The 115,343-nt window shown below is 58.7% G+C and carries 80 protein-coding genes and 1 tRNA gene (1 of these 81 running past the window's edge); 50 read left to right on the forward strand and 31 right to left on the reverse strand.

The window, feature by feature from the left end; genetic code table 11:
* Positions 1-336 carry the 5' portion of a prolyl oligopeptidase family serine peptidase gene (locus tag SH410x_RS24045; RefSeq protein WP_473671475.1) on the reverse strand. The gene continues 1,893 nt to the left of window position 1, outside the view, so the window shows 336 of its 2,229 coding nt (coding positions 1-336); its start codon is at positions 334-336; its stop codon lies off the left edge, out of view.
* Positions 337-602: 266 nt separating this feature from the next.
* Between SH410x_RS24045 and SH410x_RS24050 the strand changes: the two genes are divergently transcribed.
* The 3 genes from SH410x_RS24050 to SH410x_RS24060 all read left to right on the forward strand — a co-directional run bounded on the left by SH410x_RS24050 (position 603) and on the right by SH410x_RS24060 (position 3,143).
* Positions 603-1,121 carry a DUF4430 domain-containing protein gene (locus SH410x_RS24050; RefSeq protein ID WP_473671476.1) on the forward strand — a complete coding sequence of 173 codons (519 nt, stop codon included), beginning with the start codon at positions 603-605 and terminating at the stop codon, positions 1,119-1,121.
* 70 nt (positions 1,122-1,191) lie between these two features.
* Positions 1,192-2,385: a hypothetical protein gene (locus tag SH410x_RS24055; protein ID WP_473671478.1), complete on the forward strand. Its 1,194-nt coding sequence runs from the start codon at positions 1,192-1,194 to the stop codon at positions 2,383-2,385.
* Positions 2,382-3,143 (forward strand): class I SAM-dependent methyltransferase, encoded by a 762-nt coding sequence (locus SH410x_RS24060; protein ID WP_473671480.1) that lies wholly within the window; start codon positions 2,382-2,384, stop codon positions 3,141-3,143. The genes SH410x_RS24055 and SH410x_RS24060 overlap by 4 nt, the downstream gene beginning before the upstream one ends.
* Here the strand turns inward: SH410x_RS24060 and SH410x_RS24065 are convergent.
* A complete protein-coding gene (locus SH410x_RS24065; protein WP_473671482.1) occupies positions 3,101-4,963 on the reverse strand; it encodes a tetratricopeptide repeat protein in 1,863 nt (620 codons plus the stop codon). The genes SH410x_RS24060 and SH410x_RS24065 overlap by 43 nt on opposite strands.
* 264 nt (positions 4,964-5,227) lie before the next feature.
* Between SH410x_RS24065 and SH410x_RS24070 the strand changes: the two genes are divergently transcribed.
* Both SH410x_RS24070 and SH410x_RS24075 read left to right on the forward strand, forming a co-directional pair.
* Positions 5,228-6,211, forward strand: coding sequence for a 2-hydroxyacid dehydrogenase (locus SH410x_RS24070; protein ID WP_473671483.1), 984 nt, complete (start codon positions 5,228-5,230; stop codon positions 6,209-6,211).
* Positions 6,204-7,790 carry a YihY/virulence factor BrkB family protein gene (locus tag SH410x_RS24075; RefSeq protein WP_473671485.1) on the forward strand — a complete coding sequence of 529 codons (1,587 nt, stop codon included), beginning with the start codon at positions 6,204-6,206 and terminating at the stop codon, positions 7,788-7,790. The genes SH410x_RS24070 and SH410x_RS24075 overlap by 8 nt, the downstream gene beginning before the upstream one ends.
* 149 nt (positions 7,791-7,939) lie before the next feature.
* Here SH410x_RS24075 and SH410x_RS24080 read toward each other — a convergent pair whose 3' ends face one another.
* Positions 7,940-8,812, reverse strand: a complete 873-nt coding sequence (locus tag SH410x_RS24080) for a hypothetical protein (RefSeq protein ID WP_473671487.1) — start codon at positions 8,810-8,812, stop codon at positions 7,940-7,942.
* 279 nt (positions 8,813-9,091) lie between these two features.
* Here SH410x_RS24080 and aroF point away from each other — a divergent pair, with 279 nt between their 5' ends.
* The 6 genes from aroF (at position 9,092) to SH410x_RS24110 (ending at position 13,838) form a co-directional block, all read left to right on the forward strand.
* On the forward strand, positions 9,092-10,183 hold the full coding sequence (aroF, locus tag SH410x_RS24085) for a 3-deoxy-7-phosphoheptulonate synthase (RefSeq protein ID WP_473671489.1): 1,092 nt from the start codon (positions 9,092-9,094) through the stop codon (positions 10,181-10,183).
* Complete coding sequence (tpiA, locus tag SH410x_RS24090; protein ID WP_473671490.1) at positions 10,180-10,932, forward strand: triose-phosphate isomerase; 753 nt, start codon at positions 10,180-10,182, stop codon at positions 10,930-10,932. The genes aroF and tpiA overlap by 4 nt, the downstream gene beginning before the upstream one ends.
* 249 nt (positions 10,933-11,181) lie before the next feature.
* Positions 11,182-11,799, forward strand: a complete 618-nt coding sequence (gene secG, locus SH410x_RS24095; protein ID WP_473671492.1) for a preprotein translocase subunit SecG — start codon at positions 11,182-11,184, stop codon at positions 11,797-11,799.
* Positions 11,800-11,953: 154 nt separating this feature from the next.
* On the forward strand, positions 11,954-12,919 hold the full coding sequence (locus tag SH410x_RS24100) for a YicC/YloC family endoribonuclease (protein WP_473671494.1): 966 nt from the start codon (positions 11,954-11,956) through the stop codon (positions 12,917-12,919).
* Between the two features lie 50 nt (positions 12,920-12,969).
* Complete coding sequence (gene gmk / locus SH410x_RS24105) at positions 12,970-13,581, forward strand: guanylate kinase (protein WP_473677388.1); 612 nt, start codon at positions 12,970-12,972, stop codon at positions 13,579-13,581.
* Complete coding sequence (locus SH410x_RS24110) at positions 13,566-13,838, forward strand: DNA-directed RNA polymerase subunit omega (RefSeq protein WP_473671496.1); 273 nt, start codon at positions 13,566-13,568, stop codon at positions 13,836-13,838. The genes gmk and SH410x_RS24110 overlap by 16 nt, the downstream gene beginning before the upstream one ends.
* 394 nt (positions 13,839-14,232) lie before the next feature.
* On the opposite strand, the gene SH410x_RS24115 is transcribed toward SH410x_RS24110, so the two are convergent.
* Positions 14,233-15,057 carry an inositol monophosphatase family protein gene (locus SH410x_RS24115; protein WP_473671498.1) on the reverse strand — a complete coding sequence of 275 codons (825 nt, stop codon included), beginning with the start codon at positions 15,055-15,057 and terminating at the stop codon, positions 14,233-14,235.
* A 242-nt stretch (positions 15,058-15,299) separates the two neighbouring features.
* Between SH410x_RS24115 and SH410x_RS24120 the strand changes: the two genes are divergently transcribed.
* On the forward strand, positions 15,300-15,815 hold the full coding sequence (locus SH410x_RS24120; protein WP_473671500.1) for a DinB family protein: 516 nt from the start codon (positions 15,300-15,302) through the stop codon (positions 15,813-15,815).
* Between the two features lie 38 nt (positions 15,816-15,853).
* Here the strand turns inward: SH410x_RS24120 and SH410x_RS24125 are convergent, their stop codons facing one another.
* A complete protein-coding gene (locus SH410x_RS24125; RefSeq protein WP_473671502.1) occupies positions 15,854-16,657 on the reverse strand; it encodes an exodeoxyribonuclease III in 804 nt (267 codons plus the stop codon).
* A 51-nt stretch (positions 16,658-16,708) separates the two neighbouring features.
* A complete protein-coding gene (locus SH410x_RS24130; RefSeq protein ID WP_473671504.1) occupies positions 16,709-17,806 on the reverse strand; it encodes a hypothetical protein in 1,098 nt (365 codons plus the stop codon).
* 272 nt (positions 17,807-18,078) lie between these two features.
* Between SH410x_RS24130 and trpB the strand changes: the two genes are divergently transcribed.
* The 4 genes from trpB (at position 18,079) to coaD (ending at position 22,156) form a co-directional block, all read left to right on the forward strand.
* Entirely contained in the window at positions 18,079-19,305 is a 1,227-nt protein-coding gene (trpB, locus tag SH410x_RS24135) for a tryptophan synthase subunit beta (protein ID WP_473671506.1), read from the forward strand.
* Positions 19,306-19,307: 2 nt separating this feature from the next.
* Positions 19,308-20,399 (forward strand): class I SAM-dependent methyltransferase, encoded by a 1,092-nt coding sequence (locus tag SH410x_RS24140; protein ID WP_473671508.1) that lies wholly within the window; start codon positions 19,308-19,310, stop codon positions 20,397-20,399.
* 68 nt (positions 20,400-20,467) lie between these two features.
* Positions 20,468-21,589, forward strand: a complete 1,122-nt coding sequence (locus SH410x_RS24145) for an aminotransferase class V-fold PLP-dependent enzyme (protein ID WP_473677389.1) — start codon at positions 20,468-20,470, stop codon at positions 21,587-21,589.
* Between the two features lie 81 nt (positions 21,590-21,670).
* Positions 21,671-22,156, forward strand: a complete 486-nt coding sequence (gene coaD, locus SH410x_RS24150; RefSeq protein ID WP_473677390.1) for a pantetheine-phosphate adenylyltransferase — start codon at positions 21,671-21,673, stop codon at positions 22,154-22,156.
* A 387-nt stretch (positions 22,157-22,543) separates the two neighbouring features.
* On the opposite strand, the gene SH410x_RS24155 is transcribed toward coaD, so the two are convergent.
* The 5 genes from SH410x_RS24155 to SH410x_RS24175 all read right to left on the reverse strand — a co-directional run bounded on the left by SH410x_RS24155 (position 22,544) and on the right by SH410x_RS24175 (position 33,436).
* The gene (locus SH410x_RS24155; protein ID WP_473671510.1) at positions 22,544-24,160 is read right to left on the reverse strand and encodes a transposase; all 1,617 of its coding nucleotides are present in this window, start codon (positions 24,158-24,160) and stop codon (positions 22,544-22,546) included.
* Positions 24,161-25,224: 1,064 nt separating this feature from the next.
* On the reverse strand, positions 25,225-28,185 hold the full coding sequence (locus tag SH410x_RS24160) for a VWA domain-containing protein (protein ID WP_473671511.1): 2,961 nt from the start codon (positions 28,183-28,185) through the stop codon (positions 25,225-25,227).
* Positions 28,186-28,197: 12 nt separating this feature from the next.
* The gene (locus SH410x_RS24165) at positions 28,198-28,728 is read right to left on the reverse strand and encodes a rhodanese-like domain-containing protein (protein WP_473671513.1); all 531 of its coding nucleotides are present in this window, start codon (positions 28,726-28,728) and stop codon (positions 28,198-28,200) included.
* Between the two features lie 245 nt (positions 28,729-28,973).
* Positions 28,974-29,468, reverse strand: a complete 495-nt coding sequence (locus tag SH410x_RS24170) for a hypothetical protein (RefSeq protein WP_473671515.1) — start codon at positions 29,466-29,468, stop codon at positions 28,974-28,976.
* Positions 29,465-33,436 (reverse strand): S1 RNA-binding domain-containing protein, encoded by a 3,972-nt coding sequence (locus SH410x_RS24175; protein WP_473671517.1) that lies wholly within the window; start codon positions 33,434-33,436, stop codon positions 29,465-29,467. The genes SH410x_RS24170 and SH410x_RS24175 overlap by 4 nt, the downstream gene beginning before the upstream one ends.
* Before the next feature lie 552 nt (positions 33,437-33,988).
* Between SH410x_RS24175 and rpmE the strand changes: the two genes are divergently transcribed.
* From rpmE to prmC, 3 genes are read left to right on the forward strand one after another with little or no spacing between them, the layout of a single operon-like run.
* Positions 33,989-34,237, forward strand: a complete 249-nt coding sequence (gene rpmE, locus SH410x_RS24180) for a 50S ribosomal protein L31 (protein ID WP_473671519.1) — start codon at positions 33,989-33,991, stop codon at positions 34,235-34,237.
* Positions 34,234-35,316: a peptide chain release factor 1 gene (prfA, locus tag SH410x_RS24185; protein WP_473671520.1), complete on the forward strand. Its 1,083-nt coding sequence runs from the start codon at positions 34,234-34,236 to the stop codon at positions 35,314-35,316. The genes rpmE and prfA overlap by 4 nt, the downstream gene beginning before the upstream one ends.
* Before the next feature lie 55 nt (positions 35,317-35,371).
* Positions 35,372-36,295, forward strand: coding sequence for a peptide chain release factor N(5)-glutamine methyltransferase (gene prmC, locus SH410x_RS24190; protein ID WP_473671521.1), 924 nt, complete (start codon positions 35,372-35,374; stop codon positions 36,293-36,295).
* A gap of 20 nt (positions 36,296-36,315) precedes the next feature.
* Here the strand turns inward: prmC and SH410x_RS24195 are convergent, their stop codons facing one another.
* Together SH410x_RS24195 and SH410x_RS24200 are read right to left on the reverse strand one after the other, a co-directional pair.
* Positions 36,316-37,716, reverse strand: a complete 1,401-nt coding sequence (locus SH410x_RS24195) for an outer membrane protein assembly factor BamB family protein (protein WP_473671523.1) — start codon at positions 37,714-37,716, stop codon at positions 36,316-36,318.
* Between the two features lie 83 nt (positions 37,717-37,799).
* Positions 37,800-39,668, reverse strand: a complete 1,869-nt coding sequence (locus SH410x_RS24200; protein ID WP_473671525.1) for a TolC family protein — start codon at positions 39,666-39,668, stop codon at positions 37,800-37,802.
* Between the two features lie 271 nt (positions 39,669-39,939).
* Between SH410x_RS24200 and SH410x_RS24205 the strand changes: the two genes are divergently transcribed.
* Both SH410x_RS24205 and SH410x_RS24210 read left to right on the forward strand, forming a co-directional pair.
* The gene (locus SH410x_RS24205) at positions 39,940-41,271 is read left to right on the forward strand and encodes an efflux RND transporter periplasmic adaptor subunit (RefSeq protein ID WP_473671527.1); all 1,332 of its coding nucleotides are present in this window, start codon (positions 39,940-39,942) and stop codon (positions 41,269-41,271) included.
* A gap of 107 nt (positions 41,272-41,378) precedes the next feature.
* Entirely contained in the window at positions 41,379-44,522 is a 3,144-nt protein-coding gene (locus SH410x_RS24210) for an efflux RND transporter permease subunit (protein ID WP_473671529.1), read from the forward strand.
* 867 nt (positions 44,523-45,389) lie between these two features.
* Here the strand turns inward: SH410x_RS24210 and SH410x_RS24215 are convergent.
* Positions 45,390-46,340 carry a PEP-CTERM sorting domain-containing protein gene (locus SH410x_RS24215; protein ID WP_473671530.1) on the reverse strand — a complete coding sequence of 317 codons (951 nt, stop codon included), beginning with the start codon at positions 46,338-46,340 and terminating at the stop codon, positions 45,390-45,392.
* A gap of 503 nt (positions 46,341-46,843) precedes the next feature.
* Here SH410x_RS24215 and SH410x_RS24220 point away from each other — a divergent pair.
* The 6 genes from SH410x_RS24220 to SH410x_RS24245 all read left to right on the forward strand — a co-directional run bounded on the left by SH410x_RS24220 (position 46,844) and on the right by SH410x_RS24245 (position 55,647).
* A complete protein-coding gene (locus SH410x_RS24220) occupies positions 46,844-47,689 on the forward strand; it encodes a serine/threonine-protein kinase (protein WP_473671532.1) in 846 nt (281 codons plus the stop codon).
* Positions 47,690-47,750: 61 nt separating this feature from the next.
* Complete coding sequence (locus tag SH410x_RS24225; RefSeq protein ID WP_473671534.1) at positions 47,751-48,599, forward strand: PP2C family protein-serine/threonine phosphatase; 849 nt, start codon at positions 47,751-47,753, stop codon at positions 48,597-48,599.
* A gap of 430 nt (positions 48,600-49,029) precedes the next feature.
* Complete coding sequence (locus tag SH410x_RS24230) at positions 49,030-50,250, forward strand: DUF1559 family PulG-like putative transporter (protein ID WP_473671536.1); 1,221 nt, start codon at positions 49,030-49,032, stop codon at positions 50,248-50,250.
* Between the two features lie 101 nt (positions 50,251-50,351).
* Entirely contained in the window at positions 50,352-50,525 is a 174-nt protein-coding gene (locus SH410x_RS24235; protein WP_473671538.1) for a hypothetical protein, read from the forward strand.
* 162 nt (positions 50,526-50,687) lie between these two features.
* Positions 50,688-52,592, forward strand: coding sequence for a cytochrome c3 family protein (locus tag SH410x_RS24240; RefSeq protein ID WP_473671540.1), 1,905 nt, complete (start codon positions 50,688-50,690; stop codon positions 52,590-52,592).
* Positions 52,593-52,596: 4 nt separating this feature from the next.
* Positions 52,597-55,647: a CRTAC1 family protein gene (locus SH410x_RS24245; protein ID WP_473671542.1), complete on the forward strand. Its 3,051-nt coding sequence runs from the start codon at positions 52,597-52,599 to the stop codon at positions 55,645-55,647.
* Positions 55,648-55,788: 141 nt separating this feature from the next.
* Here the strand turns inward: SH410x_RS24245 and SH410x_RS24250 are convergent, their stop codons facing one another.
* Positions 55,789-56,637, reverse strand: a complete 849-nt coding sequence (locus SH410x_RS24250) for a hypothetical protein (RefSeq protein WP_473671544.1) — start codon at positions 56,635-56,637, stop codon at positions 55,789-55,791.
* A 191-nt stretch (positions 56,638-56,828) separates the two neighbouring features.
* Here SH410x_RS24250 and SH410x_RS24255 point away from each other — a divergent pair, with 191 nt between their 5' ends.
* Entirely contained in the window at positions 56,829-58,298 is a 1,470-nt protein-coding gene (locus SH410x_RS24255) for a sulfatase (RefSeq protein WP_473671546.1), read from the forward strand.
* A 21-nt stretch (positions 58,299-58,319) separates the two neighbouring features.
* Here SH410x_RS24255 and SH410x_RS24260 read toward each other — a convergent pair whose 3' ends face one another.
* Entirely contained in the window at positions 58,320-59,930 is a 1,611-nt protein-coding gene (locus SH410x_RS24260) for a hypothetical protein (RefSeq protein WP_473671548.1), read from the reverse strand.
* A 172-nt stretch (positions 59,931-60,102) separates the two neighbouring features.
* Here SH410x_RS24260 and SH410x_RS24265 point away from each other — a divergent pair, with 172 nt between their 5' ends.
* The 3 genes from SH410x_RS24265 to SH410x_RS24275 all read left to right on the forward strand — a co-directional run bounded on the left by SH410x_RS24265 (position 60,103) and on the right by SH410x_RS24275 (position 62,655).
* On the forward strand, positions 60,103-61,128 hold the full coding sequence (locus tag SH410x_RS24265; RefSeq protein ID WP_473671550.1) for a ferredoxin--NADP reductase: 1,026 nt from the start codon (positions 60,103-60,105) through the stop codon (positions 61,126-61,128).
* A gap of 27 nt (positions 61,129-61,155) precedes the next feature.
* Entirely contained in the window at positions 61,156-62,439 is a 1,284-nt protein-coding gene (locus SH410x_RS24270) for a glucose-1-phosphate adenylyltransferase (RefSeq protein WP_473671552.1), read from the forward strand.
* A 129-nt stretch (positions 62,440-62,568) separates the two neighbouring features.
* Positions 62,569-62,655: transfer RNA gene (locus SH410x_RS24275), tRNA-Ser, on the forward strand.
* 63 nt (positions 62,656-62,718) lie between these two features.
* Here the strand turns inward: SH410x_RS24275 and SH410x_RS24280 are convergent.
* The 5 genes from SH410x_RS24280 to SH410x_RS24300 form a co-directional block, all read right to left on the reverse strand.
* Positions 62,719-65,430 (reverse strand): hypothetical protein, encoded by a 2,712-nt coding sequence (locus SH410x_RS24280; protein ID WP_473671553.1) that lies wholly within the window; start codon positions 65,428-65,430, stop codon positions 62,719-62,721.
* A gap of 107 nt (positions 65,431-65,537) precedes the next feature.
* Complete coding sequence (locus SH410x_RS24285; protein WP_473671555.1) at positions 65,538-66,527, reverse strand: endonuclease/exonuclease/phosphatase family protein; 990 nt, start codon at positions 66,525-66,527, stop codon at positions 65,538-65,540.
* On the reverse strand, positions 66,524-68,209 hold the full coding sequence (locus tag SH410x_RS24290; protein WP_473671556.1) for a sugar ABC transporter ATP-binding protein: 1,686 nt from the start codon (positions 68,207-68,209) through the stop codon (positions 66,524-66,526). The genes SH410x_RS24285 and SH410x_RS24290 overlap by 4 nt, the downstream gene beginning before the upstream one ends.
* Positions 68,206-68,988, reverse strand: a complete 783-nt coding sequence (gene trpC, locus SH410x_RS24295) for an indole-3-glycerol phosphate synthase TrpC (protein ID WP_473671558.1) — start codon at positions 68,986-68,988, stop codon at positions 68,206-68,208. The genes SH410x_RS24290 and trpC overlap by 4 nt, the downstream gene beginning before the upstream one ends.
* A 593-nt stretch (positions 68,989-69,581) precedes the next feature.
* On the reverse strand, positions 69,582-70,904 hold the full coding sequence (locus SH410x_RS24300) for a hypothetical protein (RefSeq protein WP_473671560.1): 1,323 nt from the start codon (positions 70,902-70,904) through the stop codon (positions 69,582-69,584).
* A 176-nt stretch (positions 70,905-71,080) separates the two neighbouring features.
* Between SH410x_RS24300 and SH410x_RS24305 the strand changes: the two genes are divergently transcribed.
* The gene (locus SH410x_RS24305; protein ID WP_473671562.1) at positions 71,081-71,503 is read left to right on the forward strand and encodes an Rrf2 family transcriptional regulator; all 423 of its coding nucleotides are present in this window, start codon (positions 71,081-71,083) and stop codon (positions 71,501-71,503) included.
* Positions 71,504-72,115: 612 nt separating this feature from the next.
* Here SH410x_RS24305 and SH410x_RS24310 read toward each other — a convergent pair.
* The 4 genes from SH410x_RS24310 to guaA form a co-directional block, all read right to left on the reverse strand.
* The gene (locus SH410x_RS24310) at positions 72,116-76,417 is read right to left on the reverse strand and encodes a hypothetical protein (RefSeq protein WP_473671564.1); all 4,302 of its coding nucleotides are present in this window, start codon (positions 76,415-76,417) and stop codon (positions 72,116-72,118) included.
* 3 nt (positions 76,418-76,420) lie between these two features.
* Positions 76,421-76,819 (reverse strand): hypothetical protein, encoded by a 399-nt coding sequence (locus SH410x_RS24315; RefSeq protein ID WP_473671566.1) that lies wholly within the window; start codon positions 76,817-76,819, stop codon positions 76,421-76,423.
* Positions 76,820-76,953: 134 nt separating this feature from the next.
* Complete coding sequence (gene ettA / locus SH410x_RS24320; protein WP_473671568.1) at positions 76,954-78,633, reverse strand: energy-dependent translational throttle protein EttA; 1,680 nt, start codon at positions 78,631-78,633, stop codon at positions 76,954-76,956.
* A gap of 164 nt (positions 78,634-78,797) precedes the next feature.
* Positions 78,798-80,345 carry a glutamine-hydrolyzing GMP synthase gene (gene guaA / locus SH410x_RS24325; RefSeq protein WP_473671569.1) on the reverse strand — a complete coding sequence of 516 codons (1,548 nt, stop codon included), beginning with the start codon at positions 80,343-80,345 and terminating at the stop codon, positions 78,798-78,800.
* 330 nt (positions 80,346-80,675) lie between these two features.
* On the opposite strand from guaA, the gene SH410x_RS24330 reads away from it, so the two are divergent.
* The 11 genes from SH410x_RS24330 (at position 80,676) to SH410x_RS24380 (ending at position 95,124) form a co-directional block, all read left to right on the forward strand.
* Positions 80,676-82,793, forward strand: coding sequence for a c-type cytochrome domain-containing protein (locus tag SH410x_RS24330; RefSeq protein WP_473671571.1), 2,118 nt, complete (start codon positions 80,676-80,678; stop codon positions 82,791-82,793).
* A 231-nt stretch (positions 82,794-83,024) separates the two neighbouring features.
* Positions 83,025-84,998 carry a DUF1559 family PulG-like putative transporter gene (locus tag SH410x_RS24335; RefSeq protein WP_473671573.1) on the forward strand — a complete coding sequence of 658 codons (1,974 nt, stop codon included), beginning with the start codon at positions 83,025-83,027 and terminating at the stop codon, positions 84,996-84,998.
* 235 nt (positions 84,999-85,233) lie between these two features.
* The gene (locus SH410x_RS24340) at positions 85,234-86,286 is read left to right on the forward strand and encodes a hypothetical protein (RefSeq protein ID WP_473671575.1); all 1,053 of its coding nucleotides are present in this window, start codon (positions 85,234-85,236) and stop codon (positions 86,284-86,286) included.
* Between the two features lie 24 nt (positions 86,287-86,310).
* On the forward strand, positions 86,311-86,835 hold the full coding sequence (locus SH410x_RS24345) for a hypothetical protein (RefSeq protein WP_473671577.1): 525 nt from the start codon (positions 86,311-86,313) through the stop codon (positions 86,833-86,835).
* Between the two features lie 162 nt (positions 86,836-86,997).
* The gene (locus SH410x_RS24350; protein ID WP_473671579.1) at positions 86,998-87,453 is read left to right on the forward strand and encodes a hypothetical protein; all 456 of its coding nucleotides are present in this window, start codon (positions 86,998-87,000) and stop codon (positions 87,451-87,453) included.
* A 34-nt stretch (positions 87,454-87,487) separates the two neighbouring features.
* Positions 87,488-88,549, forward strand: a complete 1,062-nt coding sequence (locus SH410x_RS24355; protein WP_473671581.1) for a hypothetical protein — start codon at positions 87,488-87,490, stop codon at positions 88,547-88,549.
* Positions 88,549-88,950, forward strand: a complete 402-nt coding sequence (locus SH410x_RS24360) for a DUF6958 family protein (RefSeq protein WP_473671583.1) — start codon at positions 88,549-88,551, stop codon at positions 88,948-88,950. The genes SH410x_RS24355 and SH410x_RS24360 overlap by 1 nt, the downstream gene beginning before the upstream one ends.
* The gene (locus SH410x_RS24365; protein WP_473671585.1) at positions 88,943-90,808 is read left to right on the forward strand and encodes an ArnT family glycosyltransferase; all 1,866 of its coding nucleotides are present in this window, start codon (positions 88,943-88,945) and stop codon (positions 90,806-90,808) included. The genes SH410x_RS24360 and SH410x_RS24365 overlap by 8 nt, the downstream gene beginning before the upstream one ends.
* A 389-nt stretch (positions 90,809-91,197) precedes the next feature.
* Entirely contained in the window at positions 91,198-92,406 is a 1,209-nt protein-coding gene (galK, locus tag SH410x_RS24370) for a galactokinase (RefSeq protein ID WP_473671587.1), read from the forward strand.
* 140 nt (positions 92,407-92,546) lie between these two features.
* Entirely contained in the window at positions 92,547-93,716 is a 1,170-nt protein-coding gene (locus SH410x_RS24375) for a hypothetical protein (RefSeq protein WP_473671588.1), read from the forward strand.
* A 64-nt stretch (positions 93,717-93,780) separates the two neighbouring features.
* Positions 93,781-95,124, forward strand: a complete 1,344-nt coding sequence (locus SH410x_RS24380) for a Gfo/Idh/MocA family protein (protein WP_473671590.1) — start codon at positions 93,781-93,783, stop codon at positions 95,122-95,124.
* 238 nt (positions 95,125-95,362) lie between these two features.
* On the opposite strand, the gene SH410x_RS24385 is transcribed toward SH410x_RS24380, so the two are convergent.
* Both SH410x_RS24385 and SH410x_RS24390 read right to left on the reverse strand, forming a co-directional pair.
* A complete protein-coding gene (locus SH410x_RS24385) occupies positions 95,363-96,568 on the reverse strand; it encodes a hypothetical protein (protein WP_473671592.1) in 1,206 nt (401 codons plus the stop codon).
* Between the two features lies 1 nt (position 96,569).
* On the reverse strand, positions 96,570-96,926 hold the full coding sequence (locus tag SH410x_RS24390; protein ID WP_473669212.1) for a hypothetical protein: 357 nt from the start codon (positions 96,924-96,926) through the stop codon (positions 96,570-96,572).
* 394 nt (positions 96,927-97,320) lie between these two features.
* Between SH410x_RS24390 and SH410x_RS24395 the strand changes: the two genes are divergently transcribed.
* Complete coding sequence (locus SH410x_RS24395; RefSeq protein ID WP_473671593.1) at positions 97,321-97,908, forward strand: response regulator; 588 nt, start codon at positions 97,321-97,323, stop codon at positions 97,906-97,908.
* A complete protein-coding gene (locus SH410x_RS24400; RefSeq protein ID WP_473671595.1) occupies positions 97,908-99,173 on the forward strand; it encodes a sensor histidine kinase in 1,266 nt (421 codons plus the stop codon). Before SH410x_RS24395 ends, SH410x_RS24400 begins: the two co-directional genes overlap by 1 nt.
* Positions 99,174-99,234: 61 nt before the next feature.
* Here SH410x_RS24400 and SH410x_RS24405 read toward each other — a convergent pair whose 3' ends face one another.
* Both SH410x_RS24405 and ilvD read right to left on the reverse strand, forming a co-directional pair.
* On the reverse strand, positions 99,235-99,705 hold the full coding sequence (locus SH410x_RS24405; protein WP_473671596.1) for a GNAT family N-acetyltransferase: 471 nt from the start codon (positions 99,703-99,705) through the stop codon (positions 99,235-99,237).
* A 38-nt stretch (positions 99,706-99,743) separates the two neighbouring features.
* Positions 99,744-101,462, reverse strand: a complete 1,719-nt coding sequence (ilvD, locus tag SH410x_RS24410; RefSeq protein WP_473671598.1) for a dihydroxy-acid dehydratase — start codon at positions 101,460-101,462, stop codon at positions 99,744-99,746.
* 103 nt (positions 101,463-101,565) lie between these two features.
* Here ilvD and SH410x_RS24415 point away from each other — a divergent pair, with 103 nt between their 5' ends.
* Positions 101,566-102,537 (forward strand): 3-keto-disaccharide hydrolase, encoded by a 972-nt coding sequence (locus SH410x_RS24415; protein WP_473671600.1) that lies wholly within the window; start codon positions 101,566-101,568, stop codon positions 102,535-102,537.
* Between the two features lie 3 nt (positions 102,538-102,540).
* On the opposite strand, the gene SH410x_RS24420 is transcribed toward SH410x_RS24415, so the two are convergent.
* The gene (locus tag SH410x_RS24420) at positions 102,541-102,759 is read right to left on the reverse strand and encodes a hypothetical protein (protein WP_473671601.1); all 219 of its coding nucleotides are present in this window, start codon (positions 102,757-102,759) and stop codon (positions 102,541-102,543) included.
* Between the two features lie 412 nt (positions 102,760-103,171).
* Here SH410x_RS24420 and SH410x_RS24425 point away from each other — a divergent pair, with 412 nt between their 5' ends.
* The 4 genes from SH410x_RS24425 to SH410x_RS24440 all read left to right on the forward strand — a co-directional run bounded on the left by SH410x_RS24425 (position 103,172) and on the right by SH410x_RS24440 (position 113,216).
* Positions 103,172-104,881 carry a hypothetical protein gene (locus tag SH410x_RS24425; RefSeq protein WP_473671603.1) on the forward strand — a complete coding sequence of 570 codons (1,710 nt, stop codon included), beginning with the start codon at positions 103,172-103,174 and terminating at the stop codon, positions 104,879-104,881.
* A gap of 67 nt (positions 104,882-104,948) precedes the next feature.
* The gene (locus SH410x_RS24430; RefSeq protein WP_473677391.1) at positions 104,949-107,132 is read left to right on the forward strand and encodes a caspase family protein; all 2,184 of its coding nucleotides are present in this window, start codon (positions 104,949-104,951) and stop codon (positions 107,130-107,132) included.
* Positions 107,133-107,175: 43 nt separating this feature from the next.
* Positions 107,176-112,296, forward strand: coding sequence for a CHAT domain-containing protein (locus SH410x_RS24435; RefSeq protein ID WP_473671605.1), 5,121 nt, complete (start codon positions 107,176-107,178; stop codon positions 112,294-112,296).
* Positions 112,297-112,514: 218 nt separating this feature from the next.
* On the forward strand, positions 112,515-113,216 hold the full coding sequence (locus SH410x_RS24440) for an ABC transporter ATP-binding protein (protein WP_473671607.1): 702 nt from the start codon (positions 112,515-112,517) through the stop codon (positions 113,214-113,216).
* A gap of 238 nt (positions 113,217-113,454) precedes the next feature.
* Here SH410x_RS24440 and SH410x_RS24445 read toward each other — a convergent pair whose 3' ends face one another.
* The gene (locus SH410x_RS24445) at positions 113,455-114,654 is read right to left on the reverse strand and encodes a reverse transcriptase family protein (RefSeq protein WP_473671609.1); all 1,200 of its coding nucleotides are present in this window, start codon (positions 114,652-114,654) and stop codon (positions 113,455-113,457) included.
* Positions 114,655-115,343 lie beyond the last annotated feature (689 nt).

The following is a 115,343-nucleotide window of genomic DNA, read 5'->3' on the forward strand; positions in this document are numbered from 1 at the left end:
TTCGAGTCGATCTCGCATCGGCCCCCGCGAGGGTAGTTTGCTGAGATAGTTTTGTGTCACTTCATTCTCAGCGGCGACCCAGGCCTCGGTTTCCTCGCTCTCGACATCTTCGAGCCAGCGGTACGGATCAGCAACGGTGCGTCCGTGGTAGTCATCAACAATGTCACCGGTGGGACTGGATGGGTACGCGATCGATGGGGTGCTGGGCATGGCGGCTGTGGAGGGAGCTTGAGCAGCGGCGGAATGGGTAAGCATCGCGAGGCCGTAAATCGCCACGAGAAGGCGGGCGATCTTAGCCGTTGAAAACGCGGGTTGTGAAACGCTGGATGGTGTCATGGGTGACTCTCGATGGGTGTGTGGGCTGGGACCCGAGGGTTCGGAGCATAAACCCAAGCGTCTTCAATCGCAACGCGATGGCACAATTGTAGCCAGACGGCTCGGTCCGTCTAAGCTGATACGCGTCCAACTGCTCGCGATGGAGCAGGGCGATCGATTGACGAAGGGCATTGCGATGGGTTGTTCGCGCTGGATAATGGGTGAGACGAACACCCCAACGCGTTCGGGGCAGCCGCTTTCACTCTCTTGCACTTGGATTTGTCACTATGAACTGGCTCCGTACAAAGACCTCTCGCTCCCCTGGCGTCGCCGGGCGGGGCCTGATCATCGCGGGCTGCCTGGCCGTGCTGCTCGCCAGTGGATGCCGCGTCGAGTCGCCCCCGGAACCCACCGCGACCGAATCGACCACGCCACAGACGCCCAGCGTCGACGCGGCGGCATCGAAATTGGAAACGGTGACTCTGGAGATCTACAAACCGGAAAGCGACGGCAGTGCAACGCCGACCGAGCCCGCAGCAGCCGACTTCACGCAGTCGTTCGACGTTGAGGCAGGCACGACGCTCGAGCAAGTCATGCGGAAAATGGACCAGCCCAAGATGGTGATCACCGGCAGTGGGGTGACGGCGTTTGTCCAGAGCATTGATGGCATGGCGACCGATTCGTCACGCGGATGGACGTTCACGGTGGATGATGAGTTCGCCAACGTGGGCATCGGCTCGCTGGAATTGACTCCGCCACAAACGATCCGGTGGCGATTCACGACACTGGAGGAGGCGACGAAGTAGGCGCGCCCGAGCAATCGCGGAATCGCTAACGAACTGTCGATTCAATCGACTCAGGAACGAGCGGAACCAAGTGGCCGAACGCTCCGCGGTCGGAATGATCGAAGGCTCTGCGGTCGGATCGGCCGAAGGCTCTGCGGACGGATTGATCGACCGCGGAGCGTTCGGCCACAATTTCAGACAGTCATTTTCCGCTCGTTCCTTTGATGACGCGATGGTGAGTGGAGTGCCGTGCAGCACTTCGCTCACGAAATCGGCAGCCAGCGAACACGAGCCACGATTCTCAATCGCCATCACCAACATGAACTTGCCCAGCGATCATGAACGAATCCCGTGGTTGGCGTGGCCGAGTATGCTGTCACTCGACGCCGTGATGGTGGCGGTGGTCTGGCAACAGATGTTGATGCGTGGGTTTTGCCATCGCGGCTCGACGTGGCCGGAGGCCGGATCGCTCGGGGCCACGGTCTGGTTAATTTATGTCGCCGACCGCTTGCTCGATGCGGCACGCTTGGATGTCAACGCGGCGCATACGCTGCGGCACGGATTCTACCTTCGCCACCGCCGGATCTTCTTGGCGTTGTGGATTGCAGTGCTCGCGATCAGTGCGTTTGTCGTCGTGCACTACCTACCGCATGATCTATTGCGGGGAGGATTGCTGCTCGCAGCGGCCGTGTTGATCTATGGCGCTAGCGTGCACTTTTCCCCCATGCGTTCACCGGCGACATCAACTGCGACGCGGCACCACGGCGCCGGATGGAGCATCCCGAAGGAGATCCGCGTGGGCGCGTTGTTCGCCATCGGCGTCACGCTAAGCCCCTGGACGGAGCTGATCACCGGCGGAGGGAACGGGCCGAACATCCTCGCCCCACTCGCAGCCACCACGTGCGTGTTAGCAGTGCTGTTTGCGGGCAACTGCATTTTAGTGGCGAAGTTTGAATCGGAATTGGACAGGGCGCAATCGTTCCCCTCGATCGCGACAGGAGCCTCAAGGCTGGAGCATGGTGGCAGATTTTCATTCGTTCAGACGGCGATCGCCCTGATGATGGTGCTGCCGATGATACTGGTCGTGTTACCGATGCCCTTGCCCGTTCTATTGACGATCCTGATCAGTGCGGCAGGACTGTGCGGGGCAGCGATGTGCTCCGCCCCGTCACGCAGACGATCACTGCCATGTGACGGGCAGGCGTCGTTTGATGCTCGCGGAGCATGGGTCGATGCCGCAGTGTGGGCGCCACCGTTGGCCGTCATGCTGCTAGGCGTACTGTGAGCCCGCCCCCAACCTCGCGTTCGCAGCGTGGTTACGACCGCTTGGCAGCGGTCTACCACCCGATCGAATGGCTGGCCTATGGCGGTCGATTGCAGCGTGCCCGAACTGCGTTGATCGATGAGCTCAGACCATGGAAGCGGATGCTGATCCTCGGTGACGGCGACGGACGACTGCTCGCACGGCTAATCGCCAAGCAAATGCATCATGCCGAGCAATCCGATCACAGCGACGGCCAGCCGCCGCAACGGGCGGCCTGGTCGATCACCAGTGTGGACCAGAGCACACAGATGCTCGGGCGGCAACGCTCACGCGTCGAAGCGTACAACACCTCTGGCTGCGTCGAGTACATCCAGGCGGACGCTCGCCGCTATGAACCGGAGACGGACGCGTACGATGTGATCGTGACGCCCTTCTTCCTGGATTGCTTCAGCCCTGCGGTGCTGGACGTTTGTCTGCCCAAGTGGCTGACGGGCCTGCGTCCTGGCGGCATGCTCTATCACGTTGATTTCGTTGTCCCCCAATCGGCTTGGCAGCGATTACGGGCACGCCCATTCCTCTGGGCAATGCACGTCTTCTTTCGCTGGCAAACCGGACTTGAGAATCGACAGCTCGTCGATACCGCAGCAGCCATCGAGCGATGTGGGCTGCGTAAAGTCACTGAGCACGTCTGCGGTGGCGGAATGATTGCCACACAGATTTGGTGCGACGACTCGGATCAAGTATCGATCAAGTCTTCTGGGGCGAGAATCGGAAGCTGATTTTCTTCGGTCTCCTGTTTTTCTCGCCAAGGCTCTTGCTTCTGATACGAATCGAGTTCTTGTTGGAGTTGGTCGAGTTGCTCGTTGCCCTCCTGCGTGCCTTGCTCGACAGCTTTTTTGCTCCACTTAATTGCATTGTCGAAATCACCGGTCTCCGCATAGCCGGCCGCCAGAGTGCTGAGCACATGAGCCTCGGACTCATCCGTCAGCTTGACCGCACGCAGCCCCAGCTCCACGGCGCGTTTGCCATCGCGAACGTCGTCTTGAGGTGACGTTGCCAACACCCAAGCGAGATTATTCAGGATGCCGGACAAGATCACCTTGTTTTCCTGGTCGTCCTTCTCACCGATCTTCTGGAGCGCTTGCTCGTAGTCGGCAATGGCTTCGGCGTGCTCACCCACGGCGAGGTACGCATCGGCGCGGGACCGCAGCACGGCGAAATTCCCGGGATCTTTATCGAGGACATTGGTGAGCGTCTCGATCGCCTGGCGCGGCCGATCGTCTTGCAGGTACAGGCTCGCCAACTGAATTTGGCGGAACGTGTCGTTTGGATTTCGTTCGATCAGAACTTGCATGTCGTTGATGGCATCGGCCATGCGGCCCTCTTCGATTGCGATAAAGCAACGCACCACGATGGCTTGATCGATCTGTTCAACTTGAGGCGCGATATCGATCGCCGATTTGAGATCTTGCTTGGCCGATTTCACATCGTCACGGCCGAGTGCCAATTCGGCTCGCTGCAATAGCGCCAGCGGATCTTTGGGTTGCATGGCGAGGGCCTTGTTGAGATCGGCAAACGCTTCGTCCTGCTTGTCCAGCATGCGATACAGGATCGCGCGGAGTCGATAGAGACCTTCGCTGGGACTGGCGGCGATCGTCTTGCTCAGCAAGGCAACCGCATCGTCGGCGCGGTCCAGATCAACGAGTTGCTGGACGGTCGCCTGGGCAATCTGCTGGTTGGTGGGATCAATTTCCAGCACCCGTTGGAGATCTTCCACGGCACTGTCGACTTTGCCCGCCTGCAATTGGGCGCCGGCACGCTCTCGCAGAGCACCGGTGTTCTTGGGATCCGCTTTGATGGCCGCGTCCAGGTCAGCCATTTTGTCATCCAAATCCGTTTGCGTGACGGCTCGCAACAAATATGCCTTGCTCTGCTCGGTGGGATTGTCCTCATAGAGCTCGATCGCCGCGGTGGTCGATGCCTTGATCACGTCGGTGTCACCATCGGGGAGCAGATTGAGCTGCGCGATCAGCATATGAGCTTCCGCGAGCTCAGGGTCGTACTTGATCGCATCAGCCAGAGCTCGCGTCGCTTCGGTGCGTGCCATGAGCTGTTGCCGGCCGCGAAGTCGCACCATGGCGCCAGCGAGCCCCTGGCCGCGCTGGAGCTGGACGCTGCCGAGCATCTTGCGTGCGAACGAAGCGTTCTCCTCGCTGAGCCCTTTGGCGAGTGACGATTCGATTAACGCGGCAACCGATTCGAGGTCTCCGTTGGATTCCGCAGCGATCCGCTTCAGCACGGCTTCATCCAGATCCGCTTGGCCCGGGTCGACCTCCACGTTGACCGGTGGTGGGGCCATGGGCGGTGTTGGCGTCGGAGCCAATTCGAGCGGCAATTCTTCAGCGGGCTGCGGCGGGGTATCGTCCGCGACGGCTGGCTCAGCGGTGGCGGACTCCTGTTCCGCTTGCTGCGCTGTCGCGACGGCGACGGAACCGGGGCCAACGAGACCGCCGAGCAGGGTGAAACAAAGGAGCATCCGAAGCACGCGGGGTCGGTCGTGGAGGGTCGCGGATTCCGCTATGATTAACGTTCGATTCATCCTGCATTCTCGCATAGGGTGTCGTGGTGAATTATCTGAAAGACTTCCCAACACCACGGAGCAACATTCGGCGAGTGCCGTCGTCGCAGGCGTGATGGCTAGGTCTCATGAGCTGATCAGAAAACGAGATCTATCCGTTTTAGGGATAGGCTCAGGGTTTTCATGAATGATTATGGCGAACCCGGCAACCGCAGCGAAGGCCAATCTGGACTAAATTGGCGCTTTGTTAGTGGCAATCCTCTTCACTCTTTTACGCAGTATCCAATGTCAGACATTTCTCGGGGCAAAATTTTCGTCACCCGCGAGCTCCCCGGCACTGCGCTAGCTCGCCTGCAGCAGACGCACCAGGTCTCGGTTTGGCCGCATCCGCTACCGCCCACACGGGCCGAACTGCTCGACAATGTTGCGGGGTGCGACGGATTGCTGACGCTGCTGAGTGATCGCGTCGACGAGGCCGTGATGGAGGCCGCAGGACCGGGACTGAAGGTGATCAGTAATTACGCCGTCGGCTACAACAATATTGATCTTGCGGCAGCCAACCGGCGGGGTATCCGAGTGGGCAATACCCCCGATGTGCTTACCGATGCGACCGCCGATTTAGCGGTGACGCTCTTGCTCGCCGCAACGCGGCGTGTGAAAGAGGCATCCGATGAGGTTCGCGATGGTCAGTGGCAGACCTGGGAACCCGCCGGGCTGCTCGGGCGAGAACTGAGCGGGCAAACCCTCGGTGTGATCGGAATGGGCAGGATCGGCCACGCGTTCGCCCAGCGAATGGTCGGCGGCTGGAACATGAAACTGTTGTACACATCGCGATCGGCACGCCCTGAAGTTGACGAGAAACTAGCTGGCAGCCGTGTCGAAATCGACGAATTGCTCCGCAAGAGCGACTTCATCTCCGTCCATGTGGCACTGTGTGAGGAAACTCGCCACCTGATCGACTCGGCAGCCTTGGCGAAAATGAAACCCTCTGCCGTGCTCGTCAACACGGCTCGTGGTGAGATCATCGATCAGGACGCGTTAGTGGAGGCACTGCGTGACAACAGAATTTTTGCAGCGGGACTGGATGTGACGACGCCGGAACCGCTGCCGCCTGCGCATCCCTTGGTTACGCTTCCCAACGCCATCATCCTGCCGCATATCGGCAGTGCGACCGACACGGCTCGCAATGAGATGTCTGAAATCGCAGTCGACAACGTGCTCGCGGGCTTGAACAACCGACCGTTGCGCTGCGAGGTGTCTCTTGCCTAAATGGGTGAACTACCTCTTTGATGCCATACATCAACCGCGTGAAGAACTCTCCCGCAGGCAGCACCAACTTCGCTATAGCTGGGATGTAATCGTTTACTGTGGTCGCCAGCTCGTGCGTCATCGCGCCGAAGGGATGGCAGCGGAGCTGACCTACCGAACCATCTTTTCGCTCATCCCAGTCGTCGTGCTGGCTTTGGTCATGTTTCGCGTTGTCGGTGGTCTCGACGACGTTCAATCAACGGTTGAAAATCAGCTGTATTCCTTCTTCGGGGTCCCTGAGATTCCAACCGAGTACCTGCAGGAGCAGGTCGAAGAGGTCAAGCAGGAATCCGAACAACGCTCCAAGGATGAGATCGCCAAAGTACTGGCCGGCGATGACGTCGCCGACCCACCGGTCCCGGCCGACCCTCCGCCCCCGCTGGTAACCCGCCCGCCACTGGAGTCAGCCGCGGCCCCTGTCGAGGGCGTTGTCCCCGATTACAGTGGTCGGACTCGCGCCACCGAGAAAGTCGACGAGGCATTGGTTGATGCGGTCGCAAAGAAAGCAGGCGATGCGGCTACGGCGATGGAGGCAAGGGCGAGTATCAGGCGAACGCTACATCAAGTCACGTCGCAAATCGCAGCGCTCAACTTTGCATCCATCGGCGTCGTTGGCCTGGTGCTGTTTCTCTACGCAGCGATCGCCCTGGCCGATTCCACCGAGTATCTATTCAACATCATCTACGAGGCTCCGAGCCAGCGTCCCATTCACCTGCGACTAGCCATTCACTGGTCCATCATCACGCTGGGCAGCGGGTTGCTAGCGCTGAGCTTATACCTTTCAGGCGAATTCGTTGATTGGTTCGGAACCATGGGCGTGGGGACAAAATCAACCTGGATATTGCGCCACCTGCTATCGTTCTTGGCCGGCTGGGTGCTGTTATTCCTACTCTATTCGATGATGCCCAACACCCATGTTTCGCTGCGTGCGGCAGCCATCGGGTCCGCCGTCGGCGCCGTGCTATGGGAGTTCGCAAAATTTGGATTCCAGATCTACGTCAGCAAAGCGGTTCCGTATTCGGCGCTCTACGGATCGCTGGGGTTGATCCCGCTGTTTCTGTTTTGGATCTACGTGACATGGCTGATCGTATTGTTCGGACTGGTGCTGACCTACACCACGCAGACGATGCGCGGCCGTCGACTGCGCCGCAACTTCATCGAACCCGACGCGCTCCCCTCTGGCGACCCTGACTGGATGCTGCCGATCATGACCGAGGTCGCGATGGCGTTCACGAAAGGCGAGACGATTGGCCGGCAAGAACTCGCGGACCAGTTGGGTTTGAATAGCCGTGTCGTCCACGACCTCGAAAACCAGTTAATCAGCGGCGGGTGCCTGCGGCGTGTACCAGGAGATGACCAGGACGATCACCTCACTCTAGCGCGGCCCGCTGAAAGAATATTGATCGCGGACATCTTGCGGTTGGCTCACCAAGCACGCCCCATGAGCGCCCACCCGGCATGGAAGACACTCGTCAATCTGAAGCAGGCGGAACGCACCGCGGCAGGCGATAAAACACTCGCTGACGTCATCGATGGCTGACTGCTGAAACGGTCGCAAACATGCACGACCGCAAGACTCGTTCCCAGGCGGGAGCCCGGGAGACGAGTTCGGATGTGGCAACTGCCACTTCTACCGAGCGATCCACAAACGGATCGCCGAGCGATCACCGAGCGATCACCGAGGATCACTCAGCGTGGGTCCAAGGGAAGGGTAAAGATGCGGTGGCGGCTGACGTAGGGTTCAGGGTTGGCCGCGACGTGCTGCTGCCAAACCTCTTCCCCGTTGACGGAGAAATTGATCGGCAGATCGGAGAATCGTGCTGGCGTGATCTGCCACGACGATCTCCCCGGTTGATCCGATGGTTTGGGCTGGATCAAAACCAACAGTTCCGGGTCGGTGCCGGTCACCATTGCGAACAGGGCCGCAGTCTGTTCCTGGGCTTGGGGCGCATTGCGTTGCGGCTCCGTTTCATCTGTTGATAAAGACGAGGCGTTTGTCTGCAAGAGCGGCTGCGCCATCAGTCGCAGGGGCTGTTCAACATCGCCGTTGACGGTCCAGCCTTGGCAAGTCCGAGCGAGTGAACGCAACTGAGCCAGTTGCCGAGTGGGGCTGCTGAGGCGTGCAGCGGGGGTTTCGATCTCGACATCGAATTGATCCAAATTAGCCGTCTGCAGCGTGCCACTGACTGCGCGAAATTCGTAACGGACGCCTTCTTGGATGAGCGGATGCAATCCCATTGCAGCAACGCGTGTGTTCCCGCCCAATGGAAGGATGTACGAGAAGATCGTGCCAACAACGACGGGTTGGCCGTTGCGTTGCCAGACAAACAAATCGCCATGAGTTTCCCCCTCACGCACCGGGTTATGCCACCGCATGAGCGGTTTCTCAACCAGTTCGATCGCATCGCTGCGGTTGGTCGCCGTCAAGACAATTTCCTTGGCGGCGTCGAGATAGATCTCGCTCCAGGCATCGCGAATCAAGTCCGCCCCATCGGCGTCGGCACTCGCCACACCCGTGAACAGCCAAACAACAAAGGCCAATCGAGCGATTTGCAGCAACATGCCAAGGGCTCCGTGAAGCTTGAAATGAGATCGCATCGCGAGACACGAGACAGGATGTCTATAGTAGGCTCACTTCGATCGTCGGTCAACTAAAACATGGCCATGAGGGATGGAGGGGGTTGGCTGCCGGGCATCTCGATGGGGGTCCTCTGGAGGGCGTGGGAAACGAACACGCTGCTTTTTTCAACTCCTCTCGACGATTTCCCCCCCTGCCTGCTATGGTATTGCCTCCGATTCCCGCAGGGTTTCCTATATCTGAACAGCCTGGCAGGCTATTTCGTGATTTTAATTTTAAAAAACGGTGTCTCTGACGAGCAAATCGACCGCGTGATCGCACGAGTCGAAGGCTGGGGGCTGCAAACTCACCTCAGCCGCGGCACCTATCGCACGATCATTGGCTTGATCGGCGACGAATCCTTGGTCAGCCAGGAAACGCTGAGCTCGCTGCCCGGCGTCAGCCAAGTGATCCCGGTCCTGCCCCCCTATAAATTGGCGTCGCGAGAAGCCCATCCGGAATCGAGCGTGATCGACGTTTCGGGTGTCAAGATCGGCGGCGGCCAGCTCGGCATGATCGCCGGCCCCTGCAGCGTCGAGGATCGCGACCGGATGATGCGGATCGCCGAAAGCGTCTGCGAGGCGGGAGCCAATCTATTCCGCGGCGGAGCCTACAAACCACGCACCAGCCCCTACGCATTCCAGGGCCTGGGCGAAAAAGGGCTGGAAATACTGCGTGAAGTCGGCGATCGATTCGGCATCCCCGTAGTCACGGAAATCACCGACCCACGCAACGTCGAACTGGTTGCCCAGTACGCCGACATGCTGCAGGTGGGTGCTCGCAACATGCAGAATTTTGTGCTGTTGAGCGAAGTCGGCAAATCATCGCGACCGGTACTGCTCAAACGCGGCATGAGCGCCACGATCGCGGACCTGCTGATGAGTGCCGAGTACATTCTATCCGCCGGCAACCCCAACGTGGTCTTGTGCGAGCGAGGCATCAAGAGTTTTGACCCCTCGACACGAAATCTGTTTGATGTTGCCGCCGTGCCCGTGGTGCAAGGGTTGACGCACCTGCCCATTATCGTCGATCCTTCGCACGCCACCGGACGCCCCGATTTGATCCCGCCGTGTGCCTTGGCGGGGATCGCCGCCGGTGCGGATGGCGTTCACATCGAGGTCCATGATTGCCCGGAAGAGGCCAAAAGCGACGGGCCACAGGCTTTGCTGCCTGAACAATACAAACAGATCATGCACCCGATGCGATCGCTGGCCGAACTGCTCGGCAAGACAATCTCACCGCTCGCGGGTACCGCGAGCCAACCGAATCATTCACCCAAAACTAACCCGCAACCACCCACCGAGGCTCTCGCGTGACTCGACGTACATTGATCGCCGGAAACTGGAAAATGAACATGCGATCGGCATCTGCCCGTTCGCTCGCCAAGGGAATTGTCGACGCCGTCGGCAAGTCACCCGCGGTCGAAGTGGTCCTGTGTCCGCCTGCCGCCTATCTCGCTGCCGTCGCCGACGTGACCGCGGGCACACCCGTCGAAGTCGGTGCTCAGAATCTGTATGCAGCCGACGACGGTGCCTTCACCGGCGAACTCAACGCATCCATGCTGACCGATGTGGGCTGCCGATTTGTGATCCTCGGCCACAGCGAACGGCGACAGTTGATGGGCGAGACCGATGCCGACGTCAGCAAGAAATTGCACGCCGCCCTGGCGGGCAACTTGGTGCCGATCGTCTGTGTCGGTGAAACCCTGCAACAACGCGAGACCAACGAAACCGAAGCGGTCGTCGAATCGCAAATTCGCGGTTCGCTCGAAGGGCTCGACGAAGCCCGTGCCGCAGGCGTCGTGATCGCCTACGAACCGGTCTGGGCAATCGGGACGGGCAAAGTCGCGACGAAAGAGCAAGCCGAAGCAGTGCATGCGTTTATCCGCGACCTGCTCGGCAAAATGTTCACGCCCGATGTGGCGGCACAAATCCGAATTCAGTACGGTGGCAGCGTCAAACCCAGCAACGCCGCTGAGTTGCTCGCCCAACCCAATATCGACGGTGCCCTCGTCGGTGGTGCCAGCCTCAAAGTCGAAGACTTTGCGGGCATTATCAATTGCTAAGAAACTGCTAGCTATTCGCGTCTCGCGTTTTTAGATTCACGGCCGCTCGCGGCCTGCCAATTCAGTCGGTTACGAAAGATGAGCGTGAGCCGTTTTATCGTGAGCCCCGGTTCCCAGCATGGAAACCGGGGCTCACGATAAAACGGCTCACTTACTCAAATGGCCGTGTCGCGGCCAGCCAAAAACAATCTCCAAAATGACAGCTAGAAGCCAGCAGCTAATAGCTAGAAGCTTTTTCTAGGACCAAGCATGTTCCATTCCATCGATTTCACACAGTTTTGCCCCCTGGGCAGCTTCGTCAGCATGTTGCTGGGGATGCTCATGGCGTTCCTCTCCCTGTTTTTGATTTTGCTGATCTTGCTGCAGCGCGGCCGCGGCGGCGGACTCGCCGGCGCCCTGGGCGGAGCGGGAGGCCAGAGCGCTTTCGGTAGCAAGGCCGGTGATACGTTCACTGTCCTCACGGTTTCGCTGGCCGGTATCTGGATTCTGGTCTGCGCCTTTGCGATGTGGGAACTCGGCCCGCACATGACCTCAACGGCTTCGCTCGAGTCAGACCTGACCGCCGGACCTGGCGACGACGAAGCCGAAGACGCGTCGAGCGGCTTGGTGATCCCAACATCAGGCGATGAAGAAAACGCCGCAGACGATGCCGCACTCGTCCCTGCGGACGCCAAGGCCGAAGCACCTGCCGAAACGGAAAGCACCGTTGTGCCGACCGAAACCCCAGCACCCAGTGACACCCCGTCGCCATCAGACGCCCCTGCACCGGCCGAAACCACACCCGCCCCCGCAGAACCCGCTGACGCGGAACCAGCCCCGGCCGAGTCGCCCGAAGCCAAACCGGCCCAGGAAACACCTGCCGAATAGCAATGTTTTCGCAGCCCAAGCGAAAGCGAGAGCTTTCGCACAGCTGAAGACCCAAGCCAATGGCAGTCGATCTTGCCAACGATCCTCACCCAGCAGGATCTCAAACGAGATCGATGCCTCTCAAATCCAACTGCCCCTCTCCTCTCCCCCCTGCATGCTGAACCAACCTTACCCACATTTGCGAAGCATGACCGGGCAAGGTCGCAGTGAGGTCAACGGGGAGCCGGGAACGTTGGTCGTCGAGTTGCGATCGGTCAACCATCGCGGTCTAAAACTCGTTCTACGCACCAACGATGCCTTATCAGCCCACGAAGCTGACATCACCGCGGCTCTCCGCGGGCATATTGAGCGTGGTACCGTGACTGTCCAAGCCACGTTAAAACCGCCTGCGGGGCAAGATCTTCCGCGTATCAATCAAGCTGCGCTGCAGGCCTACGCCAGCCAGTTGGCCGCCGCGACGGAACAGCTATCCACGCCGACACAGATCGACCTGAGCGCCCTGCTGGCCTTGCCAGGGGTCCTGTCGGTCGCCAATGACGCTGAGAGCGATGACACGCAGGTCGAATCGCGTCGTCAACTCGTTGCCGATGCAGTGGCGTCGGCGGTGCAGCGATTCAATCACATGCGGCATCACGAGGCCGTCGCGATGGCCCGTGTGCTGCAAACGGATCTCGAAACCATTGCCTCCCGCGCCGCAGCGATCCAGGAACTCGCACCCACCGTCATCCAGCGATACCGCGATCGACTCACTGAAAAGATCCAGAAGGCGTTCGCCGAACAACATCTGTCTGCCGACCCCATCGATATCGTCCGCGAAGTTCAAGTTTTTGCGGATCGCAGTGACATCAGCGAAGAGCTCACCCGCTTGGCCAGCCACCTGGAGCTATTTGGCGGGGTGTTGGCGGGCACGCACGGGGCGGAGCAGGCACGCGGAGAGAAACAAACCAGCGGGACGGCCAACGAAGCGGTCGGGCGGAAGCTCGATTTCGTCATCCAAGAGATGTTCCGAGAAACCAACACCATCGGCAGCAAAGCGGGCAACGCTGAGATTGCCGAACATATTGTCGAAATCAAATGTGCGATTGAGCGGATGCGCGAACTCGTCCAGAATTTGGAGTGAACGCCACCATGACTGCACAAACCAATCCCAACGTACTGGATCACCGTCCCATGCCGCATGGAGAAACGGCTCGTCCGGGCCGGCTCGTGATTATCTCCGGCCCCAGTGGCGCTGGCAAATCGACCGTCACTAACCGGTTGCGTGAGGTCTGCACACTGCCACTGGCAACGTCAATCTCCGTGACGACACGCCGCCCCCGCGACGGCGAAGTCAACGGGAAGGACTACTTTTTTGTCAGCGAAAGCGAATTCATGCGTCGCCGCGAGGCAGGCGAATTCCTGGAGTGCAAACAGGTTTTCAGCCAAGGGCACTGGTACGGGACGCTGGCCGAGCAAGTTGCCACTGGTCTAAACGCGGGAAAGTGGGTAATTTTAGAGATCGACGTGCAGGGTGCGATGAGCGTGATGGCGGATTCCCGCTACACCCCCATCTCCATTTTCATCCACCCCGGCAGTATGAGCGAACTCGAGCGACGACTCCGTAACCGGGGTACCGAAACCGAGGACGCGATCCAGTCGCGGCTTGAAACCGCTGCTGGCGAAATGGAGTTCCGCCATGTCTACCTCCACGAAGTCATCAATGAGACCGTCGACCGCACCGTTGACGATATCTGCCACCTCTTGCAAATTCATAAGGAATCCTCGTCATGCTCGAAGAACTAAAAGAAGAAGAAATCGTCAATAAGGTGGGCGGACGCTTTAAACTCTCCACTTTGATCCAAAAGCGATTGGTCCAGCTCAACCAGGGCTCGCGAGCACTCGTCAATATCGACACCCACGATAAAATGTCGATCGTGTTGCAAGAGATTGTGCAGAACAAGATCTTCCTCAACCTCGACCGCGATATCGAGCACACCGATGACTTGGATGCGATCGTCGCCGCAGCCGAAGCTCCCGAACTGGATGCGTCGGACCTATAGTCGTATCGATGGGACTGGGCGGTGAAAAGATTGCGGCTGACGCAGTCTTGGGTCGCTCGGGTTCCGCTCGATAACCGAAACAGGCTGGCATGCCATGACGGCATGTCGATGCCATGAGCTCAGTCGCGTGAGCGGCCGGGTGGCGCGTGTTACCAAGGCCGCCGGGCATTCGGATCAACGCTGCCGGTCGAACTTCGACTCAATCAACAGCCTGATAGCCCCCCGGAGATCTGTCCGGGGCGGCAGGTGCACGAAATCCTGAAATCGCAAAGCGATGACAGACGTTGCCCGCTTCCCCCCCGCATCGTCCGGTGTGCGAGACGGTTCGGTGTGCGAGACGCATCGCGTCCCTGGAGACGAAGCGGTCACCCCAGACAATCGGCCGTGCTCGGAATCAGGAAGCCCCCTGATCGGGATGGTGTCGCGTTGTGATTTCGACCAAGGCAGGGTGCAATCGTCCGTTACTGGCCACGACACTCGTGCTGCCGACGGGCAAGTCATTGCCACGGGCGTCCGTCACCCGGCCACCCGCTTCCTGAACGAAGAGTGCCGCGGCGGCAAAATCCCAGGGCGACAGGTTGTATTCAAAGAAGCCGTCGAGCTTCCCGCAGCCGACCATGCAGAGATCGAGCGATGCGGTCCCAAACCGACGGATACCGTGAATATCGTTTGAGAAGCACTCTTCGATCGCGCCGAGCGTCGAGCGCATCATGGCACCGCGATCATAGTAAAAACCGCAACCAATCATGGCTTGGCGAAGAGAGTCGGTCCCACTGACCTGCACGCGTTGCCCACCCCGATGGGCGCCACCGCCCCGAATGACGGTAAAGAGATCATCGTGTATTGGATCATAAACGGCACCCACCATTGCCTGGCCACGCTCGTAGTAGCCGATGGAGACGGCGAAGTGCTCGATCCGGTGGGCGAAATTATTGGTGCCGTCGAGCGGATCGATGATCCACAGATGATCGGCATCGACATTGCCCCCCTGCAGCGCTTCCTCGCCGAGCATCTCGTGAGTCGGAAAGGCCTCTCGCAACAACGCGGCAATCGCCCGTTCGCTCTCGAGGTCGGCATCGCTGACGAGGTCGTAAGTTTTCCCTCCGTCGGCGGACTTGTCGCGGATTTCCACGCCTTGCTCGAAGTACCGGCGGAGGACGTCGCCGCCCTCGCGAGCGGCCGCCACAGCAATATTAAGATGATTCTGGAGTTGTGTCATGCGCGCCAGCCTAGCAGATTTCGAAGCGCTTTCCCGCCCGTGATTGATGCCACTGGAGTTTTGTGGTTCACTTAGGAACGAGCGGAAAATAAGTGGCCGAACGCTCCGCGGTCGGAATGGTCGACCGCGGAGCGTTCGACCACCATATCAGACAGCAATTTTCCGCTCGTTCACTTAAACCGCTAGGTTCATAGCAAGACCCCGGTGGGGTGACACATTAATCGAAAATTGGAAAAAGTAGTATGATTGGATCGATGATCGCGGATTCGGCTGCCATGGGCGTGGCCTATGCCGAGCGACTGCTGAAAGACATTCCGGCGTCGCAGTTTGGTCGATTTGCAGAGGTGCAGGGACAAATGATCCGTTCCAACCATCCCGCGTTCATTATCGGGCACCTCAGCCTATACCCCAGCCGCGTGGTGACGGAATTGGGCGGAGACGCGACCGCGATCGCCCCGACAAGCCAGTACGAATCGCTGTTTTCGCCTGCAGCAACCTGCCAGGACGATCCCGACGGCAGCATCTATCCGGCGATGGAAGAGCTCATCGAGAAGTTCGATACCGCCCATAAGACTGCCATCGAAACTCTGCTCGCCAGCGACGATGCGTTGTTCGCCGCGAAGAATCCGCTCGAGCGGATGCAAGCCAAATTTGCGACCATCGGGTCCATGCATGCGTTCTACTTGGGTGGCCACATGATGATGCACATGGGCCAACTCAGCGCATGGCGGCGGGCAGCGGGGATGGAAGCCGCATAGCTCGACTCGGGATGCTCGAGGCATCCCGAACGCGTTGCTCACACCAGCTTCTTTGCTGCCAGGTCGATTTGGACCGGACAGTGATCCGAGCCGAGAATCTCAGCTCGAATGCCGGCACCGGAGACACGTGGCATGAACCTTTCGCTGACCCAGAAATAGTCCAAACGCCAGCCGATGTTTCGGGCCCGCGCGTCACTGCGGTAGGTCCACCACGTGTAGTTGCCCGATGAGTCGTCAAAGTGTCGAAACGAATCGACGAACCCAGCGCCGGCCATCGCAGTCAGTCCGCTGCGTTCTTGTTCGGTGAAGCCCGCGTTCTTGCGATTGGCTTTGGGGTTGGCAAGGTCGATTTCTTGGTGAGCGCAATTCAGATCACCACAGATTAACACGGGTTTACTGCGGTCGAGTTCCTTGACATAGGCGAGGAACTCGGCGTCCCAGCGGCAGCGATAATCCAGTCGCGTCAACCCTCGCTGCGAGTTCGGCGTGTAGACGTTGACCAAGTGGAAGTCGTCCCAAGTTGCCGTGATCACACGTCCTTCCCGATCATGCTCATCCGCTCCGATACCCAGCGTATGCTTTCGCATCGGCTGCTTCGTCCACACCGACGTGCCGCTGTAGCCAGCCTTGTCAGCGGAATTCCAGACGAATTCATACCCGAGCGATTCCGCCCACTCAGTGTCAACCTGCTCCGCACGCGCCTTGGTCTCCTGCAAACAGACAATGTCGGGCTGTTCGGTTTCGAGGTAATCACGGAACCCCTTGCCCATCGCGGCGCGAATCCCATTGACATTCCATGAAACAAGACGCAGCGGGACGAGATCGGTAGCAGGAGCAGTCACAGGTTGTTTCGATGTTGTCGGTGATAAGTGACGTTCCGTGGTGATCATTTCTTACCTTCGTGCTGCAGCAAATACGTCGATCGTGCCAGAGACGAGTTGATCGCCAGGCGGCAAACTGAATCCACCGACGGGAATGCTCTGCATGTTGATGTCTTCGATCTCGTTGGGACTCTTGCCCGTTCGATCGATCGCGATGGATTGGATCCGCAGCCGATCGACGACCACTTCATATCGCACTTGCGGATCGATGGCAACACGGACTTCACGCTCGGTAGGGTTTCCCGCATCGTCCCAGGTTTGATAGCGATTGATCCGCGTTTGCCCAGCACTGCGAGGCAGCTTGACCCGCTGGCTGCCGCCGGGCGGGATTTTGTATTGCGGTTGCTTGCCGGGATGTTGGGCGTCGGTGAGCGTGACCAGCAGCGTTTCATTTTGAGTGTTGATGAATTCCATCTCGACGGGTGGCAGTTTGCCTTCATCGACCACGCGTGATTCGAGCAACGTCGATTGCGACGGGGCACTCGACAGCGGCGACCCCAGCGGCCCGGCCATCAAGGGCGGGGCTGCTACCGAAATCGAAATGCCGCTGTGGTAGTAACCGCCGAATCCGGGCCATCCCCCAAAGCCTGGGCCTCCAAAGCCTGGGCCCCCAAATCCGGGCCCACCACGCCATGGATCACGCCACGGGCCGCCGTACGGTCGACCGCCATACCAGGTCCCGCTGTAAAAACTGTATCCCGGTGCGGTGCCGAGGTTCGGCGGGCCCAGCCAGCCGGGCAGATAGGGGCCAAAGCCCGGTCCACTTCCGATCGGCCGGACCGAGACACTCGCCGGTCGGAACTGCGGGTAGATCGTATCGAGATCGGCGCGTTCGACGGGCCCGCGACCGCTGCGGGGAAACCGAATGATCCGGTTGAGAGTTTGATTGTAAAAGCCGAGGTACCGCCCATCAGGCAAGTCATACTCGCGGGCTCGTTGATAGAAAAACTGGTTCCCTGAATTCTCAATCACCAACAATCCCTTGCGACTGGCCTCGACCACCCCCGTGACAAAGCCGTACCCATCAACCATCTCGAGATCGGCCGCGGCGAGCGGAGCGCCGAACAGCACCAGCATGAGAAAGGCGGCGGCGCACCGTGTTCGAGGCATCCTACCGGCCAATGAGAAGAACACGGGCCAGCCGCCTAGGCCACGGTGAAGCTGGAGAATTCTCGATTTCTTCTGAGACATCGAAGGGCTCATTGTCAAAGCATTGATCATGGATAGGTGCTGACTTGGATTGTAGCGTTTTTTCACTGAGACCCATCTGGAAATTCTTTCGGGCGGAAATCGCCGCATCGCCGCGTCGGTCGCGTTGACCCAGTTTTCAATTACCGTGACAATCGGAGCGTTCGAATGACGATATCACCCACTGAGATTCAATGAGTACAGCTGCTTCGAAGATTGCTGCCGCGTCCGCCCAGGTCCCCGACCCGCAGGGCCGATTTGGCGATTTTGGCGGACGTTTCGTACCGGAAACCCTCACCTGCGCGCTCGATCAGCTCTCCGAGCAGTACGATCAAGCCAAACGCGACCCGGAGTTCCAACGTGAACTCAGCGGACTGCTAAAGACTTTCGTCGGTCGGCCCAGCCCGCTCTATCACGCCCGGCGGCTGTCCGAGAGCGTCGGTGGCGCCCAGATTTGGCTCAAACGCGAGGACCTCAACCACACCGGTGCTCACAAGATCAACAACACCATCGGCCAGGCGCTGCTAACCCTGCGGATGGGGAAAACTCGCGTGATTGCTGAAACGGGGGCGGGCCAGCACGGTGTCGCCACGGCCACCGCCTGTGCTCATTTCGGATTGCCATGCACCGTCTACATGGGCGCCGAAGACATCCGTCGCCAAAAGCCCAACGTGTTCAGCATGCAGTTGCTCGGCGCCAAAATCTCACCGGTCGAAAGCGGGTCGAAAACACTGCGAGACGCGGTCAATGAAGCCATGCGGGATTGGATGTCGTCGGTCGAAGACACGCACTACATTATCGGTAGCGTGATTGGACCGCATCCGTTCCCGATGATGGTCCGCGACTTTCAAGCCATCATCGGCCGAGAAACACGCGAACAGTGCCGCGACACGTTCGAACGATTGCCCGATTGCTTGGTGGCGTGCGTCGGCGGTGGGTCCAATGCGGCGGGGATGTTTTATCCCTTTGTCGAAGACGAATCGGTACGGATGGTGGGTGTCGAAGCGGGCGGACGATCCGCAGCCCCCGGCGATCATGCGTCGCCGCTGTCCTATGGCAAGCCCGGCGTCCTGCACGGCAGCTACAGCTACGTGATGCAGGACAACGACGGCCAGACCTGCGACGTGCATTCGATGAGCGCAGGGCTGGACTATCCCGGCGTGGGCCCCGAGCACAGCTACTGGAAAGATACCCTGCGGGCAGAGTATCTCGGTTGCCGCGATGACGAGGCGATGAAAGCGTTTGAGCAACTCGCCCGCAGCGAGGGCATTCTGTGTGCACTCGAATCCGCCCACGCGGTCGCCAAGGCAATGGACATCGCAGCGGAGATGTCGCCCAAGCAGCACCTCGTCGTCTGTCTGTCCGGTCGCGGCGACAAAGACGCGATGGAAATCGCCCGCCTGCGTGGGGAGGAGTGGTAGAGATGTCAAATCAAGATCGCACGCTCGACCACTATCAAGAACTGATGACGATCAATGCGACCTCGCACCTGCTGCGAACGGCGCGGGCGGTCGGTCTGTTTGATCAGCTCGCCGCTGGGCAGAAAACATTGCCGGTACTCGCCGAGAATCTGGAGATCCCCGAGGACCGATTACTCCTGCTGCTACACTCACTGATCTCGGTCGGCATCATCGAGCAGTATCAAGAAGACTACGCGCTGTCAGCGACCGCCCGGTTACTCTGCCAGTACGATACGGATCTCGGTGACGCGACGTGGGAGCAGCTTGCCGACACCCTGCGGCAGAAGCCCGTCGATGCACCGGACCACGAGGCACTGGCGGAGAAACATACCGATCGGCTGCGGGCACGTGCTGACGCGGTCGCTGCGACGCAGTGGGTACACACTCCCGCGGCAATGCAAGCGGCTGAGATCCTAGGCTTTGGGCCGGGCGAGGAAACGCCTGAAACAAACGCGAAACCAGACGCTCCCACCGAGCCCGCCGCTGCCGAAATCGCCGCTGCCGAAATCTCGCCCGACTTGACTCCGACCGAACCCATCGAACTGCTCGATCTGGGCTGCGGGTCGGCGGTCTGGAGCTGCGCGATGGCGTTTTGCGAACCCGCCATTCATGTGACCGCCATCGACAGCGAAGCGGCCCTGGTGGCGGCGCAGTCGATGGCGGACTCGATCGAATTGAATGATCGCTTTGAGGCGAAAGCCGGGGACGTGCTCGGCACACCGCTGCCTGCCGATACCTATGACATGATCCTCATCGCCCAGCGACTGCATGCGTACTCGACGACCCAGGTCAGCCAAATCCTCAAGTCCTGCCTCGCGAGCTTGAAGTCGGGCGGCCGGATCGTGGTGATCGACTTGTTTCGCGGCCCGCATCGCCCGACGCTTTCGGAATCTCTCGAAGCCCTGCGGTTGCAGGTGCAGACGGGCGAGGGAGCTGTCCCCGAACTGAAGAATGCGGAACAGAGTTTCCGCGACGCGGGATACGAAAACATCCAGTTCACCTACATCGCCGCCAGTCGGGTTGGATTGGGGATGATGATCGGGAGCAAACCGTGAGTGAATCACGGACACGGGTTCCCTGCCCAAGCCGGCTCGACGAGGTGTGGTCATGGTGGCGAGATCAGATGCCCGTGACGCGACAGTGGGCCTACTTGGATCACGCTGCCGTCGCCCCACTGAGCGCTCCTGCCGCCGATACGCTGAGGGACTATACCGACGTCGCGGCGAGCTGTGGCGATGTCAGATGGCTGGAGTGGTCCGCCCAAGTCGAGTCACTACGTGACTTGACGGCGGAGTTGATTCACTGCGAAAAAGACGAGGTCGCGTTGATTCCCAACACGACCGCGGGGATCAACTTCGTTGCCAACGGCTATCCTTGGCAGAGCGGCGACAATGTGGTTCTGCCGGAGGGAGAATTCCCCAGCAATCATTATCCGTGGCTGAACCTGGCGTCGCGCGGCGTCGAAGTCAAGATCGTTCCCCGTCGCCAGGGGCGTGTTGACGTCGATGATTTGATCGCTGCGATCGACGAGCGAACAAAACTCATTTCGGTCAGTTGGGTGGGCTACGCCAGCGGGTTCCGGATCGATCTGCCGCGACTGATCGAGCAGGCTCACCAACGGGGTGTGCTGGTATTTGTTGATGCGATCCAAGGGATGGGCATGTACCCGCTCGACCTCCGCACCTGCGACATCGATTTTCTCTCGGCCGATGGTCATAAATGGATGCTCGGCCCCGAGGGCGCCGGCGTGGCCGTGATCCGCCGCCGACACCTGCCGCTGCTGCGGTGCGAGAACGTGGGCTGGGCCAGTGTCCGCAATGCCCACCTTTTTGCTGCAGGCGATTTGGAACTGCGGGATGACGCGGCGAGATATGAAACCGGCTCGGCGAACATGCCTGGATTGATGGCGTTTGCCGCATCCCTCGAGATGTTTGTGGAGGTGGCACGCCAGCATGGTGATGGGGCAATCGGCCAGCGCGTGCTCGAACGCGCCGCGCGGCTGCGCGCTTTGATCGTTGAGCGTGGCGGCAAGCCGCTCTTTGACAACTCGCCGGCGGCGGCCCATGACAGCGGTATCGTGACCTTTGAGCTCGATAACGAATTACCCGCCGACTTTCGCTGCCGTGCGATTGAAAACGGTGTCGTGGTTAGTTGTCGCGGTGGGGGCGTGCGAGCTAGCGTTCATGTTTACAATGACGACGCTGACCTGTTCCGTTTGGCCGATTTGATTTCAAGTTCCCCTTAAAACCAGGAATGCCGTCTCTTGCCAGAATCCACCACCGCTACCACTCCCCATAGTGACGGCACACTCTCGCACCGCGTCGCGGTGTATACGGGCTCGTTCGACCCCGTCACATCCGGCCACCTGCACATCATCGAGCGCGCGTCCAAAATTTTTGAAACGCTCGTCGTCGGCATCGGCATCAACGCCGACAAACGACCGCTCTTTGACATTGGCGAGCGTGTCGAACTGGTCTCCGAGGTCACCCGTGATCTCCCCAACGTGCGTGTGGAAACGTTCGATACTCTGGCCGTTGATTTTGTCCGCTCACTCGGATCAGGGGTCATGGTCCGCGGCATCCGCCCACTGACGGACATTGCCGGCGAGTTCACCATGCTGATGGCCAACCGCCAGCTCGACCCGGCAATCGAAACCGTATTCCTGATGGCAGATGAACGGTTCGCTCACGTCAGCAGCTCGTTGCTCAAACAGATCGCGATGATCAGCGACAACGACGAACACCTGACGAAGTTTGTCCCACAGCAGGTCGTCCCGGCGATCCGCAAGCGATTACGAAGCCACGCGACATAGAGGGACGACCGTCATTTCGGCTGTGTCCCCAGAATTCGGCTGTGCCCCCAGAATGCGCTCACGAAAATGCTGAGTACCGATTCGAAAAACGACGCAACTGGGGCGTAACCGCCCGCAAGTTGTGATCGTGACGTGCCGGCTCTGCTCGAAGTCGCGTGGACGGCCGGGTGGCTCGGGTTACCCGATGCATTAGCAACGCGGGACCAATAACTGGCGTAGTGGATCTTGTTAAGACGCGCCCGACATTAGGTGGCTTTGCTGCGGGCGACTTTTTTTGGTGGTGCAAAAGTTTTTAGCTGGGGATCTCTGGAGGCCCTGGTTTGACTGTCGAGGAGTCGCAGGCTCTACATGAACCGTCGTCCTAGTCGCCTATTGCCCCTGTTTTTCCTAGTTAGTGGCCAATTGGAGCGAATTCTTTCGCTGGCGGCGCATTGCCACCGCTCGAAGCAGATTCCAACCGGCCAGCTTCAGTAGGATCGAAAGCTTCACCGCATTGTGGCCGCGAACGCGGAGCCGACCCAAGCCCATCATTCGCTTGAGGCAGCCGTTGGTCCCTTCGATACCCGACCGCCAACGGTACCTATCGCGGAACTCGTCGCTCTGCTCGTGGCGACGACGCGCGTCGGCTCGAACCGCACTGCCGGTAAATTGAATGCGGCCGGTCGGCTGCTCGGTGTCCCGATTGCGTTGAACGCGGCAGTGTGCAAGCAGCGGACAGTGCTGGCACTTCTCGGGATCCATCTGTGCGAAAGTGTAGTCGCCTTTGGCGTTGTAGTTGGTCGACTCGGGAGCGTGACCAGCCGGGCAAGACTCCAGTTCACCGGCGCAGTTGAGCTTGAATTGGTCGTAGCCGATTTCATCAGCATCGTACTTCTTCGAGCCTGGCACCGGAGCGACCAATTCGACGCCTTCTTGCTTAGCCGACTCGACGTTGGCATCGCCACCGTAAGCGGTATCAGCCAGCAGTTCGTCTGGCATGGCGTCTCGCTTTTTCAAGTCCTCCAACACCGGCGAGACCGCATCGGCGTCGTTGTCCGCAGCGGTTTCGACTTTGGCCGAAGTAATCAAGTTCGGCTCGCCGTCTTCGTTGAACGTCTCGGCGATTTGAACCTGGTATCCGGCTCCTTTGTGACCGCTATAGGTGGCGTCGGCATCCGACGGATTGACGATCACATGGCCGCCGGTTTTCTTGCGAACTTCGACGAATTCCTCCCGAAGCTCGCACTGCTGGTTAAAGATCGTTTGCAGTTGTTTGAAGGAGTCCCAGTCGCAGATCGGCTTGGTTTCGGTTAATTCATTGAGGATTAAGCAGAGGTCTTCGGCGGCTTGCTGCAACGCAATTTTCCGCTGTTCGGTAGTGCGTGCGTCGCCAAAGATTCGGCTGTCAGATTGCTTGCGGTAGCGGGCCAAAAGCTCGTCGTCAAATCGGTCGATCAGCCTAGCCGAACCAGACTGAGCGTCGTGCTTTTCGACTTTCTTGAAGAACCGCCGCAGTGCCACGCCGATCATTTGGGCGCGTCCCAGGGTGGCCATGTCGCTGAGCACATGGGTGGAATCGAGACGCTGTTTTTTGACTTTGACTTCCATGCTTTGCAGCAGGGTGTCGGTAACGCCTGCGAAGATCTCCTCACCGATCTTCTCGTTGCTTTGCATTCGAGCGATGTAGCGTTCAATGGTTCGCTGAGTGACTTCGGTGCTTGGCTCCAAGTTCAGTGCGTACTGGATGTCGGTTCGGAACAGCAGTGCTTCGTGGGTCTGGGGGACCGTCCAGCCTTGAAAGTCACGGATCCAAAGGAGCGCGATGATCGCGTGCAACTCAAAGGTTGGTCGTCCTTGATCGTCACTGAGATGCTCACCGACGAGGCCGATGGGCATCTGCTCCAAGAGCACGTCGCGAAGGAGGCCCTGCCATCCGTTGTCGATCATCTTTCGCCCCATGGGGCCGATGACGCCCTCGAACGGGTCGAAAAGTCTTTGCTGCGTAGGTAGTTCGATGGTTTTCACTGACTAACCGACCACTCGAAGAAAAAAGCTAAATCCATACAGCAAAAGGTAACGCATCTCGCCCACGAAAGAAGCCGGTAGCATGAGACTTTTGTCGGGCGCGTCTGTTAAAGATCCATCCAGAACAGGATCTTTAACAAGATCCACTACGGTAAACCCGTCACTTATTGTTCCTGGTATCCTTACGGCATTCGGCTCAGGAGCAGCCCAGTGGTTACCCGATGCCTTACGGCATTCGGCTCAGGAGCAGCCCAGTGAGTTACCCGATGCCTTACGGCATTCGGCTCAGGGACTGCCCAGTGGTTACCCGATGCCTTACGGCATTCGGCTCAGGGGCTGCCCGGTGGGTTACCCGATGCCTTACGGCATTCGGCTCAGGGGGCAGCCCGGTGGTTACCCGATGCCTTACGGCATTCGGCTCAGGGGGCAGCCCAGTGGGTTACCCGATGCCTTACGGCATTCGGCTCAGGGGGCAGCCCAGTGGGTTACCCGATGCCTTACGGCATTCGGCTCAGGGGGCAGCCCAGTGGGTTACCCGATGCCTTACGGCATTCGGCTCAGGGGCTGCCCGGTGGGTTACCCGATGCCTTACGGCATTCGGCTCAGGAGCAGCCCAGTGGGTTACCCGATGCCTTACGGCATTCGGCTCAGGGGCTGCCCGGTGGGTTACCCGATGCCTTACGGCATTCGGCTCAGGAGCAGACCTGTGGTTACCCGATGCCTTACGGCATTCGGCTCAGGGACTGCCCAGTGGTTACCCGATGCCTTACGGCATTCGGCTCAGGGGCTGCCCGGTGGGTTACCCGATGCCTTACGGCATTCGGCTCAGGGGGCAGCCCAGTGGGTTACCCGATGCCTTACGGCATTCGGCTCAGGGGCTGCCCGGTGGGTTACCCGATGCCTTACGGCATTCGGCTCAGGGACTGCCCAGTGGGTTACCCGATGCCTTACGGCATTCGGCTCAGGGGGCAGCCCAGTGTGTTACCCGATACCTTACGGCATTCGGCTCAGGGACTGCCCAGTGGGTTACCCGATGCCTTACGGCATTCGGCTCAATCAATAGCCTACGAACGGCGTGCGTTCTGTTTGGCGCGGAGAAGGCGTTCGCTGTAGCTGAGTTCTTCGACAACTGGTTCCGTCGATGGTTTATCGAGGACGGCGGTCTGCTTGCCCGTGTGTGCCCGAGTTTTTGCTTGGCGGAGCGCATCGAGCCGGTCAATGCTGGTGGCGTCGCTGTCCGGTTCGGTGGCGGTCGATGCGAACAAGGACTTGATCCAACCGAATCGCGGAGCGATGCGGCGCACGGTCACATCGGCAAAGAACAGACAACAGGCCAGTAGTACCAGCATCGGCCAGGCGTCGCGGATGGACCCGATCGCGGCCAGGCCGCTGCGATAGGGATTGAGTTCGATGGGTTGCTCGGCATCGGTCTCATTGAGTCGAACAACCTCTCCGCCTGACGACTTGTCTGTTTGGGATTTGGCGACACGATCCATCAAGGGTGTATTGGTTTGTCGAGCGCGATACTCTTTACTGGCGGACACCGTCACGGCCGTCGTCAACGGAGCGGACGACGCGTCAGGCATGACTTGGATGAAGTAGTTCCCCGCTTGATCGGTGGAAAACGTTCCCGCATACCGACCCGGTGAGGTCTGGCTGAGGGTCAACGCGATCGGCTGCATGTCGGGACCGAGCACGGCTCCCGCCGGCTCGAGGAAGTTCAAAAATCGATCTTGGGCGTCGAGTGCATTCACGACCACCTCCACACCGTCGTCGCGCACGATTGTCGCCAGTGAGAACTGGCCGGTATCACCCGCCGGGCGCATCAACCATCGCACGAGTTGGCTGACGAGTTTGGAATCGCCCGACCACGCATTCCAATCACTGGCCCACCGCTGGCCACCATCCGTGGTCAGGACGGCGGACCGGCCGAGCCCGTATTGCCAAACCGCCAGCACGGGATGATTGGTTTCCTGGGGGCCGGGGGCCTCGATCAATGACTGCGCCAGTGGGCTGTCTTTCATCGTCGTCATCACATAGCCCTGAATCGGTGGCGGGGTATCGATTCCTGCGAGCAACTCGTGCGAGTAGGTAATTTGCGGCTGGACACCTTCGCCACTTTCAAAGATCAGCGGCCGCGAAACCCGGCGTGATTCCCGCATCACGATCTGCGGAATCGCTTTGGGAGAGATCACATGGTAGAGCTTGCCGCCTCCCGCATTGGCAATTTGTCGGAGCAGATTCACATCGGCGCCTTGGCCGATCGCGACGGAGGTGACCGTGATCCCTGCGTCCTTCATTTGCTGGACCAGCCCCAAAAAGTCGCCTGGATGGGTTTGCCCATCGGTCAACACAATCATGTGTTTAACGGATGCGTCGGCGCGGGTGAGTTGAGCAAAGGCTTGCCGCATGGCGGGGAACATGTCCGTTCCTCCACCAGGCCGAATCCGACCGATCATGGGCAGCATGTGCGAACGTTGGCCGACCTTTTGCATGGGGATGACTTCGTGTGCAGCGGAGTCAAACGAGACGATGCCGAGTGAGTCGCTGGGGCCGAGCATCATCACCGCCGCCCGCGCTGCAGCCTTGCACAACACCATCTTCTCACCGTCCATCGATCCCGAGCTATCGATCACGAGGGCCAGGGCACCGACCGCGTTGACTTTCGCATTCTTGATCTCGAAATCGACCGGCATGGCGGTTTCGAGCTCCGTGCCGGTCCAGCCTCCGGCGCCGAATGAATCCGGGCCGCCGACCATCAACAATCCCGCCCCGAGCTGCTGTGTGTTGCGAACGAGCAGATCGATTTGATCATCCGAAAATTGCGAAATCGTGTTGGCTGAATCACCACTGACACGGGGCACGTTGGCCAGGATAACGGCATCATAGGCCTGCAGTTCGGCCAGCGATGTGAACGTCGCATCACTGGGTTGGACGGTGACTTCGATCTCCTCATCCCGCAGCATGCCGACAAATTTCGCCCAGTCTTCGGATTGCTTTGCCGGTTCGATCAGCAGCACACGGCTCTTGCCACGCACATTGACAAAGGTGCTCGAACGATTGTTCTGGGGCCGCGAGTCTCCTGCGGCCGAGTCCGCGATGAACTGCGCCGAGTAGGTATAGGGAGCGGGCCGTGTGATGGTGTGCCGCAGCGGAAACACGTTCTTGCCGGGTGCGACCTCGACGGTCTGCTCGGCCAATAATTCCTCTTCGCCATTGAACTCTCGCGTGATTCGCAATCGCCCCTTCACGCTGGCCCCCTTGGCCTGGAAGGAGTCTTCGGTGTCCCCCGGTGCTAGCGAACCGTCTGCTAGCGCCGAGCCAGCCATGCCCTGCGAGATATTCTCGATCACCACCCGTGCTTCGAGTGGTTGCCCCGTGCGAATTTCGGTCGGCATGTCAATCCGCTCGACAATCACATCGGCCCCCGATTGCGGCGTGACGGCGACGAAGTCGATACCGATTCCTGACGCGATGATCGGCGCGGCGACTCTCTCCACTTGCCCTTGGGTTTCGTTGCCATCGGTAAAAACAACGATCCGCCGCCGTGTGTCCGTTGGCATCGATGCCGCCGCCAACGTCAATGCTTGTTCGAGGTTCGTGGCATCGGTGCGAATCTCGACTTGGCTGCGTCCCGAAACGCTTGGCAGGTCATCGTGAAAGGGTGGAACTTCGATCGACGCATCCGCACCAAACAGGATCACGCCCGCGAGATCTTCTCGCGATGCGCTGCGATGCTCGGCAGCGTTGCGGCGCGCGTATTCATACATCCGCTCACGTTGATCCAAGTTGATGCTCTCGGACTGATCGAGCACATACATCACCGACACGCGATCGGTCGTCCAAGCCAGCCTCGCGCCTGCGATCGCCAACACCACCGCAGCCATCACCGACACACGCAGCAGGATTGCCAACACGCTGCGCAGCGGTCCCAAACCCTGTAGATGCCGGTAACCATAAATGGCCACCAGCGGCAGCAGGATCAGCAACCACAAGTAGCCCGGAGCGTCAAAGGTGAATTGCATGGAGTGGAAGGTTCACTGAGTGACTTGTTCGTATTGGTCGGGGACCGAATAGCGATCACTAACGGTATGGACTCGATTGGTCGGCTCCCCGGCGGGTGTGACGAGTGGTAGCTCAGCATCCACCCACGCCAAAATACTTCCCTGGTAATTCTTCACTTCAACGCCCTTGCCGACGAGCTGTTTCGCATACGCCTTGCTCCGACCACCGCTGAGGCAGTAGGGGATCACCGTTCGACCTTGGTACTTTTTCGCATCCTTCTCATAGGCAGCCTTCGTGATCGCCCCCGGTATGATGGACACTTTGTGCTCCGCTTCGCTGCGTGCATCAACGAGAACGAAATGGGGTTCGGCTGGTTGCTCTCCGGCAGCTTTGGCGTCGGCTTCGGCTTGCTGCTGGGCGACCAGCATTCTGCTGAGGTCTGCCGTTTCGATCGTTTGGATGGCTGGTCCGCTGCGGAGCAATTCCAACAGCTGGGCCGACGCGATCTGCGGCTGGGCGGCGGCAAACAGAAGCACGGCAAGAGAGATGATCGATTGATTCATGGCGATAGCGAATGGAGGTTGGTCGTATCGGGAGCGATCCTCAATATAACGCACTCCCGCCTTGCCCGCCCACGAAATTCGCTCGCAGCCCATTTTCCCGCCGCATGCCGCACGACTCGCCGGGCCGATCACGGCCACGGCGTTGGTGATTCGCTCCCCATGCCGAGCGCCCCATCGAGATCAACGCGAGCCTGCCGGAGAATCCTCAAGCAGGCTGAGCGTCGATAGGACGTTCCGACGCGTTTCTAAACGCTGCTCTTGGCAGCGTAGAGTTCGGCGTACTCGATGGCCCAGGTGTCAATCAACCGAGCAAACTCTTCCGGATCGACATCCTGAATTTTAGTGTAATGAGCACGACTGAAAATCTCGCGGTTCATCACGGTGCCTTTGCCCTTGAGGTCGAGCACACGAAGGTCGCTGTACGGCCGGATAACGAGCTCGAGTCGGCTGTACAGGTTATTGCGGCGACCCGATTCGATGCGTAGATCATCGCGATAGCAGGCCTCGCCCCAACCCTCTTCACCGAAGATGGCTTCGGTGCGAAACCCAGGAAAGTGCTCGGCGACCCGTTGGATCGCAGACTCAATCTGCTCGGAGAGCGACAAACGATAGGAGGTATGCAGGCGTTTAAGGTCCTCCTCGCTGAGTTCCTTGCGTCGCTCCTCCGATGCCTGATATTCACCGCGACGACGACCTCGTTCAATGGCAGATTCGAGCCGTGAATTAAAATCGTCGCTCATTCGGATGCTCCCTCACTCGGACCGGCAGCCGATTTCTCGGCGGACGCACTGGCGGTCTCGCCAGTCGCCTCAGCTGGCTTTGAATCCGCTGGCGAGGCAGCAGGTGGCGTGACAGGAACGTCCGCCACGGGCGTGGCTTCGACTTTGGTGGGCTCAATCTCCGCCGAGGTTGCGGCCTCAACCGGCTTCTCTTTCGCAGGTTTTGGCTTTTCCGCTGGCGCTTTTTCCTTGGTGACAAACTGCATCAGGTCACCGAAGGATCGCAGCGGCTCTTTGCCCTTTTGCATGGCTTCGGAAAGTGGAGCCGAGTCCGGTTCCTTGCCGACGACTTCGTAAATCTCGGGGCGGCGTGGTCCACGACCGCCGCCACGTTGATCGCGTCGTCCGCCGCCTGCTGGGCGGCCTCGATTACCGTCTCGCCCACCGCCGCCACCGCCGCCACCGCCGCGATTATCCCGGCGCTGACCACCGCCTGCTGATGGGGTGCGTTCACCTCCTGGGCCCGAACTTCGTCCGCCGCTGGCAGCACCGGCTGGATTACCACCTCGGCCGCGCGAAGCGCCCGCCGGAGCACCTCCACCAGCAGCAGCACCGCCGCGTGAACCACGCTGGCCGCCTTGTCCCTGGCCACCGCCTTGACCGCGTCCGCCGCCGCGTCCGTCATGACGATGCGTCTGCATCTCGGCTTCTCGCTCGGGCGATATTGCGCTCAACCCGACCCGGCGGCGCTTGCTATCGATCCCCGTGACCCAAGCGGTCACGACATCGCCGACCTGAACCGCTTCGTGCAGGTCTTCGACAAAACCGTCCGACACGCGGCTGACATGAATCAAGCCACTGCACTCAGGCGTCAGCTCGACGAACACGCCAAAGGGCATGACGCCGACGACAACGCCAATCACTTGATCGCCCTGTTTCAGGTCGCTCAGCGCGGGCATGCTGTCCATCACAGCTGGGGCCGGACCGGTCACATTGCCTTCCCCAAAGGGTTCACATAACCAGCTAACGATTTGCAGGGAGCGATGAACGCCGACCTGCCACTCTTTGATCAATTTCTCGACCTTGGCCCGTTCCGGTTTCACTTGCCGGAAAGGTTCTGCCACAGGCGGCGTTGCCGGTTCGGCTGCCGTCGCCTCTGGCTCGGTTTCAGTTTCCGCTGCCGGGCTTGCTTCGGAGTCTGCCGGTTCTGCACTGGGTTCGGCATCGCTGCTCAGCGATGGCTCGCCATCAGCGTTCTCCGTTGCCTGGGCGTCCGTTGCCTCGGCGACGGGCGAGTCACTGGCCTCGGGTGCCGTTTCACCTTCGCTGGCAACAGGGTCGGTTGATTCCGTCTCCGTAGGCCCGAACGCCGTTGTCTCCTCAGCGGGTTCAGCACCCGCCGCTGACGACTCTTCGCTGACCACTTCCGTGCTCGCGACCGGCTCAACCTGAACAGGCGTGCTGTAGTCGGGCAGTTCGTAACCCACTGGCGATGCGGGCGGCAGTTCGATTTCGAGCGCCTTGGCCAAACGCTTCGCAAGCGGATAGTCCTCTGGATGGATCAGAGTTCCGTCGAGCGTCTCTTCGCTGCGGAAGACTCGCAAGAACGGCAGTGCCTGTCGCGTGTGAATCGACGAGGGCCAATCCGCCCGAGCGAGCAAATCTTCGCGTGAGCTGATCAGCTTTTCGCGACGCTGGGAGTCGATGGATTCCGCGGTTTGACGCGTCATGCCTGGTAATCGTTCCAGCCAGGAAGGTGTTGTGGAGTTGATGTCCACGCCACCGCGAGCGGCACCGCTGACCAGCACGTCTTCGAGTGCATCCAGGATGGCTTGATCGGAGAGCTCACGCTGGAACGATCCCAATCGCAGCTTCAAAGGATCGACTTTGACCATGGCCTGAGAAGGTTGCAGGGTCGAGAACGCGATCCAAGCAGCCGCCCGGAATCGACGTGGTGTCGATTTCATCTCCTGGTCACCCGCGGTGCTGCCCGCATAGGCGTCCGCGCCGCTGCGGTCAGCGAGTGTCCAGCGAATGGAATGCTCGGCGGATTGTTTGATCAGCTCTCCCGTAGCAATCATGCACGCGCGCCGCGCCGGACCATTGCTGATCACGATCAAATCGACGTGGTATTGGTGAATCAGCTCACCAATTTTTGTCACCGCGAGGGTTCGCATCGCTGCGGACAATTGGCATGGGATGTCTTCGTTGTGCAGAACACGACCGTCCGCCGCAACGATCGACGTCGCCGCTGTGCGGGGTCCGACCGCATCGATTGACATGACGACCTTGGCGGAAACACCCCCACGATTGATCTGGGTATGCAGATTATCGGCGGCGATAGACACCAGACGCGCGGAGGCCTGCTCCTGGATTTCGTCCCACCAAGCACCTTCGGCGGCATCACGGAGGGCCGCTTCGTTCGCGACGACAATGCCTGCGAGGTGATCACCAAAATGGCGATTTAAGTTTGTGGCGGCCTTTTGCATTTCGGCGACCAACTGAGCGGCGTCATAATCAAACGCACATTGGGCGACTTGACTCCGCAAGGCACGCCCGAGCATCACGATCTGGAATGCACTCAGCTTTGCCGCAGGCATGCGTTTGCCGGCGAGCGGCTTGAGTGTGCTGACGAGCCAACGACGGCGGCGTTGACGCGGCGAAACCTTTTTCTTCTTCGCAGGTTTGGCAGCGGCTTTCTGCTCCTTGGTCGCGACTTCCGCAGCTGGCGAGGTCGCTCCCGCGGCTGTTTTCGGCACCCCGAAATCACCCGGCACGACTGGAATCTCAGGTGCGGCCGCTTCCGCAGGGGCTGTCGGCTGAGCACTCGCATCGAGCGTGGTCGACTCGGCTTCGGCAGGTGCTGACTCCGCTTCGGCAGTGGGTGCCGACTCGGCTTCGGCGGGTTGCTCGGTCTCATCGCTCGCTGCTGGCGGCGTTGTCGCCGCTGGCTCGGCGACGACGGCCTCAGGTGTCGACTCGGCGGGGACCACAGCCGGCGATGTAGGAGCCACACTTGCCGACGAGTCCGCCGGCTGAGCGGGCTCGGCACCTGCTACCTCGGTTGCTGGAGATTCCGCTGCGGCAACTTCTTCCGCTGGGGCAGTTTCGGGTGCAGCAGCTCCCGCATCCGCCGCTAGCGCCGTCGGCTCACTTGACTCGGCGACTGCAGTCGGCGTGGCGTCGACAGCAGCACTCTCGGAACCAGCCTCGCTGGCAGGAGCCTGGGCAGCTGCGACCGCTTCACTCGGCTGTGGTTTGGTCTTCTTTCGTTTCTTGGCAGCCTTCTTCGATTTGGCCGAGCCCCCGGCTTCATCGTCGTCCTCACTGCCATGAGGATCGGTAACTTCGACGACATGAATCTTCGCGTGACGTGAAAGCCAGCGGACGGCAGCGCCCATGATCCGTGGATCGCCGCTGAGTCGTTTCGCCAGGGCATCGTCGAGTTTGGCGATCACGGCATCGGTTGTCGGAGTCGCCGCAGGCAAACTTTCGGGGGATTCCGCCTTTTCAGCTGCCCCTTCGCCCGCGTCAACCTGAGGTGTTGCTTTCGCGGACGCTTCGATCAGTGACGCAGCGATCGCTTCGAGATCTTCACCGTCGCCCTTTTCGGGGCTGAGCAGGCGGACTGCGAGTCGCTGGGCCAGACTGCCCGATTCACTCGCCTCGGATTTGATGCGGCGGCTGAGTCGATCCAATAGCCGACGTGACTTCGCTCCCGAGATCGCCCGTCCCAGTGCCGGGTCGGCTAACTGAGTTGATTGCCACGCAGCGTTCAATTGCTCGCGATATTCGTCGAGTCGTTGCTGAGAACGCACCGCGTGTGAGAGTGCCCATAAGCTCGCTTCGTCGATTCCCCCAAGTTCGTCTCGCCGATAGCGAGCCAGAAACGGGGGTGTGTAACCTTGCTCAATTAACGGCAGGGCCAAACGTAAACTCGACACCTCGCAATGCCCGCGTTGGGCAATTGCATCCAGATCAACGTTCATCAGATGTTCGGTCGCTTTACTAGCTTGAAGGGGACGACGCGAGAGTCAAACGGTCGTCCGCGAAACATGCAAAAGTGGGTAAGAAGATCAAGCGATCACCGTCGCGTAGGGTGTCACCATCAGGCAGAAAACGCATCCCATAAATCAGACGCGAAATCAGCTTGATCGAAACGCTGCGAGGACCATAGGCAAACCGCTCGTAATCGAGCCTGGAAAACATATGCCCATGACCCTCGCATTGTCAACATGGTCGATATTGTCAACCAACCCCTCGGCCCGTCGTGAGCAATCCAGGCGTTGGACCGGACCAGGCCCACCGAGCCGGCGGGCGACGATCTGTCGACCGACGTGATTCCGCCCATCGCGAGTATCCAGGCGATGGATCCGCCCAGACGACGCCGGCCGTCACTGCTTAATAATGACAATCCAGCAGGCCAGCCCTTGAACTGGAGGGCTGCTCTCGCGTACTATTTGCTGTTCAAAACAGCACACAACTCGCGTTCTGCCTCTGGAACTGCGACCCAATCAGCCCATTTTTTTGTGTAAACAGCCATGAAAGACGGCATCCACCCGAATTATCTAGAAACCACCGTCACCTGTGGTTGCGGCAACTCGTTCCAAACCAGGAGCGTTCGCCCCGAGTTGAAAATCGACATTTGCAGCGATTGTCACCCGTTCTACACCGGCAAACTGAAGTACGTCGACACGGCGGGCCGGATTGATAAGTTCCAGAAGAAATTTGCTGCGGGCACCTACGGTAGCCTGGCAAAGCCTAAAAAGGCAAAGAAAGCTAGCAAGTGAGCGGCTCGATCCGCGACAATCTCGAAGAAAAGCTCGCCCGTTTCCTAAAGCTCGAAGCTGACATGGCCGATCCAGCGGTCCTCAGCGACGGTGCAAAAATGAGCGCGGCGGCGCGTGAACACGGCGGCTTGGCCCGCATTGTCGGTAAGTATCGCGAGTTCAAACGGCTCAGTGAAGAGATTCAAGGCTGCGTAGAAATCGCCGAAGAGACTGACGATTTCGAAGAACGCGAAATGGCTGAAACGGAGATGAAGTCGCTCCGCTCACAGCGAGAATCGCTGTGGGAAGACCTGCTCAGCTTCACCGTTGGCGGCGACGACTCGCACCGGACACGCTGCGTGATGGAAATCCGCGCCGGAACCGGTGGCGATGAAGCCGCGCTCTTTGCACGCGATCTCTATGAAATGTACCGCCGCCATGCCGAGCAAATCGGCTGGAAGACGGAGGTCATGGACGCCAGCCCTACCGAAATGGGCGGGTTCAAAGAAATCATGCTGACCATCGAGGGCGAAAGCGTATTCCGCGATCTACAGTATGAATCCGGTGGACACCGCGTCCAACGCGTCCCTGAAACCGAGACCCAAGGACGAGTGCATACCTCGGCGGCAACCGTCGCCGTCATGGCGGAACCGGAAGACGTCGAAGTCAACATCAAGCCCGACGACTATCGCGTCGATAAGTTCTGCGCCAGTGGCCCCGGCGGCCAGCACGTCAACAAGACCGAATCAGCGATCCGGTTGACGCACTACGAAACCGGCGTCGTCGTGCAGTGCCAAGACGAAAAGAGCCAGCACAAGAATTTGGCGAAGGCGTTGCGGGTGCTCAAAGCACGCATTTACGAGAAGAAGCGGGAAGAGGAAGCGGCCAAACAAGCTGAAACACGCAAAGGTTTGATCGGCTCGGGTGACCGGAGCCAACGCATCCGCACCTACAACTTCCCCCAAAATCGCTTGACCGATCACCGCATCAATCTCACCCTGTACAAACTTGATCAAATCATTGCCGGTGACCTTAGCCCCGTCACCGAAGCGTTGATTGAGTACGACCGCGACCAACTCCGCGGTGACATGATCGATTGAACCGGTCCTGTTCTTTTTCAACAACGGATTCTTTGGCAACGGACGCTCCTTTTTCATGACTACCCCCAGCACCGAACCATGGACCGTGCTGCGGTTGCTGCAGTGGACCTCGGATTTTTTCAAGTCACGCGGCAGTGAATCGCCGCGTCTCGATGCCGAGATCCTGCTCGCCCACGCCCGCGACTGCGAGCGGATTGAACTCTACACGGCTTTTGCCGAAGTCCCCAGCGACGAGCAGCGGATCGCGTTCCGTGAACTCGTCCGGCGGCGCGGAGAAGGCGCTCCCGTCGCCCAACTCGTGGGCTTCCGCGAGTTCTACTCGATCCCGATTCGTGTCGACGAAAACGTGCTCGTCCCGCGACCGGAAACCGAACACCTCGTCGTCGAAGCGATCGATCAAGCGAAACGGATCGCAGCGAATGTTGCCGATCGCCCGCTACGGATTCTCGATATCGGAACCGGCAGCGGCGCGATTGCGATTGCAGTCGCTAAGAATCTCAAGGATGCCGAAGTCGTCGCGGTGGATGTCTCCTTGCCAGCCCTCGACATCGCGCGTTGGAATGTTGACAAACAGAAGCTCAACGAGCGGATCACGCTCATGCAAAGCGACCTGTTTGCGGGACTCGAACCAGACGCAAAATTTGACGTCATCTGCTCAAACCCACCCTACATCAGCCAAAGCGAATACGACGAACTGCCCGAAACGGTCCGCAACCACGAACCTCGCGGGGCGTTGCTATCCGGTGCCGACGGAACGGAGATCATTGCCCGCATCCTCGCCGATGCACCCGCGCATCTTCATGCCGGCGGACGACTGATTCTCGAATACAGCCCCATGATTGCCGACGCGTGCAAAGCGATCGCCGAAGCGAGCGGGCACTGGTGCGATATCAAGCGAATCCGCGACCTAGCCGGCCACCAACGCATTCTATCACTGGCCAGCCATCCGCTCCAAAGCAATCCGCCAGACACCAATTGATCAGCGACAACCTATCGCGATCATTCAGACGCCGTACTGCAATCGAGACAGTGCAGTTTTGCACCGACTCGTAACAGCAATCGGCCCGCGGCGAAGGCTGGTGCGGCACCCACGCGACCGCCGAGGTCAAATTCACTCACTTCACTCTTGCGGTCACTGGCGTCGGTGATGTGGGCGGCACCTTCAAGCGAGATCATCAAGACCTGCTCGCCGACGATAATCGGTGACGCACCAAAGTTGCCTCCCAAACGCTGACTCCATCGCGGTCGCCCCGTCTCAGCGGTGTCAAAACAGCTGGCGATTCCATTGTCAGAAACGGCGAACAGCAACCCCTCTTTGACGGCAGGTGTGGGCACATAGCACGCACCACGCGTGATGCGAAACACCTCCCGTGGAGCATCGCCGGGGTGTTGAGGGATACGGACAGCTGAGATGTAATTGCCCCCTCCGCCACTGCCACAACTCGCAATCGCGAGATCGCCTACGATCAGCGGCGACATGCAACAACGCTTGTTGAACACCGGCAGCGACCACAGCATCTCTCCGGTCGACAGGTTCAGCCCAAACAATCCGTCCCCCTTATTGGCCCCAATTAACTGGGGCGGCCCGGTTGACGGATTGCCCGCCTGATCCGAGGAGGGGCGATAGACCGACGGCGTGCCGTAACATGGACGCGTTGACTTCAGTGGCGTGCTCCACAGGTCTTTGCCCGTGGCGGCATCGAAAGACAGCATCCGGCTCTGACCGGCGACCTGCCATGACTCCAGTTCATCGGCTTGTTGCGAATTAAACAGGATCACTTGAGACCCCGTCACCATGGGACTGGCCCCAAATCCGTGCACGCCTTGCCAGGGCCCGAGCTGGCGATCCCAGAGCGGTTCGCCAGCGAGTGTGTATGCGTATAAATACGCTCCCTCAGCATCCCCGTACGCAAAAAAGACGCGGTCACCGGCCACCGCGGGCGTCGTCGAGGCGGGCGTATTGCGGGAGTGACGCTTGCGGTCCGCAAACGGGTGACTGTGTCGCCATTTCTCTTTGCCGGTCGCGAGATCGACCGCGACAAAATCAATCTTGCCCGTGAATGCCTTTGCCCCCGGCGTCGACGGATCTGTTTTTGCGTCTAGCAGAAAGACCGTATTATCGGTCGCGACCATCGAGCCGACATCGGTGCCACCGAGGTCCAACGACCACGCATAGTCACCCTCGGTCCATGTTTTGGGCAATCTGCCCTCGGGAGCATCGCCATAGCCCATCGCTCCGTGAAAACGCGGCCATGGGACTGCGTCGGTCGGAGCCGAGCCCGATACAGACACCGTCGCCGGCGATTCGGCCTGAGCAAAACCATTGCCGCCCACCAGGAACCCCACCAGCAGGCAGGCCCAATCGATTCGCAGTGGTTTGGAAATAATCCAGGGACGCATGTGTGGGGCTCAGGAAAAAATGGCGGGAAGGGTAATGGCCTCGCTAGGTGGGAGCGAAGAGTTGACCGCGATTATACGTCAAATCAGAAAGCCTTTGGAGCAAAGTCGGCAATTTGCTCACCCTCCCTCACGACGGGCTCATTGGCGGCGGCGTCGACGGGCCAGCCGAGTGCCCATTGCAGGCGAAACTGAGCTTGATTGAAGTCGATAACGGCTCTCAAGTAGGCGCGCCGAGCTGACTCCAAAGCCTGGACGGACTGCAAGACTTCGATCGGCAAGCCCTCGCCGTCGCGGATCCGCTCCGAGTTCGCATCATAGGACGCTTGGGCCGTTTGAATCGCTTGCTGCGTGACGGCGATCTGTTGGCGGCGGAATTCAATCTGACTAAAGGATTCCGAGACCTCCATCGCAACCTGGTCCATCATCTGCAGCTTTTCAAACTTGGCTTGCTGGACACGGGCAGACGACTCGCGGCGCGCCGCTCGCTCGCCGAAGCCAAGGTTCCTCACCTCCCACGTTACCACGGCGTTATAGTCGTACCGCCCCGCGACATTGGCGAGATCATTGCCCAGCCCACCACCAAAGCCGCCGGTGCTGTAGCCGAGCAAGACACTGGGCACGAAGGGCGCATACTTTTCACGCTTGAACGCTTCGCACGCCGCTGCGACGAGCGCCTGCGATTCCTTCAGTTCGGGACGCATGGAGAGCCCCGTGCTAATGAGCGACGATTTGTCAGACCCAACGTCGACCAAGTCCAGCGGAATGGCATTGACGTCCAAGGGCAGAATCTGGCTGCTCGCATTGATACTGATGGCTTGGGCGAGGCGCGCCGATGCCACCTCGATCCGCTCGCGGGCGGCGATCAAACGGTTGTCGATCAGGTTCAACTCCGTCTGCATGCGATCAGCGTCGGCTTGCAACCCCTCGCCCGCGGCGGCGAAGTCGGTCGTAATCTTCGCGAGTTCGGCGGCCCGCCCGCGAGATTCAACCAGAATGCGGGAGTCTTGGTGAGCGTCGAGCAACTCGATATAGGCCAGTGCGACGCGCAGCAACTGCTCGTTGAGCACCGCACTGGCGGCATGCCCGCGTGCCCACGCGGTTCGCTCGGCAATGGCAGGCTGGAAAATCGCATCGGCTAGATGAAACTGCGTGACCAGGCCCGGACGCTGCGTCGTGCCAGCACCGACCGCGCCGGCGCCCAATCCGTATTGAAACGAGTTGCGGTTGACATCAACGATTTGCCCGTCCACCGCTTGGTAGTTGCCGTCGTGGCGATAAAAGCTGAAGCCAGTTTGAATCGACGGTAGCCAGAGGACATTCGCGCGGTCGAGTTGGGCATATGCCTCCCGCACGCGCCACTGAGCAAAACCGACGATGGGATGCTGCCCGCTGACCATGGCGAGGGCCGATGGCAAGTTCAAATCGATGATATTCGGTTCAACCGAAGTCGAGTCGGGCGCCGAGGAGGGGAAACTCACGATGGCTGTTTCGTCGTCGTCAGTCAGTTGCATCGGCGTCACGTCTTGATCGAGAACGCCGAGAGCACCATCGCTCTGGAAGACCGCCAACGAATGCTTCGCGACGGCATCCCCCGCCTGAACCTCATGCCGCTGCGCTGGTTTCGGTGCAACCGGTTGCAACTGATCCGGGCGGCCATCGATCGCGAGCATGCGGTCCGGCGCTGGCTTACCGGCGGCAGCCGTCTGCACCGCCTCATCGTGGGCAACCGGCTGAACATCCGCTGGAGGACAAGAGATGATCGACGATCCCACCACTCCAGATTTCAACGCATCTAAGTCCTCTGCAGGATCCGGCTGGACCGATTCTACCGGTGGCACCGATTGCAGGGCCAAGTGAGAGCTGCTCGCGCATCCCGACAAGCCGACCAGACCCACGACGGGGATGAGGCCAAGCGTGAAGATTGAGCGTGTTCTGAGTAGGAAGCGGGGCATCCTGCCCTCCTTTGTCGCGGTTTCCGTACCGTTAGATGCATCGCTCCGAACGCGATGGTCACACTAGAAATGCATCGGCAAACGAAGGGAGCGATGGTGACGGATGCACCTATAAGATTAGCGACTTCTAACGTACGGCCTATCGAAATCGACTGTTGTGCTAACTAGACTAAGCGATCCGCATGGTGAAACTCTTTCTTCGGTAACGCTTGTGCGGGATATACGGGCGCACGACGCCTGCGCTGAGAAACTGCAAGGTCAATAGATTCTTATGAAACGAAAAAACGATATCGCCAGGCACGTTGCGATTTTCATGTTCGGAGCATGCTGGTTGGCCGCCGTCGGATGCACCTCCCACCAGGCGGTCGAGAAAAAGTCCGAGGAGGCTCATCTTGTCCCTGTCAAAACCGTCGCGGTGACCGCCACCGAAGTCCAGCGGAACACGCTGCAACCGGCGTCGGTGCATGCGTACTACCGGGCTGAGATTCGGGCAAACGCATCGGGGTTCGTGAAGACTCTCCATACAGACATCGGTGACTACGTCGAAGCCGGCGCGACGCTGGTCACGATCGATGTGCCCGAATTGATCAAACAACGGCAAATCATCGAAAAACGAATCCTTCGATTGCAGGCGGAAGAGCGGCGATCGCAGGCGGGAATCGATCTGGCCGACGCTCGCGTTCGCTCGTCCATTGCGATGTTATCCGAAGCGAAATCGCAGATGGCCAGTGCGACGGCATCCTTGGCTGGCTCCCAAGCCGAGTTCGATCGCACCGCAGACCTCGTTCAGCGTGGGTCCCTGCAGAACCGGATGCTCGACGAAGTGCGGTTGAAGCGTGATACCGAATCAGCGCGCCAGGACGCCGTAACCTCCGCGATCGATTCCGCAGAGGCGGACGTCGCGGTCGCCGAAGCGCAAGTCGAATCGGCCCGGGCTGACCTCGATGCCGCCAAGGCGGAAACCCAAATCGCGCGCTCGCAGCTGGAAGAAATGGATGTACAGATTGCCTACGCAACGATCCAAGCTCCTTTTGCTGGCATTGTTACAGCGCGGAACATCGAACCGGGCGACCTGGTTCGCCGGTCCAACGATGTCGGCACCGGCAAACCACTCTTGGTAATCAGCCAAGTCGACAAGGTACGAGTTCACATCCCAGTCCCCGAGTCTGACGCGCCGCTGGTGAGCCCCGGCGATGAAGTGACGCTGACGTTTCCTTCCTTTGCATCGGAACCTCCCATCGTTGGCAGCGTCACCCGGCGCAGCGGCAGCCTCGACCCCAGCACGCGGACCATGCTCGTCGAGGTCGAACTGGAAAACCAAGACGGCAAACTATTACCAGGAATGTTCGGTCAGGCATCGATCAACCTGTCGACCAAAGTTGCCGCCAACACGCTGCCTTCCCAAGCGATTCGCTTTGACGAAACCGGCAACGGCTTCGTCTACATTGTCGGCGATGACGAAACCGTCCTGCGTTCCGATGTCACCACCGGTATCGACAATGGAATTTCAATCGAGGTGCTTTCCGGAGTTCAGCCAGGACAACGGGTCGTGGGATCACACCTGAAACGGTTCACCGACGGACAAAAAGTCAAGCCGCTTTAGCAACACGCGAAGGAGAGTGGAGGAGACACCAGAACGCGATCTCCCACTCTCCGTATCTCCGTGGCTCCTCCTCTCCTCTCCTCCCCCCTCCCGATTGCAAGCTTTCCATGGGCTTAATTAACTTCTCACTCAGAAATCGCTTTGCAGTCTTAGCTGGCGTGATCGCCTTGTGCGTGTTGGGCGCCACGGTCATTCCGGGTATCACGATTGATATCCTGCCTGATTTCAAAAAGCCCGTCGTCGTCAGTTTCTTTTCGTACCCCGGTTTACCCACACTGGACATGGAAAAATCCGTGGCCTCGCGTGTGGAACGCGCCCTGACACTGGCGGGCAAGATCGAGCACCAAGAGTCACGCGTGGTCCCTGGGGCAGCGGTCATTAAAGTCTTCTTCCAGCCCGGTGCGGACGCCAGTTCAGCGATGAACGACATCGTTAATCTGGAGGCGAGCGATATGTTCCACTTGCCGCCTGGCATCGAGTACCCCTTCACGCTGCGCAGTGAACCGGCAAACCTGCCCGTCGTGCTGGCCGCGATCTCCGGCGAAGGCCTGAGCGAATCAGAACTCTATTCGATCGGTTACTACGCGGTCCGAAACAAGATGGGCGGTTTGCAGGGCGTCCAAATCCCACACCCCTTCGGTGGCAAATTCCGGCAGATGATGGTGTACATCGACCCTGCGAAACTGCGTGCCTATCACGTCAGCGCCACCGACGTTGTTGAGGCAATGCAGAAGTCGAACCTGGTCCTCGCCGGCGGAACCGCATCGATCGGAGGTACCGACTATCAAGTCCACCCACTCAACACATTGCCCAATATCGAGGACATCGAAGCGATTCCGATCGCCGTCCGCGACGAGCGTCCGATCTTCATCCGTGATGTCGGTCGCGTGGTCGATGACGCCGCGCTGCAATACAACATCGTGCGGGTCAACGGAAATCGTAGCGTTTACTGCCCATTGCTGCGGGAACCTGGCGAAAACACGATCGCGGTGGTCGATCGGATCTATGAAGGAATCGACCGAGAAATCCCCTTGATGAAGGAGCGAGGTGACATCCCCGAAGCAACGGAGGTCACGCTGGTCTCCGATCAGTCGAGCTACATTCGCAAAGCGATGTCGAATCTGTTGACACAGGTGGCCTTGGGCGCGTTACTCGTCGCCTTCGTCGTCTTTATCTTCCTGCGCAGCATCGTGCCCACAATCATCATTGTGTCGACGATCTTGCTGTCCATTTTGATCGGAGCACTCGGGTTTGCATTCTCCGGCCAAACGATCAACGTGATGACGCTGGGAGGGATCGCCCTGGCGATCGGGACGGTCGTTGATGCTGGCATTGTGGTGGTCGAAAACGTCATTCGCCATGCTCGGATGGGCAAGTCGCCCATGGACGCGGCGCGCGATGGAACACAGGAGGTGTCCGGCGCGATCCTGGCGGGCACCGCAACGACACTGGCGGTGTTCTTGCCCGCGGTGTTCCTGACGGGAATGATCAAGTATCTGTTTTTGCCTTTGTCATTGGCAGCGACACTCACGATCGGCGCGTCCTACCTGCTCGCACTGACCGTGGTGCCAGCCTACTGCGCCACGTTTGTGCGTGAAAAAGTACGCAAACGCCCATCGGCCGATGGCTCGATCAACGATGACAAAGACCTCGGGACCGCACCACGTGGACTCTACGGACGCATGCTCCAGGCCGCGATGGCAGCACCGGCAATCAGCGCCTTGATAATCGTTGTCGCCGTTGGCGCATCATTCATCTTATTGCCTCGGATTGGCACAGAACTCTTTCCAACGGTGGACGCAGGATCCTTCGAGTTGCGTCTGAAGACATTGCCGGGCACCTCGCTGCTGAATACGGAAAAGCTGGTCGCCCGGATTGAGGACACCATCAAACAGGTCATCCCCGAAGAACAGATCGAAGCCATTATCTCGAACATCGGTCTGCCCGTGGGCAAGGGAGCCGGTTTCTCGACGGTGCTTAGCTCTAACTCCGGCCCCGATACGGCCTACGTGATTGTCAACTTGAAACAAGAGGACCGCAGCGTCAGCACGCAAGCCTACATTGAAGAACTGCGGGCGATCCTGGCTCAGGACTATCCGCTCGATGAGTTCATGTTCGTATCCGGTGGGATCGTCAACATGGCTCTCAACGAAGGCGTGCCGACACCGATCAGCGTCCAAGTCTCCGCGGGGAGCCTCCAGCAATGTCGCGATGCCGCCGAACGAATCGTCGAAGCGGTACGCCCCATCGCGGGAACAAGGGATGTTCAAATCGCCCAATCACTCGAGTATCCGCAGTTCGATGTGCAAGTCGATCGAACGCGTGCGAAGTACCTCGGTTTGGACCAGGAAGAGGTCGCCAAAACCGTGCTGACCGCGTTAGGGTCGAGTGTAGGGTACGACCCCACAATCTGGATTGACCCTAAGTCCGGAGTGGACTTCTTCATGGGCGTGCAATATGAGTCCAACGAGTTTGAGTCCCTGGATGAGGTCCGCAACATCCCCTTGTCGTTGACCACGCCGGATGGCCCGGTCACGATTCCGCTGTCGAACATTGCGACGGTCAAACGCGTGACGATCCCCGGTGAGATCGCGCACTACAACATCTCCCGCGTCAACGATGTGCACGTCAATATCTCGGGTCGTGACCTGGGTAGCGTCGCCGCGGATATTGAAACCACACTCGCGGGGATGGAGTTTGAAAACGGCGTTTCAGTCACCCTCCGCGGCCCCATCGAGAAGATGCGATCGGGGATGAGCATGCTGGGTGTCGGCTTGGCCGTTGCCACGCTGCTCGTCTATCTCGTATTGATGGCGCAGTTTCGATCCTTTGTCGATCCGCTGATCATCATGCTGGCCGTGCCGCTGGGGATTGGCGGCGTGCTGGTTGTCCTGTACCTCACCGACACCTACATCAATATTCAATCATTGATGGGCACGCTGATGATGATCGGCGTTGTGGTGAACAACTCGATTCTGTTGGTTGAGTTCGCCAACCAGCGTCGAGACGAGGGACTCTCACCCACCGAGGCCGCACTCTCCGCGGCACAGATTCGCTTGCGACCTATTCTCATGACCTCGTTGACACTGGTCGCGTCGATGCTGCCGCTATCGTTTCAACTCGCCCCCGGCAACGAGGCGATGATCCCGCTCGCTCGCGCTCTACTTGGAGGCATGGTCGTCTCCACCGTCCTCACGCTCGTCCTCGTCCCATGCGTCTATTCGCTCGTGCACAGACCAAAGACTATCTAGGGCATGCTGCCCCGGCGCATCGCGGGGCTCCTCAGTCGCTCCGGTTTAACCGTGGGTTTCTCTACGGTGAGCCAAGGGTGCGGGATTTCCAAGGCATGGCCGCGGCTGGGATTTTTGTCGTGCTGGCGTGACTGTGCTAGGCTTGGTGCGACGGGAAAAGTGGAAGCAAACGCTGCTGGGAAACAGTTTGCCAAGGAAGATCTCGATCGCACACGAGCCAAAAGGTGCCTTCGGCTGGCGGCGACTGCGTCCATGATCCGCATTGTTTAGCGACGGCATCGCTCATTCCGGACGACACCGCCATGCCTCCAAAATCCAACATGCTGGATCTACCCACGGTCAACCCGAATGGACCAGGTTCTTAAACAAGCCGTGCCCGACAGGATTGCTCGGATCGTTTTACCCACCGATCCCGCGGAGGAACCTTCTGGCGAACGAACGGGCCCAACCCCGCAGATTGCGGCCACACAGATTGTCACCGTGTGCCACGCCGATCCCGGCAACATGGAAACTGCGGGAATGTGAATCGCGGAGGGGCCAGTGAAATCCCAACGTGATCGACGGCACCATCGAGGTGGTTGTGCGGGCACCGAAATCGATTCGGTCGCCTACTGACGATCATCCCGCAGGACACAACAGCTTTTTTTGACCGGTCCGTACGTCAACATGAACCTAGGATCCAAACCGGTTACCAGATTCGGCGGGGCAGCAGCTCTAATCGCATGTTCACCGGCCAGAAATCAGGCAGCTGGCTTCTAACCTCGGCGGCTCACAAGTGTGCCACCGCACAGTCATCTCCAAGGACCCCTGCGTTCTGCCCACACCAAGAGGAGCAGAACTCGGATCCGATCGTCACTCGCCGTCAGCCTAGGCCAACGCTACGGATCGTTTGAGACTCTGTTTGCGGCGGAGCCTCAATGCTCCCAGGCCCAACAGTGCTCCGATCGCCAAGGCGGATGAGGGCTCTGGCACGGCGGTACCGAAGAACGCGAAGTTATCACCCCGAGCCGCAGCACCAATTGCGGTGGCGTTGAGACCGACCGTCAGGACATCACCCGGCCGGAAAAGAAAACCATTGAGGTTCACCCGGTAATCAAGGTAGTTCGTGCCGACACCATAATCGATCCGATTGTTGACAAGCTCAGGATCAGCAAGCGCGGTGTCGAGTGCTTCCCCACTGAGCGTGTTGTAGCCTGCATAGCCTGCAGACGCCAGGAAGTTGATGGACGTGATATCGCCACCGGTGCCGAATCGACTGACGACAAAATCTCCGATATTAACGACCGCACCAACCGTCGAAGAATCCCCGACGAAAGCATCGAAAACGAATGAAGTCATCATGTACGTGTCGGTGCTGGTATTCGTAATTTCAAGGTCCGTTCCATTGAAGCTACGAATCCGACCGTCGGCAGTGGAATCACCTCCGCCGGCCGTGTTCAGCGGCGTTGGCGGGTTCACAGCGTATCCAGGCTGCAACCGTGGCCCCAATGGATCCGTTGTTTCGGCAACATAGGGGCCGTTGAGCACGGGAGGGCTGGTCGTGAGAAACGGCGTTTGATTGGTCATCGCGCCGCCGTTGGCGATGCTGTCAGGCCCATACCAATTGTCGGTGCTGCCCCCGGTGCTCGTACTGCCCGTGATGTAAGTAACCTTTCCCGTGGCGGCAAAAATCCCTTCATCAGCGCCAACTTTCACAGCTGAGCCAGTCGCGGCATCGTCAAATTGGTGGAACCCCGCCAAAAGCTCCGCCGAGGCATGCTGCGGAACCATGCCAATGCATGTGGCTAAACTCAAGATCTTGATGTATGGGGTCTTCATGGTGTTATCTTTCGAATCTCTATCTCACGGGGTCATGCCAGCAAGCCGGGAAGTCCCGGGGGGGGTATGGTTCTACTTCCATTCTAACTCTAGTTCTTCAAATTGCCACTCCAAGTATCATTTCGTAATCAATCCGAAGATTCTCTCCGAAAAATGCTGTTTGCCATGCATTTACTAGTAAAAGCGTGACGAACCGCTACTCCTGAGCATCAATTACGTCCCAAGATATGTCGGAGACGACGGCCTACCAACCCCAAACCGCTTCAGGGCGGACTCAAAATGCAGCAATTCTCTGCGGATTACGAGGCAATCGGCCGAAATCGAGAAGCGTCCTGCGTGTTCTCTCCCGCCGGGTTCGAGTAAGTATTTGCCTCGAAAAATGATAAAAACGATCGAATCAACAGGACGCGATAGGGCTCGGCCCGCCATCGATGCGGGGATTCGGGTCGAATACGACTTTTCTTGCCGTCCACTGCTGCCGCCCCCTCTCGACCTGAAACATCATGGCCAAAACGTCCCTGCCTTCGACCGCCACCGCACTATCGCCGCTGCGGGTTAAGGGACGGCTCGGTAAATATCGCTTGGACCGCCGCATCGGCCAGGGCGGTTTCGCCGACGTGTACGCGGCCACCGACACCCTCCTGTCGCTCAAAGTCGCCCTCAAAATCCCCAATGCACAGTGGGTGTCCAATGAACTGATCGCAACATTCCGCCGTGAAGCAAAATTGACGATGGGATTCGAGCACCCACACATCCTGCCCATCCGTGACGCCAGTTTTATCGATGGTCGATTTGTGATCGTGACGCCGCTAGCCGAACGCACACTCGACGATCGACTCAAAAAACGGATGAGCTTCGAGACCGCTTTTGAGTTCACCTCCCAACTCCTCGACGCGGTCGCCTACGCACACCAACACGGCGTGATTCACTGTGACATCAAACCCGAAAACGTACTGCTATTCGAGAACGATTGGCTGCGACTGGGAGATTTTGGGATCGCGAAGGTCGCCCAAAAAACGATCATGGGATCGGGCACCGGGACGCTTGGTTACATGGCCCCCGAACAGGCGATGGGCAAGCCGTCGATGCGCAGCGATGTCTTCTCCTTGGGACTGGTCGCCTATCGGATGCTGGCGGGAAAGTGGCCCGAATACCCGTTTGAATGGCCCTTTCCCGGTGCGGTGGGGATGCGGCGGCGAGTGCATGCTGATGTCATCGGGATCATTCGCAAATCCGTTGCCATCCGACCGCGTGACCGGTTCGCCGATGCCGAAAAGCTGGCCGCCGCGTGGGAAAAATCTCGGCTAAAAGCCAGCCGATTTGCGAAACGCAACCGTAAAACAGCGTAGACTTTAGCCGGATGCTCGCCTTTTTGATTCTCTCTTGGTCGCTTTTTGGGGTCTCGGTTCGATGACCACTACCGCCGCAACAACTGCACCTGAAGTGCCCCACGGCAGCGCTAAGCCGCGATTTTTTCTCGAGAGTGAGATGGATCAGCCAGAGTGGGTCCCGGTGGCTGGCGGGTCAGGCAATGTGTTGGCGTATTCACGGACGTGCCCAGGCAAAGAGGAGCCCAACGACGACAGTGCCGTGGTGATCCCAACGGCCGGCGGGGGGATCGTGATGGCAGTCGCCGATGGCGTGGGCGGGGCACCCGTCGGGTACAAGGCGTCCGCAATCGCGGTGCAATGCCTCGCCGAGAGCATTGCGAACCACGCATCACCATCGGACCTACGCCCCGCCATTTTGGACGGAATCGAGAAAGCCAACGAAGAAATCCTCGACATGGGCACTGGCGCAGCGACGACAATCTGCGTGGTCGAGGTGCACAACCGTATCGCTCGAGGATACCAAGTCGGTGATTCGATGGCCCTGTTCCTCGGCGGCCGCGGGACAATCAAGTGGAAATCGACGTCGCACTCGCCCGTGGGCTATGCAATCGAGTCGGGACTGCTCAACGAAGAGGAGGCGATGCATCACGACGAACGGCACATCGTCTCAAACCTCGTCGGTTCGCGAACGATGCATATTGAAATTGGACCCGCCATCCACTTGGCACCACGCGACACGATCGTGCTCGCCAGCGATGGGCTATTCGACAACCTGCCTGTGAACGAAATCGCTGAACTGGCCCGACTTGGCCCGCCACTCGGTCGCATCAACGCGTTGGTCTCCCTGGCACGCCACCGGATGAATTGCCCCGCCGCTGACACGCCCGGCAAACCCGATGACCTCGCCGTGGTGCTGCTGACACCCTGAGAAGGGCCGGCGACATCGCCTCCTCATTCGGCCCAATGACCCACGAGGTGCCATTAGAGCCCTTAGTGGTTCCAGGAACGACGGCCTCTCCGAAGATGCGATGGGGCCCGAGAGCCGTCGAATTGCCGAGCGTCAGAGCCCCCCCACCAGCCCGACGAAACGGCCCTCGTCGAGGACGCATCTGCTCTCGGGATCCCCTAAAAAATGGGACCGATCACTCGCGAAGGCCGAGTCAACGATTAACGACTCTGCACACCGAGTGAGCGTGCAAACAGCAGTCACTGGTGACAACGAATCACCCGGGAAAAGGGGTTGACATACGACACAACCACAGTGACAATATCGCACACTGCAGATAGATAAGGGCGGCTGGGCCGTCGTCAACGGCGGTGAGTTTTGGTTTCTTTCTTATTTTCTGGGTAGATAAACAGTGGTTTCACGCAGAAAACGGGGCTTTACGCTAGTAGAGCTGCTGGTGGTTATTGCAATCATTGGCGTGTTGGTCGGACTATTACTTCCGGCGGTGCAAGCGGCACGCGAAGCGGCGCGGCGGATGAGTTGCAGCAATAATTTCAAGCAGATTGGCTTGGGGCTTCACAACTATCACTCGGCATTTGACAAGTTGCCCCGACATGCGACGGGAACTTGGAATGATTCAGCAGGAGACGCCTGGTCTCGCCAAAACACGAACAACGGCGGCGGATTGAGTGCCTTGGTCGGGCTGTTGCCGTTCGTCGAGCAGCAAGCCTTGTGGGACATGATCAGTAACCCGCTGCAACTGAACGCTCCGGCACCCCTGACAGCTTGGCCTGCGATGGGCCCCCACCACAGCATCAATGGTGGTCGCGACCAATACGTACCGTGGATGACCGAGCTTGCGACCCTGCGTTGCCCGAGCGATCCAGGGACGGGTGCTCCTGGAGCTGGCCGTACCAACTACGGTGTTTGCATTGGTGACGCATGGTGGGACACGCCGTACACGCGTCCAATCCGTTGGAGCGGCAGTGGAGGAAGCCCCTATGATGTAACGACGGGCGGAAAGTCGACTCAAGATACCGTCGCTCGCGGCATGTTCGTGCACCGTCAATTCAAACAGTTCCGCGATGTCTTGGACGGACTGGCCAATACGATCGCGATGGGCGAGATGGCCACCGACCTCGGCGATTTGGACTCCCGGACGGCGCAGAATCGAACTCTGGATATCGACACCGCGACTCAGGGCCCATCGGCTTGTCGGGATGCTGGTCACATCGATCCGCAACGTCCGCAATTCTGGTGCAACGGAACCAACTGTGCCCTGCCATCGGGACCTGGAGGCACATTGCCCAGCTCGGGGAATGCCGACAACCGTGGCATGCTGTGGATGTCGTCCTACCCAACGTCGACCAGCGTGACGACGAACCTGCCGCCCAACGGTGAGCTGTGCATCGATCGCTGGAACGAAGGTGGAGGCGGATTGACCGTCAGCAGCCAGCACCAAGGCGGAGCCCACGTATTGATGGGCGATGGTGCGGTCAAGTTCATTACGGACTCGATTGAGGCCGGGAACAAGAATGCCCGAGGCCGAGTCAACAACGGTGATCAGAGTGCCTTCGGCTTATGGGGCGCCTTGGGAACACGTGCTTCGAAAGAAGTTGCCACCCTCCCGTAGGCTTGCTAATTGACGCTGAGAAAGATCTCTGCACCCAAATGCTTACGCCGGTGTCGAGCGACGCCGGCATTCACTTCAATTCGTTTAGGACGCTTTGTTCAATGAAATTACGATATTTTCTTTGCCTACTTCCGTTGGTCTGTGCCCTGTGTGTTGGTTGCGGTGGCAGGGACGGCAGTACGGTGATTGAGTCCGGCCCAGAAGTGGTTCCGCCATCGGCTGCGGAAACCGCCGAACCTGACTACGCGAAGGAAATGGCAAAGCTCGGAAAGTAATCCTGTGATCGCCTTCCCCTGCACCGCCACTCTCTCACCAGAGTTTGGCGGTGTTTTTTTTTACCGAAGACATGAAAGAGGGCCGTCCCTTTTTCAGAGGCGAAGGCCTGAGAGATGACGTATCGGCGTTTACGATTGAGGGGTAACTGGCCAGTTGCGGCGATGGCCGCTGGGATCATTTTGCTCAGCGGTTGCCGGGAAGAATCAACGCCAAAACACTGGCAGACTTGGATCAACGCCCGCAGCCAGCCTCAGCCTTCGGACGCAACCGTGCCGCTGACCCAGCGGCGACCAACGGGTACGGTCGGTACCCAGGCATGTATCACATGTCATCCGGACGAGCACGCCAGTTATCTGGCGACCACGCACAGTCGCTCGCTGCGACAACTCGACGACCTGCCCGTGGACGAACTCGAAAGCGAGTTCATTGACCCCGCCAGCGGTCGACAATACCAGGTCGAAATCGATGCTGGTAAAATGATCCACCGCGAGACGCTCCGCGGTCAAAAGGATGAGCTGATCGCGATGCAGGAAGGCGAAATCGCCTACGAAATCGGCTCGGGTCAACACGCACACAGCTCTCTCCTGCAACGCGACGGGTTCCTGGTTCAGTCGCCCCTGACGTGGTACGCCGCGGCCGATCGCTGGGAGCTGTCACCGGGATTTGATCCGACCACGCAAGCCACGTTCGACCGCAGTGTGAGTGTGAATTGTGTATTCTGTCATGTGGGCGAGATTCTCACGGCCGGAAATCACGCCGAACGCTTCGAGATTGCCGAACAAGCGATCGGATGCGAGCGCTGCCATGGTCCCGGGGCCCAGCATGTTGAGCTGCAAACACGGCTGTTGGGCGACAACCCGCTCCAAGCCGAGACGAACTCTGCGGAGCCGGGTGATCAGATCATCAACCCCGCGCGGCTCAGTCGAGAGCTGTCCGAAGCGGTCTGCGCTCAGTGCCACCTGCAGGGCATCGTCGCGTCGAGTTCGGCGGGCTCCAGTCGCTGGGATTTTCGCCCGGGCGAGCCCCTGACCCAAACGAGTACCGAATACCAACTGCAGGGCGCCGGGGCACCCTTTCGGATCGTCGGTCATACCGAGCAAATGCACGACAGCCAGTGTTATCAACAGACCACGGTGCTGACCTGCATCACGTGTCATGACCCGCATCATAATCCCGCTGCGGCGGCGACGAAGCAGCGGGATCTTTGCGCAACCTGCCATGCCGACGACGCGTGCCATGTCCCGCTGGAGACGCGTTTGACGACACAGCAAAACAATTGCGTGACGTGCCACATGCCGCGCCGCGAAACCAATGTGCCCCATGCGGCACTGCATGATCACCGGATTGCGGTCCACGAGGAATCGTTTTCGCTCGCGTCGTTGGCCGTACCGCTACGATTCACGCGAGATTCGGAGCCCCCCGAAGGCTCCGGCGACGGGCGTGTCCGCTTGCAACCGATCGACTCCGATGCAGAGCTTCCGGCATGGCAAGTCAAACGCCGCGCGGCGCTGGCATTGCATTCGCTTGCCTTCAACGGTCAATTGCCGGCGGCGATGCAGTCAGAGTTCCAACAAGCAAAGTCAGACTTGCTGGACCTGTATCGCGAAGGACATCGGGACGCGAACCTGGAAGTCGCGCTGGCCATGGACTACTTGGCAGCAGGCCAGCACGCTACCGCCGAGAAACTTGCCCGTGACGCCTTGAAGCAGTCGGCCGCTGGCGACGTCGGATATTTGGGAGCTGCCGACGTCTTGGCGAAACTGGCACTACACGATCAAGACAATTCAGCAGCCCGCAAGTGGTATCGTGAACTGACACTCTACCGCCGCGTCAGTGGCGATTATGTGATGCTGGCCGTCTGTGAAAACAATGCCGGAGATCGGCAGGCTGCGATCCAGGCACTTGAGACGGCACTGAGCATCGACCCCACCCTGTTATTCGCCCACGAGTTGATGGTCGAGATCCTAGCAGCCGATGGTCAACCACTGCGTTCCGAGGCTCATCGCCGAGCCGTGATCGCGATCCGCGCCGCTGGACCTCGCCTCCCCAATGAACCCGGAAGGTGAACCATTGAAACGTCGCCAAATATTCCTCCTCACGCTCGGCAGTCTTGCGGCCCTGGTATCAGTGGGCATGGGCGGTTGCGGGCATGGGGACTCGTCTCGCCCGAGTGCGAACGGCTCGGCGACCTCGGCAACGCAAGTGCCCTCGCCGCCTGACGAGGGCGAACATGCCGCGTCCCTTGAGCCCACGGAGGACAACACGGGCGGAATCCAGGCGGCCAGTGCCGCCCTCGCGGATGCTCGGTACGAAGACGCACTGAAGATGTCACGCCGCGCGTTGATCCAAAACCCTGACGATGTGAACTGGATCGTGCTTGCGGCGCGAAGCGAAGCGGGATTAGGGAATTTGCGTGAGGCGATCGAGACCCTTTCGGCAGTGTCGCCGCAGCACCCCCAGGCCGGCTTGCCCGCGTTGGGGCTGACCGCTGACTGGATGCTTCAGTGCGGTGAGGACGAACAAGCGATCCGCCGCTATGAGCAAATCCTGGCGATCGATCCAACGGTCAGTCTCGCACATCGCCAGCTTGCCACCACCTTGAATCGACTGGGCCGACGGCAAGCGGCGATCGAGCACCTGCGAGAGCTGTGTTTGCAAGGCGATATTCATCAACAAGAACTCGCCGAGCTGATTTGCTGTCGTCTTCCCGCGGGCAGTGACACGGGTGACGGTGGCGTCGCCGATGCGGCGCGGCGGTTGTTGAGTGGTGACCAATACCGACCCGCGATACGGCTGCTTCAGACTCCAGTCTCGACAACCGATCCGGTCGCATGTGCTCTGCTCGGTCGCGCGGCCGTCGAGTTTCAAGAGCGCCCCGCGATCCAGTTTTGGTGGCACCAAATGAACGATGAGCAATTGCCGTTGTCCGAACATTGGTATGCGCTGGCGGTGTTAGCGGACCGGCATTTAAACGATCCGCGACTGGCCGCTGAACTGCTGGCCGAAGCCGTACTGCGAGACGCAACGGACTGGGTCGCCTTTGGAATTCTGGAGAATCTGATGAACGAACTGTCGTTGGAGTCGTCCGCAAACGACTTCAAACGACGCGTGGCTTGGATCAAACGATCCCTGCTAGTCTCCAACCAGCTTGCGAGGAGGAAGTCACCCCAACCGGCGGACGTTCAACCGTTGGCCGAGGCTCTCGATCAACTTCAGCGGCCACTCGAAGCCAATTTGTGGCGTTATTTGGCGCTCGCAAATTCACCAGATACGTTGGCACGAGCCTCCCAGATGACGGAGCTGCAGGGTCGCCATCGGGAGCTGGTTCAAACTCAGCGGGCGTTCCCTGACGCGGCGTCCATCCTGGGGACTTTTCCCCGCGCCGAACGTCCACTCGATGTGCGTCGCGAAGCGATCGAGCGTTTGACCGTTGCGCTGCCCTGGCTCGCGGGTGAACCCGCTACCGACGCCCTGGCAGTGGACGCATCAATGGCCACCGAGCCACCAACGTCGCCCGAATTTCACGAACGGGCTGCGGAACTCGGCTTGGACTTTCAGTACGCCAATGCGGCGCCCGCAAAGTTGCGTGACTTCCTCATGTACGAACAGTTCGGTGGCGGCGTTGCGATCCTCGACTTTGATCGCGACGGCCATAGCGATGTGTACTTCGCCCAGGCCGCTGGCGAACCCTTCCAACGTAACGGCCAACTGGCCAATGCGTTGTTTCGGCAGGTCGACCATCGGTTTCTCAATGTCACCGACTCGGCGTCGGCGGACGACCGAAGCTACAGCTTGAACGTGACGTCCGGTGACCTCAACCAGGACGGATTCGATGATGTCGTGGTTTGCAACTTGGGGATCAACACGATTCTCATCAACCAAGGTGATGGCACGTTCCATGCGATCGAAGGTGGGAAACCTTGGAACAACCGCGTGTGGACGGCAGCGATGGCGATCGGTGACGTCAACGCAGATCAACTGCCCGATATCATTGAAGTCAACTACTTAGATGATCCCGAAATCTTTGACGTGCCACCGGAGGACGATCGAGGCCGACACCTGTTGACCCGAGGTCCGGAGTCGTTTCAAGCGGCTGCGGATCGCGTGTTGACCCAGCAATCCGATGGCCGCTGGCAAGCCCAAACGTTGGCGGATTCGCACAGCCAGGCGGCTCCGGGGCTGGGCATTGTGCTGGCGAATATCGATCGCCAACCCGGCCTCGAGATGTTCATCGCTAACGACACTCGCGCCAATCAATTGTGGGTTCGCGACCCGCGTGAACCGGCCAAGACAGCTTGGATTGATGTTGCAAAGCTGCGTGGCTGCGCGTTTTCGGGCAGTGGTGGGAGTGGCGCGTCGATGGGAGTGGCGGCGGCAGACTTTGATGGCGATGGCACACTCGATTTCCATGTCACCAACTTCTACAACGAACCGAATCACCTCTACCTGCAGAACAACGAGGCGTCGTTCGTCGATGCCGTGATTCCAATGGGATTGCATCATCCGAGCATGCCGATGCTGGGCTTTGGAACGACGGCGTTGGATTTTGAAAATGATGGAGATATGGATCTGGCCATCGTCAACGGACACATCGAAGATTTGCAATTCAAGTCAGCACCCTTCAAAATGACGCCCCAATTATTTCCCAATCATGGCGGTGGTTTCCAGGAGATGACATCCACGCTCGGTGGCGAGCAACTCGATGCTTACTTTTCGCGTCCAGCATTGGGACGTGGCTTGGTTCGCTGCGATTGGAACGGGGACGGTCAAGAAGATTTCATTGCCACACATTTAGACGCGCCCGCAGCGCTGCTGGAAAACAACACCGCCAATGACTTTGCATGGTTGCAAATCGAATTGGTCGGCACGCGGTGCGAACGATCCGCCGTGGGCGCCGTCGTGACGGTGCAAACCGATCGTGGCCAGTGGACGCAGTGGGTCAAATCGGGTGATGGCTACAGCGGTCATGCAGAGCGCCGCTTGTGTTTCGGGCTGGGCGACTCGACCGAACTGAAGCGAGTCACCGTTGACTGGCCCGACGCCGAGCAAGAGTCGTGGGATTCGGTCTCGCTCAACCATCGCGTGCTACTCATTCAAGGGCAATCACCATGGGTCCAGTAATCTCCCGCTTGCTCACAATCGCGTCGTGTTCACTCGCACTGCGGTTGCAATCCAACAAGCGTTCTGACGAATTGTTTCCTAGGCGTTTCTCCAGTGCATCGCCTGGGTTGTCTCAGCCGGCGGTTTTGCCGCATATCGATGTCACTTCGTTGCAACAGCGGCCAGATCGTCCTGCTTGCTCATGACCTGGGGATCTTGCTTGGTGACATCCATCTTGTCAGTGAAAATTGTTTTCGAGACGGTGTTGCCGGGCGGCGTGTAGACATGACCTTCGGCCTTGACGAGGTCGCCTGCTCCGACCAGTTCCGGGCGGCGTGCATTGACGCTAATTGCGATGTCATCCTGTACCGTGAGAGTCAAGCGATGCAGTTTCCCGGGCTGCACCGCAACCTGCAAACGATCGCTATGGAGGATTCGCGAGATCGTACCGACGACCATCTGCATGCGTCCGGCCTCGACAGGTTGCGGTGTGAATTCAACGCCGGCGCTGAGCACGTCCATGGACGAGAGCGGTTCGAGTCCGATGCCATGCTCATTCACATGGGCCTGGAACCGCACGATCATGCCTCGTTTCAAGTGGCTCAGTGGCATCGTACCGGTGACGTTCACATTCGACACGCCGGCCGGATGCGTCACCAAGGAGAACAGATTTCCGCTCTGATCCCGCATCTGGATTGCACCGCCCTGGACGCCTAACGCGACGCCCTCAACAGTAGTCTTGGGCAGTTTATTGATGTCGACCTCGTTATTCCGAAGCCGTTCATTGATGACGGGGTTGGTACCGCGGCAGGCACCGATTTGAAAATAGCCGTCAAATTTTGTTTTCAAAGCGGCTGACTTAAAGAATTTGGGCCAATTAACCTTTCCGTCAGGCGTGACGGCAGCCTCAAACTCCTCCGGCTGCGCGTACGGGTTATACTTTTCAAACTGCGCATTACCGACGATCGACGTGCACAGACAAACGGCAAAACAGGCGAGTATCCGGTTCATGGTGAAGCTCCTCAAAGCAGGAAAGGGTCATCAACTCAATTTACTCGAAACCCCCTGCTGGAGTGCCGTCACTTTCACATTTTTGACAGATCCACCATTGTTTTGAACTCGTCTGCAAATACCTGCAGAGCCGACGTCAACTTGCAGCATATCAGCACAGCACTCCCGCTCTTGCCCTACCCTGAAGTCCGATGAAAAAACTAAATACCTTGAGCCTGCTCTTCACGCTGCTGGTCTGGACACCTCAGCTCCATGCCGACCGTCCCAACGTGCTGCTGCTGTGCGTGGATGACCTGCGACCGGAACTGAATTGTTTTGGCAGGTCCTATATTCAATCGCCGAACATTGACCAACTTGCTGCGACCGGCCTCGCTTTCCATCGGCACTACGTACAGGCCCCGACGTGCGGCGCGTCTCGCTACGCCATGCTGACGGGGACCTACGGTCCGGCTGGCAATGGTGCGTTGCTTGAACGCGCCAAGGAAATCAATCAGCATCCCGATTCCGTTCCGCCAAGCCTGCCGGCATGGTTTCGCGATCATGGCTATACCACCGTTTCGGTAGGTAAAGTCTCGCATCATCCTGGCGGTCGAGGTGGCCCCGATTGGGACGATGAATCGATCCCGGAGATGCCGAACTCATGGGATCGTCACCTGATGCCAAGTGGACCGTGGCAACATCCGCGAGGTGCCATGCACGGGCTCGCCCATGGTGAAATCCGTGGCAATTCGAAGAAGATGGATGTCTATCAATCGAGCGTTGGTGACGACGCGATCTATCCCGATGGGCAGACCACCGACGAGGCGTTGCGGCAGTTGGATCAATTGGCAGCGGACGATGAATCGCCGTTCTTTCTGGCGGTGGGCGTCATCCGTCCGCACCTCCCGTTTGGAGCGCCCGCGAAATACATGGCGCCCTATGTCGACGCCGAATTGCCGCCGATCGCGCATCCCGAAAAGCCCAGCGGTCAATCAACCTGGCATCGCTCTGGCGAATTCAGGCAGTACAACCTCTGGGACCAAGACCCCAATGAAGATGCTGATTTTGCCACGGCGGTGCGAAAGCACTACGCTGCCTGCGTCAGCTACGCAGATGCCCAAGTCGGACGGATTCTGGAACGACTCGAACAGTCCGGCCAAGCCGACAACACCATTGTCGTGTTGTGGGGAGATCACGGCTGGCACCTCGGCGAACACGCGATCTGGGGCAAGCATGCGTTGTTCGAAGAATCGCTGCGATCACCACTCATCGTTCGATACCCAGGAATCGTCAATCCCGGAACCCAATCCGCTTCGCTGGTTGAAAGCATCGATATCTACCCAACTCTTTGCGAACTGGCCGACCTCCCAGTACCGAGCTTCCTGCAGGGCGATTCGCTATTGGCCGCTCAAGACGACTCCGCACATGAAGACAGCATGGCGATTAGTTACAAACCCGGAGCCCAGACGATTCGCACCCCCTTTCATCGATTGATCAAGCATCAAAACGGTTTCGTGGAACTCTACGATCACCGCACCGCGCCGGGCGAAACCGAAAACGTGGCCTCATCCCAACCGGATGTCGCCAAACGGTTGGTGAGGCAGATGGAATGGCGACTGAGAAAGCCACCCCGTGCGAGTTCGGGCGTCCGCGAAGCAGACACCCCGGGGACAACGAAATAGCCACCCCCGATTTGCGCACCATCATGGGCTCATCAGCGATACCAATCCGTGGATCGATCCGATGAGTTGTTCCGCAGCGGCGTGAAAACTCTTCTCGTCCGGGGCCGCTTCGAGTGAACTGAACATGGATCGGTAGTCACCCACCGATTGCAGGATACTCCCCAACATTGCCGGCGTGATTGCGATGGGCTCCATTTTCGCCGGCGGGCGAGCGCCGTAGGAGCCTGGGGCCCCCGAGGATTCCGGCGAACCATACGAGTCATACGAACTCGAGGTCCCCGGTGAGCCATACGAATCCGGCGAATCGGGGGAACGGTATGGGTCGTCGAATTCGCCATACGTGCCCGACTCGAAACCGTCTCGTCGCTCGGTCGGTTTCGGTGCACTCGCGATCGTCGGCACGGTGACAAACTGCCCGCCCAACCAATCCGACAAATCCATACTGCCATCCTCATATTTCTCCAGTGCAGTGGTTTGTTCGACAACCCAGGCATCGAACCCTTCGGCAACATCGGCGGGCACCCAGAAACCATCGACTTTCGTGAACGCCACCGTGGGGTTTGCCGATCGGTTGCTCTGCCCTGGGTAGGACTCGCCGTACATCGGGGATGCGGAGGGCTCCGTGGCAGCGGCCCCACCGGGCTGCTCGAGCAGCGTCGTATCGTCTTTCGTCTCTACCACGCTCCACTGCGGGCCGGGCGAGCTGTAGCTCTCGAGCAGCAACGCTGCGTAGGGGGCCATGATCTCGTCGCGTTGATGCAGCCAGGCCCCGAAGCCCATGTCGCGAATCTCTTTCACGCTCGCCTGGTCAGCGGGCAAACCTGCCCGGATCATCCCGGCTGCTGGCAATACAAACTTCTGAAACAGTTCGCCCATCATGTTGAGGCCCCCGTTGCCATCGCTTAAATGAGGTTCGGAACGAATCCAATTTTGGCGAGTGACCACGAGGTCAGCTAACCCATGGAGCTGCTCGAACGGCTGGGTGAGCGAGTTGGGATCGAGTTTGGTGAGCGCCAAACGAACCAAGACATCGAGCTGTTGCCGGTACTTCGGTGGCAACGCGTCATAGATGACGACAAGATGTCCGTTTTGAAATTGTTCGGCAATGGAATCCATCGCCTGGTCGGGCGCCATATCGGCCACCGGTGGTTGGTAGGCTGGCGGTGCGGGCGGCGTCGGCAACGGATCGGGCGCTGCTGCGGCCGCTTTCGCTGCGGCGTTCTTGATCTCGGTCGTCAACGCCTCGCGTTCTTCCTTGAGCCGCTGGGCAATCTTGCCCGCCTGGATCCGGCTCGCCGCGATCAGCTTGTCCATTGGCACGTTGATGCTGCGGCCATCATCGAGCTGCAAGACGACTTGATCGTTCCACATGCCAATCATTCTGGCTTGAATGGAACGGTCTCCGTCGAGGTTGGTCCACGTTTCGGCGTGACTCGCGTTGACACCCAGCGGCGACAACGACAGGCCGCCCAGAACCAGCAGGCTCAGCCCGCCGAGCACGTTTCGAAATCGGCTCCCCATCGGCGGCGACGTCCGCTGGCGGATGCCGTGGCTCCCAAAGGACGAAGCCGTCGGTCGACATGGATGAAGGCTTTCACGCTCGCAGGCGCGGTGGATACCAGGGGAAAACATGGGCAGACCGTGAGGAAAAAAATGATTGCAGAGGTGGGATCGGCGGAGGGCGAACGTTTCTCTAAGGAAGCGGAAATCCTCGCTGACGCCACACCATGGTGGCGCCGCAGTTCATTATAGTAACTCTTTCGAGACCCTGTCCGCGGCAAGAATCGCAAAAGGAATGAGCTTCGTGAGCGCCTCCCCTCCCTCCCGGAACCCCCCTGGGCCGAGCCAGCCGGTTTCGCCCCCAGGTGACCGCCTGCCCGATTTGCCTCCCGATCCCGAGGAGCAGCAGCAACTCCGAGATCAATTCTATAATGCGACGATTGTCGACCGGATCGACCTGACAGAAGATCTATCGAAATATCGAATCCGCCCCGACGAGCCACTGCCGCCGTTCGAGCCCGGGCAATACCTCGCGATCGGTTTGGGCAACTGGGAACCGCGACTGAGCGGTACCCAGAACCAAGAACTGCCGGCCAACAAGATGCGGAAAATCGTCCGCCGCGCCTATTCGATTTCGTGCCCGATGCTGCATGCCGACGGGACGCTCGCGACCCAGGAGAGTGTGGACTACCTCGAGTTCTACATCACCTTGGTCCGCCACGGCGAGACTGCCGCCAGCAAGCCACCTGTGCTGACGCCGCGATTGTTTTGCAAATCAACCGGTGACCGACTGGTGATGGAGCGAAAGATCACCGGGAAATACGTGCTCGGCAGTTACCAACCCGACGACACCATGCTGTTCCTCGGTACGGGCACCGGGGAAGCACCTCACAACGCCATGGCTGCGAAACTGCTCGCGACCGGGCACCGCGGCCGCATCATCGTTGCTACGAGTGTGCGGTATCGACGTGATTGTGCCTACCGCAACGAGCACGAAACGTTGATGCGGCAGTACCCCAACTACGTGTACCTGCCACTGACCACTCGCGAAGAAGAAAACATTCGCGCCGACCATCCTCATTTCGTTGGGAAGCAGTATTTGCAAACCATGTTCGCCAGCGGCGAGCTGGCCAAACTCGCTGGCGATCCGCTCTCGCCCAGCAACACGCACGCCTTCCTGTGCGGCAATCCTGCCATGATTGGATATGTCCCACCTGGTGCCGACACGCCCGAAAATCCTGGTATGCTACCGTTGTTGCAAGCGGCTGGTTTTCACTACGATGTTCAAGAGCATCAAGCGGGAACAATTCGCTTTGAAAAGTACTGGTGAGCATCCTCCTGATTTAGGCGAAACAAGATGGACCTGAGTAACACGATTGCGTTGATTCTCGGTGGCGGGCGCGGGACGCGACTGTTCCCGTTGACGAAGATCCGGGCCAAGCCGGCAGTGCCGTTGGCGGCCAAGTATCGCTTGATCGACATCCCCATCAGCAATTGTATTAACAGTGGGCTGAATCGAGCCTACGTGCTTACGCAGTTCCTGTCCGAGAGCCTGCACCGTCACCTGCGGCAAACCTACACCTTCGATCACTTCAACGGTGGATTTGTGGAGTTGCTCGCCGCCCAGCAAACCGTGGACTCCGAAACCGACTGGTACCAGGGCACCGCGGACGCGGTTCGCAAGAATCTCGTGCACCTGCGCGAGAGCTGGATCAAACACGTCTTGATTCTCTCTGGTGATCAACTCTACCGGATGGATTTCCGCGAGATGATGAAAACGCACATCGAGTCGGGAGCCGCCGCCACGATCGCTGGGATCCCCGTGACGCGGAAAGACGCCTCCTCGCTCGGCATCATGCAAGTCGATGCAACCGGCCAAGTGCGCGGTTTCGTCGAAAAGCCACAAACCGAAGAGCAAATTGCGACCGTGCGGATGGATCCGGGCTGGATCGACGAACGCGGCATCCCCAGCCAGGGTCGGGATCTGCTGGCCAGCATGGGCTTGTATATTTTCGATAAAGACCTGATGGTCGACCTGCTCGAAAACAGCCTGCACAGCGACTTCGGCAAAGAAGTCTTCCCCGAAGCGATCAAAACCCACAAGGTCCAATTGCACCTGTTCGATGGCTATTGGGAAGACATCGGAACGATTCGCTCGTTCTACGAAGCCAACCTGTCGCTGGCTAGTAAGAACCCGCCTTTCGATATTCGCAATCGACACGCCCCAATCTACAGTCGCCCCCGGTTCTTACCGCCGACCATCATGGGCAAATCCACGATCAGCAGCAGCTTGATCGCCGACGGTTGCCTGATCGGCGACAACGTCACGATCGAGAACAGCGTCATCGGACTGCGAACCGTGATTGGCGATAACGTCACAATCAAAGATAGCGTGGTGATGGGTGCCGACTTTATCGAAATGAAGGGGCAAGCCCAAGAGGGTAAATTGCCGGTCGGGATTGGTGCGGGTAGCCATATCTCAGGAGCCATTCTCGATAAAAACTGTCGCATCGGGACGAATGTCAAAATCACCAACGCCGCCGGTGTCGATCACGAAGGCGAAGAGGAAGCACTGCAAATTCGCGATGGCATCAGCATCGTCATCAAAGACGGACAAATCGAAAGCGGACACCAAAGCTGACCCCCGTTGTCGCGTTGGAGATCCGCAAGGGACTTTTCGTCTAAGCCACTTCGGTTTAGACTCTGCAGAACCTCGCTCGCTTTTTGCAGGTCAGTTGAATATCAGCAACTGACCGCAGAAACTAAAACCGGATGGGTGGCCGAGTGGACGAAGGCTCTAGTCTTGAAAACTAGCGTAGGGGTGACTCTACCGTGGGTTCGAATCCCACCCCATCCGCTTGATTGAGACCTGAGCGTCTCTCTGAGACGCTCAGGCCGAGTCTCAGAGAGACGCGACGACTCACGGCTGATAGCGAATATCGCCGCGCCGCAGCCGGGTCTCCCACTTTTTGATGTCGCTTTTTCGAGCGTTGGCATTCTCTTGATCGGCCCGGTACCCCAGCGTGTCGCCGACGATCCCCCGCAGATTTTCGATCGTTAGGACTCGGACGGCCATGGACGGCGAGTCCAAGAGATCGACCAGTTCGGCATCGGCTCCCGCAGCCAACTCCTCTGGGGTGAACCCGACGAGTAACTTGAAGAGCCGCTTGCTGTCGGCGAGCTCGGCACGCTCGATTGCCACCCGGACAACCTCGGCCGCCTCGGCATCCGAAGCGATCTGCTGCCGGAGCATCTCGGCGTGCTCTTGCCAGTAGAGCCGTTGCCGTGGGCGGTTAAGAATTCCATCACCACCGAAATAAACATCCGCGCGACCGAGCAAAAGCAGCGTCTGGGCAGCCAATGCCGCCACTTCCACACGGCGAAACGTCATCGCTTCCCGGAGTGATTTCTCAATCGGCTCGTCACGTGTTGTAAACTCAATCAACCCATCCCGAGCGGAATCGGCCAGCACATCCTTTTTCGCATCGGCATCGATCCAAACCGGTAAACGATCCACGGGGCCAATCGTCGCCTGCAGGATCCCGTTGCCTTGGTACTGCTGATTGGTTTCAAGTGTCAGCGTTTCACCCGCCGCTGGATCGGGATCCCCCTCGACCGGCACCGCTTGAATCATCACGGTCCCTTGGACCGAGATCACCCGATAGCTTGGCAATCGGTTGGCCGGCACTAAAGGATTGGCTCCCAGCGGTCGAAAGTGGCTCAATTCGATCGCCAAAACCGTCTGTGCCTCGGGCATCGCCACTTTGATTTGACGTTGGCCGAGCATTAGCATCGTGGTCACGTTCGGTTTCGTCGAAGCGAGCAGGATACGCCCGTCCAAGATCTGCGTTACCGCACCAATCGATTCATTCTGTCCGATTCTCATCCGAGTTGGCCCGGCGAGAGTCCACTCGATGCCACTCGGGCTGATCAACGTGGGGCGAAACAGCGCCGGTGCCACAATGGTCTGGCCCGCCAGGACACTGTCCGCCTTCGAGGCTGGGCCAACAGGGGCTGGGCCAACAGGGGCTGGGCCAACAGGGGCCGGGCCAACAGGGGCTGACTCGGCGGGCTCTGGTTGGGCCAGCGGACTGTCTGGTGCATCCGCTGGATCGGCCTTCACCTCACGCGCTGTCAGCCTCTTCCAAGTACCGCCCTGGCGAACAATGACCAGGCTACCGGTTTGGAGGATTTCCGCGACGACCGGCGCGGACGCCGGAGCCTTTGGCTCACCAGGTGTCGTATTCTCCGGCGCGATGGCGTCAAGATCCACGTCACCCTCAGTCCCCGGCTCCGAGTCCATGTCAGGCCCCGAGTCCTCGGGCGATATTTCGGGGGTGAACACGGTGTCCGTCATGTCGGCAGCAGCGTCGGTGACGCTGCTATCTGCTGCCTCTGGATCCGCTGGTTCTGCTGTCTCAGTGCCTGCCGGTACGGTGCCTGCCGGTACGGCGAGTCCGTCGGCCGGTGTCTCCATTTCCTCCGGCGTTGCGACAGGCTCAACGGGCGTGAGATTCTCCACCTTCGGCTCTTCGGCCTCGGGTTGCCCCACCACCTTCGCTTCCATCTCCGTGCGAGCAGTCGCCTCATCCGCTAGATCGGGCTCGTCCGTTGCGACCACCTCCGACGTGGAGGACGGTTCCGTCGCGACCGCGGCGAGCTTGCCGGGATCCGCGTCGGGATCGGTCGCCGGCGTTACCTGCGTCGTCGGCGTCGTCGGCGTTGCTGGCGTTTCGCTCTCGCGTTGGGCGACGGCACCGTCGCCGCTGATGTCTTCCTCGCTCAGCGGCGAAAAGACTTGGCCGAGCGCATACAGCAGCACGCCCGCGAGGGCTAAGGAGACCAGCCAGGGCGTGATGCGTGAGGGGCGGATGCCACCGCCATATCCCTCGGTTCCGCCCATCATTGCCCGCGTCGTTCCCGCGACAATTTCCGCTTCACTGCGCCCTGAATCCTCAGCCGGATTGGCCGTTTTACGCAGTCGTGCCGAAGCATTGGCAACCCCTGAATCCTTAGGCCCAACCGGGCGAATGGCAGTCGCCGCATCGCGGTCAAAGTCCGCAGCGCCCCGATCCAGATCTGCTGCCGATGCGTTGGCGAGTGCGTAGTTGCTCCCGCTGTGAGCCTTGGCGTCATCAGCCCCGCGATGCGGAATTTCAACCCCTGAATACGTGACGGGTTCGACGGGCTTTGCGGTGTGGGTATCCGCTGCAGGCTGAGACTGCTGCTCCATCGCTCGCAACTCCTCGCTGCCGGGCAGTTTGTAGATACGTTGCCGCAATCGGTCGCTCACCTGTGCGGGTTGGCCGAGCACCACGGTCAAGATCTGGTGGCAGGCGGCGGCTTCCGATAAGGAGGTATCCGATTCCAAACACAGACGCTCAATTTCCGCAATCTGCTCGGGCGATAAAGTACTGTCGAGATACTCGCTCATCACATTGGCATTCTCGAGCGGGCCGATCGCGTCGGGAGAAATCGCTCCAATTTCACGTTTGTCGACCGAATTGCGAATCCGCGAAATCAGTGTTGTGGCTATCCCGCTCTCATCAATCTTGGCCTTGAGAGCATTGGCGTCCTCGTCTTCGAGCATGTCGTCGAGGTAGGCCAACAGGGTACGGAGGGTGAGTCGCATGAGATTTCTCGATCAAAATAGCTATTCAGTGATATCGTCTCCTTAAATAGTGGCGCCCGCTGGCCAACTCCGTGCATCCAAACACAATTTTCGCAGTCTTTCTTAGCTTAGTGATGCGGAAGTCTTTGATCGCGTCGATGCAGCGTTGCGGACACGCTGCGGTGGTCTGAACCGCAATCATGACCGATCTGAAAATCGGTGCAGGCGAGGTCGTCGCTGATCAGCACATGATCAATTCGCAGCCCGAGTGGAAATATCGGGCGGGCATACCACGTCGGACGCAAATCCCAACGTGGAGCCGCCCGCCGTAATCCCGTGGACTCGAGCAGGTCGGTGAAGTGGACATTCCACGGCGTGAGATTAAGGTCACCGACAACAATCGTTCGCTGAGGTCCATCCGAATCGCGGCGCAGGTGCGCCGCGATCATGCGGAGCTGCCGATTACGGCGACTGAAGTTGGACCGGCCAATCGGCGGCACGGGATGCGTCGCGATGATACGGGCGTCGTCCACGACCGCCTCCAAGCTGAGGGGGCAACCCCTGAGCTGCAGAGTCTTCACCGACCGCATCGGCAGTCGAGACAGAATGCCGATGCCAAAATTACCGAAATCTTGCTCGCGGATTGCTTGATAGGGATGGGAATCGTGAAATGATTCACGCAGTCGTTCCGCAAGTTTCGTACTGAGCTCGAGCACGACGATCACGTCCGCGTCGATAGAACGCAGTTCGTCGACAATCTCGTCATGTCGCGCGTTCGACGTCAGCACATTGGTGGTGACGATCCGCAGCGGTGGGCTGTTTTCGAACGCTGCCACGTCGTCGATCGATCCGAAATTCATCATCGACAAATTGACCAGCGCCAACGCCGTTGCGATCGCGACGAGCCACCATCGCCTCAATATCAACGCTAGGCACCCGAGCACAACGATCGCGATCAGGCCTTGGACACGCAGGTTCGCAACCGTATCGAGCAACCAGTGATATCTCGCAAAAAGCGATGCCGCGGTCGCGATCGCGAGTAGGCCCGCGAGGCATGCCAGGAAATGGACCGCAGTGGTGGCGATGGCATGCATTCGTACAGCGGTGAGCCAGGTCATCCGATCGCCGCTTCGAGCAGTTCGTGCTCGCTCCAGTCCTCAGCCCCGCGGACGTCTACCAATCGACCTCTCGCAAAAACACCGATGCGGTCACAGACACCGAGCAGTTCCGGCAGATAGCTACTGACCAAGACGATTGCCTTTCCCTGCCCGGCGAGCTGGCCGATCTGCTCGTAAATCATGCTCTTGCTGCCAATGTCGATACCGCGCGTTGGCTCGTCGAGTAACAGGATGTCGCAGTCGTGTAGCAACAATCTCGCCAGGGCAATTTTCTGTTGATTGCCGCCCGAAAGCTCACCGATGAGCTGGTCCGGCGACGCCGCTTTGACGTCGAGCGTCTGCATCCACTTCTGCGTGTCGTTGGCCATGGCGGCATCATCGAGCAAGCCATGACGACGATAGGATCGCAGTCGTGTGATCGTCAAGTTGTCGCTTAGGCTGCGTGCTAAAAACAATCCTTCGTTCTTGCGGTCTTCGGAAACGATTCCCATCTGATCACGCGACCAACTCAGGTCGGGTCGTCGGCTGTTGGCCGTTCGCCCCTCGACGCGGACCTCGCCGCTGGTGAGTGGGTCGAGTCCAAAGATGGCACGCAGCGTCTCGGTCCGCCCCGCACCGATCAATCCGGCGATTCCGAAGATCTCGCCATGATGCACTTCGAACGAAATTTCGCTGGAGCCTTTGTCGCTGGAGAGTCCCTTGATCTGCATGGCCACGTCGCCGCGCTGGTGCGCGAAACGCGGGTAAAGAGTGGAGAGCTCGCGACCGACCATGCTATTGATGATCTCACCCAGAGTTACCGGCGATTCCGGAAGCGGGATGTGTTCCGCAAGGGGCTGGCTCGCTGGGGCCGGCGACGGAGCGTTCTCGAGACGTAGCGAGTTGAATGAGTCCGATCCCGTTCCCGAATCGTTCGGCACGCCCGAGCGATCGGGTTTGTCTGAGTGCTCGGGCATCGAACCGCTACGGACACTACGCCCATCACGCAGAACAGTAAAGCGATCTGCGATACGGTGGCATTCCTCGAGAAAGTGGCTGATATAGAGCACGCTCACGCCGGCTGACGCGAGCTGCTCGATGACGGCAAAGAGACGCTGGGTATCGATCAGCGTCAAGCTGCTGGTGGGCTCGTCGAGGATCAGCAGTTTGAGCGATCGCGACGGGTCATGCTGGGACGTCACGACCGCCCGTGCGATCTCGACCATTTGTTGCTCGGCAATCGACAACTCGCCGGCGGGGCGATCGAGCGAGAGGTGATCGCAGTTGAGCTTTCCGAGCGCTTCGCTCGCCCAGCGTCGCTCGGTCTTGGAGTCAATCCAGCCGAATTTGGCCGCGAGCCCCCGCAGCGCGGTGCCTGTGGGGCGGAGTTCATGGCCGAGTAAAATGTTCTGACAAACGGTCATTTCGGGAGCAAGATTCAGCTCCTGATAGATCATCGCCACCCCCGCCGCTTGAGACTGACGCGGATCGGGAAATTCGACCACTTGTCCATCGAGCCGCACCTCGCCTCGGTCGGGACGATGGGCGCCGCTGAGAATTTTCATCAGCGTGCTTTTGCCGGCACCGTTCTCACCAATGATCGCATGCACCTCACCCGCGGCAACGCAGAGGTCGACCGAGTCGAGCGCCCGCGTGGCGCCAAACGATTTACCGATTTCTCGAAGCTCGAGGCGTGGTGTCATGCTGCCCCCAGCAACCGCCGCGTCGCCGCGGCGATGTCGCCCTGACGCATCAACGATTCACCGACCAAGATGCCTTTCACACCGCCCGCCTGGAGACGCAGCACGTCGTCATAGCTGGCGATGCCACTCTCACCGACGATTAAACGATCCGCCGGTATGTCCTTGGCGACTCGCAACGTGTGGTTGAGGTCGGTATGAAACGAACGTAAATCGCGATTATTGACTCCGACGAGTCGCGTCTTGGTCGCCAACACAGCGGCGAGATTCGCCGGCTCGAAGAGTTCAATAAGCGTCTGCATCCCGAGCTCGCTGGCTCGCTCGTCGAGCTGGATGAGCTGCTCGGCCGTCAAACATTCAGCAATCAGTAACACCGCGTCAGCTCCGCTGGCTCGGGCCTGCAGCAACTGGTACTCATCCACAATAAAGTCTTTACGGAGGATCGGTAAGTCGACCGCTTGGCGAACGGCCCGCAAATAGTCCAGTGACCCTTGAAAGAATGGCTCGTCCGTCAGCACGCTAATGCAAGCCGCCCCACCCTCGGCGTAGGAAGCGGCAATCGAGGCGGGATCAAAATCTTCGCGAATCAGTCCCGCCGACGGGCTGGCCCGTTTGACTTCGGCGATCAACCGCACCTCGTCGCCGGCCGCTAAGGCGCCATGGAAATCGCGGCAGGGAGACATCGCAGCGGCGGCATCAGCGAGCCGCTCAGAGGACACGAGCTTGCGATCCCGCTGGATCGTGGCACGTGTTTTGACCAGGATATCGTCGAGAATTGTCAAGGGAGGTCAATCAAATGTCGGGTTGGCACAGGGTGAATTGCAGAACCAACATGTTATCAAGACGCGGCGATCGAGGGGAGCGTGTTTGTGATCGGTAGGCGAACCCGACACGCCAGCCCCAAAATGGGATGCGCCCCGCGCGGGTGCGTCCCCCATTCGCATGTGAGACGACTCAGACTGACGGATGTGCGCGATCTACGACGCAGCGGCGGCTGATCTGGATTCGCGGTCATTCGCGCCATTGGCGGGCAGTTCTTGTGTGTGGTTGTGCCCGCAAATGGCGAGAATAGACGCGAATGCTGCAAGCTTGTCTTCCACAAACGCGCTCTCGTGCTTCAGTAGGGGCGGTCGCCTAACATGGTTTTGCCGCAAGGCTGCGGCTTCGTCGGTGGAGAATCTCTCTGTTCGTCACGTTGAATCTCTTCGGCAACGCTGTCTGGATCGCGACACCGCAGACGCCCGATTTGATGATTCACATCAACGAACGTATCATTAGCTATTCGTCATTTCACGTCGCTCGTTTCGGTCACCACCGGCGTCGGCAAAACCTCCCGATCAACAACATTGGCCATGCCTTGCTGCTGGGCGAAGGATCACTGCTGGGCCAAAGCGATCTGCTGGAACTCGGGCAACGTCTCGCGGAGAATCGCAAGGATGTTGGCACGCATCTCCTTGCTGAGGTGCGCATACTGCGCCGACTCGTCCCGGTTTTCCAAAATATCCAGCAACCTCGCGAGAATTTTCGAACGGACCTCGTCAGGCAAACCGCCGAACGCATCGCTGTAAATCAGGTAGCTGCAGGGATACTCGAACAATCGCGTCTGCAAATTCAAATCACGCAGCGATCGCCCCGCCGCGTCTCGCTTCCCACGCGATTCGAAGTCGCTGGCAAACTTCGTCGTACCGGATACCGTGTCGGTGAGCTGGAACTCGTCACACATCAACATGTATTGCAGCACCCGGTCGGCCGCCGCTGAGATTCGCCGCTGAGCGCTATCGCTGAGAAAGTCCTTGGGTCGTTCGAGCAGATCGTTCATCTGATAGGACTGATGCAACGCCTGGCGAGTCTCGTAATTTGCCGCCGTAATCGCATTGTGCATCTGAGTTTGATGCTCGAGCACCATCAGGGCGACAATATCGCTGTGGGGCGTCAAATACGCGGCGGTGCGAAACCGGTCGCTTACGTCGTCTTCGTTGGCCCCCAGTTCGCGATCGAAAGTGTGCTCGTCGCCCTCACAGATCGTGTTGCCCATATGCCGCATCGACCCATGCTGCCCCGTAACATACCAACCACCCCAACGATCGCGAAACTCACTGGTTTGATCGGTGGTGAACGTGCCGCTACCCAATTTCGGACGGCCTGCCGCATCAGCGAACACACTCCGCACGAGAAAACCCGGCACGTTCTGCGTCCGGCTGGAAACATGGCACGAAAGGCACTGCCCGCGATCGCGAACGAGCTTCGGCGGTGTCGCCTCGTCGGATTGCTCAAGCGTATAAAAAATCGCCCCCTGCTGCGGATCCGTTGCCGCAAACTCGAGCGCCTTCCCATTTTGGCAATAGCCAACATACACGTCGTCGTTGAAGTACAGCGCCCGTGGATGACGCGGAGAAATACGACTGATCTGTAAACTCGTCTTCGAAAAGACGAGCGTTTGCGAACTAACGGGAACCCCCAGTTCCTCTAACGCTGATTCGAGATATCCGAACTCCGGGTCGTAGGCCAGTTCGGTCGTGCCCGCCTCAATTTTCGCCGCTAACTCCGCCACGGGGTCGTGGACCTCGGTATGGAGATAGTCGATCGGTGGCCGCTCAAATCCATTCATCTGAGCGTTCGCCGCAGCAGCCATCAGCACGCTCAGCAAACAACCCAGGCACACAGAGCGTGTGTTGCAGGGGACGCGGCGCAGCAGCATGGTGATCTCCAGTAGGGAAGGCGGGGCTGGATGGGGTGGGCGCGACGACAAAAAATTCGTGTTTGCTTTAAAGCAATTTTCACGATACCATCATAACTACATGACACGGTATAGGATACCTTTCTGTACGTCAAGGTATAGAATCGGTTCGAGATTTTCTTTTTTATTGGTTTGAGATGCTTTCAAAGACAGCGGAATACGCGCTGCGAGCAGTGGCTTCCCTGGGCAGTCGCGTGGGCAGTTCGGTGTCAGCAGACCAGCTCGCCGTCGAGACCAAGGTGCCCCGACGTTACCTCACTCGAGTTCTACAGGATTTGGCAGCTGCCGGATTGGTGACATCGCGACCAGGACCTGGGGGCGGGTACGAGCTGTGCAGCGATATCAACAAACTGACGATCCTGGACGTGGTCAATACGGTGGCCCCCATCGAGCGAATCCGCAGCTGTCCGCTCGGCCTGAAGTCGCACACGTCCCTTTGTCCGCTTCACGCGGAACTGGACAAAGCGTACGCCGCGACGGAAGCGGCCTTTGCCAATGTCACGATTCGCGAACTGGTCGAGTCAGCCAGCCCGATTCAGCCACTGTGTGAGAGCCCTTAGCGCCCCCGCTCTGTTACGAGCGAGTCCCTCAATGCGGCTGGCTCGCGGGAGGGGACGGGATGACGGATGCCTTGCGGTAGGCGGCAGACTTGGGGGCAACGCGATTCGTCGAGTGTGTCACCCGATGCCTTAGCAACGCGGGATCAATAACTGGCGTAGTGGATCTTGTTAAAGAGCCATCCAGAACAGGATCTTTCACTACGGTAAACCCGTCACTTATTGCTCCTGGTATCCTCACGGGAGGCGGCTCAGGGGGCAGCCCGGTGTGGTACCCGATGCCTCACGGCATTCGGCTCAGGGGGCAGTCCGGTGTGGTACCCGATGCCTTACGGCATTCGGCTCAAGGGGGGCAGTCCGGTGTGGTACCCGATGCCTTACGGCATTCGGCTCAGGGGGCAGTCCGGTGTGGTACCCGATGCCTCACGGCATTCGGCTCAAGGGGGGCAGTCCGGTGTGGTACCCGATGCCTCACGGCATTCGGCTCAAGGGGGCAGCCCAGTGTGGTACCCGATGCCTCACGGCATTCGGCTCAGGGGGCAGTCCGGTGTGGTACCCGATGCCTTACGGCATTCGGCTCAAGGGGGGCAGGCCGGTTGAGCGGGGCTTGCTGCACTATTTCGACTTGCCACGCATGTGCGGCAGGCGGCGGCCTTGGGATGCGGCGACCCCGAGCTGAGAACGCAGCTCGTCGAGGCTGAGCGGGCTGACGGGAATGGTGATCAAGTCCTGCAGGTCGATCTCGCTGGCCAGGTTTCGCTTACCGATTTTTTCGACTTCCCTATCGAGCTCACTCAGCCAAGGCGGCAGATCCAAGCCGACTCCGACCGGGTTTCGTGTGAGCTGATTGGCTTCCAATTCGAGTTGCTCGAAGGCTTGGCTGTGCTCCAGGTTCGCTTCCGCATCGGCCATTGCCGGTGCGATGAGTGCACGCATGCGGTCAATGGTCATCGGTTGCACAAATCGCTCTTCCAATCGATCGGCGACGGTGGGCATCCGCATCGAATAGCGTTTTTGCAGCTCTCGCAATCGTTTCACGTACCGCTCAGCTTCGGCAGCGATCCGTTCGTTAAGGCTCTCTCGCCACGCCAGCGCCGCTTCGCCCAGGCTCATGCGAACGAGCACCTGGTGCGTCCACATGATCGGCTTGAGATTCCACGCAACCCGTTCATATCGCGCCCGTAGCCTCAAAAAATCGAGAAAAGTGTAGACCATTTCACCCCGATCGCTTTGCGTCGTTGTGCTGTTGTAGTCTTGGTACTCTGCATGATGGTCCATCAGCGATTCGAACACCAATGTGATGCAGCGAGCGGCTTCGCCCAATCCGATCCTACCCGCTTCGATCGCGCGCATCAAATGGGTGTCATCGAGCAGGTCGTCGCCGTCTTGAAGAGCCCGGCCGAGCCAGCTCTCGACGCCTTGGTGTAACACCGCTCGGATATTACTAAGCTGCAAAAAACCTTGCGTGAAGAGGGGGTCACCATAGGCTTGGATAAACTCAACAAGCCGATTCCACTTCGGTCCATCGCTGACCGATTCCAGCGGTGAGAGGCGAAGCGTTTGGCTGTGGGCCAGCCAGCTGCCGAGCATCACTTCGGTTAACTTCTCAAGCAGCGGTATCAATGTTTCGGAAATCGCATGTTGGTCCGTAGCGGTGATTTCGCAGCTGTCGCTGTGAGCTTCGCTGGTTTCTACGGCCCCCGCTCGCTTCCGCTTCGACTGTGCGGCCTCGCTGTGCAGGACCGAGTCGGAGAAGGATCCCACGAGCGAGCGATAGCCGGCTCGATACAGTCCATCAAATTCGGTGACCGCGCCGGCGCCGATGGGGTTGCGTTGTTCCATCTGACGAGCGGTTTCGATCAGCCGGCAGGTTTCAACAACCAGGCCGCGACGAGGCATCCAGTGCAACAGATGCCGGAGCACACGTTCACGCAGCCGCGCGACGTAAATCTTGACGGGATCCCCGCCACGTGATAGCGGGATATACAGCAGGTTACGCTGGATAATCGACTCGACAAAAGCGGGGAACGATGCTCGGGCCAACTCCGAATCGCCCGCGATCAAGGCGGCGAATAGCTCGATCGCACCCGCGTCATCCTCAGCGAATTCTTCCGTGAGGTCCGAGGAAAGTTTGCCATTGAGGGCACACAATGCGCTACTGATCAGTCGCCGGGCATCGGACATTTCCACGGCGGTCTCAATGATGCGTTCCATCAATCCGTCACGCAGGACACGCCGGCGGTCGTAGGTCCGCATCGACTCCTTATCGGTGCCAGCGGGTTTGATTTTGTAGGCACGCACGTCACTGAGCAATTGCAGCAGCCCGATACGGTTCTTAACCGCGCGTCGCGCCCATGCCTGCAACGACTCGATTTGCTGTTCCTGTTGCCCACGGTCGATGGGGGGATCCCCATCGGATCGAGCGGGCGATGTCGAAGGCGAGTTTTGCAGCTGGTGGTGGGTGATTGCGACATCGGCGCCGACGGCCCACATCCTGGCCAGGGCTTGCAGGAAGTCGAGCCGGCTGCCAAGCCGCTTCACTTCCGTTTCGATTTCGTCAACGCTGTCCGAATCGCCGCCGGTGTCGAATATCGAACCTTCGTTGCCATCGTCGGTAGTGTCCTGATAGCTCATGCCCTCATAAGCGGCGGCAAAGATGTCGTTGCCGTCATCATCAAGATCATCTTCTGGATCGAGCAGATCGTCGGTGGCGGTGGCGAGCTCGCGTTTCCAATCGTCCGCGGAGTGATTCCCCAGGGCCGCGTCGCCGACTTCGAAATGAGGCGCCGACCAGTACGACTCGGCGTTTGCTTCGAGGTAGTCAAAAAACTTGTTCACTCGCGGCCACAGCTCGGCCGGTTCATCGCGCAGATGCTCGCGGAGTTGCAGCAGCCAACGTTCGGCAAGCCGCGGCAGGGAACTCGCACCGGTCCGCAGCCCCACCCGCTCAGCTTGCCCGAGCCAGTGGATCAACAGCGCCTGGGCGGGGATAAAGTCCTTGCGTTCGAGCAGCGCCGTGATCACGAGCATGTAGGCGCGAGGCGAATCAAACAGTTCGGCGTGAGGTGCCCAAAACGCAATGTCACCATGCCGGGCACCACCGCGATGCCACAACCGAAGTGCCTGCGCGACCAACCGTGCCGACTCGTAGGACTCCCATGGGTCCGCTGCATCGACCGATTCGACCGTATGTGCCGCGAACGTCCGCCACCACTGGGCAATATCGCGGTACTGCGCATCCATCTTGTCGTAGGCAGCTTCGTCATCCCGTGCGGCCGCCTCGCTCCAAACCCGCGCGGTGTACCCGAACAGACTTTCGATAATGAACAGCAACTCGTCCAGCCGCGAGTCGTGAATCGTGTTCTCGATCCCTGGATACAGGCTGAAGTTGCCGGTAAATCCGAGGATATCCCACGGGTCCATCAGGCCACCGCACTCAATCGCGCGGCGAATCAAATCGAAACTCGCGGCAGGAACTTCGATCGCCGCGGCAAGATCGCCGGCGCGGAGGGCGCGCAGCCCGAGCGTCATGCCACAATCGATCCGGCACATCAATCTCGCCGATGCCGCCGACACCACATCGGCTTGCTTCGCCGCCGAATCGGCATAGCCCATGCGGGCGTAGATCCGGGCGAGCTGCACGTGCTGCAACTGGATGGCCCTGCTCCGTGCCAGCGACGCGTTGAGATGTTGCCGCGCGGCCCCGAAAGGCTGGTGCCGAGTCTCGGCTTCAGCGAGCAAGCGTTTGCCGTGCTGGCCACCAATCTGTGAAATCCGCCAGCGATAGAATTCATCGCGATAGTTCGCGATCGGCACCATCAGCGAACGCAGCGTGACGTCACTCGAATAGGCCCCCGGCCCCCAACCGGATACGCCCGATGCCATCAACATCGTGCCCGCGAGCACCGATGCCGCCTCATCGAGCAGTTCGTCGGCAGACGCGTCAGGCGTCTCACTGAGCCGGCACAACAGCGCGTCGAGCGTGACGCTGCGGACCATGAATCGATCATAGCGTCCATCGCTATCGATGGATCGTTCGTCCCAGCCACCGAAATGATAATTCGGACGGCGATTGACAGGGTGATCGAAATCGTAGGCGCGAGGGTCCAGACATAACTCACGGATCTGGTCGGGATCCATCGCCGCGGCGCGCAGGATGTCGTCAGGAGCCTCTGTGATCGCCTTCAGTGCTCGGCGGATCAATTCGCGATAGGGTCCCGCCGTGATTCCCACACCGTGAATCATCATCGGGATGGGGCGGACGAACTCATGCGGGTAAGGCTGGCAGGCACGGTTCTCCAGCACTGCGACCGGACGATAGCCAACGTAGTCATTCAGCTGTGAGATGATCTGATCGACGAGCTCGTTTTCATCTTCAATCGTGGCGGCCTCACCGACGTGAGCAAGCACCGCCTCGGCGCATCTCGCCAGGAAAAGTCCGTTGAACAGGACTTCCGGTTCGAGGTGAAAGAGCAGGTCGCGATGAAAATCCAGATAGGCGGGCAGCAGCTTCGACCACAGCACGCGGATCACCGTCCGCGCCCGGCTGACGTCCCCGAACGCAGAGGACTCGCTCGACTGCAGTTTCTCGGCGGTCTCTTCGAGCCAGTGACGGATGATTAGAAACGGGGGCGGCCCGGACAGGACATCCCCGCCGGCGGCTTCGTCATGCACCCGGTTCCACGCTTTGAGGATGGCCGGGGCGGCCGCTCCAGAGGAAAACGTGAGATACCCCAGTAGGCTGTGCAGTGCATCTCGACCGGCAGCTGACGGCCCTTCGAGAGCAGCCCGCCATGTCGCTTCGAAGTCATCGTCGGACAGGATCGAGTGCAGCGGCAAGGCCGCTCGATCGTTTGCCCCAGAGTCCTCACGGCGAGGCGAGTCCTGCGGACGTTCGCTGGGAGGATTCGATGGCATGATTCAGGCTTTCTTAACGCTCTTTTTCGACGCCTTCTTGGACGTCTTCTTCATGGGCTTTCTAACCGACTTTTCAACGGCTTTTTTCACGCTCTTCTTTGCCGCCTTCTTACTCACCTTCGCAGTCGATCGTTGGACCGACACGGCTTTCTTCACGGACTTCTTCACGGACTTCTTCGCCGTCTTCTTGACGGCTTTCACAGCCGACTTCTTCGTTGACTTCTTGACTGACTTTTTGGCGACAGCAGCAGTTTGAGCCGCTCGCTTTTTCACCGATTTCTTAGCGGCTTTCTTTACCGACTTCTTGGCGGTCTTTCGCTTGCTTGCGGTGGAACCGCCGCTGAAAGCGGCTGCCCAGCCATCGGTGTACTTCTCGTTTGGGCCGACTCGTAGGATCGTCATCGTGTCGATTGCCTAGTGTGTGATGTGATAGGTGTGTGGGAAAAGTGCGACGCATTGAACGAAACGCATCGCGATCAAGTCACATGTTTTATCGCATCTGAAATATTTAACGAGGGGCTTAACGCAGGGAGGCACTACCCAGCATGGATGCTTTTGTAACGAGCCTTCTTGGAATCGTCATCGGCGTCCTCGCCCATCCGCTCTCGGCGGTTGCGTTCGTAGGTGTCAAAGTTGCCCTCACACCAGACGACTTCGCCGTTGCCTTCAAACGCCAGGATGTGCGTCGCCAGGCGGTCGAGGAACCAGCGATCGTGCGACGTCACGACCACGCAGCCCGCAAAATTCTCGATGGCTTCTTCGAGGGCACGCAGCGTGTCGACATCTAAATCGTTGGTCGGTTCGTCCAGCAGCAGAACGTTGCAACCCTTGCGTAGCAGCGATGCCAAGTGAACCCGGTTCCGTTCTCCACCGGACAGGATCCCCACCTTTTTCTCTTGATCGGGGCCTTTGAAGTTGAATCGCGACACGTACGAGCGGGCGTGCATGGGTCGGCCACCCATGTCCAGCGACTCGTGGCCACCGCTGATCTCTTGGTAGATCGTTTTGTTCGGATCGAGCGCATCACGCGACTGGTCGACGTAACCAAGATCGACCGTCTCGCCAATCTTGATCGAGCCCGCGTCGACCGGTTCGTGCCCGGTCAGCATTTTGAACAATGTCGTCTTGCCGGCTCCATTGGGGCCGATGATGCCGACGATCCCGCCCGGCGGCAGACGGAAAGACATGCCCTTCATCAACACCTTGTCGCCGAACGCCTTGTCCACCTTTTCCGCTTCGATCACGAGCGAACCAAGATGCTTGCCCGACGGAATCTGAATTTCGAGCTCGTCGGGGCGGTCTTCGAAGACCTCCTGCGACATCTGCTCGTACGATTTGATCCGCGCCTTCGATTTCGCTTGCCGCGCCTTGGGACTCATGCGAATCCACTCAAGCTCGCGAGCCAAGTTCTTCTCACGCGCCTTCTGTTGGCGTTCCTCGAGCGCCATCCGCTTGGCCCGATTCTCCAACCAAGCCGAGTAGTTGCCTTCAAATGGCATCCCCTTGCCGCGATCGACTTCGAGAATCCACTGGGCCACGTTGTCGAGGAAGTAGCGATCGTGCGTCACCGCGACGACCGTCCCAGGATACTTCGCGAGATGCTGTTCCAGCCACGATACGCTCTCGGCATCGAGGTGGTTGGTCGGTTCGTCGAGCAGCAACAGGTCGGGTTGGCGGATCAAGAGCTGGCACAGCGCGACCCGGCGTTTCTCGCCACCGGAGAGATTGGTGATCTCAGCATCGCCGGGCGGCAGGTTCATCACGGCCATCGACATTTCGACAAACCGATCGAGCTCCCACAGGTTGTTCGCGTCGATGACGTCTTGTAATTCAGACATCTCGTCGCACAGCTTCGTCATCTCTTTATCGTCGGTGACCTCTCCGAGCAGACCCGAGATTTCGTTGAAGCGGTCAATGATCGCTTGCCGTTCAGCCACGGCCACCTGCACGTTTTCAAAGACGGTCTTGGTCGGATCGAGCGGTGGCTCCTGCTCGAGGTAGCCGACCGTGAAGCCCTTGCCCAACCGCGCCACGCCCTCAAACTCCGTGTCGTAGCCCGCCATGATCTTCAGCAATGTCGATTTACCGGCCCCGTTGGGTCCGAGCACACCGATTTTTGCCCCGGGATAGAAAGCGAGGTTAACGTTCTCGAGCACTTTTTTCGGACCATGCTTTTTGGTCAGATCAGTGATTTGATAAATGAATTGTCCGGCCATGAAAAATCAGTGGGGGCAGTTTGGAGGAGGGGGAATTGGGAGTTGGGAGAGAGGGCGGTCGCCGTCAGGCGAATCGTCCGCGGACTCTCCCTCAGAGGGCTGGTTGCCCTGAGAGGGCTGTTTGGATTTCTGGGATTTCGAGCTTGTCGTTTTCGCTCATCGTCTCATTCCCATTCGATCGTGGCGGGCGGCTTGCTGCTGATGTCGTAGCACACGCGGTTAACGCCTTTGACTTCGTTTATGATCCGCGTGCTGATGCGTGCGAGCAAGTCGTAAGGGAGGTGACTCCAGTCTGCGGTCATGAAATCGTCCGTATTGACGCAGCGAACGGCGACTGCGTTGTCATAAGTCCGGGCATCGCCCATGACCCCGACACTTTGCACAGGCAGCAAGACCGCAAAGGCTTGCGAAGTTTCGCGGTACAAACCCGCATTCTCAATTTCCTCGACGACAATCGCATCGGCTTCCCGCAACACCACGAGTTTTTCACGGGTGACTTCGCCGAGACAGCGAACGGCCAGTCCCGGGCCGGGGAACGGGTGCCGCCACACAAGCTGTTCAGGCAAGCCGAGTTCGATGCCGAGCCGGCGGACCTCGTCTTTGAACAGATCCCGCAGTGGCTCGATGAGCTCAAAGCCCAATTCGTCGGGCAGCCCGCCGACATTGTGGTGCAGCTTGATCGTCGCGGCCGGGCCGTCCTTGTCCGCCCCACTCTCGATCACATCGGGGTACAGCGTCCCCTGAGCGAGAAAGTGAGCGTCTTCGATCTTTTCGGCTTCCGCTTTGAAGCACTCGATGAACGCATATCCAATCCGGCGGCGTTTCTCTTGAGGCTCTTCAATCCCGGCGAGGTCATCGAGAAATTGGTCTTCCGCATCGACGACGTGCAAATCAGCTTTGAAGTGATTCGAGAACTCATCAATCACAATCCGCTGCTCGTTTTTCCGCAGCATCCCGTTATCGACCAAGATGCACGAGAGCTGTGAACCGATCGCTTTATAGAGCAGAGCCGCGACGACCGAGGAATCAACGCCCCCGGACAAGCCGCAAATCACCCGTTTCTTGCCCACGACCGCCCGAATCTGTGTGATCGCGGCCTCGGCGAAATCACCCAGTCGCCAACTGCCGTCGCAACCACAAATGTCGCGGACGAAGTTATGCAGGATCTGACCGCCGTGCGGCGTGTGGGTGACCTCGGGATGAAACTGCATCGCGAACACGGGCCGCGTGTTGTGGCGGATCGCGGCATAGGGACACGTGGAGGTTTTCGCCATGACCGTGAAGTCGTCGGCGATCTGTGACACTTGATCGCCATGGCTCATCCACACCTGCTCGGACGCCTGCATGCCGCGAAAAATCGAATCGTGATCGATGAAGTCGCACATCGCCCGGCCATACTCGCGACTGGGCGTGTTGTCGACTTTGCCACCGAGTGCTTGGCAGGCGATCTGCATCCCGTAACAAATCCCCAGCACGGGGATGCCGAGCTCAAAGATCGCGGGATCAATCTGGGGCGCGTTCTCCTCGTAAACGCTCGACGGTCCCCCGGACAAAATGATGCCTCGAGGCGCGAGTTCAGCGATCCGCTCGGCGGTGATGTCGTGGCGAACGATCTGGCAGTAGACCTGCTGGTCGCGGACCCGCCGTGCAATCAGCTGCGCATATTGCGAGCCGAAGTCGAGCACGACAATTCGCTGATCGGTCAACGGCATCGTCGGTTCGCCCATTGTTGACGGACGACTCCGCTCGCCGGGAGTGCTCCCGTTAGGAGGATTGCCGCCGTCAGGCGAGTTAGAATCAGTGCGGTTAGAGTGGATCGTCATCGGTTTCGCCGAAAGTCTGCGGTGCGGGCCAATTCAACAGTTTAGAAGCTGTTTCAGAAATTCCCAAGGGGCGGCATCCGTGCTACCGAATCACTGCAGACGGGTTCATTTTGGATTCCCGAGCGTTTGCGGTTTATGATGAAAGGGATTCCCCTGCCATGATCCGGTAAAACGGGAGCCCCCCATGACATTGAAAGATTTCTACCCTTTGGCATTTTGATGGCCCTCAATCCCATGACCGATGCTCTGCGCCCCACCTCGGCCCAATCACGCCGCGTCTCGGGATTTTGGTGCTCCGCCCCAGGCTTACTGTGCTGGGCCTTCGCCTGGATGGCAATTCCAGCGGCAATTCCAGCGGCGGATGCCGCCGCCCCCCCCGCACAGATGGACATGCGGTCTCGCCAGGCGTATGCCGCCGTCGGAGCTAGCATCACCAAGGCGGGTTCCGAATACGTGGGGGGAAATTTTGAGGCGTCGGCCCGAGCTTTGGAAAATGCGATGAAACAAGTCGAGGTCGCCGTCCGCGCCGGCAGCCCCGAACTCTACGATGCCTTGCTGCCCAAAATAAAACGCATCACGGATGCCCGGGTGATGATCGAACTCGAAGGCGTCGCGATCGCTCCCTTCATCCCGCCGCCACGCCCAGGCTCCGAGCGTGCGACCGAGATGGCGAAGATCGCGCCGAGCCCGCCCGCGCCGAGCCCGCCCGCGCCGAGCCCGCCCGAGCCGAGCAAAGCCGCGAAAACGATGCCGCCCCCCAGTCCATTTGAACGCGCGGGCAATGGCGTCAGCTTCGTTTCTCAAATCGCACCGATCCTCAGTTCTAAGTGCGGGGGCTGCCACGTCCGCGCCCAAAAAGGCGGATTTTCCCTCGAGAGCTATGCCGTGCTAATGAAAGGGCCGCGTGAGGGAGTGGTGGTCTTTCCTGGCGATACCATCGGCAGCCGCTTGGTCGAAACGATCGAAACCGGCGACATGCCCCGCGGCGGCGGCAAAGTCAGCGAACAGGATCTCGCACTGCTCAAACGCTGGATCAACGAAGGGGCCAAGTTCGACGGCGATGACCCGGCCGCCAAACTAGCCAGCCTGCAGGCCGGCGCCACCCCCGGCGCCACCCCGCCGCCCGCACCCGAGATGGCCAAAGAGATGCCCACGATGTCGGCGCCGACGGGCAGAGAGACCGTCGATTTTGCCAGCCAGATCGCGCCCCTGCTGGTCGAGAATTGCCGTGGCTGTCACATCGCCGCGATGCAGACTCGAGGCGGCTTGCAAATGGACACGCTGGCGAGAATGTTTCGTGGTGGCGACAGCGGGCCGGTCCTCGAACTGGGCGCGGGAGAAGCCAGCCTGCTCGTGAAAAAGCTGCGGGGCACCGAAGGCGCCCGGATGCCCGCAGGCGGTCGCCCGCCACTCGCCGACTCGGACATCGCTCTCATTTCGAAATGGATCGACGAAGGTGCTAAAGTCCCCGAGGGCGAGCGTAACGAGTCGCTCAATGTGATGACTCAAAAGGCTTGGCTGGCCGCGGCCTCACCCGCCGAAGTCAGCGCTCGCCGCCAAGAAATCGCGGCCGAGCATTTTGCTTTGGCAGGTGGCTCAACCAGTGATCTCGCGTCCACTCAAACCGACCACTTCACCGTCTGGGGCAATCTCGACACCGAGACGCTGAAACGCGTCGGCGAGCAGGCCGAAGCGGACCTGCTGCGAACCTCCAGAGTATTGCCCACCAAGGCACTAACCGCCCAAGGCAGCGCCGCCGAAGCCTTCTTTCACGGCAAAGCATCGATCTACGTGCTGCCCCGCCGCTACGACTACAGCGAATTTGCTCAAATGGTCGAACAACGCAGCGTCCCCACGGACTGGCAGTCTCATTGGTTTTACGACGGCATCCAGGCCTACATCGCTGTCGTGGCCTCGGACAATGACGAGGCCACGACCATTGCCGAGCGGCTCGCCGCACCCGTCGCCAGCCTCGCGGTGGCGAGTCGGGCAAGCTCAGTGCCGCGCTGGTTCGCCGACGGGCTGGGCAAAGTCGTCGCCGGATCGGAAACGAAGTACGACCGAGCCGAATTGGCGAGCATGCAGTCCGAACTCGTCCTGGCCGTCGGGACAATGGATTCGGGCAAAGAATTTTTCGCGGGCAAACTCGCCCCCGAGCGAGCCGACCGTATCGCCGCGGCCGTCTGCCAGTCCTTCTTAACCCGCGAGCGAAAACGCGGGTTCGATGCCGTGATCCGAAACCTGGAACAGGGCATGCCTTTTGATGAGGCATTCCAATCGGGCATGGGCGGTTCACCCACTGCGTATTTCGACGCTTGGCTGAAATGGGTCAAATAAGACCTGGGCGAGAAAATGAGCTCATCCGACGGTAGTGCTCGTGCCACTCCAGTTCGCCCTCCTTACTAATTTTCTAGAGAAAATCCGGCAAAACCATCTTTACTAATTGCGACCCCCCCGAAAAGGATATAATCAGGACTGAGAAGGCGGGTAATCTTCCGCTGTGGGGCAGCGACGAGTTTGTCCTCCGCGTTACCGATGTGCTGTTCTTCCTATTCTGGAGTGGTAGTGATGAGGTTGATCGTGCAGGTGCCATGCCTTGATGAGGCAGAGACACTGCCAGCGGTGTTGGCGGACGTGCCAGCGTCATTGCCGGGCATCGACGTCATTGAGACACTCGTGATCGACGATGGCAGCCGTGATGGCACTGCGGCGGTAGCGTTAGCCGCCGGGGTCACCCATGTGATCCGGCACACACACAACCGGGGGCTCGCGGCTGCTTTCGTGAGCGGACTGGAGGCGTGCCGCTGTTTAGGTGCCGATATCGTCGTCAATACCGACGGCGACCACCAATACTGCGGCGGCGAAATTGGGCGGCTGATCGAGCCGATTCTGGCGGGTCGTGCCGATGTCGTCGTGGGCGACCGCTCGCCGTGTCACGATCGAAATCTGCCGCGATACAAACGATGTCTCCACCAGATCGGCCGTTGGGTCCTTAGCACGCTGGCCGGCCGCGACCTGGCAGATCCCGTGAGCGGCTTCCGCGCCTACTCAAGCGAGGCGGTTCGGCGAACGCAACTCGTGACGCAGTACAGCTACACGATCGAGTCGCTATTGCAGGCGGTCCGTCAGGGGCTGGCCATTGAATTCGTTCCCGTTGGCGTCAACCGCGTCACTCGGCCCTCGAGGCTATTTCGCTCGATCCCACAATTCGTTTACCGCTCGGCCGTCACGGCGCTGCGGGTCTCGTTCATGCATCACCCGGTGGCGATCTTCGGCGGCCTTGGCTTCGCCACGGGCGTGATCGGCCTGGTACCGATCGGGCGTTTTCTTGTTTTGGCAGCTCGCGGGGCGAGCGACGGTCATGTGCAGTCACTCGTGCTCGGTTCGGCTCTGATCGTGCTCGCTGCGGTGCTGCTGATCGCCGGGATGCTGGCTGAATTGATCGCCGCCAACCGCTGCCTGTTTGAGAAGCTCCTGCAGGAAAACCGATCGACTCCGACAGACGTTTCAACACCGGTTGGTTTCTCCGAGTTTCGTCCGCCCGTGGCCCAACCGCGTCCGCCGTGGACCACGCCGTCGCCACCGGTGCGGCGTGGCTTCACGCTGATCGAGCTGATGGTCGTGCTTTCAATCCTCTCGTTGCTGTTGGCGATGCTGATGCCGGCGGTGCAGGCGGCACGCGAAGCGATGCGGCGGACGCAGTGCGACAATCATTTGCGGCAATTGTCCCTGGCTGTGTTGCAACATGATTCGACTCACCGTCACCTACCCAGTGGCGGTTGGGGCAAAGAGTGGTCGGGACTGGCGGGGCTCGTCAGCGGCGCAAGGCAACCGGGTGGCTGGATCTACCAGGTCCTGCCTCAGCTTGAACAGGAGGGACTGCAGAAACTCGGCGGCACCGAGGTCACCGGGACAACTGGAAATGGCAATCGATTGCAGACACCGCTGTCGGTGCTGCACTGTCCGAGCCGTCGCGGTGCCTTGCCGCTGCCCAACCAGCGTGATTGGCAGCCCCGTCTCCATCCGCAGGTGATCGCCGTGGCACGCAACGACTACGCGGCCAACGGCGGCGGTCGATTGATCCCGTTTGGCGCCGGCCCCGCCGATCTGAAGTCGGCCTCAAAGTTCACATGGCCCGACGCCAAGGACGCCAATGGGATCGTCCGCCAGCGGTTGCCGGTGCGGTTGCGAGAGGTGATCGATGGCTTGTCCCAAACTTTCTTACTCGGTGAGAAACACGTACCGTTCACCCGATACGGCGACGGCAAAGATCGCGGCGACAATGAGGGGGCCTACAGTGGGGACGACCGCGACACCATCCGCTATGTCGGCACGGTGTCGGATCCCCGTTTCCAGCCGTTTCCCGATTCGTTCTTGGCCGGTGTGGAAGGAGCGATCTTCGGTTCGGTACATCCGACCGGTTTCACGATGTCGTTTTGTGACGGGTCGGTCCGTCATCTAACGTATTCGATTGATCTGAAGACGTATGCCAATCTCGGTGCGAGGGATGACCGCCAAGTCGTCAATGCCGATGCGTGGTGAATATACAAGCAGGCCGTGTTCAGTCCGCGAGGCGATGGAACTAGTGATGAAACCCAAAACAAGCCTTAGGAACGCGGGATCAATAACTGGCGTAGTGGATCTTGTCAAAGGTCCATCCAGAACAGGATCTTTAACAAGATCCACTACGGTAAACCCGTCACTTATTGTTCATGGTATCCTTGCAGTCCTCGGTCTAACAGGCTGTACCCTTTGGCTACTGCTCGCGTCATCGGCGATGGGACAAGACTGGCAATCGCGAGGGATCGAAAACTACAAACGGTTTTCCAATGTGCAAACACTGTGGGTCCAAGGTGATCTCCTCGAGTGCAATACACGAAAATCGCCCCCGCTGCCGCTGGAGCGATGGATGCAGTGGTGGGATGCTTGGCCCGCAGGGTTGGAGAAGGTCAATCGCGACCATCTGAAATCACTGATCGGTGAAGCCGGATTGCTGGACTCTTTTCTGTACAAGGTTGAATCGTTCGTTGGCCCCGATCGGGGTCGTGCCGTCTACAAAATGCCATGGATCGAAGGTATCGAGGGAGGTGAAATCACCGAGAACTCACACCTGACGGTCAAACATTTGGATTCCGATGGATCGACTCATGATGTGAGCGTTCAAATGCCCTATTGGGGCGGCCCTGGAAATTGGAGCAAACCGATCATCGGCAAGACGCCATGGATGATGCGATTGTTTGACCCAACGAAGGCGGATAAAATCCGAGCCGGTCGGAAGGTTCTAACAGCGGATGCCGACGCGGAAGTCCGGTACGTTGACATCACATTGAGGGAGGGCGGCGAAAGTAATTTCGCCATCACCATCGACAAGCAGCATGGGGTGTTTACCCGATATGAGGCTGGAGATTCGTTTCTGATGCTCGCTGCGGACATCCGCACCCTTGACAATGGCTGTGCTCTGCCATTTCGTGTCATCCAATTTTTCTTAGATCGCAATGATTCGGACATCGTTGTTACAAAAGCCGAACTGATTGTGTTGCGAAGCTGCGCCGTCAATGCCAATCTGAACGAGCGACTGCTGCACCCCGTCGGGCAGCACCAGTACATCGAGGCCGCGAACCTGAAGATCAAAGGCGGGCCGTCGTTCTTTCTCGATGACGGGACGCCGGATGCCTTAGCATTCGTTGAGGGTAACATGGTTCAGCCCCAATTGCGAGAAACCAATGGGTCACCATGGCGAATCGCTGCGGTAGTACTGGCGATCCTCGTGTTACTTCTTCCACTCTGGTGGTTTTACAGGCGGCGGAATGATACCGACGCCAGTTCTTAGTGTGTTTCCAAGAGGAGTTTTCCAATGAAAGTTAGCCGAAATCTTCTATTACTATGCACAACCGTCACCGTGTTCACGTTGAGTGGGGTGCCTCAACGTCTGGCGATGGCAATTACTTGCACGCAATCCACTCGCTACAATTCCAAATGTTTTGAAGCAAAGAGGCAGGAACCTAAACCGAATGGACAATGCAAAGTTACTGCCGCTACATGGATAGGGGACGGAGGTGCCCCTGATTCTACCAACAATTACTGGAGAGTCGTTTGCGTGCAGAAGCCAAACGGGCGACCGTGCAATGGAACGCAAGACGCCACCGCCATCCCAGGTCGCTACGCGGTGGAAGGATCTTACCAGGGAGAGAATTGCGAAGATCAGGCGAGTATAAAAAGCTTTTCTTTGAATCAATATACCTTTGAATGCCCGGACGGCGAAGTGATTCCCATTCCGAAAAATAAGCCGCAGCCGAAAGTCGGCGGAAAGTGTCCCTGTGGTTCCGACGAAACACCAGGCGGACCAATCACGGTGAAAAAAGTCTGTGATTGTGAGTGACAAGCAGGTTCAACGTACCTCACGAGGTAGGAGTAATTTGCATAGCCGCTACCGATCGCGGACACCCTCGGCAAAATGACTGTCGGCCTCCGGGCTTGGCATGCCCCACAGCGACCGAACCGTTCGCAGAGATTTTAAGTTCTTGGTAAGGGAGGAATTGCGATGAGTTTTCGGGCTGGTTTTTTGATCGTCTTCAGTGTCGGCGTTTGCATGGCGACGATTGTCGTCGCAAGGACGTTGGCGGTTCCGGCCTATCCGGTCGTCGTCTCCAGCCCCTCCATTTTGATTCCAGCCCTCGCCGATACGCCTGTCGAAACGTTGCCCATCGTGCCAACAACCTTTCGAAACCAATCGTCTAAAATCGCGATGGTGACGCTGCTGCAGAAAAGCTGCAATTGCTTCGATGTTCATGTTGGCGAGCGGACGATTGAAACGGACCACGGGTTCGAGTTGCCGCCACGGCAAGACATTCATGTTTACCTTCCGCTTGGCGGGGAAGTGTTTCCTGGTGGGACCGATGTTGTCGACGCATTGTTTCGTATTGAGATCGACGGATTTGACGATCGGGTCGTGCGGGTCAACCGAACGGTTCGTGGCTACGAAACCGTCGGCTTGTAGCACGCTTTGCCTCGGGTTGGCACTGGGGTTGAGTATGCTAGTCAAAACGACAGCGATCGTGATCCCGCCACTGATGCTGCTGGCGTGGACGGTCTTTGCGGCGATTCGTGGCGAAGCAACGGCATTGCGATTTGCCAAGGATCTAGGCCGCATTGCCGCCGCGACGGCGACGGCGTTGGTCGTGCTGAATCTCGCCTATGGCTGGCAAGAGTTTGCCTGGCCGCTGAAGCGTTTTGAGTTTGTCAGCACGACGCTCAGCGGCGGTCCGGTCGGGACGATCGGCAACCGCTTGATTGGCACCTGGTTTGGCGAATTGCCCAGTCCGCTGCCGGCAACATTTCTATCGGGGATCGACTTGCAGAAGGCCCATTTTGAGGCCGAGGGCACGTCTTATTTTCATGGTCGATCGGCTGACCACGGATGGTGGTGGTACTACCTAGCGGCGATGCTGATCAAGACGCCGGTCGCGATGCTGGTGCTCTGGGGTATCGGAGTCTTCTTCGTCGTGGGCTCAGGGTTGATGCGGCAATGGGACCGACCGACTGCGGCGACGGTTGCGTTCCTGCTGGTTCCAGCCGCCGCTTTATTGATCCTGGTCAGCAGCCAGACCGGCCACACGCGTAACCTTCGCTATGTGCTGCCATGTGTGCCGCTGGTGCTGTTGTCGCTTCATCCACTGCTGCGGCACGGGGCCGGTCGGAAGCTGGTTTGGGGGCTGTTAGTGATTGCGGCCTTCGAAACCGCACTGGCATACCCGCACCTGTTCAACTACAGCAACGCGATCGCTGGCGGCCCGACACAAACCCACCACTGGTTTCGCGCCTCCTCCTACGACAATGGCATCGAAGATCGCGTGGTTCGTCGGTGGATCCAAAACCATCCCGATTTGCGGCCGATCCGAATTGCTTCACGACAGCAGCTTGCAGGCGTGGCGGCACCGTTGCCGCTGGATCACAAGCATCGAGCCAGTCGTTACGTGGTTGTCGATCGTATTGACCGCGAAAAGCTCCACTGGCCGCTGCGTGATGTGGTTGCCACGATTGGTTGTACACGCCTCGTATATCGGATACCCGAAATGAATGAAGGAATAGACTGATGATCTCTCTTAGATATTCTCAGCGATGCGGTAGTTGCTTGTTGCTCTGCCTCATTGCCGCAGTGGGTTGCCAGAAAAAGCCCGCCGTGGGGCTGCCCAAGGTGCAGTGTCGCATGCTGTACGGCTCGGGCGAGACGCAACCGATGTACCAGTGGAAGTACCAGCGGGTGCGGGAAAAGATTGTGGAGGTGATGCAAGAAAACGGCGGCGAGATGGAATTCAAACAGCTCCGCAAAGATGTCAAGCGGCGGTTGAGCGAGCAGGATCGTGAGGAAATGGGCAGCCCACTGTGGCTCTTTGAAACCGTGGCGTTGGAGATGGAGGTTCAGGGGGAACTGAAGCGGCAGAGCGACGTCACGTCGCGGTTCCCGGTCGATGTGATGCTGCAGCTTCATGAGTAAGCGTGACTCAGGCCGCGGTGCCGCCAGTGAGCAGCCGACATCGGCATATTGGCGTTGGCTTCATGCCGTCGTGGCGACGCTCCTGTTGTTGCAGTCAGGACTGTTGGCCTACAGTGCCGTGCGTCACAGCCCGACTTATGATGAGGCGGCTCAACTGCCTGCAGGGATTAGCCATTGGCGCGGCAACTTTCGGCTTTTCCGCGTCAACCCTCCGTTGCCGCGAATGATTTCCGCCCTGCCGGCAATGTTCATGGGGCACCAGGAAGATTGGGCGGCACTGAATAAAGTGATTCGGTCCCATTCGCAAAAGCGGGTCGACTTCGATATCGGCAGAGACTTCATCGCCGTCAACGGATCGCGAGCGTTTTGGCTCTACACCTGGGGACGCTGGGCGTGCATTCCGCTAGTCACCCTGGGCGGATGGGTCGTGTGGCGTTGGTCGTCGGAATTGTACGGACACGCATCCGGAGTATTAGCCCTCATCGTATGGGTGTTCAGCCCCATGATTTTGGGACACGGTGGACTGATGACGCCCGACGTACCAGCAGCGTCGTGCGGGGTTTTGGCGCTGTATCGTTACATGAAGTGGACATGTCGCGGGCGGTGGAGCGATGCCTACTGGCTGGGATTGGCTGGCGGCATGGCGTTATTGACCAAGACGACATGGCTGATTTTGGGAGTGCCGCTGCTCCCGCTAGCACTGCTGAAGGCTACCTTTGATCGTTCCTTGCCGGATTCCCAGCGACGTGGCCGGATCGTGCGGGTGTCGGAGCAAGGGATGTTGGCCGTTGCGGTGGCTTGGTGTGTGCTGCTGATCGGTTACCGCAGCGATGGTTTCTTTATGCCGCTGGGATCCTTCCCGTTTCAGTCGGCGGCGCTCAGCGGGCAGATTTTGGAAAAGGGGCAAACGGGCAATCGGTTCGCGGACTCGGCCCTGGGGGCGATCCCCGTGCCGCTGCCGCAGCAGTACGTGCTGGGTATCGACGTGCAGAAGCGGGCGTTTGAGGACAAGCCCCAATCGTACCTTTTCGGCGAACTGCGCAACGGTGGCTGGTACCATTACTATCTGGTCGCGGTGTTGGTCAAGACGCCGATCGGTTGGCTGTTACTGTTTGGGTCGGTAATCGCGGTGCGGTTGGTTCGGCGTCGTCGACTTCCGCTGAGGTGGGGCGAGGTGTGTTTGTTGCTGCCGCTGCTAGCCTGCATGCTGCTGGTTAGTTTGCAGACGGGAATCAACAAGCACCTGCGTTATCTTTTACCAGCGTACCCACTTGCGATGATCTGGGTCAGCCAGGGGTGGCGGCTGTTAGATGGACGGCTAGCGAGGGGCTTCGTGATCATCTGTGGGGTCTGGGCTGTTAGCAGCAGCCTATGGATCTACCCACACAGCCTTTCCTATTTCAATGAACTGGCCGGAGGGCCGGTTGGGGGGCACCGAGTGCTGATCAATAGCAACATCGACTGGGGGCAGGATTTGTTTTTCCTGAAGGAGAAAATGCGGCAGCGGGGTTGGAGTCGCGTCAGCCTCGCGTATTGGGGCCGATACGATCCACGGATCGCGGGGATTGAATTTGATGTGCCGCCGCAGGGGCCGCTCGATCGGGTGCCGCCGGGACGGTATGCCATCAGCACCAATTTTTTGCACGGCTACGCCTTGACGATTCCCAACGGTGACGGCGGGCTGATGACGGCTGGGCGAGACGCCTTTGCCTATTTTCAAGAGCTACAACCGGTCGACTCCGCAGGATATTCGATCCTCATGTACGAGGTGTTGCCGGACGCACGTCACAACGATGCGTCCGTGCTCACCGGACCATCGGCGACCCATTCACGTTCGACGACGCCTCGCGATCGTTGATCGCCCCCCGAGCCCATTGCGCAAGTCGCGGCGACTCCCGAAGAATACCGAAACAATCGTTTTCCGGGCGACGCTTGAAAAAATGGTGATTGAAAAAATGGCAGGCTCGACTGGATTGATTGCGTTGAACACCAGCGGGCCCTCTTTTCGTGGCTACGGCCACTAGTGAGCTCGGATTTTGGCTATGCTTTACGCATCGCGACCGTTTCAAAAGTCGCGAGGTGGGGGCAGCCATTTCGTAGGATGGGACCATTATCCCGTCCGACATCGATTTGCGCACTCGCAGCAATGCGACCGCTCGAAACCGATTTGCTCGCTCGGGACAACGGTCCCAAGCTACTCATTTAATCCGCGATTGACACACGCGAACTTTCCCAAAAACACTCATCATGAACTCCTCCGACGAACTCGACGCGGTTGCCGAATCGCTGCCGCAGCTCGTAACCCGCGTCCGCCACACTCACGAAGAAATCTACGGAAAGCCTCCCGAATTTGTGGTCGCCGCGCCCGGCCGCGTCAACTTGATTGGCGAGCACATCGACTACAACGATGGCTTTGTGCTGCCGATGGCCATCGAGCGTTACGTTGTGATGGCGGGCTCTCGGGCAGGCGACGGCCACGCCGAGTCTCGATTTCACAGCATCAGCTTGGATTCCGACGCGTTGCTCGCCACCGACGGCAGCCCCACCGACCACCCCGACACACCAGGCTGGTCCTGCTACGTCCAAGGCGTTTTGGCGGGGTTCGCGGCAATCGGCCATCACGCGTCCGCGGTGGACGTTTGCTTCGATTCCACCGTGCCACTGGGCGGCGGATTGTCCAGCAGCGCGGCGCTCGAAGTCGCCACCGCGACGCTACTCGAAGCCGTCACGGGCACCACGCTCGATAAGCGTGAGAAAGCCCTCCTCTGCCAACAGGCCGAGCACGATTTCGCCGGCGTGCCCTGCGGGATCATGGATCAATTCAGCAGCGTCTTCGGCAAGGCCGGAGAACTGATGCTGCTGGATTGCCGGTCGCAAAAGATCACCGCGGTGCCGTTCACCGGCGACGGGGTCACGCTGCTAATCACCAACAGCAACGTCCAACACGAACTCAACGGCGGCGAGTACGCCGAGCGCCGTTCGCAGTGCGGCGCGGCTCTGAAGAAAATTGGCAAAGCATCCTGGCGTGACGTCGCCCAAGAAGACGTCGAAGCGTGCCGCGATCAGCTCAGCGTCCCTGAATTCAGGCGAGCTTCCCATGTCGTGGGTGAGATTTACCGGACAACACGCGCCGCCACGGCCCTCTCGGCAGGACGATTGGCAGTGGTTGGGGAACTGATGTACGCCAGTCACGATTCGCTGAGCAGGGACTTCGAAGTCAGCTGTCGTGAACTCGATTTGCTCGTCAACCTCGCCCGCGCCGTCGGTGATGCCGGCGGCGTGATCGGCTCACGCATGACCGGAGGCGGCTTCGGCGGGTGCACGGTGACACTCGTGAAAACCGACTTCGCCCCCGCCTTAATCGACACCCTGATCAAGAACTATGAAGCCGAAACCGGCGTGAAACCATCCTGCTTCACCAGTCGCCCCGCCCGCGGCGCTCATGTCGTGAAGTAAGTCAATGCGGTGCGCAGCATGGCTGCCTCTGCACTCTCGCAACCGTCGCCTCACCGCTCGGCACCGCGACCTTGGGTCGGCCCGCAACGCGGCGGTCTCGGAAACCTCAAACGTTCATGTTCCTCCAGATAGGTAAATTTATGAAAACGGCAATCTGCACATTGCTGATGACCCTCGTCGCGTCCTCGGCTCTTGCCGAGCAAGGTGCGTCTTCATCGCATCGCCTCCAGGTCGTTGCAGACGACGAGAACGCTCATTCAGATCCATGGGAAACGATTTCACCCTATTTCTCACCGCCCGCAGCATGGCAGGGTCATTTCGATGACTATCAATCGCCGCTCGAGTTCGCGGACGGCACACGGGTGCAAACAGCCGACGACTGGAGTCGCCGACGCGCTGAAATCCTCCAGGAGTGGGAGTCAAAATTGGGCACGTGGCCGGAGCTGATCACCGAGCCGAAGGTACAGATCCTCGAAACGACCCGTCGCGAGAATTTCACGCAGCATCGGATCCGATTTAACTGGACGCCCAACGAACAAACGACCGGTTACTTGCTGATCCCCGATGGCGACCGCCCACGACCTGCCGTCGTGACGGTCTTCTACGAACCGGAAACGGCGATCGGACAGGGCACCGCTGATCGCGATTTTGCGTTGGCACTCGCCCGTCGTGGGTTCGTCACCCTCTCCATCGGCACGAGCGAGGCAAGCCAAGCGAAAACCTACTCGCTGTACTATCCCAGCATCGAGGACACCCGCGTCGCACCACTCTCGATGCTCGGCTACGCGGCTGCAAACGCGTGGTATGTCTTGGCAAACCGCCCCGAAGTCGACGCAAAACGAATCGGGATCGTGGGGCATTCCTTTGGCGGCAAGTGGGCCATGTTCGCATCATGCCTGTTTGACAAATTCGCATGTGCCGCCTGGTCCGATCCCGGGATCGTGTTCGATGAATCTCGCCAGAGCGTGAACTACTGGGAGCCATGGTACCTCGGCTACCACCCCCAACCGTGGCGCAAGCGAGGCCTGATCACACCCGAGAACCCGGCCTACGGACTCTACCCGGAACTCAGGGCAGCGGGCCGCGACCTGCATGAGCTCCATGCACTGATGGCCCCCCGCCCGCTGCTGGTTTCAGGCGGCGCCGAGGATCCGCCTCGACGGTGGGAAGCTCTCAATCACTCGATCGAAGTCAACCGCATCCTGGGCTACCAAAACCGGGTGGGAATGACAAACCGCCCCGAACACTCACCCAACCAAGCGTCTAATGATATCATCTATGCGTTCTTCGAGCATTTTCTGAACCTGTGATCCGTGAATCGACGCGTGATCGCAGCCCACCCTGACGAGCATTCCTAATTTGAAGGAGAGACCGATGACCATTCGATCCAACCGCCGCTCATTTCTGCGAACGGCGACCATAGCGGGTACCGCGATGGGCCTCAACGCAGCGTCGTACTCCCGCGTCTACGGAGCCAACAACCGTCTACGGATCGCCAGTGTCGGCACCGGCGGGAAAGGCTGGAGCGATCTCACCGGGGTCGCGGCCAGTCCCGATGTCGAGGTCGTCGGCCTGTGCGATATCGATGACTCCACGGCGCATCTCGGTCGTGCTGCGGAGAAGTATCCGGCGGCGAAACGCTATGCTGATTGGCGTAAACTGCTCGATCAGTCCGGCGACGTTGACGGTGTGCTGGTCTCCACGCCCGACTTCATGCACGCACCGATTTCATTGGCCGCGATGCAGTTGGGCAAACATATCTTCTGCCAAAAACCCCTCGCGCACACAGTCCACGAGGTGCGGCAGATGCAACAGGCGGCCGCGAAATACAAACTCGTGACGCAGATGTGCAATCAGATTCAGTCGCATTCGGCCTATCGCACGGCCGTCCATTGGGTCCACTCCGGTTTGATCGGCAAGGTCAAGGAAGTGCACTCCTGGCAGGGCGGCACACCTTCCTGGCCCCGAAATATCCAGCGTCCACCGGGCAGCGATCCAGTCCCCGCGTCCGTCCGCTGGGATCTCTGGCAAGGCGTCGCCGCGGAACGCCCCTACAAAGCGAACATGTATCATCCCTTCAACTGGCGTGGTTGGCAGGCCTACGGCACGGGACAGCTCGGTGATTTCGGATGCCATATCATGGACCCCGTTTTCAAGTCGCTTCGCTTGACGTCGCCAACCCAACTGACCGCCGAAGCGCCGCCCCTGCTCCCCGAAACATGGACTGATCGCGCGACCGTGCGGTATGAATTCCCTGGCACCGACATGACCGCTGGCTCGACCCTGAAGTTGACCTGGTACGACGCCGCAGGGGCACAACCACCACGGGAGAAACTGGGACCGATCCCCGCCGATTACGCACTCCCCGGTGCTGGATCGGTACTCGTCGGCGAAAAAGGGTCATTGGTCATTCCACACGTGGCCATGCCGAAGCTGTTCCCCGAAAATCAGTTCGCAGCCGCTGAGCTGCCGACGATCGACAGCGTCGACCACTACACCCAGTGGGCCGACGCGTGTCTGGGCAACGCCGAGACGACGTCCCACTTCGATTACGCCGGGCCGCTCACCGAGACCGTTCTGCTGGGCACGATCGGAATTCGTTTCCCCGGACAAGAACTGCAATGGGACGCCAAGTCTCTGGAAATCACCAATCATGCTGACGCCCAGAAGTGGATCACCAAGACCTATCGGAAAGGCTGGGAACCAGCCTGGGTGTGAAAGCATGCCTGTCACCAGGGCAGGCACCAGGGCAGGCACCAGGACGGGCAGCGGAACGACGTCTCGCAAAATGAGGTGCTCACGCGCCTCGTAGCCCTTCCAGTTGAGCGATTGACGAACGAGACCCATTGCCCTCGTTCGTCGGCATGGCGAGCGAACGGATTCGCTCCCGATCGGCGATGAGATCACCCGTGATCTCTCCCCATCTGCCCAGGAGTGCACCTGACAGTTTGCAGGTTTAAGCTGCGACGTAGGCGCGGCAACCGTTGGCCGTTTGTTGGGCGTGCTTCCAATAGCGTTCTATTGGCTTGCTGTCGCTAATGTACGCCGCTCGCAGGCCCAAAACGGCCTCTCCGCCAGCGGTCGACCAGAATTTCTCGCTTCCTTTGATGCGGCGATTGACCTGCTTGACCGTCGATTCCATGATCGAACTCGTTAGCGGATAGCCACGCCGACGGTACTCCGGATAGTTCATTCGCCCCCGATGGTTGCGATAGTAAACTCGCGATCGACGAACAATCTCTCGAGGGTCCGTGTCGCTCGCATCGGCAGGAGGATCCCCAAGTTCCTTCTGGTGCTGATCCAATTCCAGGATCACTTCGTCGACCTTTCCCTGCCAAACCCATGTTGCGAAACGACGATAGCACTCCCATGATTGCGGCTGCTTATCGTAGATCGCGCGGGCAGCTGCCAAGCTGTAAGACAATGCGTGCATGATGTCCAGCACGCTCGTGAAGTTGCCAAACCACTGCTGCTGCATCTCTTCGATCGCCGAGGATCCATCGGAGACAAAGACCCTTTCAGTCGCCTTGAAAAAGCCGGCGTACCAAGCGGAACTGGCTGCCATCGGCCCAAACTCCTTCCAGGTTTGACCGCTAGCAACCACGTCTTTACTGAGCAGTTCAGGCCGTTGCCAAGGAGACTCCTGCGTCACCTCGACGCGCTGGCCCTTGGGGTTTTCCCCAGCAACGCTCCCCATATCAGCAAGCTTTTTGGCGATGCAAACGTCTTGCAGGAAGTCAGGCAACTCCGCGTCAGGATCTTCCTGGTGTGACTTAGTTTTCATCGACAGTAAGATCGCCATTCGACTTTCTTTCCAAAAACTACCCGATTCAGGTTTCTCGCCAGCGCGATCGAATCGCTGGTACCGACCGCCATCGCTCATCACCACCGCCAGTTCAGGAGCCTCTTTGTCAGCGGGCCCCGAGTAGTTCTGATCGGGAATGGATTTCTCGAGGAAGGCGTCCTGCAAGATCTTCTCAAGTGCGCGCCGAGCCTTACCGTTTCGCAGCGTAGCCAGTCGGATCCGTTCGGTCTTGATGTCCAGTTCAGCCAGTTCTTTCAAATCGTCACTGGCGATCTGATAGCTGGCCTTGTTGGCTCCCGCGTAAACCATCTTGCGTTCGACCTTGGGGCTGACGGTGGCTTCAACGCGAAGCGCCAATTCAGCGAGCCGAGGGAAAAAAAGACCGGCGACATCGCCGGCAATAGAAGCCTTCGTTGATCCACTCGACTTCACCGCGAGCGGATTGAATGATCATCGGCTCGTCGTCGTCAGGGTCGTGCGGCTTGGGCACGGCTTTGCACTTTGGACAGCGAATGGGCTTTTCTTCGTCGGGCAGATCCTTGGCCGAATCGTTCAGTGCCATCGAACTGAGCAGATCGGTTAGGGCATTGGTTTCGATTTCCAGCTCATCGAAGGTCTTGGGCGTCCCGTCGTCGTGGTAACGACCACCATTGATTTCATTTAATTCCTTGGCGAGCTCGAGCGCTCGAGCGCGATTCTTGGGTGAAATGGCCATCCTAGCCCTCCTGGTTTATCCGAAGTGAACCGTGAAACCGGGATTCTGACCGATCTACAGATCAAAGGCCATGCCAATTGCAAACCGTCAGGTGCACTCTCTGCCCAGAAGCCGCTGGGATCAATCTTGACCCAGTTTGCCAAATCGGTAGAATCAGATCGTCACGGCAATTCAGCGAAGACAGGGCGCCTGGATGTGGAGCGAGTTATACGCCGCCTCCGGGCTTTGTGCCCGCCGCAAGGGTTTAGGGATGCTTGCTCGACTGCACGGCATAAGTGCTAGTGCATCGTGCCCGAGGTTTTGCTAAATGAAGTGACACAGTGAAGGTGGGAGACCTAAACCTTCACTCTATTTTAGGTAATGGTACTACCCCACAGGGAGGATGGTTCCGGCCATGACCAAGAAAACTGTATTTACGACTGGCGAAGCTGCAAAAATTTGCAAAGTGAGCCAGCAAACGATCATCCGTTGCTTTGACAATGGTTCGCTCAAGGGCTTTCGAGTCCCCGGTAGCAAGTTTCGTCGCATCCCACGTGAACAACTGTATATGTTCATGAAGGACAATGGCATCCCTACCGATGCCCTCGAAAGCGGCAAGAAAAAAGTGCTGATTGTTGACGATGACCAAGATCTCGTCGATTTGATGCAGGACGGTTTCCAGCGCGACAGTCGCTTTGAAATCCGGACGGCCAACAACGGCTTTGACGCCGGGATGGGTGTGAAGGAATTTCGTCCCGATATCGTCGTGCTCGATGTGATGTTGCCCGACATCAATGGCAAAGAAGTTTGCCAGCGAGTGCGAAACGACCCCTCCATGGACACGGTGAAAATCCTGTGCATTTCGGGGATGGTCGAACACAGCAAAGTCGACGGATTGAAGGCCGCCGGTGCCAACGATTTCATGCAAAAGCCGTTTTCGATCGACGACCTTGTCGCGCGAGCATGCGGATTGCTCGACATCGAACGTAGCGTGAATGGCTAATGCCTGCGACGACGTGTTACGCCGGATGGCTACCACCCATCCGCGACGGCGCCAGCACCGGGTGGCTGGCGTTCAAAACAACGTCACTCGCGGCGATCAGCAGTGTCCTCCTATCCGAGCTGGCGGTGTCGGCTCGGATTCGAGACTCCCTATGCCGAGCGTTGGCGAGCGATCCGGCCCTGTTGTTGTTCACGGTAGCAGCTTCGTGCCAGCATGGCGGCGACTGCGCCGGAAAAATCACGCTCTCCGAACTCGCCGATTGGTGGTGTCGTCACGGGCGTTCGTCATGGCGTGACACGGACTGGCTGGCTGCCCCAACGGGCGCGGCCGCAACGGCTCAATTGTCTCGTTTGACGCAGCTCGATGACTACTTCCGCCTACTTCCGCTGCCTCGTTGGGTCAGGGAGGCGGACCTGTGGTTTGCTGCCGCTGGCGTCAAAAACCCGATTGCGGATTCGATCGAAGTGGTATGGTCGGCTGCCGACGAGCCTGCGTTGGCAATCGAAGCGTTCCCCGATGCGCACTTGGCAATCGCCTCGTGGATCCGAACCAGCGACCATTCCAAGGTTCGCGACGAGCAGTTCGCTGATGCTGTCGAATCCAACAAACGCGAACTCGCTCACACCTTGGCCTACGGCCTGAGCCACGAAATCAATAATCCGCTGGCCAACATCTCGACGCGTGCCCAGGCGCTGCAGTCGCGAGCGCCCGCGGAGCTTGTCCATTCGGTGCAACGGATCGTGGACCAGACCTCCCGTGCTCACGCGATGATCGCGGACCTGATGTTCTACGCCAACCCACCGGCAATCGAGCTCGGCGAGTTCGACCTGCGGGTCCGCATGGAACAGGTTATCGAGTCTCTCGCCGAAGAGGCTTCAGCGCGGGGCATTGAGATTCGCTTGCCTGAGGCGATGTTGGACGTGTCGATGATCGTGACGGCGGACGCGGAGATGATCGGCGAAGCGATCGCCGCTTTGGTTCGCAACTCGATCGAAGCGATCGGTACCGATGGGCATATTCGCATCGATGTGTCTCGCGACGAATCCCACGTGCGGATCTCGGTCGCCGACAGTGGCCCGGGGATTTCTGCGGACGCCGCAAAGATGGCGGCATCACCCTACTACTCGGGCCGCGAGGCGGGTCGCGGACTCGGACTCGGTTTGTGCCGCGCAGATCGGATCGCAGGTCTGCATCGCGGTTCCCTGCAGTTAACCCCAGCCCTAGCAGGGTGCGTGGCGACGATTCTGCTCCCGGCAGCATCGTAATCGGCAGACCCACGCACCCGTCATCGACGAAGACGTCGTTGACGCCGCATTGCAATCAGCATCATGCCCGACCGGACGCCGATCCATTGGCAATCTGCTTGACCATTTTCTGATGCTCGAGCGTGACCTCCTCAAAGACATCGCCGACGGCCTCGTACCCCAGTTTTTCATAGAAGGGTACGACAGCGAGTCTCGCATTGAGCGTGATTTCACGAAACCCGCGGTCCCACAAGTTTGCCTCGCAATACTCGATCAAAAATCGCCCCACACCGCCGGTTTGGCGACTTGGGCGGACGGCCATCTGCCGCAGTTGAATCAGGCAAGGCGAGCGGGGGCGAGCGACGAGCGTCGCGATGAGCTGGCCCGCTTCCTCGTCCAACTCGTCAAAAACACCAAAATGAAGCTGCCCGTGTTCGCCGTCGAGTTCCTCGGCGGTCAATTTCAGCCCCAGAGGTGCTCGTAGCACCTCGTGGCGGAGTTCCAAGGCTGACTGGTACTCGGGCGAGCACCATTCGATTTCGATCACTTTCATCGCGAGTTCCGGTAGGTCAATCGTCAGTCAAGTTTCGCTCACTCGTCGGTAACGCAGCCTTCGGAGGCACTCTTGACGCACTTGATGTATTTGTACAGCGTACCGCGTGTGGCCTTCAGGGGTGGGGCGATCCAAGCATCGCGGCGGCGATCGAGTTCAGCGGCATCGACGTCGACGTCGAGCGAATTGGTTTCGGCGTCGATGGTGATCGTATCGCCATCTTGGACCAAACCAATGGGGCCGCCAACTTGCGCCTCTGGAGTGATGTGGCCGACAATGAATCCATGACTGCCGCCGCTAAACCGCCCGTCGGTCAGCAACGCGACGTCGCTGGCCAATCCCGCGCCCACGATCGCGCTGGTCGGCGTCAGCATTTCCGGCATCCCCGGGCCGCCCTTGGGTCCTTCGTAGCGAATCACGACCACGTCGCCCTTTTGGATTTTGTTTTCCTCCAGTGCCGCCAGCATGTCTTCTTCGCTGTCGTAGACGCGGGCCGGGCCCGAGAACTGCAAGCCCTCTTTGCCGGTAATTTTTGCGACGGCTCCCTCGGGTGCTAAACTACCACGTAGGATCCGGATGTGACCGCTCTTTTTGATCGGCGATTCGATCGTCGAGACAATTTTCTGGCCCGATTTGAACGAGGGAACGTCTTGCAGGTTCTCCGCGAGCGTTTTGCCGGTGACCGTCATGTGCCCGCCCCGAATCATGCCTTTCTCGAGTAGGTACTTCATCACAGCAGGGGTCCCACCAATGCTGTGCAAGTCTTCCTGAACAAAACGGCCACTTGGTTTGAGGTCGGCGAGTAACGGTGTCCGATCACTGACGGATTGGAAATCGTCGATCGTCAGCGGCACATCGACCGCCCGCGCCATCGCGATCAGGTGCAGAACCGCGTTGGTGCTGCCGCCGAGGGCCATCAGGGTCACCATGGCGTCTTCGAACGCTTCGCGGGTCATGATGTCGCGTGGTTTCAGGTCCAACTTGAGCAAATTCAATATCGCTGGGCCGGCGCGGTGACATTCATCCTTCTTCTCTGCGTCCACGGCTGGAATGCTTGCCGAATACGGTAGCGACATGCCGAGCGCTTCGATCGCGGTGGCCATCGTGTTGGCGGTGTACATCCCACCGCATGCTCCCGCACCTGGACAGCTGCGGTGGACAATTTCGGATCGCTCATCTTCGCTGATTTGGCCTGCGATGAACTGTCCGTAGCACTGGAACGCACTGACGATGTCGAGTTTCTCGTTCTTGTAACTACCCGGTTTGATCGTGCCCCCATAGACCATGATGGCAGGGCGGTTGAGCCGCGCCATCGCCATCAGGCAGCCCGGCATGTTCTTGTCACAGCCCGGTAGGGCGATCAACGCATCGTACCACTGCGCCCCCATGATCGTTTCGATGGAGTCAGCAATCAGGTCGCGGCTCTGCAGCGAATAACTCATCCCGCTGGTGCCCATCGAAATCCCATCGCTGACGCCGATCGTGTTGAACCGCATGCCCACCATGCCAGCGTCGACGACGCCCTTGCGGACCTCCGCGGCCAGGTCGAGCAGGTGCATATTGCAGCTGTTTCCCTCGTACCACATGCTGCCGATGCCGACTTGAGGTTTGTTCATATCCTCCGACGTCATCCCCGTGGCGTACAGCATCGCTTGCGAGGCACCTTGGCTCTTGGGCTGCGTGATGTGGCGGCTGTATTTGTTCAAAACGGTGGTGTCATTCGTGGTCGTAGACTTCGGTTCGGCGGCGGTGCTCATGGCAAAATTGGCGGTGTGTGTAGTTGAAAATCTGGGGAAAACGCGACAGGGTTCAAAAGCGAGTATGATCTTTTTGACACGATTCACAAAGATGAGGGAAAAAATGACGCAAATATCCAGTAGTAGCTTGGGACCATTGTCCCGAGCGAGCAAAATCGCGACGGTTCACCGAAATGCAGCCTCGGACGAAACCTACGCGGATTCGGACGGGACCAACGCGGATTCGGACGGGACAATGGTCCCATCCTACAGTCCGCAAACCTGGGGCTATCGCCCCGGGCTATCATTTATCGTCCCTCCGGCGCTGGTGCGAATTGCCCTGATACTGGCCTTGGCCGTGCCGGTCGCCACTACCCAGGCCCACGATGCCTCGCAGCTCACGACGGTATCCGACAAGGAATTTGAGCAACGCTCACGGCCCTTGTTTGACGGCACCGTCCTGGCCGGCTGGGAGGGCAACGCACATTGGTTCCGCACCGCAGGCAAGACGATCATTGCCGGGACGCTGGAGAAACCCATCCCCCAAAACCAGTTCCTCTGCACGACCGATACCTTCGCCAACTTCGATTTACGGTTGGAGGTTCGTATGCGTGGAGAAAATCCCAACGCGGGCGTCCAGTTCCGCTCGCGGCGACCACGCAAATCCGATGAGGTGCCCAACCATGAAGTCATCGGTTATCAGTCCGACATGGGCAATGCTTGGGGACGCTCGGTGTGGGGATGTCTCTACGACGAATCTCGCCGCCGAAAAATGCTCGCCGAACCTGAAACCCCGTTCGAAGTAACGTGGATCACCCCAAAATCAACCGATGACGATCCAAACGGCAAACGCGCCGCCCCGGATGTCCCGAGCGAATCGCCCGATGACTCGAAATCCGCCCGCGAAACCGAATGGGTGCGGATGCGGATCGTCTGCCAGGGCGACCAGATCGAGATTTTCCTGAACGATCATGTGACGGTCCGCTATACCGAAACCGACCCCGAGATTCCACGTGTGGGGATGATCGGCGTACAGATCCATAGCGGCCCCCCCGCCGAAGCGGAGTACCGCAACATCCGCATTCTGTCGCTCTAAGGGCTACTCCGCACCGGTCCAATAGGTAATCAATCCCGTTAAAAACCAGAACAGACCAGCAATCCCCACCAGCACCGTCCAGATCCAAACGAAGCCGAGAAAGTAAGCCGTGCCGGTGGTTGAGATCACGCCGATCAGCAGCAGGGGACCACCTTGCCACATCTTCGCAATTGCTCGGTCCTTCGCCGACGGACCTTCAAGCCATGGTTTTGAGCTGGGCATCCGAATATCTCGCGGTTTTCTTCGATTTTGGTCGCGGGTGAAGCTTGATCTGGCGACTGATCATCGCAGATTTGAATTGAGCACATCATTGTAACTGGTAGCCTTGATCGCTTTGGCAGCCATGTTCCCCCATCAATGCGCCTCGGCCGGTGCCAAAGCGGCTTTTTGATACGGCGGTCAATCGCGATCGGTAGCACGTCAGGATTGCGGCCAAGCGAGTGCACGACTTTTAGTCGTGCGGATATTTTGCTTGCATGGCGCATCCACGCCCGATAGCATTGGGGATGTGCGATGCCCCCCCCCACGCGGTGTAACCCAGCTTTTTCCGCGGTGCCGGGAGTCTACCTGGTTGCGATTCAAACAGGATGCGTGGCACTCTATTTTCTTCCTGATTGCTCGAGGAACAATGTGCGTGTCATTCAATAGAATCGTTTTATCGTGTGCTTGTCTATTCCTAACCACGACTTCGGTTATCGCGGGGCCGGAAAATCAATTGCGCAGGATCGGGGACGCGATTCGTAGCCCCGACACCGAACGCATACTAGAGCTTGCGGAGCAATCCAACGGCCAACCGGGACTCCCCGACGTCCAAGCTGCGCTACGAAATGCCGCCATTGTCTATGCCTACAGCACCGGCGATCCGGGCCAGATCCAGATGGCCACCGATGCGTTTGGTGAATCTGGAAAGGAAGGTTTCCCGCAAGTTGAGTCGTTGAAGAAACTGGGGCCTCTTGAGCTAACGATTGATCCGCTGCTGGTTTCCTCCGACACTCTGAGTATTTTGTCGGAGATTCGACAATCGATTGTCCAAGCCACAATGATTGGCAACACGACTCGAATCCAAGATCGATTGAAGCAACTCGAGGAAACTGGACTTCCTGAAACGGTCAACCAAGCGATGATGCAGTACGGGACAGATTCGCTTGCGGTGGCAAAAGGAGTCCCGCCATCACTTCTGAAAATCGCGGTGAACCTATCCGCTGCAACCGCACGCCAAACCGATCTCGCCGAGGACAGGGCCTGCGAGGAACTCGCTGCCTACATTGATGCGAGCCCAGAGGAACGCGAGAAAATGGCTCGCTCGCGAGACTCGGGAACCAACAAATACGACCTCATGAAGGAGGTGGTTGCTCAGCAACCCGAACTCATTGCGGCCTTGTCGAAAGTCCGAGAACAATACTGGGCGGGGGAACTCAAGCGAGGTGAGGCGATCATCAAAATGCAAGAGGCAATGGGAAACAGCCTCGACTTGAAACTGAAGCGTGCGGTCATCTACTGGCAACTGAGAGAGATGAAGCAAGAGAAGACTGCTGATAGACGTGAGGAAGCTTACGCCCGAAATCGGGCAATATCCGAGGCACTCCAAAATCGCACCTTCGAAGATATCTCGCCCACCTGGCCCGGCATTCTTCAGCATCCCGACTTGCGTGTCGCTGCCGATCAACTGCTGCAGGAGATACGAGCGTACTCACCCCAGAACTGTGGCTGTCTATCGGCGAGCTATGCGCGGTGCAAGGTGCACCTACGTCAACTGCATCGATCGCTCGCAGGCGATTTGGAAGGCCTCTCGATACAACAACAAGCCATGCTCAGATCATACCTCCGTGAGCTGGAAGAAGAGCTCCAACAGCCCTTTGATCGGGAGGGCCCTCTCTACGCTCTCGCGATACAAGTCAATGGCCAACCGAACCAAGGAATCGTTGCGTCAAGTCAGCCCGCTGACACTCTCGACTCTAAAAAGACCGACCAACCCGCGATCACCGTAACGCTTTCGGAAGACGAAAGAGAACTGGCTAGCTTCGCCGTCTACCAATCTGTCTTGGGCTCCATGGTGCGAGCGGGCACCGATCGCGAGCAGTTATCAGAGATCGCCAACAAGATCCAAAAATCGACCTTGTTGAAAGAAAAGCATCGTGATTCTTTGCAGCAGATTGGCTCAAAGATATTCCGTGGCCAAATTGACATTACGACGGTCGCCCGTCTCGACGACCCTGTCAGTGCGCTCGCCAGGATTGCGGGCGTGGTCGACAGCGACGATTTCGGCACGGGGTTGCCTGAAAGTATGCGTGAAGAGGCATTTCAAATCTTACTCGCCGAGGTCACCCGCAAGCCGACCCGCTAGGGAATCCTGGATGTGGGATCAACCGATACTTGTAACAGCCCCGCAATGACGAGGTAGTAGTGTGCTCATGGTCAAATGCCGAGAAATTCGACTTCTATTGACCTCATCGATCTTCTCGGCCTTGGTCTGCGGCGTCTGTGTCGGAACGAGCGCGGAGCCAGCGGCCCCGACGGTTCAACGCTTGGCTCTGTTGATCGGTATCAATGAATACCCTTCCTTGCCCGACGCGAAGCAACTCCGAGGCTGTCTCAACGATGTAAAACTAGTGCGTCAAACACTGTTGGAACACGCTGGATTTTCCGAGGCAAACATTATCACGCTGAGGAATCAGAAGGCGACTCAAGCTGGAATTTCCCGGGCGTTTGACGAACTCGCCGAACGAGTTGATGCCGTGAATGCACAGGGAATGCAGGCTGCTGTCGTGTTTCACTACAGCGGTCACGGATCGCAAGTCCTTGACCAATTCAGTGGGCCGGAACGCGACGAAGTGCATTACTTTGACCAGACGCTGGTGCCATATGATGCCGAGAGCGAAGGGGGCGAGAAGGACATACGCGACGACGAACTGAATGCTTGGGCACAGCGTCTGACTGCAAACGTGGGCAATCGCCTACTCGTCGTTCTCGATTGCTGTCACAGCGGCACTGGCCTGCGTGACAACGGTGGCCGAAAACGCCAATTGGACCGACGATTTGACATCCCGAACAAAGACGCGTTCAGTGATCCAACGCCCTCATCGCTGCCAAAGAATGTGGCTGTTGTTTCAGCATGCCTACCCACAGAGACCGAAGACGAGTGCACGGTTGCCGGAGACGACTACGGGTTGCTGACAGCGCACCTCTGCAAATTGGCCCGCGACGTCGAGTACCACGGGAGCGTGCGTTTACGTGATCTCCCCGTGTTGCTGCGTTGGCAGTACCTGGCACGTTCGACGCCTCCGCTTCCGCCGCACCCGCAGATTGAGTTGGCGCGTGGCACAGAAACGTTGCCGCTTTTCTTTGCATCGGAGTCTCACCAATCGAACCGCCGGCTAGGACTGCTCGAAGTCACGGAACCGGGCGTCGGCGTGCTCAACCGCGGCATCATCGACGGTGTGACCGTTGGCAACGAACTCAAGATTGTAGGCCAGGTTGATTCGAACTCCGCGCCCTTCGACGCCAACGCCTTCCATGCGATGGTTACCTCAGCAGGTGCTGCCAAGAGTTCAGTGCGAGTGGTTCGGAAGACTGCCATGGAAATCGGTGACTCATCGACGCTTTCTTCAGGCACGTATTTCGTGCTCCAGCAGCAAAATGACGCGATACCGAGCATTCGCGTATTGATGAGGGTCGAAGATGCGAACCAGCAGGAGGGCTGGCTGAGAGCATTGTCCGATCCCGTCATTACCATGGTCGATGCCGAAGAAGATGCTGATCGAGTGCTGCGGATTATGCCGGACCGAGTTCGTATTGAAATGCCACAGCATACTGCCCTGCGACCCGAGTCATCGGCCCCGGAGCAAGCCCACGTGGATTCCAGTCGACTGGCCCCGCATCACGCCATTGTGTTGGAGCGAGGAATCGCCCAGCGAGAAACAAGTCTCCCGACTTGGCACGCGATCGTCCGTCATCGATTGCGAGAAATCGCCGCTGGTGAGTTTCTGACAAGGCTCGTTGCCCAACATGCAAGTGGCGCATTGGGCGACCACATGGACGAAGAAGAGCCGAAACTCGAACTGGTGGTTTCCAAGTTCATGCCGCCGGAGGGGCAGTTCCCCGACCTGCGACCATGCGAAACGATCGAAGCAGGAATCGCTGTGCTGGAAACAGGGGATCTCTATGCAATCCAGATTTCCCATCCCCGAGCGCACAAACTCGAGACCTACGCCACGATCATCCACATCGACCCGTTGGGCGAGATCTCCGTCATGTGCCCGCGAGAATTCTCACAGACCGAGATGGATCGACAACGCATCGACGCTTCGAAGGGGATGCTTTCGTCGATTTACATGTGCAATGGCGATGCCATGTTGAAACCCCATGATGCTGGCTATGCACTACCGACACGAGGTGTCCATAAGGCAATCGTCTTGTTCGGATCCTCCCCACCGGATCTATCGAGCCTCGAGGAGTTTTTACGAACCGATCGCGCCGTCGGCAGTCTCGAACCGAGGCCTATCGAAATTGAATTCAACCGTGGCCAAACCCGTAGCGGAGACAAAGATGACAAAACGTGGTGGGACGCAAGAATCGTTCAGTGGTTCAGTCGCTAGCCGCTTGGGTATTCCGGGGTGCGACCGCCAGCGAGCCACAATCATGCTCTTGGTCTTACTTCTTTTCGTATTAAGCGTCTCCAGTGCGCAGCTCTGGGCGGTCGACGGTGACCCATCCATTGACGTTCCAACGATTCAACAGGGGCGAGCGATTCTCGCCCGAGACATGTTGCATCAGCAATGCGAACTGGCTCGGCAAGCCCAGGATTGGCAACGGCTGGATCGGTTCGCCAAACAGGCTCTCGTAGCAGAACAACGTATTTTCGGCACGGACTTCTCCGGTTCAGTTGGCACGATGCGATACCAGGGGATCGCTGACTTTCGCCTAGGAAACAAGCTGCACCTGGCCAGGCAAGCAGAGCAGGAACTCGCGGGATTCAAAAACGAGTCGCAGGCTGAAGTTCATTCCCAATCGTTTGCCACCTCAGCGGAGGCATTGGTGATCGAGGGGCAGGTCTCACGACTGATTTCCATCGCCACCCTGTTCACGGAGTTCGACGATGTGGCTCAAAATGCGCTGATCACAGGCGACTACTCTGATTTCGACGCCAAAATCCCTGCTCTCTATGAGGCGACAAACCAATGGTTTGAGAGCCACGCCAACAACACCAAGCAAAACATCGGAGTCGGAGGCACTTCTGAGCTCGACGAGTTTTCACGAGACCAGAAACATTTCCTTGCCATCACGGCGTTGTTCTATTCACAAGCTCAACAGCGAAAAGGAGACGAGACGGCCGCTCGAAGTCTAGCGAGACAGGCCTTCTCCCATATCCAAGAAGTAAACGAATTCTGGGAGTTCGATACACAGCCGAATATTGGAGGCCGGGCTATCGGAGAGCACTTATTGACACTGCTGCATGCAGAACAGCTAAACCAGCGTCGATCGGGCAACTGGATTCTCGCGTATTCAACTGCCGAAAAGATGATGCCGATCGCTCGCAAGTTAGGGGACCCACTGCATGAAGTCGTTTTACTTGCAGAGGAAGCGAAACTTCTTTCAAAGCTGCCAGTATCGGATCAGGCGGCATACGCAAACACGGTTCGCGAACAGGGCGATTTTGAGACGGCCATAGGCAACCGGCTATTCGGTGTCGCCATTGACATTGGCGTCCAGATTGCTGATGAACGCATCCGCATTCTTGGTCCCGATTGCATGGAAGCGGCGAAGATCAATCGCAAACTCGGCTACCTCTATTGGACCCAGGAGAAATACGCAAACGCGTTTGCGAGACTTCTCGACGCCGTCCATGTCTTTGCCAAGAAAGTTCCCGAGAGTGACCCATGGTTCCGCGGGGCGACTTCCGATCTATACGTCAACGCGAGGCTGGTAGCGGAATCGGAGGACGGCGACCAAGAATTGCCGTCTCGGTTAAAGGACGCGGTGGAGGAGATGTCCAAAAGACTCGGTGATGAACATTTTGTTGTTGCTGAAGGAAGACTCTGCCTGCAGCATGTTCAACACATTTCAGCGATGAGTGAGCACGATAAACGGGCCTTTGCCGCATTCTCTTCCCAGAGCTCGAAACGCAATAGCCTGTATTCGAACGGACGATTCGCGGAAGCGGCACAGATGGGCAAGTCCCTCGTCGAACAAGCAAAAGATACTTTTGGTGAGCCGTCGGCTCAGCATCTCGACAACCTCCGCGCCTATGCCAATTGTCTGGCAAAATCAGGGAACGCCGACGAATCCGTCGCCATCTATCGGGACTTGCTTGATCAATACGACCGAACGCCATTCAACCGCACATCCGACTTCCATTGGGTGTACCACGGAATGGCCAATACGTTGCGAGGTTTTGGAACGCTACATCACGATAGAGAAGCCTTGCAGTGGCTCGCAAAGGCACGCAAACGGGTCTCGGAAACACTCGGCAACCAAAGTGCCTACTATGCGACCCATCTTTCGATGGAAGGTGAAATCCTTCGAGATAATTTATATGCGACTGCCCAGGCACTATCCAAGTTCCAGGAGGCCAACGCGATATTCGAATCCATTTATGGAAACCAAGACAGCTTCGACTACTGCCAAGGATTGGTTCAGGTCGGACTATGCGAAAACGATTTGCAGCTTTGGGATGCCGCTGAGCAACACCTGAAACTGGCCATGGAAATTCGCAAACGCAATCACTACGAGAATCCGCACATGACGGTATGGAATCTCTGGGCTTTAGGGACGAATTCGTTTGATCGACGGGAGTATGAAGATGCGGTCAAATATTTTTCCGAGGCACTCGCCATCGAGGAGCGTGAAACGCCCGCTGCCACAGCGATCGCGTCACACTATGGAAATATTCTTGTCGCGTCCGTCCTGCAGGATCAGGGTGGGGACCAAGCTCAGCGAGTGCTCCATCAGTTCCTTGATCGCCGGAAGGCGTTTCACGTGGATGATCCCGAGGCGTTTGCCGATGAATGCAGGAATGCTGCACAGTGGTTGTTCGATAATCCGAGCGAGTTCATGAAGTCCGATATGACTGAAGAAGGGCAGGCCATCTTAGAAGAATTGGTTGCCGCTGGCTTGCATTCCTATCAATCGGCGGGCGTATCCAATGACTGGCGAATCCTTGAACTGAAATGGATGAAAGGAGGCGCCGCGGAAATGCTTGGCCAGCGGGAACAAGCATTGTCCATCTTCCGAAACGTGCTCCAGCAAACGCAGGCGTTGACGCGTCCCCGTCACGAGCTGATCGCATATATCCACAACAGTTTGTCAAAGCTGTACCAGAAAGAACATTCACTTGATCTTGCGCTCACTCATCGGAGGATCGCTCGAGACGCGATCAAGCTAGCCTTCGGTGAAAAGTCAATGCAATTTGCATACGCATTGAATGGTGAAGCAAACGTTTTGCTTGCGTTGGGAGACTACGCTCGGGCCGAAAAATTGACCCAAGATGCGGCCCAGATTTCAACGGATTCTGGACATCCGATGCGGGCGAAAACCTACCAACAACTCGCTCGAATTCATTGGCTGCGTGAAGACTTCGATCTCGCCGAACAGTATCTCTATGCAGCCCGTGCTCACCTGGATGAACTGGGCTTCGGGAGGGAACTCGATCTGGAGATTCGCATGTGGCTGTCAAAGCTAATGCTCGTCAAGGGTGAGTTTTCACTGGCGTGGGACAGTGCAGAGCACTTGAGAGCGAGTGCATCCGATTCGTTGGATACACAATTGATCTTGTCAGCCCGTTCAATCCAAGGCATTGCTCGATTGGGTCTGGGGAAAAACCAGGAGGCTTACACGATTTTGAAAGAGGTCTTGGAACAGGCGGAGGACGATCCTCGGCTGCAGATCTCAACGGAGACACACGCGGCCTACGCAGCTGCATGCGATCGGATCGGCCATCGGCAAGAGGCAAACAGTCAGTTTCGGTTGCTCTTTGACCAATTGGTCCGCCAACATGAAGTCTACCGAGACGTTCTTTCCGAACGGCAACGGCTCGAACTGCGCTCGAAAATCCATCAAGCGACCGGTCTTTACCTTTCCCATGCGATTGAATCAGACACCCCTCTCTCGGGATGCTACGAAACAATCATGCCGCTAAAAGGCCTTGTTTTCGCCAAGGGTCGTGAACAACGAATGGACGGTGAAGCGATGACTTCAGAGCACCACGATCTTTCGCAGCAAATTGATCGCATCAATCGAGAGTTATCTTCGCTTCTCTTCGGTAGTGACGACTCCGACCCGAAACAGTCCGTTAACCGAATTGGGAAACTCACCGAACAGCGGGAAGCACTGGAGTTACAGAAGAATGGGTTGCAACAGACTCAACGCGGACTAGCTCGATCACCCACATTGGAGATCGGCTTGAAACAACTTCAGAAATCACTGAATCAAGATGAGTCGTTGGTTGACTTTGTCACCTATGTTCACCACGACCAACCCGGACTGCCAGGTTCAACGACTCAAGAACGCATGCTCGCATTTGTGGTTACCAAGGCCACAGTGCACGCTGTGCAATTGGGGGATATCGATCGGCTCGAAGCCCTGGTGACGCGATGGCGAGAGACATTGCAACAAGGAACGGATCCCGATTTTGCGAACGCGAATCATCAACTCGCTGACTGCGTATGGAACCCCATCAAAAATGAACTAGGCGATTCGCGGGTCATCCTGCTGAGCCCCGATGGAGCGATTTCCAAAGTCTCTTTTGCTGCGCTGCCCACCGAAGACGGCGGATACTTGCTCGATGAGCGAGCCTTCGTTTCGATCAGTGCACCGCGTCTTCTCCTTCAAAAGCGTGCTCGTGAGGCCGCCCTCGAAGGTGCTTCCCACGGCACCGATGCCCCCAAGACGCTGTTGTTGATAGGCGGCGTGAATTATGATTCACAATCAAATCCTGAGGAAGTGGTTCCACCGTCGCCCCAACTCTTGGCATCCAATTCGGCGGGTTCAGCAACTCCTGGCGCGGCCCTGCGATCGGCCAGTTCCGTCAAAAGCTGGCGTTTTCTGCCTGGTACCGAGGACGAAGTGAAACAACTCGCAAGGTTGGCCAAGGACGCCAAGGTGACATCATCGACGCTGACGCTCGGTGGTGATGAATCAACCGAAGCCGCTCTTACGGACCTTGCCGGTGGAGCAACGTGGATGCATTTAGCGACCCACGGCTTCTTTGCTGAGCCAAAATCGGAGTCAAAGGCATGGGCTTTTCAATCGCTGAGTCGGCAATCTGTCGTCGGTTTCGACCCCCGGTTACTGACCGGCATTGTCTTGTCTGGAGCGAATCATCCTGCGGAGTATGGGGCCGACGACGGCATTTTCACAGCTGCTGAGATCGAACGTCTGGACTTGTCCCAAACGGATTTGGTGGTTCTGTCAGCCTGCGAGACGGCACTGGGCGAGGGACGCAGCGGCGAGGGAGTCATGGGGTTGCAACGTTCTCTCCATCTGGCCGGGTGTCACCATGTGATCGCGAGTCTTTGGAAGGTCGATGATCGCGCCACTGCAAGCTTGATGATCGAATTCTATCGCCAGCTCTGGAACGAAGGCAAAACACCCACCGATGCTCTCCAATTCGCACAACAAAAAATGAGCCGAAACCAAGTTTCTCAAAGAAGCGTGGATCGTGGTGATACGCAAATCAATTTTGGAAGCTCCACTCGATTCGATTCCTCCAAGTTGCGTGCACCACCTCGGCTCTGGGCCGCTTTTTGTGTTTCAGTCAACTGATGGTGGTTCTGGGAAAATCTCGCTGCATCGAAGGAATCGGTGGATCACCGCAATCACATCCGACATGGCCTAGCAAGATCATGGTATCTTGGCTCCCTTTCAGCCACAGGACGGGCAGATTTCAGGGACCCACGACGCAGGACTCTCCGGAAGTTTCTGCAGCGAGCCGTCCTGTCAATTCCCCGGTTTCGAACTAGCTGGACAAACAAGACAACCTCATGTCGCACGATCATTCCGTATTGCTATCCGTCAATGACGTCACGAAAGACTATCCCGACGGCAACGTGCGGGCACTCGATCATGTCAGTTTTGAAATCGCGGCCGGCGAGTACGTGGCGATCATGGGGCCGAGTGGTAGTGGCAAGTCGACCCTGCTGAGTATTCTCGGGACGCTCGATCGCCCATCTTCGGGCTCCTTGATTTTTGAAGGCAAACCCGCTGATTCGGATACGGATCTGGATGAACTTCGCTCGCGAGCGATCGGGTTCGTTTTTCAATCGTTCTACCTGCTGCCGACACTGACGGCGCTGGAAAACATTCAAGTCCCGATGTTCGGTCGCGGTTGGCCGGTCGCCGAGAGGGTGGCGAAGGCACGTGAGTTGATCGAGGCCGTCGGCATGGCCGATCGGGCCAAGCACCTGCCCAAGCAACTGTCCGTCGGACAGCGGCAACGAATTGCAATTGCTCGCTCGCTCGCCAATGATCCGCGATTGCTGCTCGCCGATGAACCGACCGGAAACCTCGATACCGTCACTGCCGCCGGAATCTTGGAACTATTCGAGCAGCTGCATTCTGAACGCAAGATGACGCTCATCACGGTGACGCACAGCGAAGAAGTTGCGTTGGCGGCCCAACGCGTCATCCGCATGCGGGACGGTCGAATCGAATCTGATCAATCCGTTGCACGGTCACCAAACTGAATCGATCGGCTCTCGGCCGGCTTCGCGGCGTGTTGATTTCTTGAACCGAGTCGCGTGAGCGACCGGGTGGCTCGCGTTCCCCGATGCCTTCCGGCATTCCGCTCACCATGGCTGGTCGAACTTCGGCTCAATCAACAGCCTGTTGTGATCGGGTGTATCAGAGTCGCCTTTCGCTCTGCGAGAGTTGCGTGGAACGTTTCTATCACGCAGCGAAAGACCACACAAAAAAACGTGTTCCTCACTCCCAATCAATCGCCTCAAAGAGTCGCATCAGCTTCTCGTATCGGCCAGGATTCGTTGGTCCCATATGCGCGATGCGGCCTTGAAGGTGCAAGCGAAACTGAGGGTGCTCGTCTCGATTTTGTGAGCGCCAACCCTGTCGGCGACAATTCGTGAGGATCGCTTTGAGAAGTTCGTAACTGGATCGGTCGGTGCTCAGCTGAGTGTTCACATTGAGCCCCAGGATGCGTTGTCGGTCGCCCGAATACATTTTGCGAGTCTTGCGATGCTGAATTTGAAAACCTTCTTCCATCGCGATCACGCATACCGTCGTCGCGACGCGGTCGATTTTCGGTGCGAGATCAGCACCGCCACTGAATAGCAGGTCGTCGGCGTAGCGTGTGTAGACCGCACCCACTGAGGTGGCCAGCCCAGCCAGGCGCCGATCCAATTGAAATGCGATCGCGTTGGAGATCGCCGGCGAAGTGGGCCCCCCTTGTGGCAGGCAGGTCACCGTCGTGTGGCCGTCTTCACGACCGGATGTCGTGCGGGCGGGAACCGTGCACAATCGCCCCAGGGTCACGGCGACCTCATCCGGATATCCCGCGGTCCGAAACAACGCCGCCACACGCCGCAGGCCGATCGTCCCAAAGAAGTTTTCCAAGTCGATCTTGAGCACGACACGATGTCCCACATGCGGCATGGCACAGCCACGCACCGACCGTCCCGTTCGATACGCGTATGCGTCCGCGTGCAAAGGGATCTCGGAGAGAATCTCATTCGCGATGCAGCGTTGCACCCGCATCAACAACGGTCGGGGTTGGTGCAGCAACCGTCCACGCCCCTGGCGTCCTGGGATCAGTCGCCGCATGTAGTGATCGACGTGGGTATTTCGACGGAGATGGGGGCGGACCAACCATTCGATCGCCAGCGGAGTGCGTAGACACAACAGGTCCGCAAGTTCGATGAGGTTGGCGGCCTCCGGCACCGGCCAGCGATACCCTGAGTGGTTGATCTGAGCGAGGGCAGCAGCGTCAAGACGAAGGGTCTGACGATTGCGAAATGCAGCCTTCATGAGCGGATGCTCGCCTAGCCAAACCTGCAACAGTGCCTGCCGTACATGTCCCGAGCGGCCAAATTGCTGGTAGATTGATTGAGCCAATTGGTCGACCCAACGGGCGCGACTGCCCGTGATCCTGCGCAGGCGGCGTTTAACCAACGAGGGACTTCCCAGCCACCGCGGCGACAGATCCCTCGCGATCACAGTCGTTAGTTGCGAGCGCGTCAGCGACGACTCCATGGGGCAAGCTCACGAGCGAGGAGTTGCTGGAAAATGATCTCGAAGCCGCCGGAATCCAACCTGTCCAAGTGGAGGCGCGAGCCATGATCCGTCGGTAGACGGATGGTTGCTCGCGCCATCAAAGCCGAGAGCAAAGGAGCCCGCGAGGTAACCTCGCGTGGGGTGTCCAAACGCTGGTACAAAACAAACGTCTAACACCGATCTTGGCAATCCAGACGTGCTCCGAGATCAACCCTCATGATGGCGTCATTGACGATTCGGGTCAACGCGATTTCGCACAACTTGAGGCGGCAACGCACTGACGTAATCTTTCGTATCGAGTGTCGCCAGACGGTGGAGGATCGTAGCCAAGTGCGGATATCCACGCTCAGGCGAGCGTAGCGACGACTTTCAATAGAGCTAAAACCGTCTCACCGCGTTGCCGAGAGGGGTTAGGTGAGCTTCGCCCAGATTACCCAACCGGACACTGCTCGAAGGGATTCGAGTTCGTGCTCAAAAGCATCCGAAAGAAGTGGATAATGAGGCGAGACACCCATTATCTTATCCATAAAATTCCGCGTATCTGCTTCGTTTGTCTCGTCGGAGCGACAGATCAGGGTGCGACGCCA

It is taken from the genome of Rhodopirellula sp. SH410, assembly GCF_055811895.1.

Coding starts and splice junctions, on each gene's coding strand:
- SH410x_RS24050 (WP_473671476.1), top strand. CDS start 603: ATGAACTGGCTCCGTACAAAGACCTCTCGCTCCCCTGGCGTCGCCGGG.
- SH410x_RS24065 (WP_473671482.1), bottom strand. CDS start 4,963: ATGAATCGAACGTTAATCATAGCGGAATCCGCGACCCTCCACGACCGA.
- SH410x_RS24070 (WP_473671483.1), top strand. CDS start 5,228: ATGTCAGACATTTCTCGGGGCAAAATTTTCGTCACCCGCGAGCTCCCC.
- SH410x_RS24080 (WP_473671487.1), bottom strand. CDS start 8,812: ATGTTGCTGCAAATCGCTCGATTGGCCTTTGTTGTTTGGCTGTTCACG.
- secG (WP_473671492.1), top strand. CDS start 11,182: ATGTTCCATTCCATCGATTTCACACAGTTTTGCCCCCTGGGCAGCTTC.
- SH410x_RS24100 (WP_473671494.1), top strand. CDS start 11,954: ATGCTGAACCAACCTTACCCACATTTGCGAAGCATGACCGGGCAAGGT.
- gmk (WP_473677388.1), top strand. CDS start 12,970: ATGCCGCATGGAGAAACGGCTCGTCCGGGCCGGCTCGTGATTATCTCC.
- SH410x_RS24110 (WP_473671496.1), top strand. CDS start 13,566: ATGCTCGAAGAACTAAAAGAAGAAGAAATCGTCAATAAGGTGGGCGGA.
- SH410x_RS24115 (WP_473671498.1), bottom strand. CDS start 15,057: ATGACACAACTCCAGAATCATCTTAATATTGCTGTGGCGGCCGCTCGC.
- SH410x_RS24120 (WP_473671500.1), top strand. CDS start 15,300: ATGATTGGATCGATGATCGCGGATTCGGCTGCCATGGGCGTGGCCTAT.
- SH410x_RS24130 (WP_473671504.1), bottom strand. CDS start 17,806: ATGCCTCGAACACGGTGCGCCGCCGCCTTTCTCATGCTGGTGCTGTTC.
- trpB (WP_473671506.1), top strand. CDS start 18,079: ATGAGTACAGCTGCTTCGAAGATTGCTGCCGCGTCCGCCCAGGTCCCC.
- SH410x_RS24140 (WP_473671508.1), top strand. CDS start 19,308: ATGTCAAATCAAGATCGCACGCTCGACCACTATCAAGAACTGATGACG.
- SH410x_RS24145 (WP_473677389.1), top strand. CDS start 20,468: ATGCCCGTGACGCGACAGTGGGCCTACTTGGATCACGCTGCCGTCGCC.
- SH410x_RS24160 (WP_473671511.1), bottom strand. CDS start 28,185: ATGCAATTCACCTTTGACGCTCCGGGCTACTTGTGGTTGCTGATCCTG.
- SH410x_RS24165 (WP_473671513.1), bottom strand. CDS start 28,728: ATGAATCAATCGATCATCTCTCTTGCCGTGCTTCTGTTTGCCGCCGCC.
- SH410x_RS24170 (WP_473671515.1), bottom strand. CDS start 29,468: ATGAGCGACGATTTTAATTCACGGCTCGAATCTGCCATTGAACGAGGT.
- SH410x_RS24175 (WP_473671517.1), bottom strand. CDS start 33,436: ATGAACGTTGATCTGGATGCAATTGCCCAACGCGGGCATTGCGAGGTG.
- rpmE (WP_473671519.1), top strand. CDS start 33,989: ATGAAAGACGGCATCCACCCGAATTATCTAGAAACCACCGTCACCTGT.
- prmC (WP_473671521.1), top strand. CDS start 35,372: ATGACTACCCCCAGCACCGAACCATGGACCGTGCTGCGGTTGCTGCAG.
- SH410x_RS24195 (WP_473671523.1), bottom strand. CDS start 37,716: ATGCGTCCCTGGATTATTTCCAAACCACTGCGAATCGATTGGGCCTGC.
- SH410x_RS24200 (WP_473671525.1), bottom strand. CDS start 39,668: ATGCCCCGCTTCCTACTCAGAACACGCTCAATCTTCACGCTTGGCCTC.
- SH410x_RS24205 (WP_473671527.1), top strand. CDS start 39,940: ATGAAACGAAAAAACGATATCGCCAGGCACGTTGCGATTTTCATGTTC.
- SH410x_RS24210 (WP_473671529.1), top strand. CDS start 41,379: ATGGGCTTAATTAACTTCTCACTCAGAAATCGCTTTGCAGTCTTAGCT.
- SH410x_RS24215 (WP_473671530.1), bottom strand. CDS start 46,340: ATGAAGACCCCATACATCAAGATCTTGAGTTTAGCCACATGCATTGGC.
- SH410x_RS24220 (WP_473671532.1), top strand. CDS start 46,844: ATGGCCAAAACGTCCCTGCCTTCGACCGCCACCGCACTATCGCCGCTG.
- SH410x_RS24225 (WP_473671534.1), top strand. CDS start 47,751: ATGACCACTACCGCCGCAACAACTGCACCTGAAGTGCCCCACGGCAGC.
- SH410x_RS24235 (WP_473671538.1), top strand. CDS start 50,352: ATGAAATTACGATATTTTCTTTGCCTACTTCCGTTGGTCTGTGCCCTG.
- SH410x_RS24240 (WP_473671540.1), top strand. CDS start 50,688: ATGGCCGCTGGGATCATTTTGCTCAGCGGTTGCCGGGAAGAATCAACG.
- SH410x_RS24250 (WP_473671544.1), bottom strand. CDS start 56,637: ATGAACCGGATACTCGCCTGTTTTGCCGTTTGTCTGTGCACGTCGATC.
- SH410x_RS24255 (WP_473671546.1), top strand. CDS start 56,829: ATGAAAAAACTAAATACCTTGAGCCTGCTCTTCACGCTGCTGGTCTGG.
- SH410x_RS24260 (WP_473671548.1), bottom strand. CDS start 59,930: ATGTTTTCCCCTGGTATCCACCGCGCCTGCGAGCGTGAAAGCCTTCAT.
- SH410x_RS24270 (WP_473671552.1), top strand. CDS start 61,156: ATGGACCTGAGTAACACGATTGCGTTGATTCTCGGTGGCGGGCGCGGG.
- SH410x_RS24280 (WP_473671553.1), bottom strand. CDS start 65,430: ATGCGACTCACCCTCCGTACCCTGTTGGCCTACCTCGACGACATGCTC.
- SH410x_RS24285 (WP_473671555.1), bottom strand. CDS start 66,527: ATGACCTGGCTCACCGCTGTACGAATGCATGCCATCGCCACCACTGCG.
- SH410x_RS24290 (WP_473671556.1), bottom strand. CDS start 68,209: ATGACACCACGCCTCGAGCTTCGAGAAATCGGTAAATCGTTTGGCGCC.
- SH410x_RS24300 (WP_473671560.1), bottom strand. CDS start 70,904: ATGCTGCTGCGCCGCGTCCCCTGCAACACACGCTCTGTGTGCCTGGGT.
- SH410x_RS24305 (WP_473671562.1), top strand. CDS start 71,081: ATGCTTTCAAAGACAGCGGAATACGCGCTGCGAGCAGTGGCTTCCCTG.
- SH410x_RS24310 (WP_473671564.1), bottom strand. CDS start 76,417: ATGCCATCGAATCCTCCCAGCGAACGTCCGCAGGACTCGCCTCGCCGT.
- SH410x_RS24315 (WP_473671566.1), bottom strand. CDS start 76,819: ATGACGATCCTACGAGTCGGCCCAAACGAGAAGTACACCGATGGCTGG.
- ettA (WP_473671568.1), bottom strand. CDS start 78,633: ATGGCCGGACAATTCATTTATCAAATCACTGATCTGACCAAAAAGCAT.
- guaA (WP_473671569.1), bottom strand. CDS start 80,345: ATGCCGTTGACCGATCAGCGAATTGTCGTGCTCGACTTCGGCTCGCAA.
- SH410x_RS24330 (WP_473671571.1), top strand. CDS start 80,676: ATGGCCCTCAATCCCATGACCGATGCTCTGCGCCCCACCTCGGCCCAA.
- SH410x_RS24335 (WP_473671573.1), top strand. CDS start 83,025: ATGAGGTTGATCGTGCAGGTGCCATGCCTTGATGAGGCAGAGACACTG.
- SH410x_RS24340 (WP_473671575.1), top strand. CDS start 85,234: ATGGGACAAGACTGGCAATCGCGAGGGATCGAAAACTACAAACGGTTT.
- SH410x_RS24345 (WP_473671577.1), top strand. CDS start 86,311: ATGAAAGTTAGCCGAAATCTTCTATTACTATGCACAACCGTCACCGTG.
- SH410x_RS24350 (WP_473671579.1), top strand. CDS start 86,998: ATGAGTTTTCGGGCTGGTTTTTTGATCGTCTTCAGTGTCGGCGTTTGC.
- SH410x_RS24355 (WP_473671581.1), top strand. CDS start 87,488: ATGCTAGTCAAAACGACAGCGATCGTGATCCCGCCACTGATGCTGCTG.
- SH410x_RS24360 (WP_473671583.1), top strand. CDS start 88,549: ATGATCTCTCTTAGATATTCTCAGCGATGCGGTAGTTGCTTGTTGCTC.
- SH410x_RS24365 (WP_473671585.1), top strand. CDS start 88,943: ATGAGTAAGCGTGACTCAGGCCGCGGTGCCGCCAGTGAGCAGCCGACA.
- galK (WP_473671587.1), top strand. CDS start 91,198: ATGAACTCCTCCGACGAACTCGACGCGGTTGCCGAATCGCTGCCGCAG.
- SH410x_RS24375 (WP_473671588.1), top strand. CDS start 92,547: ATGAAAACGGCAATCTGCACATTGCTGATGACCCTCGTCGCGTCCTCG.
- SH410x_RS24380 (WP_473671590.1), top strand. CDS start 93,781: ATGACCATTCGATCCAACCGCCGCTCATTTCTGCGAACGGCGACCATA.
- SH410x_RS24390 (WP_473669212.1), bottom strand. CDS start 96,926: ATGGCCATTTCACCCAAGAATCGCGCTCGAGCGCTCGAGCTCGCCAAG.
- SH410x_RS24395 (WP_473671593.1), top strand. CDS start 97,321: ATGACCAAGAAAACTGTATTTACGACTGGCGAAGCTGCAAAAATTTGC.
- SH410x_RS24400 (WP_473671595.1), top strand. CDS start 97,908: ATGCCTGCGACGACGTGTTACGCCGGATGGCTACCACCCATCCGCGAC.
- SH410x_RS24405 (WP_473671596.1), bottom strand. CDS start 99,705: ATGAAAGTGATCGAAATCGAATGGTGCTCGCCCGAGTACCAGTCAGCC.
- ilvD (WP_473671598.1), bottom strand. CDS start 101,462: ATGAGCACCGCCGCCGAACCGAAGTCTACGACCACGAATGACACCACC.
- SH410x_RS24415 (WP_473671600.1), top strand. CDS start 101,566: ATGACGCAAATATCCAGTAGTAGCTTGGGACCATTGTCCCGAGCGAGC.
- SH410x_RS24420 (WP_473671601.1), bottom strand. CDS start 102,759: ATGCCCAGCTCAAAACCATGGCTTGAAGGTCCGTCGGCGAAGGACCGA.
- SH410x_RS24430 (WP_473677391.1), top strand. CDS start 104,949: ATGGTCAAATGCCGAGAAATTCGACTTCTATTGACCTCATCGATCTTC.
- SH410x_RS24435 (WP_473671605.1), top strand. CDS start 107,176: ATGCTCTTGGTCTTACTTCTTTTCGTATTAAGCGTCTCCAGTGCGCAG.
- SH410x_RS24440 (WP_473671607.1), top strand. CDS start 112,515: ATGTCGCACGATCATTCCGTATTGCTATCCGTCAATGACGTCACGAAA.